A 96,223-nucleotide genomic window follows, 5' to 3' on the forward strand; every position below is an offset into this window, starting at 1 on the left:
AACGAAGAGAATGCTAGGGCAGCTTGGCGACGAGATCCTCGACGCTGACCCGCGGGCCGGTGAAGAACGGCGTCTCCTCGCGGGTGTGGCGACGGGCGTCGGTGGCCCGCAGATCGCGCATCAGGTCGACGATGCGATCGAGTTGTGGAGCCTCGAAGGCGAGGATCCACTCGTAGTCGCCCAGGGCGAACGCCGGCACCGTGTTGGCCCGCACATCCTTGTAGCCGCGGGCGGCCATGCCGTGCTCGGACAGCATGCGGCGCCGCTCCTCTTCGGGAAGCAGATACCACTCGTAGGACCGCACGAAGGGGTACACGCAGATGTAGTCGCCCGGATCCTCGCCGGCGATGAACGCCGGGACGTGGCTCTTGTTGAACTCGGCCGGCCGGTGCAGCGCCACGCTGCTCCACACCGGGTCGCTGATGCGGCCCAGTGCGGTGGTGCGGCGGAAGTCCGAATAGGTCGCCTGCAGCGCCTCGATGGTCTCGGCGTGGGTCCAGACCATGAAGTCGGCGTCGGCCCGGAGGCCGGCCACGTCATACAGGCCGCGCACGACGACTCCGCGCTCTTCCTGGGTCTTGAAGAACGCCGCCGCCTCGTCGGTCACCTGGGTGCGTTCTTCACCCAGTTCCCCGGGGCTCACCGCGAACACCGAGAACATCAGGTAGCGGAGGGTGGAGTTCAGTTCGTCGTAGTCGAGCTTGGCCATGCGCCTATCGTGCCACGCCGCCGCGCACCAGTTCCGCGGCCGCCCGGGTGGCGGTGCCCACACATGCGGGCACCCCGATCCCGTCGAGGTAAGCACCGGCCACCGCCAGGGTCGGTGGCAGCCCGGCGCGCAGTTCGGCGACCAGTTCGCCGTGGCCCGGACCGTACTGTGGCATCGCGTCGATCCAGCGGTGCACGTGGCTGTCCACCGGATCCACGGTGACGCCGAACAGCGTGTTCAGATCGCGTGCCGACCAGGCCAGCAGGTCGTCATCGCCGGTGTTGGCGGCCATATCGTCGCCGTACCGGCCGAAGGACAACCGCACCATTTCGACATTCCCGCGCCGGCCCCACTTGCGGGAGGACATGGTGATCGCCTTGGCGTTGAGGCGCTCCCCCGCGGTCACGAGCACGCCCGATTGCTGCGGCAACGGTGTCCCACCCGGCAGCGCCAGGGCCACCACCGCCGCCGACGCCACCCGGATGCGCCGGGCCGCGGCGGCCGTCTGCGGTGCGATGTGCTCGATCAGCAACGGCAGGTGCGGCGCAGGCACCGCCAGCACCACCCCGTCGGCGTACCAGCTGGCCCCCTCGTCGTCGAGCACCGACCAGCCACGTCCGTGCCGATCCACCCGCACCGCGGTGACCTGGGCCCACCGCACATCGGCCCGGCGTCGCAGCTCCTCGAGCAACACGGTGTAGCCGCCGTCGACCGCGCCGAACACCGGTGCGTTCGACGGCGGCGGCAGCGCCTCGCGCACCGCCTCGGTGAGGCTGCGGGCCCCGCGGTCCAGCGCCGCGGCCACCGATGGCACCGCCGAACGCACCCCGATCGTCGTCGACGATCCGGCGTACACGCCGGTGAGCAGGGGGTCGACCGACCGCGTCACCACCTGCGGACCGAACCGGTCACCGACCAGGTCGGCGACCGACGGATCGGCGCCCGGCGTCCACTTCAGTGGCCGCGCGCGCTCGTCGAGGATGCGGGCCACGGTCTGGTCGTCGACGAGACCGAGCAGCGACGACGCCTGCGCCGGAATGCCCTGCACGGTGCCTTGCGGCAGCTGATGCATCCGCGCGCCGCTGTAGATCAGCGGGCGGGTGCCGGTGGGGCTGAGCCGGCGGCCGGCCAGACCCAGCTCGTCGAGCAGGTCGAGCATCTCTGGCCTGCGCACGATGAACGCCTCGGCGCCGACGTCGAACGGCTGCCCGCCGACCCGTTCGGTGCGCAGCACGCCACCCAGCCGGTCCGCCGGATCGAGCAGCGTGATCTGTGCCCGGGGTCCGGCTGCCAGCCTCAACCGGTAGGCGGCGACGAGCCCTGAAATACCGCCGCCGACAACGCAGTAGGACGCACTCACAGGGAGTGCACCAGGGTCACCGCCTCGGTGATGATGCCGGGATCGGTCGCCGGCAGCACACCGTGGCCCAGGTTGAAGACGTGCCCGGCTGCCCCGGCGGCCACTGCGGCCCGCCCGTCGGCGACCACACGGCGCACCGCCTCCTCGGCTACCGGCCAACCGGCCAGCAACACCACCGGATCCAGGTTGCCCTGCAGGGCGCGGCCCGGCTCGACCCGGGCCGCGGCGTCCACCAGAGAGGTGCGCCAGTCCACCCCGACCATGGTGGCCGGCGCGGGACCCAACGCCTCGGACATGGCTCCCAGCAGTTCTGCCGTGCCGACCCCGAAATGTGTCATCGGTACGCCGGCCCCGGCCATGGCGGCGAACACCCGCGTGGTGTGCGGCAGCACGTAGGCGCGGTAGTCGGCCAGCGACAACGTCCCGGCCCAGGAGTCGAACACCTGCAGCGCATCGACCCCGGCGTCGACCTGGGCCTGCAGGAACGCGATGGTCAGATCGGTCAGCGCGGCCATCAGGGCATGCCAGGTGGCCGACTCGCCCAGCATCATCGCCTTGGTGCGCTCGTGGTGACGGCTCGGACCGCCCTCGACCAGATAGGAGGCCAGCGTGAACGGGGCGCCCGCGAACCCGATCAGTGGCACTTCGCCCAGCTCGCGCACGAGCATCGAGACCGCTTCGGTGACCGACGAGACCTGCGCCGCATCAAGCGGTTTCATGGCCTCGACATCGGCCGACGTCCGGATCGGCTGTTCGATCACCGGGCCCACGTCGGGCACGATGTCCAGGCCGATCCCGGCGGCTTTCAGCGGCACCACGATGTCGGAGAACAGGATCGCGGCGTCCACGCCGTGCCTGCGCACCGGTTGCAGGGTGATCTCGCAGACCAGTTCCGGGTCGAAGCAGGCGTCCAGCATGCGGTGCTGGGCGCGCAACGCACGATATTCCGGCAATGACCGGCCGGCCTGGCGCATGAACCACACCGGCACACGGTGCGGAGTGCGGCCACTGACGGCGGCAAGGTAGGGGGATTCGGGCAGCTCCCGGCGGGTACTCATCGGCTCCTATGGTGCCACGACCCGTCTGACGCGGGCCGTTGCCGGTTCGTGACTGCCTCACTCCGGCGCGCCTGCGTACCGTCGTTGCCTTATCAGCTAGCGTCAAAAGCCGTGACCTCTGCCGAACCGGCCCAGTTCCGGACGGCGGTGGCGGCGATGAGCGCCACCACCGTACGGCCGGAAATCGAGCTGGGTCCGATACGACCGCCCCAGCGGCTGGCGCCGTACAGCTATGCGCTGGGCGCCGAGGTCCGACATCCCGAGACGACGGTCGTCCCGGAGCGCTCCGAGGGCGACGCGTTCGGGCGGTTGATCCTGCTGCACGACCCCGAAGGCGCCGAGGCCTGGGACGGCACCATGCGGCTGGTCGCCTACATCCAGGCCGACCTGGACTCCAGCGAGGCCGTCGACCCGCTCCTGCCCGAGGTGGCCTGGAGCTGGTTGGTGGACGCCCTGGAGACCCGCGCCGAGCACGTCACCGCGCTGGGCGGCACCGTCACCGCCACCACCTCGGTCCGCTACGGCGACATCTCCGGCCCGCCACGGGCACATCAGCTCGAGCTGCGGGCCTCCTGGACCGCCACCGATCTGGAGTTGGGGCCGCATGTCGAGGCATTCTGCGAAGTTCTCGAGCACGCCGCCGGGTTGCCGCCGGCCGGTGTCACCGACCTGAATTCCCGCACGCGCGCTTGACATGACCGACGAAAACCCTCAAGTCTCAACAGACCCAGGCGCCGCCGAGCCCGACGAGGCCGAATCGACCCCGCTGCTCTCCCCTGCCGAAGGGGTGCCCGATGTCTGCGTCACCGCGAGTGAAATCTCCTCTGCGGCAACATCTCTGGCCAAGGGCAGCGGCCCGTTCGCGATCGACGCGGAACGCGCCTCGGGCTTCCGCTACTCCAACCGCGCATATCTGGTGCAGATCCGCCGCGTGGGTTCGGGTACCGCGCTGATCGACCCGGTCAACCACGGCGGCTCCCCCATCGACGCGATGGCGCCGGTGGCCGATGCCCTGTCCCAGGACGAATGGGTCCTGCACGCCGCCGACCAGGACCTGCCGTGCCTGTCCGAGATCGGCCTGCGCCCGGGCAAGCTCTATGACACCGAACTGGCCGGCCGACTGGCCGGCTTCGAGCGGGTGAACCTCGCGGCGATGGTCCAGCGGCTGCTCGGCCTGCAGTTGATGAAGGGCCACGGCGCGGCCGACTGGTCCAAACGCCCGCTGCCCGCGGATTGGCTCAACTACGCCGCCCTGGACGTCGAGGTGCTGCTGGAGCTGCGCAACGCAATCGCCGCGGTCCTCGAAGAACAGGGCAAGACCGACTGGGCGACACAGGAATTCGAGTATCTGCGCACCTACGTCGCCCAACCTACCCGGCGTGACCGGTGGCGGCGCACCTCTGGTATCCACAAGGTGCGCAACCCGCAGGCACTGGCGGCGGTACGCGAGTTGTGGACCACCCGCGACACCATCGCCCGCGGACGCGACATCGCACCCGGACGGATCCTGCCCGACGCGGCGATCATCAATGCCGCCACGACCGACCCCAAGACGGTCGAGGAACTGATCGCCCTGCCGGTCTTCGGCGGCACCAAACAGCGCAAGAGCGCGAAGGTCTGGCTGGACGCGCTGGCCCGGGCCAGGGACAACACCGATCCGCCCGAGGCCAACGAGGCTCAGAGCGGCCCGCCGCCCGCGGCGCGGTGGGCCAGACGCAAACCGGAAGCCGCGGCCCGCCTCGAAGCCGCCAAGGCCGGTCTGGCCGAACTGTCGCAACGGGTCTCGGTACCCGCCGAGAACCTCATCACCCCAGAAGTGGTGCGCCGGCTGTGCTGGGACTGGCGTCCTGTCGCCGATGTGGCCACGGCAGTGGAGGAATTCCTCGTCGAGGCCAACGTCCGGCCGTGGCAGCGGGAACTGACGGTGCCGGTGCTGGCCGCCGCGCTCAGTACCGACTGAACCACCGACACTTCATCCGCCCACCCGGTCGATGTGTGCCAGGAAATGGGTCAGCACGGCCTGCGGATCCTCGATCTGCGGCCAGTGCGCGATGTCATCGGCAAGCATCACCACGTCGGGGTCAGGGATGACCTCGAGGTAGCGCTTCGCCATGTGCCGCCCGGAGTTCGGGTCCGACGGCCCGTCGATCAGCCGCATCGACACCTCGGTCTCCCGCATGGCCCGCACCCACCGGTTGCGGTGGGTATAGCGGTCGTTGACGAACCGACCGACCTTGTGGACGACCCGCTTCCCGTCGTTGAACTCAAGGATCTGGTGGAACTTCTCCATCAGCTCCTGCGACGGTTTGGTATTCACCCCGAACATTTCCCGGATGGTGGGCTCCACCAGCCGACGTGAGAACCGGCTGCCCTGCAGCGGACTCATGATGTCGCCCAACGGGGTTCGTGACATCGCCTTCTGCAGCAGCCGCGGCGTGTAGGCCTCGTTGAACAGTCCGCCGTTGAGCCAGGTGATCGATTCGATGTTCAGTGCGCCGTAGGACCGGTCACCGAACCGGTGGCGGGCCAGCAGTTCCTGGCCCACCGAATCGCCCAGGTCGTGGGCCAGGATGTGGGCACTGCCGACGCCGAGGTGATCCAGCAGCGCCTCGTGCATGTCGGCGTGGTCGGGCACCGTGTAGCCGTAAGCCACGGGCTTGTCGGAGAACCCCATCCCGATCATGTCCGGCGCGATGACGGTGAACCGCTCGGTCAACGTGGGCCAGATCAGTGACCAGTCCCAGGAGTTGAACGGATAGCCGTGGATGAGAAGAAGATTCGGCCCCCTACCCTCGACCCGGTAGAAGATGTCGAAGCCCAGGTAGTCGAAGGACTGCCCGGCGTCCTTCCAGTTCTGCAGTTCGCCGTCCATCTCTGCAACGTAGTTGAGGAGGGGTGACGCCTGCTCCGCGACCGGCGATCGCGACCTGATTCGCCCGTGGTGGCGCGGGGACTGGCATATCGTCAGTGCGGTGGCGCAGCAGCAGGAAGCCGAAGACGAACAGGAACGAGAGCGTTTCGCCGACCGTGCCCTGAGGATCGCCGAGGACGGGGTCTACTGGTCGATCGCGGCACTACTGCTCGTCGGGTCCGTCGTGCTGATCGTCGCGCAGGTCAACACCTTGCTGCGACTGGGCGGCAGTCCGACCACCCCCGTCATGCTGGAATTGCTCGACGGACTGTTACTGGTCTTCATCTTCGTGGAACTGCTCTACGCGGTGCGGACCTCACTGCGATCGCGTGAGCTGGTTGCCGAGCCGTTCCTGATCGTCGGCATCCTGGCCTGCATCAAGGAAATCGTCGTGGTGTCGGTGGACGCGGCCAAGCTGCTCGACAAAGGGCCGGAGTTCGCCCGAGCGATCGTTCAGGTCGGCGTGCTCGGCGGCCTGGTGCTCGTCCTGGCGATCGCCATCTTCGTGCTGCGACTGCAGCGCCGCGGCGCTGACCACATGCGCGACAAACCGGACGATTCCTAGTCGACCTGGTGGCTGACTTCCTGCTCGCCCACCCGCGCGCCGATCGCGGCGATCCACCCCGTGATCTGGCGGGCGATGTGCTGATCGGTCAGACCGACGGCAGCGAGCACCTCCCCACGCGAGGCATGCTCCTGGAACACCTGCGGGACACCGAGATCCCGGCATGGCACGTCGATCTCGGCGTGGCGCAGTGCCGCCGACACCGAGGAACCGATGCCGCCGTGCACGCCGTTGTCCTCGACCGTGACCACCAGCTTGTGCCGACGGGCCAACTCACCGACGACGTCCGGAACCGGTAGCACCCAGCGCGGATCGACCACGGTGACACCGATGCCCTGGTTGCGCAGCCGCTCGGCGACGGCCAACGCCATCGACGCGAACGATCCCACCGCGACCAGCAGCACGTCGTCGGTCAGCCCTTCGGCCGGAACAGCAAGAACGTCGATGCCGCCGCGCCGCTCAAGCGCCGGAATGTCTTCGCCCACATCACCCTTGGGGAACCGCAGCGCCGTCGGGCCGTCGTTGACCGCGAGCGCCTCCCCGAATTCCTCCCGCAGGGAGGCACCGTCACGAGGGGCCGCGACCCGGATGCCCGGGATGATGCCCAGCACCGACAGGTCCCATACCCCGTTGTGGCTGGCCCCGTCGGGCCCGGTGACACCGGCCCGGTCCAGCACCATGGTGACCGGCAGCTTGTGCAGTGCCACATCCATCATCAGCTGGTCGAACGCGCGGTTGAGGAACGTGGAGTAGAGGGCCACGACCGGATGCAGGCCACCCATGGCCAGGCCGGCCGCCGAGGTCATGGCGTGCTGCTCGGCGATACCCACGTCAAAGAACCTGTCCGGGAACCGGTCCCGGAACGCACTCAAACCCGTGGGCCCCGGCATGGCCGCGGTGATCGCCACGACATCGCGCCGTTTGGCGCCGACCTTGACCAGCTCGTCGGAGAACACCGACGTCCAACCGGGAGCGGAAGCCTTCGTCGGCAGCCCCGTCTCGGGATCGATGACGCCACAGGCGTGCATCTGATCGGCCTCGTCGTTCTCGGCATGCGCGTAGCCCATCCCCTTGCGGGTCACCACGTGCACGATCACCGGGGCCTTGAAGCCGCGGGCATGGCGCAGCGCGTTCTCCACGGCATGCTCGTCGTGACCGTCGATCGGGCCGACGTACTTGATGCCCAGATCGGTGAACATCACCTGCGGGGCGATCGCATCTTTGATGCCGGCCTTGATGCTGTGCATGCACTGGTAGCAGAACTCGCCGACGACGGGCAGCCCACGGACCGCCTTGCGGCCCTCCTCCAGGATCCGCTCGTAGCCCGGCTGCAACCGCAGGCCCGCGAGATGGTCGGCGAAGCCGCCGATGGTGGGCGCGTAGCTGCGGCCGTTGTCGTTGACGACGATGACCACCGGCCGGCCACCCGTGGCGATGTTGTTCAGCGCCTCCCAGCACATGCCACCGGTCAGAGCGCCGTCACCGACCACCGCCACCACGTGGCGATTTCGGTGCCCGGTCAGCTCGAAGGCCTTGGCCAGACCGTCGGCGTACGACAGCGCCGTGCTGGCGTGGCTGGACTCCACCCAGTCGTGCTCGCTCTCGCTGCGCGACGGGTACCCGGACAGACCGTCCTTGCACCGCAGGCTGTCGAAATCCTGTGCGCGGCCGGTCAGCATCTTGTGCACGTAGGCCTGATGACCGGTGTCGAAGACGATCGGATCGTGTGGCGAATCGAACACGCGATGCAGCGCCAAGGTGAGTTCGACGACCCCCAGGTTGGGGCCGAGATGTCCGCCGGTTGCAGCGACCTTGTGGATCAGGAACTGACGGATTTCCTGTGCCAAATCAGTCAACTCGGACTGTGACAGGTGCTGCAGATCAGCGGGACCGCGGACCTGTTCAAGCATCCAGCCAGTGTACGCACGCATCCCGAAGTCAGTCCTGTCGAGGCTGATAGATATCGGGCACACCGTCGTTGTCGGCGTCGACCGTCTCCAGCTGGTGAATACGGCGATATGCGGCATTGCGCGACACCAGGACGACCGACGCGAGCAGGCCTGCCACCACCGATCCGGTGACCACAGCGATCTTCACGTCGTCGTCGGCCACGGTGGAGTGCCCGAAGGCCAGTTCACCGATGAGCAGCGAGACCGTGAACCCGATCCCGGCCAACATCGCCACACCGAGCACGTCCCGCCAGGCGAGATCCTCGTCCAGGCTCGCGTGGGTGAAGCGGGCCAGCAGATACGTGGTGGCCAGCACGCCGATGGGTTTACCGAGCACCAGGCCGGCGATCACCCCGATGGTCACCGGGTGTGACAGGGCGCCGGCGAAACCCGACCAACCACCGACCGTCACGCCCGCCGCGAAGAACGCGAACACCGGCACGGCAAACCCTGCCGACAGCGGGCGTACGAGGTGTTCGAAGTGCTTGGCCGACGCGTGGCGGCCCAGGACCGGAACGGTGAACCCGAGCACCACCCCGGCCACGGTGGCGTGCACACCACTGGCATGGACGAGCGCCCAGGCCACGATCGCCGGCGGCATCAGGATCCACCACTGGCGCACACCCCGCTGCACAGCAAACGCATACAGCGCAATGGGAATCAGCGCGGCGGCCAACGGCCCGAGCGCCACGTCATCGGTGAAGAAAACGGCGATCACCGTGATGGCCAGCAGGTCGTCGACCACTGCCAGGGTCAGCAGGAAGATCCGCAGCGCCGCGGGCAGGTGGGTGGACACCACGGCCAGCACCGCCAGCGCGAAAGCGATGTCGGTGGCGATGGGGACCGCCCACCCGCCGAGGTTCTCCGGATGGCCCGAGAACATGTTGATCCCGACGAAGATCGCCGCGGGCACCACCATGCCGCCGACGGCCGCCGCGATCGGCAGCGCGGCACGGGCCGGGTCACGCAGGTCGCCCGCGACGAATTCACGCTTGAGCTCCACGCCCACGACGAAGAAGAAGACGGCCAGCAGCCCGTCGGCGGCCCAGGCCGACAGACTCAGGTTCAGGTGCAGCGACTGCGGGCCGATGACAAATTCCGAGAGCCGGTGATAGCCGCTCGACCACGGGGAGTTCGCCCAGACCAGCGCCGCGCCGGCGGCGGCCAGCAGCAACGCCCCGCCGACGGTCTCGGTGCGCAGCAGATCAGAGACCCGCTGCCACTCCGGCCACGACCCGCGCGCGAGCAGGCGTCGGCTGGTGGGTGAACGGCGATTGGTCATCGGGCTCCTGAAGTCAGCATGCATCGAACGCCGACCAGACTTCCCGGCACACCTGCGGTTCACGCTAACAGGTGCGGTACGTGAGCAAATATCGACGAAGTCCGTGGCAGCGCCTCAAACCGGCGGCGAAACGCCGACCATCATGATTACGTAGGGTGTAGGCGAAGTCGATTACTCCGGGGTGCTGGTTGAGTCCATTCGATCACTATTACGCGCGTACTGCCTTGCTGGCAGCGCAGGGCAAGCGCGCCGGTATGCAGCGCCTCGTCGGGGTCACCATCGTCGGACTGAGTCTGGTGCCATTGCTGTTGCTGGTCAGTCCGATGGGGCCACGCGGCGGCCTCCAGTACGTCGCGGTGGCGGTCGGCATCGGCGGCCTGACCCTGGCGCAGTGGTGGTGGCGGCGGCAGTGGCCCAGCCGCACCCAGTCGTGGGCCGTCGTGACCCTCGGGACGGCCTGCATCGCGGCGACCTGCATCCTGCTGGTGGATCCGGTAGTCGGCCTCATGGGTTCCAGTTCGTTGAGCCTGATCACCGCCTACACCGCATTCCTGCACAGCCGCCGGGTATTGCACCTGACCTGGGTGGCCTCCGGCGCCGTGGTGGCCTTCCTCGGGGTCCGGGTGGGCCTCACCGACGTCTGGCTCGGGGCCGTCGGCACGCTGGTCGCGCTCCTGGTGATCCTTAGCACTTCGGCGCTGTGCCGGATGGCGGTCGAGCTGATCGAACCCGACCGCGTCCAGCATCCGAGCGAGATCGACCCGCTGACCGGTCTGCTCAACCGCGAGGCCTTCGACATGCACACCGCCACGATGCTCGGCTCCCACAGCCGCCACGACGACCAGTACCTGGTGGTCGTGGCCGTCGGCATCGATGACATGGCGCTGCTCAGCGACATGGACGGCAGCCACAGCACGTTGCACGCCCGCGTCGCGGTCGCCCAGGCGATCCGCGAGACCGTACGCCACAAGGTCCCGCTGGCCCACGTGTCCGACAGCGAGTTCCTGATCGCCGACGTGTTCAAGACCAACGATCCGTCACCCCTGGTGAACCGGATCCGCATGGCGCTGACCACCACGCCCATGCGGTTGACCGCCAGCATCGGCAGCGCGTGCAGCCAGCTGCGTCCGCTGACCGAACTGCCCACTCCGCAGATCGTCGACGCCCTGGTGACCCTGGCCCACACGGCGATGAATCAGTCGAAGGCCGAGGGCGGTAATCGCGCCACCTACGCCCACTTCCCCACCCCCACGATGGGCCCCGACGCCCAGGAATGAGTCGGGCCCGTTCAGCGGGTCAGCACGGCGACGCACTCCACGTGATGGGTGAGCGGGAAGGAATCGAACACCCGCAATTCCTCCACGGCGTACCCGTGCCGCAGATACAGCCCCACGTCGCGGGCGAATGACGCAGCCTCACAACCGATGTGGATGACCCTCGGCGCCTCGGTGGCGGCCAGCGCGTCGATCACCTCACGCCCGGCACCGGTGCGCGGCGGATCGAGCACCACGACATCGGGATGTCCCGACTGCGCGGACAGCGCACGCCGCACCGAATCGGTGACCACCGAGACCCAGGGCAGGTCGGCCAACGCGCTGCGCGCGGCACGCGACGCCCCCCGGGAGGTGTCGACCGTCAGTACCCGTCCGTCAGGCCCGACCTGCTCGGCCAGCGCGGCGGCGAAGACCCCGGCACCGCCGTACAGATCCCACGCCGTCATGCCCGGCTGCAGCCCGGACCGATCGGCTACCAGTCCGCTGTAGAGCGCGGCCGCGTCACGGTGGGCCTGCCAGAACGCCGTCACCGGCAGCATCCACTGCCGGTCACCGATGCGCTGCAGCGCCTCGTACTCGCCTTCGATCACGCGCGTCTGACTCTTCGCACCGGCCGCACGACCGTCTCGGCGGCCGGTCTTGGGGCCCGACTGAACGATGTGCCTGCGTCCGTCGGAATCCAGCACCGCGTGCACGTGCGCGCCGGGCGTCCAACGCATCTCTGCCAGTCCGTCGGTCAGCTCCGCCGGCAGCTGTGCGCAGTCGAGGTCGGTCACCAGCTCCGCGCTGTGGTAGCGGTGGAACCCGGCCCGGCCGTCGCCTGTCGTGTCCAGCCGTACCCGGGTGCGCCAGCCGAGTACGTCACCGGCACCCACCGGCTCGGCCGCGGGCGGCTCGTCGCTCTGCTCGTCGCCCCAGGTGTATCCGCCCAGCCGGGCCAGCTGGTTGGCCACCACCGCGCCCTTGAGCCGACGCGCCGCACCGGGCTCGGCGAATGCCAGATCGCAGCACCCGGCACCGTCGACGCCGGCGATCCGGCACAGCGACGCGACCCGGTCCGGTGACGGATCTATCACCTCGACAACCTCTGCGTGCCAATACGATCCGCGCTCGTCGAGCACCTTGACCCGTACGGTCTCGCCGGGCAGGGCATAGCGGACGAACACCACGCGGCCGTCGTGGCGGGCCACACAGCTGCCACCGTTGGCCGCCGGGCCCGTGGTCAGAGTCAGTTCCGTCATTCCAGAAAACCCCTGCGCGCGTCGCCCGGAGTGGCGCGAGGCTGCAGCGCCTTGAGCCGCTCCGACGAATTCAGTTGCCACGGAACCGAAGTCACCATCACGTTCGGCATGAACAGCAGCCGGCCCTTGAGCCGCAACGCGCTCTGGTTGTGCAGCACCTGCTCCCACCAGTGCCCCACCACATATTCGGGGATGAACACCGTCACCACCGTGCGCGGCGATTCCTTGGTAACCCGTTTGACGTAATCCAGCACCGGCCGGGTGATTTCGCGGTAGGGCGAGGCGATCACCTTCAACGGCACGCTGATGTCACTGTCTTCCCACTGGTGCACCAGGGCACGGGTCTCGGCGTCGTCGACGCTGACCGTGATCGCCTCCAGCACGTCCGGCCGCGTGGCCCGCGCATACGCCAGCGCCCGCTTGGTCGGCAGGTGCAGCTTTGACACCAGGACCACCGCGTGGTTGCGGCTCGGCAGGACGATGTCACCCTCGGCCTCGTCTTCCCTTTCGAGTTCGCGGGCGACGGTGTCGTAATGCTTGTGGATGAGTTTCATGATCACGAACAGGGCGCTCATCGCCAGGATCGCGATCCAGGCACCGGCGACGAACTTGGTGACCACGACGACCACCAGCACCGCACCGGTGGCGGTGAGCCCGACCGCGTTGATGATGCGCGACCGCATCATGTGCCGCCGCACCGCCGGGTCGGTCTCGGTGCGCAACAACCGGGTCCAGTGCCGGACCATGCCGATCTGGCTGAGGGTGAACGACACGAACACACCGACGATGTAGAGCTGGATCAGCGCGGTCACCTCGGCCCGGAAAGCCACCACGAAGGCGATCGCGGCAAGGGCGAGGAACAGGATGCCGTTCGAGAACGCCAGCCGGTCACCGCGCGTGTGCAGCTGCCGCGGCAAGAAGCGGTCCTGGGCCAGGATCGACCCGAGCACCGGAAAGCCGTTGAATGCCGTGTTGGCCGCCAAGACGAGGATCAGCGCGGTGACTCCTGCGATCAGGTACAGGCCCACCGGGAAGTCGTGGAACACCGCATCGGCGAGTTGCGCGATCAGGGTCTTCTGGTGATAGTCCGGCGGCGCACCGATCAGCTGTTCGTGCGGACGCTCGGCGATCTGCACGCCGGTCGCCTTCGACAGCAGAATGATTCCCATGAACAGCGTCACCGAGATGACCCCGAGCAGCAGCAGGGTGGTTGCCGCATTACGCGACTTGGGTTTCCGGAACGCCGGCACGCCGTTGCTGATCGCCTCGACACCGGTCAGGGCCGCCGAACCGGACGAGAACGCCCGGGCCACCAGGAACACCAGCGCGAAACCGAGGACTTCGCCATGTTCGGGGCGGATCTCGAAACCGGCGGACTCCGCGCGCAGCGGATGGTCCAGAACGTAGATCTGGAACAGACCCCAGCCCAGCATGATGTACATGCCGATCATGAACGCGTAGGTGGGAATCGCGAAGGCGGTACCCGATTCCCGCAGCCCGCGCAGGTTCATCGACGCCAGCAGCAGGATCGCCGCCACCGCGAACATCACCTTGTGTTGAGCGACGAACGGCACCGCCGAACCGATGTTCGACATCGCCGAGGACATCGACACCGCAACGGTCAGCACATAATCCACCATCAGCGCGCTGGCCACCGTGAGGCCGGCGGTCGGCCCGAGGTTCGTGGTGACGACTTCGTAGTCACCGCCACCGGACGGATAGGCGTGCACGTTCTGCCGGTAACTGGCGATCACGATCAGCATCACGGCCGCGACCGCCAGACCGATCCAGGGCGTCAGCGAGTAGGCCGTCAGCCCCGCCACCGAGAGCACCAGGAAGATTTCCTCTGGCGCATAGGCCACCGACGACAACGCATCGGAGGCGAACACCGGCAGGGCGATCCGTTTGGGCAGAAGCGTGTGAGAGAGCTTGTCGCTGCGGAACGGCCGCCCCAGTACCAACCGGCGCGTTGCCGTCGAAAGCTTGGACACGAGAGCCAAGACTAAGCCCGAACACGAAAAGTCGTCACAAAGCTGTAGCGTTCGAGTGCAACGGTTAAGCGCAACAGCGCTCCTCTGTCACCGGAAAGGACCGTCGGGTGCGTGTAGTCGTCATGGGGTGCGGCCGGGTGGGCGCGTCCCTCGCAGACAGCCTGGCCCGCATCGGCCACGAGGTCGCGGTCATCGACCGCGACACCACCGCGTTCCACCGGCTCTCGCCGGAGTTCGCCGGTGAGCGTGTGCTCGGGATGGGCTTCGACCGTGACGTGCTGCTGCGCGCCGGCATCGAGGAGGCCGGGGCGTTCGCCGCGGTGTCCTCGGGCGACAACTCCAACATCATCTCGGCGCGGGTGGCCCGTGAGACGTTCGGCGTCGAGCGCGTGGTGGCCCGTATCTACGACGCCAAGCGTGCTGCCGTCTACGAACGGCTGGGGATCCCGACGGTGGCGACCGTGCCGTGGACCACCGATCGTCTGCTCAACGTGCTCACCAGGGAGACCGAGACCACCAAGTGGCGCGATCCCTCGGGCAACGTGGGCGTGGCCGAACTTCCGCTGCACCAGGATTGGGCCGGGCACCTGGTCACCGATCTGGAGGCGGCCACGGGTGGCCGCGTGGCCTTCATGATCCGGTTCGGCAACGGCTACCTTCCCGAACCCAAGACCGTGATCCAGGCCGGCGACCAGGTGTACGCGGCCGCGGTATCCGGGCACATCGCCGAGGCGCTGGCCATCGCGGCGCTGCCGCCGAGCGAGGACTTGGAGTCGCACTGATGAAGGTTGCCATCGCCGGGGCCGGGGCCGTGGGTCGCTCCATCGCCCGCGAGTTGCTCGAGAACAACCACGATGTGACGCTGCTGGAGCGCAATCCCACCCACATCGACGTCGATGCCATCCCGGCCGCACACTGGCGGCTCGGCGATGCCTGTGAGCTCACCGTGATGGAGTCGGTCAAGCTCGAGGAATTCGACGTGGTGATCGCGGCGACCGGTGACGACAAGGTCAATGTCGTGGTCAGCCTGCTGGCCAAGACCGAGTTCGCGGTGCCGCGGGTGGTGGCCCGCGTCAACGACCCCCGGAACGAGTGGCTGTTCGACGAGAACTGGGGTGTGGACGTGGCGGTGTCGACACCGCGCATGCTCGCCTCGCTCGTCGAGGAGGCTGTCGCCGTCGGCGACCTCGTGCGCCTGATGGAGTTCCGCAAGGGGCAGGCCAACCTGGTCGAGATCACCCTGCCCGATGACACCCCGTGGGGCGGCAAGCCCGTCAAACGGCTCGAGCTGCCCCGCGACACCGCCCTGGTGACGATCCTGCGCGGCGCCAGGGTGATCGTGCCCGAATCCGACGACCCCCTCGAGGGTGGGGATGAGCTGCTGTTCGTCGCGGTCACCGAGTCCGAGGACGAGCTGCGCGAGCTGCTGCTGCGTCCGGCGCCGCGCTAGGTAGTCTCAGTCGGCGCTCTGCGTCGCATCCTGTGCGTGCACAGCGCGCTGGGCGGCCCTGATGGCCAGATACGTCACCAGCGCCGCCACGGCGGTCAGCGGCCAGCCCATCGCGATACGTGCGAAACCCAACCAGCCCGTCTGGTCGGAGTCGTACAGATACTGCTGCACCAGAAAGCGCGACCCGAACACCGCAACCCAGGTGAGGGTGGCGATGTCGAATGCCGTCACCGCCTTCCGGACGTCACGCCAGGCCCGGTCGTGGGTGTTCACCCAACCCCAGATGTAGCCGACCACCGGACGCCGGATGAGCACCGATACCCCGAACAGCACCGTGTACACCAGCGAGCTCCAGATGCCAAGCAGGAAATAGCCTTTCGACTCCCCCACCACGTAGGCGATCAGGGCACTGACACCCACGGCGAAGAATCCCGACACCGCGGGCTGAACGGATTCGCGGCGGATCAACCGCCAGATGAGGATCAGTGTCGCCACCCCGAGCGCGGCGGCGATCGCCGGCATCAGGCCGAACGCCGTGGACACCGGGACGAACACCACCACCGGCAGCGACGAATAGATCAGGCCGCTGATGCCGCCCATCTGGTCCAGCACCGCACGTCCGCCGCCATGGGCAGGCGTCAGCGCCGGGTCACTCTCGGGGGGTTCAGGTGCGTTGCCTGTGTCCTCTTCGGGCTGGCTCACTTCTGAATTTCGTAGCGGGGGTTGTATATCGCCTTCGCGCCGTTCTCCAGCTTGCCGACCCGGCCGTGCACCCTCAGAGTGCACCCCGACTCGATGCCCGGAATACGCCGCTGTCCCAGCCACACCAACAACACCGTGTCGGTACCGTCGAACAATTCGGCCTTGATGCCGCCGGAACACCCCTTGCCGTTACATTCCACGCTGCGCAGGGTGCCGACCATCGTCACTTCCTGGCCGCGCTGGGCGTCGATCGCTTTCAGCGCGCCGGTGTTGGCGGCCTCATCGCTGAGCTCTTCGACATCAAGCTGTTCGGGGTCTTCCGTCAGGCGTCGCGTAAGCCGGCGCAGATACCCTTCGGCCGTAGCCATGGCCTCTCCTGACCTTCTGCGGATCCACTGTGAATCCGCCCAACCAACGCCACCGTAGACCTCTTGTGCACCGAATGCCACGTGGGGTGTGGGTCGGCACGCCGACGATTTGACCGGGCAGGCACGATCGTGTGATGAGCGTCATTCTGCGCGGTGTCCCAACCGTTCTCCTGCCCGGTACCGGGTCCGACGACAACTACGTCTACCGGGCCTTTTCCGATGCGCTGCATGATGCCGGCGCGCTGGTGGTGACCCCGCCGCCGACTCCGGACCGGCTCGTCGAGGGCTACCTGCAGGCGCTGGACGACGCTGCCCGGTCGGGCCCCATCGCCGTCGGCGGAGTGTCCATCGGCGCCGTCGTGGCGGTGCGGTGGGCGTTGGACCATCCCGGCCGGGCCGTGGCGGTGCTGGCCGCCCTGCCGCCGTGGACGGGGACCTCCCAGCACGCCCCCGCCGCGCTGCTGGCCCGGCAGTCGGCGGATCTGCTGCGTCGGGACGGGCTGGCGGCCACGGTGGCCCAGATGCGGGCTTCCAGCCCGGCGTGGCTCGCCGACGAGCTGGCCCGTTCCTGGGTGGGCCAGTGGCCCACCCTGCCCGACGCGATGGAGGAAGCGGCCGGTTACCGCGCACCCGACAGTACCGAACTCGAACAACTTCGGATACCGATGGGCGTCGCCGTCGCAACCGACGATCCGGTGCACCCTGCCGAGGTCGGCTACGAATGGGTGGCCGCTGCACCGCAGGCGGCGCTGCGCTCGGTCACGCTCGAACAGATGGGGCTCGATACCGGCGTACTGGGCACCGCATGTGTGGCGGCGCTGCAGGAGGCCGCCAGCGACACCGTCGCGAGCTGAGGAGTCTCAGCCGCCGGTGATGGTGCGCAGCTGCTGCATCGCCGAGCCCTGCACACTGCGCCGGGCCACCGGCTCGGCCGGCGGCTGGTCCTGCGGCGGGGTCTGTGACGTGGCTGCGAGCTGCTGGGCCGCCTGCTGCATCGCGGCCTGTTGCGCCGCGGCCTGAAGCTGGGCGGCCATCGGCTCGGGCAGCTCCACCTGCAGTGGTGTCCGTACCGGTAAGGGTGTGTCTCCGCGACGAATCACGGTGTCAGCCAATGATGCCCGGGCCTCGTCCGCGAGCGCGTCGATGGTCTCCGGGGCTCCGTTGACCACACAGCGCACCATCCAGCGGTAGCCGTCGACGCCGATGAACCGCACCACGCCGCCATTGCCCGAGCCGACCACCTCGCGGCCCCACGGGCCGTCCTGGATGGCCACAGAGCTGGCGTCCTTGCGCAGCGACTCGGCGAGCTCACCGGCCACCTCACGCCAGAGGCCTGCGCTCTTGGGCGCGGCGTAGGCGGCGATGGTGAAACGCCCGTTGGGAGTCACCACCCATACCGCGCTGGGCGCTCCGGCCTCGTTGAGCTCAACCTGCACCTGACCGCCGTCGGGCATGGGGATCAACACCGAGCCGAGGTCGAGCCGACCCTGCACCGCGACGGCGGGGTCGTCGAAGTCTTCGACGTCGAACGGGCCCTGATCATCGGCCCAGTCGTCGCTCTGGTCCTCGTCAGTCGTTTCTGCCGCAACCGGTTGTTCGACAACCTGTGCATCAGCCGTGTCGTCTGCCGAATCGTTGTTCTTGCGTTTTCCGAATGCCATCACAAACTCGCATGTCCGCCGGAGGAACCGTGGCCGCCATCGCCACGGGAGGTGTCAGCCAGGCCCGCCTCGTCGAAGGAGGTCACCTCGACCAACTCGGGCAGTTCTACCCGCTGAACCAGCAGCTGGGCAATCCGGTCACCGCGGTTGATCACGATCGGCGTGTCCGGATCGAGGTTGATCAGCGAGACCTTGATCTCGCCGCGGTAGCCGGCGTCAACGGTGCCCGGGCTGTTGACGATCGAAAGACCCACGCGGGCAGCCAAACCCGACCGCGGGTGGATCAGGCCCACCATTCCGTGCGGGATGGCCACGGCGACGCCGGTGGGCACGAGCTCCCGTTGTCCGGGGGCCAGTTCGACATCGCGCGCGCTGTAGAGGTCTACGCCCGCGTCACCATCGTGCGCCCGGCTGGGCATCGGTAGTTCGCGGTCCAATCGGACGACCGCCAGAGAGGTGGACACGACGTCACAGATTACTCTGAGCCGCGTGTCAGACACGCGCGCAACCGCCCAAAGCGTTCACTACCGCGAACGTTTGTGGGTGCCCTGGTGGTGGTCGCTGCCTGCTGCAGTGCTGGCAGGAGTGATTGCATTCGAGATCGGGCTGGCCGCGCCGGCGATCCCGGCGTGGTTGCCGTACGTACTGCTCTTCGGCGTGGCGGCGGCAGTGCTGATGTGGTTCAGCAAGACCGAGTTGAAGGTCGTGCGCGACAGCGGGGGCGACACCGAGTTGTGGATCGGTGACGCGCACCTGCCGACGAGCGTCATCTCGCGCGCCGCGGAGGTACCGCGGTCGGCGAAGTCGGCGGCGCTGGGCCGTCAGCTCGATCCCGCCGCCTACGTGGTGCACCGGGCCTGGGTGGGCCCGATGGTCCTGGTGGTGCTCGACGATCCGGATGACCCCACCCCGTACTGGTTGATCAGTTCGAGGCATCCGGATCGTGTCCTGGCGGCGCTGCGCGGCTGAGCCGCGAATCAAGCAAGAGCGGGTGAGCCGCGAATTCAGCTCGAGCGGCTGAGCCGCGAATCAAGAGCCAGTGGCTGAGCCGCCGATCAGGCGGCGCAGTCCGTACAGATCATCACACCGTTCTTCTCGCTTGCCAGCCGGCTGCGGTGATGCACCAGGAAGCAGCTGGAGCAGGTGAACTCGTCGGCCTGCTTCGGGACCACCCGAACCGACAATTCCTCGCCGGACAGGTCTGCGCCCGGCAGCTCGAACGACTCGGCCGATTCTGATTCATCGACATCCACCACGGCGGACTGTGCCTCGTTGCGCCGCGCCTTGAGCTCCTCGAGCGAATCCTCGGAAACCTCGTCTGCTTCGGAACGCCGCGGAGCGTCGTAGTCGGTAGCCATCGTCTGTGTCCCCTCCCTTACCTTGCAGCAGAGCTTTGTACCAGCGTCGAACGCATTCCCCAAATGATTCGTGCCCGTATTGCCACACGTTTCAGTGTGATTTACATCACACTACCGTCTGAGCTCTGCTGCGTCAGCGAACACCGTTGCCCTTAGAGTGCATGTGTGGTCGCGCAAATCACCGATGGCACCGCCTTCGACCGACACGGTCGACCGTTCCGTCGGCGCAGTTTCGTTCCCGGCATCGTGCTGTTCGTCGCACTGGCGGTGGTGACGATGATCGTGTGGATCATCGCGCTCAACCAACCGACCGATGTGCACGTGGCCGCGGTCTGCAACAACCCGCCGCCCGCCGCTGATCCGGCGGCCCCGAAGCTGGGCGAACAGGTGGCCTTCTCGGCGATGACCGACGTCACGCCGGCCCCGTTGGCCGAGACCAGGATCCGGGTGCTCAACGCCAGCGGCCAGGGCGGGCAGGCCGGCGAGGTGGCCGGCGCACTGCGCGATCTGGGCTTCGCCCAACCCGAGGCCGCCAACGACCCGATCTACGCCAACACCCGGCTGGAATGCCAGGGCCAGATCCGGTTCGGTCCGTCCGGCCGCGCCGCTGCCGCATCGGTCTGGCTGGTGGCCCCGTGCACCGAACTCTTCCAGGACGAAAGGCCGGACGCCACAGTCGATCTGGCACTCGGCACGGAGTTCAGTGAACTCGCCAGCAACGACGACATCAGGGCCGTGCTGGCCAGCCTGCGACCCGACGCCACCGCGCCGTCGGATTCCGCGCTCCTGTCAAAGATCCATACCGCCGCCTGCTAACGCGTCGCGCAGACCGTCGGCAATGCCCGGCGCCGACGCCGCCGCGTATTCGGCGCCGGGTGTGGTCGGCAACCACACCGTCGCCCCCGCTTCGGCCGCGATCAGCGCCGCGGCGGCCCAGTCCCAGACTTGGACGTCCTCTTCGTAATAGGCGTCCAACCGGCCGGCGGCAACCATGCAGAGGTCCAGCGCGCAGGAACCGATGCGGCGCACGTCACGCACCGTGGGCAGGATGTGTGCCAGCACACCGGCCTGCCTCGCGCGCCGGTCGGGATCGTAGGAGAACCCGGTACCCACCAGCGCCATCGACAACTCGTCGACGGCGCTGCACCGCAACGGGGTACGTACGCCTGCCCGTACCACCTCAGCGCCGTGCCCGAGCGCGGCCGAGTACACCTCGCCGGCGGGCACATTCGCCACGGCTCCGGCCACCGACCGGCCGTCGAACTGCGCGGCCACCGACACCGCATAAGCCGGAATGCCGTAGACGAAGTTGACGGTGCCGTCGATCGGGTCGAGCACCCAACTGAGGCCGTCACGCCCCTCCTGCTGACCGCCCTCCTCCTCCCCCAGGATCGCCTCTGACGGCCGCAACACCGCCAACCGCTCACGCAGCCACCGTTCGGTTTCGGTGTCGACGATCGTGACGGGGTCGGTCGGGGTGCTCTTGGCTCTCACCGCTCCCGGGGCCGGTGCCCCGTCGGAGTTCGCCGCGGCACCGAACACCTCGGCACGCCGGCGCGCGACGAACTCTGCGGCTTCGGTGGCGAGTTGCTCGGCCACCGCCTTCAGGGCGGGAGCATCGAAACTGTTGTCGGTCACGGCTCTATCGCAACACCTTCCGACGGAAAAGTCGCTTCCGGGGGGATGCCGGACCGCACGCGCGGGCGTTGGCGAACAACTAGGGTGGTGGCGCGCTTGGTTTGTCCCTATCCCCTTCCGACAGCCTCCTCACCGCCTGTCCCTCAAAGGAGCACCCATGACCGCACCCGACGCACCCGCGGCAGATCCGGTTTCCTCCGAAGCGACCCAACGCCGCGGATTCGGCGTCGACGTCGGCGGCAGCGGGATCAAGGGCGGCATCGTCGACCTCGACACCGGACAACTCGTCGGCGAGCGGTTCAAGCTCGACACGCCGCAGCCGTCCACCCCGGAATCGGTGGCGAAGACGGTGGCTGCGGTGGTGGCCGAGTTCGGCTGGACCGGCAAGGTGGGCGTCACCTACCCGGGGGTGGTCACCGAAGGCATCGTGCGCACCGCGGCCAATGTCGACAAGGGCTGGATCGGCGTCAACGCCTCCGAGGTGATCAGCGCCGCGCTCGGCGGACTGCCGGTGCGCGTACTCAACGACGCCGACGCCGCCGGCCTGGCCGAGGAACACTACGGGGCGGGCAAGGACAACTCCGGTGTCGTGGTGCTCCTGACCTTCGGCACCGGCATCGGCTCGGCGGTGATCCACAACGGGGTGTTGTTGCCCAACACCGAGTTTGGCCACCTACAGGTCGACGGCAAGGAAGCCGAGCACCGCGCCGCGTCGTCGGTCAAGGAGCGCAAGGATTGGAGTTACGCGCGCTGGAGCGAAGAGGTGAACAAGGTTCTGGTGACGATCGAGAACGCGATCTGGCCGGACCTGTTCATCGCCGGCGGCGGCATCAGCCGCAAGTCGGACAAGTGGCTACCACTGCTGAAGATCCGCACCCCGATCGTGCCCGCGGCGCTGCTCAACACCGCAGGCATCGTGGGGGCGGCCATGGCCAGTCAGGTACCGGGGGCCACCGACCCGCAAGCTACCAATCGGTAACTTTGCCGGGTTGGGTCGGTCATGTGTCGAAATTTGCCGCTCGGCACGGTGAACTCCCACACTGTCGTTACAATGGTCCTCGGCGGCCGCCTACCGAATAGCGGTGAATATCCCAGCCGATAGAACGCCAACATTCGATAGCAGACGCTTTCGGTGGACTATGCCCATACCCACCGAGAATTTCGCGAGACCGAAAGGGTGTACGTGGCAGCGACAAAAGCAAGCCCGGCGACCGACGAGCCGGTGAAGCGCACCGCTACCAAGACTCCCGCCAAGAAGGCCCCGGCCAAGCGGGCAGCCAAGAGCACTGCAGCCAAGGCCGAGGGCGGCACCGCCACCAAGCGCGCTCCCGCCAAGAAGGCGCCCGCCAAGAAGGCCGCCAAGGCCGCGGCGGGCAAGCCCGAGGACCTCAACGACGATCTGGAGACCACCGACGACCTGGAGGCAGGTCCGGGCGAGGATCTCGACGTCGAGGACACCGACCTCGAGCTCGACGACGATCTCGGTAGTGACGACGACGTCGAGGAGTCGGGCGACGACGAGGACGACGAGGACGAGGCCGAGGAGGGCAAGGACGCCAAGGCTGCCGCGCCGGCTGCGGGAAAGGCGGCCAAGTCCGACGAGGAGCATCCCGAGCCGTCCGAGAAGGACAAGGCCTCCGGAGACTTCGTCTGGGACGAGGAAGAGTCCGAGGCACTGCGGCAGGCACGTAAAGACGCCGAGCTGACGGCCTCGGCCGACTCGGTCCGCGCCTACCTCAAGCAGATCGGCAAGGTCGCGCTGCTCAACGCCGAGGAAGAGGTCGAGCTCGCCAAGCGCATCGAGGCCGGGCTGTTCGCCACCCAGAAGATGGCCGAGTTCGTCGAGAAGGGCGAGAAGCTCACCACTCAGGTCCGGCGCGACTACCAGTGGATCTGCCGTGACGGCGACCGCGCGAAAAACCATCTGCTGGAAGCCAACCTGCGTCTGGTGGTCTCGCTGGCCAAGCGCTACACCGGCCGCGGCATGGCGTTCCTGGACCTGATCCAGGAAGGCAACCTCGGTCTGATCCGCGCGGTCGAGAAGTTCGACTACACCAAGGGTTACAAGTTCTCGACGTACGCCACCTGGTGGATCCGTCAGGCCATCACCCGCGCCATGGCCGACCAGGCCCGCACCATCCGTATTCCGGTGCACATGGTCGAGGTGATCAACAAGCTCGGCCGTATCCAGCGCGAGCTGCTGCAGGACCTGGGCCGCGAGCCCACGCCCGAAGAGCTGGCCAAGGAAATGGACATCACGCCGGAGAAGGTGCTGGAGATCCAGCAGTACGCGCGTGAACCCATCTCGCTGGACCAGACCATCGGCGACGAGGGTGACAGCCAGCTCGGTGACTTCATCGAGGACTCCGAGGCCGTCGTGGCCGTCGATGCCGTGTCGTTCACGCTGCTTCAGGATCAGCTGCAGTCGGTGCTGGAGACGCTGTCCGAGCGCGAGGCGGGCGTGGTCCGGTTGCGGTTCGGCCTCACCGACGGTCAGCCCCGCACGCTCGACGAGATCGGCCAGGTCTACGGCGTCACGCGTGAGCGCATCCGCCAGATCGAGTCCAAGACCATGAGCAAGCTGCGCCACCCCAGCCGCTCGCAGGTGCTGCGCGACTACCTGGACTAAGTCCGCGTCGAGTAGCCGACAGACAACGAAATCGGCCCCCTCCGTTCGACGGAGGGGGCCGATTTCTTACTTGCCGTCCGAATCCTTTTCGGACGCGGCGCCGCCGCGCGAAGCGCTTGCCGCGCCGACACTCTCGGACACCTTCTTCGCAGCGTCCTTGATGCCGGCGACCGAGGACTTCACCGCCGACCTCAGCTGACCGGCGACATCGGAAACGCCGGTGCGAGCCTGCTCGCCGGCGCGCTTGGTGTCGGCGAAGGCCTTTCCGGGCCTGACCAGGTTGCCGCTGGACAGATCCGTTGCACCCTTGCCCCGCACCGAGGCCGTCACCTTCTCGGCCACACTGCTGTGGTCGGACCCGGCCGAAGTCTGCGCTTCCTTCGGGTCGGACACGGCAGCGTTGAGCGGCTTCAGCATGTCGGTGGCCGAACCGGTATTCGGGACAGCGCCCTTGACCGTGTCGGACACCTTGTCGGTGAGCTCGGATACCGGTTCCGGATCCGGGGTGCTCGCCTTGCCGATGGCCTTGTCGACCCGCTTGATGATTTCGGCGTTGATCGCACGGCTGAACTTGGCCACCGTGAACGAGGCATCGGCCATACTGCGGTTGATCGCCGTCGCCACCTTGATCACGTCACCGGTGGCCAAGGAGTCCGTCACCTGTTTCATGGCGGCTTCGAGCTGGCGGGTCAGCGTCCGCATCTGCAGCCCGACCTCGTGCGCCAGTGTCGGCTCGGGGCTGAACCGCTGGCCGTTCCAGTCCACGAGGGTCCAGCCGTCCTCGGGGTTTCCTTCGATGACGACGTAGTCGGTGTTGCCCAGCGCATGCTGGCTCAGCAGCATGCCCTTCTCCGCCAAGGTGAGGTTCTTGGCGTTCATCATGGTCCAGAACATGATGGTGCCGCCGTGCGAGAACACGACGACGTTGCGGTCGCCCTTGTCGTACATGGTCTTCAACGCGCCGTCGACGCGCGCGTCGAACTCGTTGCCGTCGATCGAACCCGGGATTCGGGCGCCGAGCTGACCGGCGAACGCCCACGCGATCGGCGCCTTGAGGTAGCCGTCCAGCGCCCCGCTCTCGGGCGTGCCCTCGTAGTCGCCGGCCTCGATCTCCTGTAGGCCGGGCAGCACCTGGATCGGCAGACCCAGATACGCCGACATCGGTTCTGCGGTCTGCTGGGTGCGGATCATCTGCGACGCATAGATCGCGTCGTAGTTGTTGTCCCCCAGCCGGTCGGCGACCGCCTGAGCCTGCTCACGTCCGAGCGGGGTGAGCGACGGCCCCGGCGTCGAGGTGTCGATGTTGCCCGACGTGTTGCCTGCGGACTGGCCGTGACGCACGAAAGTGACCCGCATGTTGTCGGCCGCCCAGGCGGGCAGCACGGACATCACGAAAAAGCCGAAGGCAGTCAGCACGATGCCAAGGCCTCTCCATGTCGTTCTCGAACGACGACGCACAGCAGGTGCGGCGCCGTTGCCGAGCTTGCTCGGTCGGACCATTTCCCCTCCATCTATTTGGTTGTCGAGCACGTCGTGGTGACAGCTCGGATCTGCCCGGACGAATACGACTCCCCCACCGGGGATTTCGACGGGAGGCAACCGATTTCTGGGTGTCGACCGCCTCACTGCACCGGGCCATGTGATCGTGCGCACTCACCACGCGTCCGGGCGCGGCAGTCTCGCTCAGCGGTACAGAATCTTGGGCCGTGTGGTATAGCGCGGGTCCAGCCCGCAGTCGTTCAGACCGCAATCGCGCTGGGCAAGAGCCGGATTCCATGTGTCTCACTGCGCGGTACACCGCAGCCGGAGACAGGACCGATGTGGTGTCGTGAAGCACAGGAGGGGCGATATGAAAGTCGATCCGGAGATCGCGGCGCTACTACCCGTGCTGAATACCGGCTTCCCGGCTGTCGAGGCGGTGAGCGGGGCCGAGGCCAGGGCCGCCGTGCGGTCCCGGTACCGACCTCCGCTGCAGCCGCGGCCGATCGGAGCGATCGAGGAGCGGAAGTTACCGGGCCCTGCGGGCGACATCCCCGTCCGGATCTATTGGCCGGCAGCGCCTTCCGGCGCCCTGGCACCGATGGTGGTGTTCGCGCACGGCGGCGGGTTCGTGTTCTGCAACCTCGACACCCACGACGACCTGTGCCGATCGCTGGCCAACGGCATCGGCGCGGTGGTGGTGTCCGTCGACTACCGTCTGGCGCCCGAGGCGCGGTGGCCGGCAGCGGCCGAGGACGTGTACGCCGTGCTGTGCTGGGTCGCGCGCCGTGGCGACGAACTCGGCGGTGACGCGACGAAGCTCGTCGTCGCGGGCGACAGTGCCGGCGGCAATCTCGCCGCCGTGACCACGATCCTCGCCCGTGACCGCGGCGGGCCGGTCCTCGCGGGTCAGGCACTGCTGTATCCGGTCATCGCAGCGGACTTCGACACCGCGTCGTACCGGAGATTCGCCACCGGGTTCTACAACACCCGGGCCGCCATGGCGTGGTACTGGGATCAGTACGTTCCCGACACCGGGGACCGAGCCCATCCGCATGCCGCCCCACTGCACGCGGACCTGCGCGGACTGCCGCCTGCGGTGGTCGTCACCGCGGGCTTCGACCCGTTGCATTCCGAAGGTGAAAGTTACGCGGAAGCGCTTGCCGCCCAGGGTATCCCGGTGGTGTACCGCGACTACGCCGGCGCCATCCACGGGTTCATGACCATGCCGTCACTGACGTTGGCCGGCCAGGCCGGGCGGCAGGTGTGCGAGGACATCCGCGCCGTGGTGGACGCCTGAGCCAACGCAGCGGCGCCTATCCGGTCAGATCCTGGTGGATGTCAAAGCCCTTGTAGCCGGCGGCAGCGACATCGGCGATGATCTCGCCGTACACGCCGAAACCTCCGACGAACGGCATGAACACCCGCGGCTTGCCGGGGATGTTCGCCCCGAGATACCACGAATTCGCCTGCGGCATGAGAGTTCCTGCGGCGCGTCGGGTACATTCGGCCATCCACTCGGCGGCGGCGTCTTCACGGGCCTCGATCGCCGGAGCTCCATGGGCGTCGAGGTAGGCGATCGCATCGGCCACCCAGTTCAGGTGCAGCTCCGAATGTAGCACCATGTTGGCCAGCACCGAGGGTGCACCCGGACCGGCGATGTTGAAGACGTTCGGGAAGCCCGGGACACCCAGGCCCAGGTAGGTCGCGGGCCCCTCGGCCCACGCCTCGTTGAGGGTTCGCCCGCCCCGGCCGACCACGTTCAGTTTCTGGACCGAACCGGTCATCGCGTCGAATCCGGTGGCCAGCACCAACGCGTCCACGTCGTAATGCGCATCGGTGGTGTCGATACCCGACGGGTCGATCCGCTCGATCGGCGTCGCCCGCAGGTTCACCAACGAGACATTGTCCCGGTTGAAGGTCTGGAAGTAGTTGTCGTCGGTGCAGATTCGCTTCGCACCGATCGGATGATCCTTCGGAATCAACACGTCGGCCACCGCCGGATCGTGGATCACGGAGCGGACCTTTCGCTCCCAGAACAGCCGCGCGGTGTCGTTGGCCTCGATGGTGACCAACTGGTCCGGGAAGGCCTTGGAGAACAACACTCCGCCCAGTTCCCAGCGCCGCTCGTAGGTCTGCTGCAGTTCCTCGGCAGAGACCTCCAGAGCGGACTTGGGATGGGGCTGGTGCGGCGAGCCCCCGCCACTGAGCATCGAGAGCCTGCGACGTTCGGCGTACCCGGCCTTCTGCGTGGCCCGCGTCTCATCGTCGAGGGGAATGTTGCCGGCAGGCACGCTGTAGTTCGGGGTGCGCTGAAAGACGATGAGCTGTTCGGCTTGCCGGGCGATGCACGGAATCGCCTGGATACCGGAGGATCCGGTACCGATCACACCGACCCGCTTGCCGGTGAAGTCAACGCCTTCGTGCGGCCAGTGCGCGGTGTGATAGACCTCGCCCGCGAACGATTCGAGACCATCGATCGCGGGGATGTTCGCGTTGGACAGCGGTCCGACCGCCAGGATGCAGAAGCGCGCGGAAACCACGTCGCCGCGGTCGGTGCGGACCTCCCAGCGCAACGCCTTCTCGTCGAGCACCATGTCGGTCACCCTGGTCCCGAACGAGATGTCGCGCCGCAAGTCGAACCGGTCGGCCACATGGTTGAGGTAGGCCAGGATCTCCGGTTGGGTCGCGTACTTCTCGGTCCAGTTCCACTCCTGTTCGAGATCCTTGTCGAACGAGTAGGAGTAGTCGACGCTTTCGACGTCACACCGAGCGCCCGGATAACGGTTCCAGTACCAGACCCCGCCCACACCGTCGGCGGCCTCGAACACCCGGACCGAAAGGCCTTGCTGCCGAAAGCGATGCAGCGCGTACAGCCCGGCGAAGCCGGCTCCCACCACGACGACATCCACCGCAGCAGGTGTTTTCTCGGCGGTACCCGACGGAGCTGACTGCGCTGTCACAATCGTTGCCTTTCGCTTCACTGTTCGCCTGCGTCACGGTACGAACGACCGTGTGCGCTGGACAGCAGGTGTCTCACTCACCGGTACGACTCCCGCTGGGTGAGACTCACGCCCGAACGACAGCCACCGCGGTTATCGTGGCGGTCACCCTGCGGCCACGGTGTGGCCGCATCGACGCTGGATCCAGCTCAGTTTCACCTTGAAAGGAAGTTGTTGGGATGCAAGCAAATTCGGATGGCTTGTCGGATGTCGTAGCGATCGTCACCGGCGGTGCGCGGGGCCTCGGAGCGTCCTTCGCCCGGCAGATCGTCACGCGCGGGGGCAAGGTGGTGATTTCGGACGTACTCGACGACGACGGCGCCGCACTGGCCGCAGACCTGGGCGGCAACGCGCGCTACATCCATCTCGACGTGATCGATGCCGCGCAGTGGCAGTCCGCGGTGGAGCTTGCCCTATCCGAGTTCGGCAAACTGAACGGCCTGGTCAACAATGCCGGCATCTCGACCGGCCAGTTCATCGAACATGAACCGCTCGACCATTTCCGCACCGTGCTCGAGGTGAACCTGGTCGGAGTCTTCAACGGCCTGCAGTCCGTCATCGCTCCGATGCGCGCCGCCGGCGGCGGCTCCATCGTCAACATCTCCTCGGCCGCAGGCCTGATGGGCCTGGCACTGACGGCCGGCTACGGCGCCTCGAAATGGGGTGTGCGCGGCCTGAGCAAGATCGCCGCCGTGGAACTCGGCACCGACCGGATCCGGGTGAACTCGGTGCATCCCGGCATGACGTATACACCGATGACCGCTCAGGTCGGCATCACCCCGGGCGAGGGCAACTACCCCAACACACCGATGGGCCGCGTGGGCGAGGCCGATGAGATCTCCGGCGCCGTCTGCTATCTGTTGTCCAGCGCCTCCAGCTACGTCACCGGTGCCGAGATCGCCGTCGACGGTGGCTGGACCGCCGGACCGACCGTGAAATACGTGATGGGACAGTGACGATCATGAAGCGACTTGAGGGACGCCGGATCCTGGTGACCGGTGCAGGATCGGGAATCGGACAGGCCACCGCGCTGCGGCTGCTCGACGAGGGCGCCGCGGTGGTGGGTGCCGACATCTCCGGCGACGGCCTGGACACCACCCGGCAGAGCGCACAGCAGGCCGGCACCGCCGACCGGTTCACCGTGCTGACGATGGACATCGGCGACGAGGCGTCGGTGGTCGACGGCGTGCGCACCGCGGTCGAGGCTCTGGGCGGCCTCGACTCGGTCGTCAACGCCGCCGGGATGCTACGCGCGGTACACACCCACGAGATGACGCTGGCGGCCTGGAATCAGATCATCGGTGTCAACCTCACCGGCACCTTCCTGGTGATCCGAGAGGCACTGCCTGCGCTGTTGGAGAACCCGCAGAGCGTGATCGTAAACTTCAGTTCCACCTCGGCAGTCTTCGCCCACCCCTATATGGCGGCCTACGCGGCCAGCAAGGGCGGCATCCAGGCGATGACGCATGCGCTCGCGCTGGAGTACGGCAAGCAGGGCCTGCGGGCGGTCAGTGTGGCACCGGGCAGCATCAAGTCCGGAATCACCGATGCCACACCGGGACTCGTTCCGGCCGACAGCGACTGGTCGTTGTTCGCGAAACTGTCGCCGATCATGCCGACCACCCTGGCCTCCGGTGGTGCCGGCATGGGTGATCCGTCCGCGGTCGCCGGGGTGATCGCCATGCTGGTGTCCGACGACGGCGCGTTCATCAGCGGCACCGAGATCCGCATCGACGGCGGCACCCACGCCTGACCCGGGCAACGAAAATGGTGGGCGGCGCTGATCTTTTTGCCGTCCAGCATTTTTCGCCGTGCCGTCGGGTCAGGGCGACACCACCTTCGACTCGGTGACCACGGTTGCCAGGCCCACATGGGCATCCCGCCACAACCGCTGCACCGGGTTGCCGCGGCGTAAGGCATCGACGTTCGAGTGACAGACGATCTCATCGAGCGCCCGTACTGCCCGGCGGGCCGCGGCGATCTGATCACGGCGTGCGCGGGCCCGCATCCCCGTGTCGACCGGGCCGTCCAACACCCGGTTGAAGGACGCGGTGAGCGTGTCGAGCAGCACCAGCCGCGACGCCCGGATCTCTGCGGCCGCATGTTCTTCGACCGGTCCGTCGGCACCGGTCACCTCGACATGGTGGCTCAGTGCGCCCTCGGCCATGCCGATCACCGCGGCCGTGATTCCCAACGGCGCGATGGTGCTGAGCGGGATGTGGTAGATCGGGTTGCGCAGGCCGGCGTGTCCCGGCGCGGTGCCGTCGACGATGCGGTTGTGGTTCAGCAGCCGATGTCCGGGGATGAACACATCGTCGATCGTGATGTTCTTGCTTCCGGTACCGATCAATCCGATGGCGTTCCAGGATTCGTCGTCGATCCGCAGATCTTCCCGCGGCACAAGCGAATACCCGAGTCCGTCGACGTCTCCGGTGCCGACCACGCGGGCGCCGACCACAACCCATTCGCAATGGTCGATGGCCGCGACCGACCGCCACTCTCCCGAGAGCCGGTAGCCCCCGTCGACGGGCAGGAGCACGCCGGCCGGCGCGTGAGCCGAGGCGATCCAGACATCGGAGTCCGCCTCCCACACCTCGTCGCGCAGGCGGCGGTCGGCCGAGGCCAACGCCCACGGCGGCACGCCGACCGAACCGGCAACCCAGCCCGCTGCCCCGTCCAGCCGGGCGATGTCGAGCACGGCCTCGGCGAAGTCACCTGGATGCGTCTCGATTCCGCCGAACTCCTCGGGCTGCAGCATGTGCATCACGCCGGACTCACGCAGCGCCTCGACGGCCCGATCGTCGAGCCGGCCGAGCTTTTCGTTGACGGGCCCGAGTGCCAGTATCAGATCGGCATTCTCGTCGATGCCGTCCAGAACGTCCCTGGTCATTTCAACACCACGCATCAAAAACTCCTTGTCGCGCGTATCGCATGTTGCCCACCATGGTGAGGTACGGCACCTTTACGCTTGCGCCAGGATCTCGCTGAGTGAGATTCTGGGGAACTCAGTGATCGACGTCCTAGGGGGCGCAGTGCCGGCATCCACCAGAAACGCGACCGCTCGACCACGCGCCGAATCGGGTGATGCGGCCGTTTCGATGGTGGATCGGGTCGCCCTGATCCTCAACTCCTTCGACGAACCTGGCAAACATCTACGGCTGGATCAGATCGCCGCACGCACGGGGCTGCCCCGGTCCTCGGTGCACCGCATCCTCAAACAGCTGCACAGCGCCGGCCTTCTGCAACACCGGCCGGACGGCTATTCACTGGCGGCCTCTCCGCTGCCGGTGACCCGGATGATCGACCACTCACAGCTACGCAGCGTGGCGTCACCCACCCTGTCCCGACTTCATGCCGACACCGGTCTGGTGGTCCACCTCGGCGTGCTTTTCGGCGGCGACGTCATCTACCTCGACAAGGTGGCCGGACGCAACAGCGCGGTGGTGCCCACCCGCGTCGCGGGCCACACGCCCGCGCACGCCAGCGCGCTGGGCAAGACCATGCTGGCCGAGCTTCCTGCCGAGGAGGTCGATGCCGTCCTGGGGCCGCGCCTGACCCGTTCCACGCGGTCCACCATCAGTGATCTGGAGACCCTGCACCGCGAACTCGCGCGGATCCGGTCACGCCACGGGCTCGCCTACGACAACGAGGAACTGGCGATCGGCCTGACCAGCGTGGCGGCGCCACTGCGCTCGGCCGACGGTGAAGTGGCAGGACTGTCGTTGACGGGCGCGGTTCCATTGCATCGCCTCCAGCGCACCGCCCCGTTCGTCATCAGGGCGGCCCGGCACATCTCCGCGCAGCTCGGCTCCCAGCAAACAAGTGCGCGTGATTCCACCTCGCCGGCCACCTCACAGACGCAGGCCACCGACAACATGCTGTCCCGCGTGCTGCGGACACTCACTTCCGACGCGTGGGTCTGACCGGCCGACTACCAGACGATCTCGTCGACCTCCATGCCGAACGAGTGGCGGCCGACGAGCGACAACACCTGCTCCACGTTGCTGGCAACGTGGGTCTGCGCGGTCTGGACATCGCGCCACACCCGTTCCACCAGCGGATCTCCGATGTCGCCACCGTGCGAGTGCGCGATGAATGTTCGGATCGCCGCGACAGCGCGCCGGGAGGCCAGCACCTGGTCCCGCCGCGACCGCAGCACCAGGTCGTTGCCGGGCGCCAGATCGGCCCGCGCGCAGTCCATGAGATCGCCGAGGTTGCGTTCGATCTGCCGGTTCGACAGGTCGAGATCGCTGCACGCCATCGCCACCGGATCCACCGGCGAACCGTGCCCGGGCCGCAGCGCGGACAGCACGTTCTCGGCCGCGCCCAGCAGCGGAACCGTTCCTGTGTGGGTGTACATGGTGGGCTGCGGCAACCGGTACAGCGGAGCCAGCGAGCCGAGCTGGTCACTGCTGACCCAGCCGAACGTGCGGTAACGCGGCACGGCCGCACCGGAGACGACGACGTCGTGCGCCCCGATACCGCGCAATCCCACACTGTTCCAAGTCGATTCCACGACGTAGTCCTGACGCGGCACCAGCGCCACCAGAAAGTCCTGGGCCGCACCGTCCTCACCGACCAGCACCGCGGCGGCCATCAGCCACGACGCATGCAGGATTCCGGTGCACCGGCTCCACCGGCCCGACAACCGGAATTCGTCCCCCACCCGTTCGAGCCGACCGGTCGGTGCATACGACTCACAGAGCAGGGTCCGTGAATCTGCGCCCCACACGTCGCGCTGGGCCCGGTGATCGAACAACGAGAGATGCCAGGTGTTGACGCCCAACCCACCGGCCAGCCACCCTGTGGAGGTACACGCCGCGGACAGCTCACGGGTGACCGCCAGGTACTCGGCCGGGTCGGCCTCGGTCCCGCCGAACGCCTTGGGCCGCAGCATCGCAAAGAAACCAGCGTTGTGCAGGCCGGTGATCACCGAGGGGTCGACGGCGCCGGTACGGTCGACGTCGGCCGCGGCCGCGGCGATCGCCGGCAGTGCCTGGCGCACTGCGCCGCGCACATTCTGCGTCATCGTTGCCGCCCTGTCCTGCCCGTCCGGTGTGTCACCATCGTGAATACCATTCGTCGCCCCTCCCAGGAGGTCATATGGCCGAGCCGCCCGGTGCGCCCGACGTCGAGCCCACCCGCTCGGCCGCTGAATCGATTGCCGTCGTGCGTGATTCGGAATCTGGCCGGTTGTTGCAGCCGGTGCGATACGGCGGGCGGGCAGTGCCGCCAGCCGAGTTCCTCACCGCGGTTGCCGACCTCGCCGAGCGCGACGGGTCGACGGGATGGCTCGCGGCGGCGGTCAACGCCGCCGCCTACGCGGTGGCCGGACTGGGCGACCCTGCCGCCGAACAGGTGTGGGGCGCCGACCCCCGTGCGTTGGTGACCGCTGATGCGGAACCGGTCGGGCGGTTGGCCGCCGGCGACGGACAGTTTCGGCTCACCGGTCGCTGGGCATCGGTGACCGGCGCCCACCTCGTGGACTGGCTGCTGCTGGGCGCCCTCGACGGCGAGACGGTCCGGTACGCCCTTGTCCCCCGCAGCGCGGTCCGGGTGGACGGCACCGGCGGCCCGCGTGGTCTGGACGCGGCCGGAATCGGCGATGTCACAGTGTCGGACGTCGCCCTCGACAGCGACTCCGTGTTCGCGCCGTCTGACGACGACGCCTGGGACAGAGGCGAATTCGACGATGTCCGACCTCCCTACCCGCTCCTTGCCGCAGCCGGGCAGGCGGCCGCCGTCGTCGGTGCCGCATCCGGGGTGTGGCAGGCACACGTCGGTCAGGTCCGCCGGCGGCTGGGCACCTCGTACGGCAGCGAGGACACCACCGAACTGACGGCCTCGGCGGTGCTGGTGGCGACGGCGGAATCCGACATCGACGCCGCTCGGCTGCAGCTGTCCAAAGCACTGAGCGCAGATGCCGACAGCGCGGCCTCGGCACTGCGCCAGGTTGTCACCCGCGCGCGCAATGCCGCCGACCAACTGTTGAGCAGCGGCAACCGCCACGCGCTCGATGTGACAGACCCGGTGACCCGCCTGTGGTTCGACGTCCTAGCCGGATACCGCCTGACGATCCGGCGCTCGATGCTCGCCGTCGACTGAACCGGCCCGCGCCGCCAACTCGGCCAGAACCTGCGGCACCCGGTCGGCGATCCGGTACGGGTCCGACACCTGATCGCCACAGGTGAGGACGCAGACCGCCATCTCGTCGCGGTAGCTCCAGCCGGTGAAGTTCAGCCCCATCGGGAACACGATCGGCCCCGACGAGATCAGTTGCTCGATCGGCGCACCGCCCCAGTACAGCGTTTCCTGCGGACCGCGCATGTTGGAGGCGATCAGGCTGAACATCGGGCGGCGCTTCATCTTGGCCCCGAGGATCGGCAGCACACGCGAGTACAGCCAGAACAGCGGCCAGTACTCCATCCAGTCATGCTGCAGCCAGGCGTCCCGCTCGGCCTGCACCTCGCGCGCGGTCCGGGTGGCCGATGCGACCGCTGCCAGGCGCTCCACCGGGTCGGCGATGTGGGTGGCGAGGTCGACGTTCCAACGCGCCACCTTGTTGCCCCACTCAGCCTCGGTTTCGGCCGGCCGCATCGACACAGGCACGACAGCGGTCATGCTCTCGTCACTGGCCTGTCCGCTCTCGACCAGGTAGTCGCGCAGGGCGCCGCCGCAGATGGTCAGGAACACATCGTTGATGGTGACGCCGAATGCCTTGGACACGCGTTTGATCTCGGTGACGTCGCATCGTCGGTAGGCGAATCGACGGCTGGCCGAGAACGGTTCGTTGAACGGCATCGCCGGTGCGGCGAAAGCCTCTGCGTAGCCCGGCTTTCCGGTCTTCTGCCGACGGCGGATCACACCGGTGACGGCCACGGTGCGGGCGATGATGCCGGGGAAACGGGCCAGCGCGGCGATCTGGTGACGCAGCACCAGCGGCCACCACACCCACGGTGCGGGCCGCTGCTCGTTGCGCAGTGCAGTCCGCCCTGGCTGTGGTAGCGGGGTCGCCGGGTCGGCGCTGTACAGGGTTTCGAGCAGACGTAGCGAGGCGGTGCCGTCTGCGACGGCATGGTGGATCTTGAGTACCAGGGCGATACGGCCGTCTTTGAGGCCTTCGACGTACCAGAGCTGCCAGGCCGGTCGGTCGCGGTCCAGGGCCACCTCGAAGATCTCGCCGATGGTCGCGGCGAGCTCCTCGTCACCGCCGGGCGCGGGAGCGGTGGTCCGCTGGACGTGGTGTTCGATATCGATCTCCGGTCGCGATACCCACCACGGCCGGCCGAAGCCCACCCGTGGTGACAGCAACTGCCACTGCATCGGTTCGATCTGATCTACCCAGCCCTGCACGGCGCTCTTGATCCGGTCGAAGGTGAGCGGTTCAGAAACCTGGTCGGGATCCAGAACGACGGCCTTCATCGTGTGTTGCGGTTGGACCGAGCTCTCCCATGCCAGAAAGCTGTTGTCCTCGCCTTTCAAACGCCGCATTCTCAACCTCGCTTGTCCGCCGCCGATACGGCTCTCCTGTGGCTGCCATCACTCTGGACCAATCGTGTGTCCCAGGAGACAAGCTGTCTCGCCCAGCGAGACTTCAGGGCCCGCACCGGGCCCGATGCGACCTACGGTTTGCGCCATGAAGCGAGCTACTCCGCGCCCATCCAGCCTCGCCGCCAGGATCAACCGGCTCCGGGTGATCGCCCGTAGCCTCGCCGTGCTGCGTGAGTCCGGCCTGTCCGGTGGAGCGGCCGACGGGATCCGGCAGGCAAAGTTGGTCCGCCAGTTCGGCGGCTTCGCCGCCGTCATCGAAAGTGCCGCGACCCGCGATCCCAATGCCATCGCGATCACCGACGAATGGGGTGACGTGACGTTCGCTCAACTCAACGACCGGGTCAATGCCCTTGCCCGGGCCTGGAACTCACGCGGCATCGGTGCGGGCTCGGTGATCGCAGCGCTGTGCCGGGACCACCGCGGCCTGGTCACCGTCCTGGCCTCGGCCGGCAAGGTCGGGGCGCAGCTCTTGCTGATGAACACCGGGTTCGCCAAGCCGCAGCTCGCCGATGTGGCGGCCCGCGAAAAGGTCACCGTACTGATCTATGACGAGGAGTTCACCGACCTCGTCAGCGCCGTCGATTCCGCCGTCCGCCGATTCCTGGCCTGGACCGACGAACGCTCGACAGCCGACGTCGAGGGTTCATTGGAAGGTCTGATCGCCGCCACCTCGCCGGCGCCGGTCGCCGCGCCGGCCAAGCCCGGCGGCATGACGCTGCTCACCAGCGGCACCACCGGCACCCCCAAGGGCGCCCCGCGAGGCAAGACCTCTCCCCTGTTCTCGGCTCAGCTGCTGGACCGCGTGCCACGCCGGCGAGGTCAGACCTGCATGTTGGCCGCGCCGATGTTCCACGGCACCGGGCTCGGGCAGGCCGTGCTGTCGCTGGCCCTTGGCAACCGCCTGGTGCTACGACGCAAGTTCAACCCGGAGGAGACGCTGCGCGCGGTCCAGAACCACCACTGTGACGTACTGGTCGTCGTGCCCACGATGCTGCAGCGGATCCTGGCTCTGCCGAAGGATGTCCGCGACGGCTACGACACGTCGTCGCTGAAGATCATCTTCGTCTCGGGCTCGGCCATGCCGCCCGACCTGGTCACGCGCACCCTGGCCGAGTTCGGCCCGGTGCTCTACAACCTCTACGGCTCAACCGAACTCGCGGTCATGACCGTGGCGATGCCGGAGGATCTCGAGCACGATCCACGCACGGCCGGCCGGGCCCCGGTCGGATGTGCCGTTCGCCTGTACGACTCGGCGGGCAACGAGATCACCGAACCCGGCGTGATCGGACGGGTATTCGCCGGCAGCGACGTGAGCTTCGCCGGTTACACCGACGGCCGCACCAAGGAATCGATCGACGGATTGCAGAGCAGCGGGGACGTCGGCCACTTCGACGACACCGGCCGCCTCTACATCGACGGCCGTGACGACGACATGGTGATCTGCGGTGGTGAGAACGTCTATCCACTGGAGGTCGAGAACCTGATCACCAGCCATCCCGAGGTCGACGAAGTGGCGGTGATCGGGGTCAGCGACGACGATTTCGGTCAGCGGCTCAACGCCTATGTGGTGCTGGTCGACGGGGCGACGCTGGGCGCCGATGAGATCAAGGACTATGTGCGGGCGAACCTGGCCCGGTACAAGATTCCGCGCGACGTCGAGTTCCTCGGCAAGCTGCCCCGCAATGCCACCGGCAAGGTGCTGCGGGGCGAGCTGACCGGAGGTACCCGGTGAGCGACGTGAACACTCAGGACGACACCATGAAGCGCGAGGTCGCCGGTCGGATGGGCGACGCGTTCGCCCCGATCCTCGAAGGCGGCATGGATCCGGTCGCCGCGGCGGGCGAGGTGCGGGCCCGGCTCAAGGCCAGTCGCCGGCCGGCCAAACCCGTGCAGGTGGGCCATGTCGAGAACCGTGCGATCCCGGGACCCGCCGGTGACATTCCGGTGCGGATCTATCACCCGCTGGACCCCGAGCCCGGCGTGGCCTTGCCCGTACTGGTCTATTTCCACGGCGGCGGATTCGTGCTGTGTGATCTCGACTCACACGACTCGTGCTGCCGCAGACTCGCCAACGGCATCGGCGCGATCGTGGTCTCGGTCGACTACCGGCTGGCACCCGAGCACCCCTACCCCGCCGCGATCGAAGATGCCTGGGCGGCAACGGAATGGGCAGCAGCCCACGCCGTCGAGATCGGCGGCGATCCGGCCCGGCTCGTGATCGCAGGCGACAGCGCGGGCGGCAACCTGGCTGCCGTGATCGCCATGACAGCCCGCGACCGGGGCGGACCGGCGATCGCGTTCCAGCTGCTGATCTACCCGGTGGTGGATCAGCGTCGCAAGTCGTCGCTGTCCAGCCCGCACACCAAGAGCGGGGTGCTGACCGCCGAACACATGCAGTGGTTCACCGCCCAATACCTCGGGGCGAGCGGCGCGCAGGCCGAGGTGTCGGCGTCGCCGATTCTCGGTGACCTGACCGGACTTCCGGATGCGCACGTGTTGACCGGTGCCCTGGATCCGCTGTGTGAGGAAGGCGAGGAGTACGGCCGCATGCTCGCGGCCGGCGGCGCGAAAGTGAGCGTCCGGCGTTACGAGCGTGGCTTCCACGGCTTCTTCAACCTCGCCGACCACCTGCCCGCCGCGGCCGAAGCCACCGAAGACGTGTGCGCCGTCGTCCGCGACGCCCTGAAGTCCTGAACAACCAAGACCACACCTGAAAACCACTGAAAGGCAACCCATGAAGCTGAGGAACTCCCGCGCTCTGGTCACCGGCGCGAGCCGCGGCCTGGGCAAGAGCATCGCCGAGGTGCTGGCCGCGCGCGGTGTCGACGTCGCCGTGGTGGCCCGTGACGCCGAAGCGCTCAACCTGCTCGTCAAGGAGATCGGCGGCAAGGCCTACCCCACCGACCTGGGTGACCCGGCGGCCGTGGAGGGACTGCTGGACCGGGTCGAGGCCGACGGGCCGGTGGACATCGTGATCAACAACGCCGGTATCGACCACGTCGGCCGGTTCCATCAGGTCAGTCCCGAGCAGATCCGTAACCTGCTTCAGGTCAATCTGGCTGCGCCGATGGACATCTGCCGCCAGGCGATACCCCGCATGGTCCAGCGCGGGCGGGGCCACATCGTCAACGTCTCGTCGATGGGTGCGATTTCGCAGGGGCCGGGACTGACCCTGTACGGCACGTCGAAGGCCGGGCTGAGCCACTTCACCGCGGGCATCCGCGGCGAGCTGCGGGGCAAACCGGTCGGCACCACGCTGGTCCAGGTCGGCGAGGTCAAGACCGACATGATCGACCACATCCGCGCATTCGGTCCGGCGCGGCGCACCATCGAGCGGTCGATCCGGTGGCGGATGATTCCGCGCGACCAGTTGGACCCGGAGGTGGTTTCCGCGGCGATCGCCGATGCCATCGAAAACAACCGTCGCCACGTCGTCCTGCCGCGCAATATCGTCCCGATGGCAAAGTTCACCGAATTCCCCCGCCGCGTCTCCGAACTCATGCTGACCGGCATCGACCAGGACAACGACTGATGCCCGGCGTGGACCTGACCGGCAAGGTCGCGATCGTCACCGGCGCCGCCCGCGGGCAGGGCGAGGCCGAGGCGCGGCTGTTCGCCGCGCTGGGCGCCAAGGTGGTGCTGACCGATCTCCTCGTCGCCGACGGTCAGCAGGTCGCCGAGTCCATCGGCGCCGCCGCCCGCTTCGTCCGCCACGATGTCGGCAACGAAACTGACTGGCGCACAGCGGTCGACACCGCTGTGCGCGAATTCGGCCGCGTCGACGTTCTGGTCAACAACGCCGCCATCTGCAAAGTGGTGCCGCTGGCCGAGCAGGACACCGCCGGGTTCGAGCAGATGCTGCGGGTCAATCTCATCGGCGCCTTCCTCGGCATGCAGGCCGTCACCGAGCCGATGCAGGCCGCGGGCGGCGGTTCGATCGTGAACATCTCGTCGCAGGCGGGTGTGCAGGGGCTGGCCGGCTACACCGCCTACGGTGCCTCCAAGTGGGGCCTGCGCGGGATGTCGAAGGTCGCGGCAATCGAGCTGGGCCCGTTGGGTATTCGGGTCAACACCGTCTATCCCGGCATGATCGACACCCCGATGATCGCTCATCTCGAGGTGGAACGCGGGCCGGGCGGCCATCCCGGTGCGCCGCTGACCCGCGTGGGCACGCCCGAGGAGGTCGCCGAGGTCGTCGCCTTCCTGGCCTCGGATGCGTCGTCGTACATCACCGGCGCGGATCTGACCGTCGACGGTGGCGCCAGCGCGGGCCGGATCCCCGTCACCCCGGTCCACACCAACTGAGAGTCGCCCCTCGCCGACCGGCATACCCGGCAGCCGAAAGTGTCCCCCGGACACCGCGGCTGACCGGGTCGCCGCATCTCACTTCCCCGGCAGCACCAGGATCTTGACGTGCGCCTCGGGGTCACGCAGCGACTCGAACGCGCCGCCCAGTCCGTCGAGGCCGACCCGCCCCGTGATGATCGCCTCGGCATCGATCTCACCTGCGGCCAGCCGTGCCAGCACCTTCTCGTAGGCCTGGTCGTAGGGGCCGTGACCGAAATTGATGGCGATCTGCCGCATCTGCGCGACCACCGGGATGATGGTCTCCTCGGCGAACGGCGAGGCCACCACCTGGATGCGCGAACCCCACGGCAGCGTGTGGGTCAGCGTGTTCAGGGTGCCGACGCGCCCGCTGCACTCGTACGCGATCAGGAGACCGCCACCGGTCTTGCCGCTGCCCAGCAGCTCGTTGTACAGCGCGATCGGATCCCGCTCGCCGGGGTCGACGACGATGTCGGCACCCATCTTCGCGGCGAGCTCGCGGCGCTTGGGTGACGGCTCCGACGCGATGACGGTGTGCGCGCCGGCCGCCTTGGCGGCCAGGATCGTGCCCAGACCGATCGATCCGCATCCGATCACCAGAGCGGTGTCCGCGGGCGTCAGACCCGACTGCTGCATGTGCATCTCGCCGACATGCAGCGGCTCGGCCAGAGCGGCGTGCTCCAGCGACAGGCCGTCGGGCACGTGCCGGACCCAGAAGGCGTCGACGACGATGAATTCGCCGAAGGCCCCGTGGTATCGGTTCGAGTAGCCGATGATCGTCGGCATCCCGCTGCCCTGCTCGGTGGTGATGCCGAGCCCGGTCACCCGGTCCCCCTCGGTGAAATCCTCGACGCCCGGGCCGGTTTCGACGACGGTGCCGGACCACTCGTGACCGAGAACCACCGGACGGGTGGCGTCGAACACCGCGAACGGATAGCCCGCACCGGCGGCCACCTCGACAAACCGGCACGGATCCTTGGACATGCTCAGGTCACTGCCGCAGATGCCGCACGCGGCCACCTTGATGCGCAGTTGCCCGGACCCGGTGGCGGGCGGTTCGGTGACATCGGTGACGGTGAACTGACCGTCGAAGTACTCCGCGGCGCGCATTACGCCCCCTGCCCGGCGAGCTGCTCGGCAGGCTGGCCGTAATAGTCGGTGTGCGCCTTGGTGATTGCGCCGATCAGGCCGCCCAGCAGGTATTCGCTGTTGTCCTCGGCGAACTGCATGCTGGCCTGTCTGCCGGCGTTGCGGTTCTTGAAGTGCGGCACGACCTCTGACGCGAACAGCTCGTAACTGCGCTTGGTGTCCTCCCAACTCGCCATGTCCACATGCATGATCAGAAGGGTGCCGAACCCGCCGGTCTTGTCGATGAGGCGCTCGATCTGAGCGATCGCATCCTCCGGGGTACCGATGATGACCTGACCGAACTCGCCCAGATTGTCGGCGCGCCACTGGTTGATGATGCCCTCGGGCGTCTGCGCCCAATCGGGATTGATGCCCTGTTGCCGGTTGACGTACTCGGCGATGGCATGGATCCGGCGGCTGACGGCCCGCTCGGCTTCGGCCCGGGTCTCGGCGATGAACATCGGATTGACCAGGCGCCAGGTGGAGCGGTCTGCCTGATACCCGTTCTCGGCCGAAACCTTCTCGTATACACCCCAGTTGCGGTCGAGTACGTCGAACCCGCTGGGTGAGCTGGCGGCCAGTGACAGCAGGGACAATCCGTGCGTGCCGGCGAGCACCGATCCGTTCGGCGAGATGGTCGAGGCGGTCGCCACCTCGATGCCGGCCGGATCGTAGGTCGGCAGCTGGGCTCGCGCGTCGCGCAGGGTGAACCAGTCGGTCTCCATGTTGACGACCTCACCGCGCAGCAGTCGCAGCACCGCCTCCAGTGCCTCGCCCTGCATGCGGCGCTGGTCGATCGGGTTGATCCCCATCATGTGTGCGTCCAGCGGGATCTTGCCCGGCCCGGTGCCGACGATCAGCCGGCCACGGGTCTGCAGATCGAGCTGGGTGATGCGGTCCGCGGTGACCAGCGGGTGGTGGTACGGCAGCGACATCACGCCCGTCCCGAACCGGAGGCGCTCGGTGCGCTCGGCGGCTGCCGCGATGAAAACATCTGGTGCAGGGACGATTTCAGATCCGGTCGAGTGATGCTCACCCATCCAGGCCTCGTCGAAACCGAGGTGGTCGAGATGCTCCATCAGGTCGATGTCGCGGCGCAGCTGCAGGGCCGGGTCGGCGTTGAGTGGGTGATAGGGCGCAAGGAATGCCCCGAACTTGATCGAACTCGAATTCCACATGCCGGGCACGTTATCTGGATCGACTGATTGGATCAAATGATCCAGAAATTTGGGCCCGCGAAGGCCCGCCGGTACCGCACTGATGGGTCAGGTTCCGAGCAGCCGATCGACCCCGCCGACGACGAACCGCACCAGGTCTTCGTAGAAGTCCCGCAGTTCGGTCTCGTCCAGACGGTTCCCGTTACGGCGCCATCCGTCGGCCCGACTCAGCGCCTGGATGAAGTTCATGATCGAGATGGCCCAGCGCAACTCCAGGCGCGACGGGTCCGAATCGGGGAACGCCCGCTGAACCTGAGCGAAGAGTTCGTCGGGCAGGTGCTGCTCGGTTTCGAGCATCACCGGATGGTTCTCCTGTGAGATCTGAGCGATGATCTTGATCCACCGCATCCCCCGGACCCGGTGGCGGAGCAACAGTTTCAGATACGGCTCGGTGACCGCGCGGACAAGGGCGTCAGTAGCCGGCGCGCTCGGCTCGGCCGCCAGTGCCGCCACGTTGGCCGCGATCTCGTCGCGTACCGGCGCGCCGATGTCGGTGAGCACCGCGCGCAGCAGGTCGTCCTTGGAGCCGAAGTGATAGTGCACCGAGGCCGCGCCGAGTCCCGCGGCCGCGTTGACCGCCCGCACCGACACGGCGTCCACCCCCTGGGCGGCGAACAGCCGTTCGGCAGCCTTCACCAGGCGCAGCCGGGTGGCCGCGCCCTGCCGGTTCTGGGCGGCGACAGACACCCGACGAGCATGTCACGTGGCGTATGAGGTGCCGAGCTGCGCTCTACGCCGACGGCGTGTCGTCGGTCAGCGGCGCGAACCGCCCGTCGCCGTCGGGCGCATAGGTCGTGGTGGTCATCACAGCGTCCACGGGCAGCGGACCGTACAGATGCGGGAACAACATCGCGTCGGGGTCCGTCGAAACTCCGGGTTCCCAGCGCACCGGGTCGGTCAACTTCGCCGGATCGATGTGCAGCAGCACCAGGTCGCGCCGTCCGGAGTAGAGCCGGTTGGCCGGCAGATGCACCTGCTCAGGCGCCGACAGGTGAACGAAGCCCTGCAGGCCCAGCGAGTCCGGACGGTGCTCACCGCTACGCTGGGCCGTCAGCCAATCCTCGACACTGCACAAGTGAACCAGGACACGCGGGGATGGATGCATATCGTCAGCTTGCCGGGCCAGCAACACGGGGGCCAAGTGAGACACGACACACCGGTGAACCCTTGGGGAACAAGGCCGGAATCCAAAACGTCTGACAGAGTAGACATACGCAATCGAGGCGCCTTTGCCGAGATGCGCAGAGCAGAAGACGGAGGAGCCATGAACGCAACTCTGACAAGCCCGGAGCTAACCAGAGCCGATCGCTGCGATCGTTGCGGTGCGGCCGCACGCGTGCGCGCGAAGCTGCCCTCGGGGGCCGAGTTGCTCTTCTGCCAGCACCACGCGAACGAACACGAAGCAAAGCTGGTTGAGCTGGCCGCAGTGCTGGAGACCAGCGCGGCAGACGCCTGACCGCCAACAGCCGGCACCACCCGCCTGGGCAGGAGCACGTTTCGTCAGTAATGCTTGACTGGTCATGACTGGCCAGCCGCTTCCAGTACCACCATCACGCCACCACATCTGGCACCTCACTCGACGCACGTTGTCGAAGAGCTGGGACGATTCCATCTTCTCGGAATCGGCACAGGCGGCGTTCTGGTGCGCGTTGTCACTGCCTCCCCTGCTACTGGGGATGCTCGGCAGCCTGGCCTATATCGCACCATTGTTCGGGCCGGACACCCTGCCGACAATTCAGGATCAGCTGATCAACGCGGCGAACAGCTTCTTCTCCCCCAACGTCGTCAACGAGATCATCGAACCGACGATCCGCGACATCGTCCGGGGCGCCCGCGGCGAGGTGGTGTCGGTGGGTTTCGTGATCTCGCTGTGGGCCGGGTCGTCGGCGGTGTCTGCGTTCGTGGACTCCATCGTGGAGGCCCACGATCAGACACCGCTGCGGCATCCGGTGCGGCAACGCTTCTACGCGTTGGGCCTGTACGTAGTCATGCTCGTCTCTGCCATCGGGATAGCGCCGCTGCTGGCGCTCGGGCCGCGGGCGGTCTCCGAGCACATTCCGGACAGTCTGGACAACGCGCTGCGCTACGGCTACTACCCGGCGCTGTTCCTCGCGGTGTTCGTGGGGGTGACTGTGCTGTACCGGGTCTCGTTGCCCGCTCCGATCCCGACGCACCGCCTGGTGCTGGGCGCGGTACTGGCCACGGTGGTGTTCCTGGTCGCCACGTTCGGGCTGCGGATCTACCTGACCTGGATCACGAGCACCGGCTACACCTACGGTGCACTGGCCACGCCGATCGCGTTCCTGCTGTTCGCATTCTTCCTGGGTTTCGCCATCATGCTCGGCGCCGAACTGAATGCGGCGATCCAAGAGGAGTGGCCGGCGTCGGACACGCACGCCAGGAGGCTGCGGGAATGGCTGGAGGAAAAAGCCCTCAACGGCTCCAACAATGGCGAGACCCAGGCGCCGGCAGGAACGCCCGCGCCCGAGCCGGCTGAACCGCCGCCGCCTACTTCTTGAGCGATTCGTAGATCTTCTTGCAATCCGGGCACACCGGAGAGCCCGGCTTGGCCGACTTGGTCACCGGGAACACCTCGCCGCACAGCGCGACCACATGCGTGCCCATGACCGCACTTTCGGCGATCTTGTTTTTCTTGACGTAATGGAAGAACTTGGGGCTGTCGTCGTCGGTCCCGTCGTCGACGCGTTCGTCGGTGTCCGGGCGCTCGATGGTCTGGGTCTGCATAGTTTTATTGTGCCTGGCTGCGGGGCATTGGGAAATCCGCATGCCACGACCCGGTCCGGGTGTGGAACAGTAGAGGTATGAAACAAAGCCACGAGCTGAGTTTCGACGACGATTTCGGCGACGATTTCGGCAAGGAAGCCCGCCCGGTTCTCATCACCAAAGCCGCACCTGCCTACGAAGTGCAGCACCGCCAACGCGTCCGCAAGTATCTGACGCTGATGGCCTTCCGCATCCCGGCGCTCATCCTCGCCGCGGTCGCCTACAACATCTGGCAGAACGGGCTCATCTCGCTCGCGATCATCGTGGCGTCGATACCGCTGCCCTGGATGGCCGTGCTGATCGCCAACGACCGACCCCCGCGTAGCGCCGAGGAGCCGCGGCGGTATGCCGGGCGCGGCGAGCGGATCCCACTGTTCCCCACCGCAGAGCGGCCGGCGTTACAGAAGGACCCGTTTACGCCACCGCAACCGGACGCAGCGCGGACCGACGGCGATGAGCCCAGCTGAGCGGCTTCTTTAGCCATTCTCAGGACATTCTCAGGTCGGTTCGGAAAAACCGCAGCTCAACGGGCATGAATCCGACGGTCGGCGGGAACTCTCATGGGGTCTACGACGTTGTAGATCATGACAGTTCGAGCTGATCAGGAGGCCGTCATGGCAAATGCCACCACAAGCCGCGTCGACAGTGATCTGGATGCCCAGAGCCCTGCCGCCGACCTCGTGCGCGTGTATCTGAACGGCATTGGCAAAACGGCGTTGCTCAACGCCGCCGATGAGGTAGAACTCGCAAAGCGCATCGAGGCGGGCTTGTACGCCCAGCACGTGCTGAACACCAAGAAGCGCCTGGGCGAGAACCGGAAGCGTGATCTGGCCACCGTCGTCCGTGACGGTGAGGCAGCACGGCGGCACCTGCTGGAGGCCAACCTCCGCCTGGTGGTGTCGCTGGCCAAGCGCTACACCGGTCGCGGCATGCCGCTGCTGGATCTGATCCAGGAAGGGAACCTGGGCCTGATCCGCGCGATGGAGAAGTTCGACTACACCAAGGGCTTCAAGTTCTCCACGTATGCCACCTGGTGGATCCGGCAGGCCATCACCCGCGGGATGGCGGACCAGAGCCGCACCATCCGGCTCCCGGTCCACCTGGTCGAGCAGGTCAACAAACTGGCCCGGATCAAGCGCGAGATGCACCAGAACCTGGGCCGCGAGGCCACCGACGAGGAACTGGCCGAAGAGTCCGGTATCCCCGTCGAGAAGATCAACGACCTGCTGGAGCACAGCCGCGACCCGGTGAGCCTGGACATGCCCGTCGGCACCGACGAGGAAGCCCCGCTGGGCGACTTCATCGAGGACTCCGAGGCGATGTCGGCCGAGAACGCGGTCATCTCCGAACTGCTGCACACCGATATCCGCCACGTGCTGGCCACGCTCGACGAGCGTGAGCAGCAGGTGATCCGGCTGCGGTTCGGCCTCGACGACGGCCAGCCCCGCACCCTGGATCAGATCGGCAAGCTGTTCGGTCTCTCCCGCGAGCGGGTCCGCCAGATCGAGCGTGAGGTCATGGCCAAGCTCCGCAACGGCGAGCGTGCGGACCGACTCCGCTCCTACGCCAGCTAGTCCCTCCGCCAGATGTGCCCCGTCGGTTTCCGGCGGGGCACGTCGCACATCTGGGCTGTTTCGGGCCTCGCCGGGCGGTTCCGGGCCCATGTCCTGGGGTTTTGCCCCACGCTGTGAGGTGCCCGACGCCCCGATGTTGCGCCGCAGTTCAAGAGCCGGAAACGGTAGACTGAGCCGTGACGTTTGGGCTGGGAAGGCGCGCATGAACGATCTGGTCGACACCACCGAGATGTACCTGCGGACGATCTACGACCTCGAGGAAGAGGGCGTGGTGCCGTTGCGCGCCCGCATCGCCGAACGGCTCGACCAAAGCGGACCGACGGTAAGCCAGACGGTGTCACGCATGGAACGCGACGGTTTGCTGCACGTCGCCGGCGACCGCCACCTGGAGCTGACCGACAAGGGCCGCGCTCTGGCGGTTGCCGTGATGCGCAAGCACCGTTTGGCCGAAAGGCTGCTCGTCGACGTGATCGGGCTGCCGTGGGAGGACGTCCACGCCGAAGCCTGCCGCTGGGAGCACGTGATGAGCGAAGACGTGGAGCGGCGCCTGGTGCAGGTGCTCGACAACCCCACGACCTCGCCGTTCGGCAACCCCATCCCGGGGCTGTCCGACCTCGGTGTCGGCGCGACGGGCTACGACGATGTCAGCCTGGTCCGGCTCACCGAACTTCCGGTCGGGTTGCCGGTTGCCGTGGTGGTCCGCCAACTCACCGAACATGTTCAGGGCGACACCGAACTCATCGGTCGACTCAAGGATGCCGGCGTGGTGCCGAATGCGAGGGTCACCGTCGAGGCCAACGATCACGGCGGCGTGATGATCGTGATCCCGGGGCACGAGCAGGTCGAGTTGCCCCATCACATGGCCCACGCGGTCCGCGTGGAGAAGGTCTAGCCACTCAACCGGCCCTGCGGCGCCACGTCCGCCGCCGCGGCAGTTGCACGCCGAGCTGTTCGGCCAGCCGATAACCGGTGACCGCCAGCTCCCGGATGCGCTCCGGCCGCATGCCCGCTTGTAGCGCGGTATCGAGCATGCCCGCCATCCGGTGCGTCGGCCGTGCGTCCAGCGCGGCATCGAGCGATGCCCCGGCCAGCGGCCCGTCCCCCCGCGCATACGCCGAGAAGGCCAGCAGAACAAGCGCTTCGGCGCGCCAGGGATCGGGCAGATTGCGGGCCAACAGCGCCCACAACGCTTCGGCCTGCTCCGCGCACTCCCCGACCGCCAGCGCATAGAGCGTGTCGCGGACCCTCGGATCGGCCAACCCGACGGCCAACCGCGCCAACTCGGTGCTGCCGGGCGCGTCGCCCTCGGCCAACTGCACCGCTGCCCGCATCGCGGCCTCGACGTCCCCACGCACCTCGTCGTCGGGCCGGGCGTCCGGGCGTCCCGGCCGCTGCGCCGCGAGCTCCAATGGCCGTTTCATCGACGCGGCGGCCACGGGGTCCGGCCGGATCACCCGAAGTAGCTCGTCACGGCTGCCGTAGAGACGCCGACCGTCGAGCACCGCGGCTGCCGCCAGTGGTGACGCGCCCGGGTCGTCCACGTATCCCTCTGCGCCACAACCGTCGGCGCAGTGCCAGAACCCCCCGGCAGCCACCTTGTCCACCACATGCGCGGCGTAGAGCTCGATGCCGTCCGCACCCAGCGCCTCGTCCAGCTCCGCCGCGAGGTCGCGGTAGCGGTCATCGCACGCCAGGCAGTCCCGGCTGTGGTCGTCCACGACCACAGCGATCACGGCGTCCGCGCCGGCGTTCGCCGCGAGGTCGACCAGGTGTGCCACGCGGCCGGACATGTCGTCGGCCAGATCGGCGCGCATGACGCAGCCCAACTCGCCCCGGTCGATGGTGACGAGCACGAGGCTGCGGTGCGGGACGAAGCCGAGCACCGCGGGCAGCGCGGCGATCAGCGCACCGGGGCGGTTGAGGTGGAAGTCGAACCCGGGCGAAGAAGACGATGGTGTAGTCATGGCCCGACCGTGCCAACCAGCGCCGTCACGGGCCGCCGCACGAACCGGGCGCCCACGCCCGGTTGGGGATGGACGCTGCGCTGTGGATAACCCGTTTGTTCACTCGGTATTCGGCGGCAGCCACATGCGCCGGTTCGGCCACCCCGCGTAGACAGTTGACCCATGGGTTCGATGCAGGAGTATGACCTCGTCGTCATCGGTTCGGGTCCCGGGGGCCAACGCGCCGCAATCGCCGCAGCGAAACTCGGCAAGACCGTTGCGGTGATCGAGCGGGGCATGATGCTCGGCGGAGTCTGCGTCAACACCGGCACCATTCCGTCCAAGACGTTGCGTGAGGCCGTCGTCTACCTGACCGGCATGAGTCAGCGCGAACTCTACGGCGCGAGCTACCGCGTCAAGGAGAAGATCACCCCCGCCGATCTGCTGTCACGCACCCAGCACGTCATCGGCAAGGAGATCGACGTCGTACGGTCCCAGCTGATGCGCAACCGCATCGAGCTGTACACCGGGCACGGCCGATTCTCCGACGAGCACACGATCCTCGTCGAGGATCCCACCCGCGCTGAATTGGTCACTGTCCGTGGCCGTTTCATCGTGATCGCCACCGGGACCAAACCGGCCAGGCCGGCCGGGGTCACGTTCGACGAGGCACGCGTGCTCGATTCCGACGGCATCCTCAATCTCGCGACCCTGCCCACCTCGATGGTGGTGGTCGGCGCCGGGGTCATCGGCATCGAGTACGCCTCGATGTTCGCCGCGCTGGGCACCAAGGTCACCGTGGTGGAGAAACGCGCCGACATGCTGGAGTTCTGCGATCCCGAGATCATCGAGTCGCTGCGCTTCCACCTCCGCGACCTCGCGGTGACGTTCCGGTTCGGCGAAGAGGTGACCGCCGTCGACATCGGCACTTCGGGCACGGTGACCACCCTGGCCAGTGGCAAGCAGATCCCCGCCGAGACCGTGATGTACTCGGCCGGACGCCAGGGCCAGACCGATCACCTCGATCTGGCGAACGCCGGCCTGGAGGCAGACTCCCGCGGCCGCATCTACGTCGACGACAACTTCACCACCAAGGTGGACCACATCTACGCGGTCGGCGACGTCATCGGATTCCCGGCGCTGGCCGCGACGTCCATGGAGCAGGGACGGTTGGCCGCCTACCACGCCTTCGGCGAACCCACCAAGGCCATGATGAGCCTGCAGCCGATCGGCATCTACTCGATTCCTGAGGTGTCGTTCGTCGGGGCCACCGAGGTCGATCTGACCAAGGATTCGATTCCGTATGAGGTCGGCGTATCCCGGTATCGCGAACTGGCGCGCGGGCAGATCGCCGGTGATTCCTACGGGATGCTGAAACTGCTCGTGTCCACCGAGGATCTGCGGCTACTGGGGGTGCACATCTTCGGTACCAACGCCACCGAGATGGTCCACATCGGACAGGCCGTGATGGGTTGCGGCGGCACCGTCGATTACCTCGTCGACGCGGTGTTCAACTATCCGACGTTCTCGGAGGCCTACAAGGTCGCGGCGCTCGACGTGATGAACAAACTGCGCGCGCTCAACCAGTTCCGCTACTGACAGTCCGATTCGAGTGCCGCGGGCGCGGCGTCGCCGGGGCCGTCGGCCTCAGCGCGGACGAGCAGACGCGCGATCCGGTCATCGAAGCGCGGTGAGTAGGACACGTCGTCGTCGCAGCCGCCGCCGTCGAGTCCGCCGACCAACCCGGTCACCGTCGATCCCGAAACCCACGGGGCACCGCTGAAACCATCGGTCACGCCCGCACAGGCCAGGGCCGGGAATCCCTGCAGTGACGACTCGGTCGCGCCTCGGCACGCCATCGGACTGCCGCCCTCACCCATCGGGTAACCGGTCACCGTCACCGGGCTTCCCGCCGCCGGCGCCGACCCCAGGGTCAGCCCGCCGCCGGACTCGGCCAGCAGCCTGGCGGTGGAATCCCCGGTCACCCGCACGATCGCATAGTCGGCCTGAGGATCCTGGTTGGCGAGCCAGCGCGAGTCCAGATACACGCTGCTCACGTGCCAGGCGTCACCGGCGCCCGCGCCGAAACCTGGGACGAACGTGGTGTCGACACCGTCGAGTAGGCAATGCGCGGCCGTCAGTATGAGGTCCGCCGTCGGGGTGGCCAGCACCGACCCGCTACAGGTGTGCGTCGTGGTATCGCCCAGGAAAAGCGCCCCCACCCGACGATCCGGCGTCACCGACTCGACCCCGGCCTGCGACAACGCGCTGGCCGCAGCCGGCGTGCTGCTCGGGGGGACGGTCGTGAGGTTGGCTGCCGCGCCACCGGCGGTGGGGCCCGGAACGGTGCACGCCGCCGCCCCGGCCGCCGTCAGGGCAGCCGCGACTGTGAACTTCGCCATCCGGGTCACGCGCATCATCACGATTTTGCCTGATCGCGCGGAGAACTGCCGGAATGCGACCACCAGCCGGGCGCGTTCGAACGCACATGCGGGGCGGAACGAACCCGCAGTACGGGTATGCGGGACACTGGAAGATACGGCGGTGGGCCGTCACAGCGTCCTACCGCAGCGAGGAGACGAAGCGAGATGACCGACACCAGCGACACCCCCGATCAGCACTACCAGCCCGACCAGAGCGGCATGTACGAGCTTGAGTTCCCGGCCCCGCAGTTGTCGTCTTCGGATGGACGCGGCCCGGTGCTGATCCATGCGCTGGAGGGGTTCTCCGATGCCGGCCACGCGATCCGCCTGGCCGCCGAGCATCTCAAGGACACGCTCGATACCGAGCTGGTGGCCTCCTTCGCCATCGACGAGCTGCTCGACTACCGGTCGCGCCGGCCGCTGATGACATTCAAGACCGACCACTTCACCAGCTACGAGGAACCCGAGCTGAACCTGTACGCGCTGCACGACGGCGTGGGCACGCCGTTCCTGCTGCTGGCCGGCCTGGAGCCGGACCTGCGGTGGGAGCGGTTCATCACCGCGGTGCGGCTGCTCGCCGAACAGCTCGGGGTCCGCCGGGTGATCGGCCTCGGCACCATCCCGATGGCGGTGCCCCACACGCGCCCCGTCATGCTCACCGCGCACGCGAACGACAAGGAGCTGATCGCCGACCACACCCCGTGGGTCGGCGAAGTCCAGGTCCCGGCCAGCGTTTCCAACCTGTTGGAGTTCCGCATGGCCCAGCATGGGCACGAGGTGGTGGGGTACACCGTGCACGTCCCGCACTACCTGGCCCAGACGGCCTACCCACCGGCTGCCGAGGCGCTGCTGGCCGAGGTGGCCCGGACCGGTTCGCTACAACTGCCGTTGGAGAAACTTTCCGAGGCCGGAGCCGAGGTATACAGCAAGATCAACGAGCAGGTAGAGGCCAGCGAAGAGGTGGCTCAGGTGGTGACCGGGTTGGAGCGCCAGTACGATGCGTTCGTTGCCGCACAGGAGAATCGGTCTCTGCTGGCGCGTGACGAGGAACTGCCCAGCGGTGATGAGCTGGGAGCCGAGTTCGAACGGTTCCTCGCCCAGCAGACCGGTGACAAGCACAAAGACGACAGGTACAAAGACGGACGGGACGGCTTCGGCGACGGCTTCCCGAACGGCGACAACCACTCATAACAGCCCGACGCCGGGCCGAGGGCGAGGTTGACCAGCATGACCGAACGCAAACCCCATCTGCGGACCGTTCGCGAGCTCACACCGACGCTCGAGTACCGCACGATCCACGGATACCGACGGGCCTTCCGCGTGGCCGGATCCGGGCCGGCGATCCTGCTGATCCACGGCATCGGCGACAACTCCACCACCTGGCACACCGTGCAATCGGCGCTGGCCCAGCGGTTCACCGTGATCGCCCCCGATCTGCTCGGCCACGGCAGCTCCGACAAGCCGCGTGCGGACTATTCGGTCGCGGCGTACGCCAACGGCATGCGCGACCTACTCAGCGTGCTCGACATCGACCGGGTGACCGTGGTCGGTCATTCACTGGGCGGTGGCGTGGCGATGCAGTTCGCCTACCAGTTCCCGCAGTTGGTGGACCGGCTCATCCTCGTGGGCTCCGGCGGCGTCACGAAGGATGTCAACGTGGCGCTGCGGGTGGCCTCCCTCCCGATGGGCAGTGAGGCGCTGGCCCTCCTGCGATTGCCCCTGGTGCTGCCGGCCCTACAACTGGCCGGTCGGGCCGCGGGCACGGTACTGGGCTCAACCGGTCTCGGCCACGACATCCCGGACATGCTGCGCATCCTGGCGGATCTGCCGGAACCGACGGCATCGTCGGCGTTCGCCCGGACCCTGCGCGCCGTCGTGGACTGGCGCGGCCAGGTGGTGACGATGCTGGACCGCTGTTACCTGACCGAATCGGTTCCGGTCCAGTTGATCTGGGGTCAAAGCGATTCGGTCATCCCCGTCAGCCACGCCCACATGGCACACGCCGCAATGCCCGGTTCCCAGTTGGAGATTTTCTCTGGATCCGGGCATTTTCCGTTCCACGACGATCCCGACCGCTTCGTCGAGGTGGTCGAACGCTTCATCGACACGACCGAACCGTCGGTGTACGACCAGGACCGGCTCCGCAGCCTGCTGCGCAGCGGGCGGACAGAAGCGACGATGAGCGGGCCCTTCGACACTCAGATCGCGGTGCTCGACGCAATGGACGCCGACGAGCGCAGCGCCACCTGACCCGCTCCCCCAGCCGGGTCGGACAGTCCCGCGAAGAGCCCGAGATGCGGCCCTGAGATGCGACGTAGCATCGGGGCATGGCCATCGACGTCACCGTGTTACGCGTATTCACCGATCCGGACGGCAAGTACGGCAATCCGCTCGGCGTGGTCGACAACAGCACCGTCGCCCCCGCCGACCGTCAGCGGATCGCCACCGAATTGGGTTACAGCGAAACGGTATTCATCGACCTTCCCCAGCCGGGCGCCAACTCCGCCGGTGCCCACATCTTCACCCCGGTCGCCGAGCTGCCGTTCGCAGGACACCCAACGGTCGGCGCATCGTGGTGGCTGCGCGAAAAGGGCTTGCCGGTCAACACATTGCGGGTGCCCGCCGGGATTCTTCCGGTCGAGTACGAGGATGATCGCGCCATTGTCAATGCCCGCTCGGAATGGGCCCCGGAATTCGCCATCTACGACCTGGCCACGGTCGACGAGGTGCTCGCCGCAGACCCCGACGATTTCGATGATGCCTACCTGTGGGCCTGGAGCGACGAAGCGCGCGGCACGTTGCGATCCCGGTCGTTCGCCTCACACCTGGGGATTCCCGAAGACGAGGCCACGGGGTCGGCGGCGGTGCGGATGACCGACTATCTCAGCCGGGACCTCACGATCATCCAGGGGAAAGGTTCGGTGATCGAGACCCGCTGGAGTCCGGAAGGCTGGGTCCGTTTGGCCGGCCGCGTCGTCAACGACGGCACAACCCAACTGGACTGAATGAATTACGCCTCGGCGCGATGCGCCCGCAGGGCCTCGATTTCGCGCTCGAAGTCCTCGGCTGAGGAGAATGACCGGTACACCGAGGCGAACCTCAGATAGGCGACCTCGTCCAGTTCGCGGAGCGGTCCGAGGATCGCCAGGCCGACCTCATGGCTGGGGATCTCCGGCGTGCCGAGGCCGCGGACCGCGTCCTCGACCTTCTGCGCCAAGACATTGAGCGCGTCGTCGTCGACCTGCCTGCCCTGACAGGACCGGCGCACTCCGCGGATGACCTTCTCCCGGCTGAACGGTTCGGTCACCCCGCTGCGCTTCACCACAGCCAGCACCGCGGTCTCCACAGTGGTGAACCGACGTCCACACTCCGGGCACGACCGCCGGCGTCGGATGGCCTGTCCCTCGTCGGTCTCGCGGGAATCGACCACACGCGAATCAGGATGACGACAGAACGGACAATGCATTACCGCTCCTTCGTCATGCCGCCGGACAAGTAGTTCGAGCGCCCTTGAGCGTACCCGCGATGCCCTAGGCAGACTCACCGCCGGGTCCAGTGGCATGTAGGTGCTCACGCCGACACCGGCCAGTGATGCTGCCTGCCAGGACGATTCAGCGGACATTGCGCTGCTCAGCCAACCGGCGCGAGCAGTGTCTGCCCGGCGTCGACCGCGGCGGAGTCGAGTTGGTTGAGGTCACGAATCTGCTCGACGACCCGGGCCACCGGAGCATCCGGGGCGACCCGGCGTGCCACTTGCTGCAGCGACTCCCCCGACTTCACCTGGACCACCGCGAGTTCGGCCGGCTGCGGGTTCTCCGCCCCCATTACCCCGCCGAGTTGCGCCACCAGGCCGAGCCACACCGTGATACCGGCGGCGACCAGGGCCAGTAACACCGTGGTCAGCGGAGTGATGGGCCGACTGCGGTGCGACGCCCGCGACATCAGCACACCGGTTCCGCGGTAGTGGACCGTGCCGGCGGCGGGTCGGGCGTGGCCCGGGCGCTGCACCCGCTGCACCCGGCGCACCGGCCGGGCCACACCGGTACCGAAGGTGGCGCTGCCCCTGGTACCCGCAGCACCTGCGGCACCCCTGGCACGGGCCCGCTGCGGTGAGGACTGCGGCACGGCCCGAACAGCACGGGAGCGGCTATCGGCGGGGATATCGATGATCGCCATCTGACTGCCTTTCGGTGGACTCTTTCGCTCTTGTGTTCGAACATACTCGCTCAGGTGTTCGATTGATAGAACATGTGATCGAACTGTTGCCAAACGATAGAACAGGGCACCGACAAGTTCCGGCCACCGACCGCGGGGACGGCCCCGAACTGCCACCCTGTGCGCTCCACCAGCAGACACGCCCACAACACGCCTCGAACACATGTTTGATTAATGTTCGATCAGGGACTACATTCGGCCCCATGAGCGACGACCGCAGCAGGGACGGCAACACGGAAAGCCCGGCCGGATCGGACGGCGCGGGCCCACGCCGGGCCGAGGGCGGCCTCACCGACCGGCAACGCACCATTCTCGACGTGATCCGCGCGTCGGTGACCACTCGCGGTTACCCGCCCAGCATCCGCGAGATCGGCGATGCGGTCGGACTGACCTCGACCTCGTCGGTCGCCCACCAGTTGCGCACCCTGGAACGCAAGGGCTACCTGCGCCGCGATCCCAACCGCCCGCGCGCCGTCGATGTGCGCGCCGCCGACGATCCGACGGCCGCAGCACTGGTGTCCACCGACGTGGCCGGCTCCGACGCACTACCCGAGCCGACGTTCGTGCCGGTGCTCGGGCGTATCGCCGCAGGCGGCCCCATCCTGGCCGAACAGGCCGTCGAGGACGTCTTCCCGCTGCCCCGCGAATTGGTCGGCGAGGGCTCACTGTTCCTGCTCAAGGTCGTCGGCGACTCGATGGTCGATGCCGCCATCTGTGACGGCGACTGGGTGGTGGTACGCCAGCAGAGCGTGGCCGACAACGGCGACATCGTGGCAGCCATGATCGACGGCGAGGCCACCGTCAAGACGTTCAAGCGCACCCGCGGTCAGGTGTGGTTGATGCCGCACAACCCTGCATACGACCCGATCCCGGGCAACGACGCAGCGGTGCTCGGCAAGGTCGTCACCGTAATTCGCAAGATCTGACCGGGTGAGGGGCCCCGCCGCACCTGACGGCCGCCGGGCCCGCTTCCTCAGTCCGTCCGCACGAACCCGTTCGTGCGGGCGAATTCCTCACTGGCGAACCAGATTTCGGCTACTGCGTCGTCGTACTCGGCGCTGTCGGGTGCCCAGTACCGTCCGGACTTCGTGTCCGCCTTGATCGGATAACCCTCCGGCGCGCGGTAAGGGTCCTCCAACGGCAGATGGATGGCGGTGGCACTGGGTATCTCGTCGAGCTCGATGGCGGCGTGGCGCCCGCTGTGCGCCTCGCTGCTGTAGGCCTCGGCCTCGGTGATGACGCGGGTCGGCGCGGTGTCGACGTTGTCCTGATCGCTCGGCACTGCCAGGCCACCCAGGCCCGCGAAACCCTGCGCCTCACGCACTCCGCCTACCGGACCGGGCATAGACCCGGTATCCGCCAGGTCCTCGTCCACGAGTTCCGCCTCGATGTCGTCGACATCGTCGCCCTCGGCGACCTCTTCGAAGACGGCATCAATGGGTGTATCGAGATCCTCGTCGTCGAAGTCGTCGTCCTCGAAGTCGTCATCTTCATAGTCGTCATCGAAGTCGTCATCGTCGCCGAAGTCGTCGAAACCCTGCTCCCCGACCAACCGCGAGGAATCCTCCGGCGGTTCCTCCTCCCTGCCCGGCGCCCCGTACCCACTGGCCGATCCGTGCGGAGCGGCCCATTGACTGACCGGAATGGCGATATCGGTGGGGCCGTCGTACGGAGATGCCGCGCCTGATGATTCCTCGCCGGGCCCGGCAAACCGTGCCGTCGCGGCGTCGCCGTACGCGGCGCTCGGCCCGTAGCCGTTGGCCGCGTCGGAGTCACCGCCGTCGCGGTACTCATCGTGGTCGTACCCACGCGAACCGTAGCGCGCGTCGTCATATCGACCCTCGTCGTAGGACGAATCGCCCGGTCCGCCGTCGTAGTCGTCGTCGAACGGATCGTGGTCGAAGTCGTCATCGCCACCGGCGCGCCGACGGTGCCACAGCGCGGCCCCCACGATCAACCCGGCGAGCAGCACGACCGGGATCACCGCGATCAGCCACCACCAGCTCCAATGCCAGGAGAACGGCTTCTTGCTGTCCGCGTCGGAGGGCTGCGGACCGGCCGCCGGGGTCTGGTCGAGTCCAGGAACCTGCAGCCCGCTCAATTCGGAGGCGAGTTTCGACGGCTCGGTGGTGAACTTGTTGGCGTCGCGGTCCCACGAGATCGCTCCCCCGCTGAACCGCTGACTGATGACACCGCCGTCTTCGGTCTGGTCGGCCATCGGGGCGCCCAGCGCTCCCTTCGCCCCGCCGAGCTTCTCCCAGGCCGCGTTCATCGCGCCCCGCACGATCACCGCGCCGTAGTCGGGAGTCCAGAAGATGACGGGGTTGTCGGCCGCGGCGAAGGTGCTGATCCGGCTGTTGGGTCCCAATCCGCCCTCGGACTCGCCGGCGGTCGGGAAACCCAGATCGCCTTCCGGGCCACCGACGCTTTCATACTTTTCGAGCAGCTGGCCGGTGATGGCGTTGGCGCCGGTGGCAGGGCTGTAGAAGATCTTGCCGCCGGCGTACTTCTGGCCGAATCCACCGTCGCCGATCGGATACTGGTCGCCGTCCTTGGCTCCCAGCGGTCCCATCACCCCGCCCGCCTCGCGGCGCGCGGCGGCGATCGCCGAGGCGGGATCCGACGGCACGTCCAGACCGGCGAGCTGATCGGCCAGTTCGGGCGGCACCGTGGTGAACGCCTTGGTCTTGCGGTTCCAGGAGATCTCGCCGCCGGTGAACTTCTGGGAGATCACGTCGCCGTCGAACGTCTCGTCGTCCGCGGGGACGCCGAGCACTCCCGCGGAGCCGCCGAGCTTGTCCCATGCGGCGTTGATGGCGCCCCGCACCACCCGGGCACCGGTGGACGGAGTCCAGAAGATGACCGGGTTGTCAGGCGCACTCAACGTCGAGTTACGGCTGTCCGCGGCACGTCCAGCGCCCTCGTCGATGGTGGGGAATCCCATGTCACCGTCGGCCGGACCGCCCAGCGACTCGTACTTGTCCAGGATTGCGCCCTGCATGAAGTGCGCGCCGGTTGCCGGGGTGAAGAACATCTTGCCGCCGGAGAAGTTCTGCGCGAAGCCAGAACCCACCGCGTACACGCCGCCCTGCCGCGGCCCGAGCGGGCCACCGTCTCCACCGTTGGCCTCCCAAGCGGCGGTGACCGCGGCGTCGGCATCCGACTCCGGGGTGGCCGAAGCCACCGCCGGCACCACCAAAGCAGCGACTACGAGTGCGAGCAGGCCGACCGCCAACCGCCACACGGCCGCGTTCAGCCTCGCTCCCGGCCTAGTCATGCGCCCTCCCCGCTCGTTCGGCAAAGTTTCCTTAGAAATGTCCCGCCCGGACAACTTTGCGTCAGCACGTGACGATAACCAACTAACGTGGCCGATCATGACCAAAAAAGGCCCAATATCTGGGTCCGAAGACCCAGATTTGGGCTTTTTTGGACGAGTACCGGATAAATCGGCGGCCGATCGGCCCGCTAGACGCCCAGCCCGCGACCGATGATCTCCTTCATGATCTCGGTCGTGCCGCCGTAAATCGTCTGGACTCGGGCATCCAGGTAGGCCCGCGCAACCGGGTACTCACGCATGTAGCCGTAGCCGCCGTGCAGCTGCAGGCAGCGGTCGATGAGCTCCACCTGCTTCTCGGTCGAGTACCACTTGGCCATCGCCGCCTGCTCCACGGTGAGCTTCTCGTCGAGGTGCAACCGGATGAACTCGTCGACCATCATCCGGACCACGGTGGCCTCGGTGGCCAGTTCGGCCAGCAGGAACCGGCTGTTCTGGAAACTGCCGATCGGCTTGCCGAACGCCTTGCGCTCCTTGGTGTACTGCACGGTCTGCTCCAGCACCGCCTCCATCGCCGCGGCGGCCATGATCGCGATCGAGATGCGCTCCTGCGGCAGGTTCTGCATCAGGTAGACGAAACCCTGACCTTCCTCGCCGAGCAGGTTCTCGACGGGCACCTTGACGTCGGTGAACGACAGCTCGGCGGTGTCCTGGGCATCCAGGCCGATCTTGTCCAGGTGGCGGCCCCGCTCGAAGCCCTCCATACCGCGCTCAACCACCAGCAGGGAGAAGCCGAGAGCGCCCTTCTCGGGGTCGGTCTGGGCGACGACGATCACCAGATCGGAGTTGATGCCGTTGGTGATGAAGGTCTTGGACCCGTTGAGGACGTAGTGGTCACCGTCGCGCACCGCACGGGTCTTGATGCCCTGCAGGTCGCTACCGGTGCCCGGTTCGGTCATTGCGATCGCCGTGATCAATTCGCCCGTGCAGAACTTGGGCAGCCAACGCTGCTTCTGCTCCTCGTTGGCCAGCCGGAGCAGGTACGGCGCGACGACGTCGTTGTGCAGGCTGAAGCCGATGCCGCTGTAGCGACCGGCGACGGTCTCCTCACAGACGATCGTGTTGTACCGGAAGTCGTCGTTGCCGCCGCCGCCGTACTCCTCGGGCACCGCCATCCCGAGAAAGCCCTGCTTGCCCGCCTCGAGCCAGACCCCGCGGTCGACGATCTTGTCCTTCTCCCACTGGTCGTGGAACGGCGCGACGTGCTTGTCCAGGAACGCCCGGTACGACTCGCGGAACAAGTCGTGCTCGGGCTCGAACAACGTGCGGTCGTACTTCACAACACTGCCCATGGTGTGACCTCCGGTACTGGTTACTGATTTGGGGCCAACCTATACCAACCGGGTGGTTGGTCAGCCCTGGGGAGGGTGGGTACCGCCCGTAAACTCTGCTCATGCCCCGGTCCCCCATGAGCCTCGCGCACTGGGGCGCCTTCACCGCGAACGTCGCGGACGGCGACATCGCGGCCGTCACCCCGATGGACGGTGACACCGACCCCTCACCGTTGCTCGGCAACCTCGCGGGCTCGATCCGGCACCGCTCCCGTATCGCCGGGCCCGCAGTGCGACGCGGCTGGCTGCGCGACGGCCCCGGCCCCAGTACAGAACGGGGCGCCGACGACTACGTCGCGGTCTCCTGGGATGAGCTCTCCGACTTGCTGGCCGAGGAGCTGCGCCGGGTCGTCGACACCTACGGCAACGAGGCGATCTACGGCGGCTCCTACGGCTGGGCCAGCGCCGGACGCTTCCACCACGCCCAGAGCCAGGTGCACCGCTTTCTGAAAATGCTCGGCGGCTATACGTCTTCCCGCCATTCCTACAGCCTGGGCGCCACCGGGGTGATCATGCCCCGGGTGGTCGGGACCCATGACGACCTGTTCAAGCGCTCCACCGACTGGGAGGTCATCACCGAGCACACCGATCTGCTGGTGTGCTTCGGCGGTCTCGCACTGAAGAACACCGGCATCAACCACGGTGGCACCACGGCACATCCGGCCCGCGACGCGCTGCGCCGGATGCGTGAGCGCGGCGGGAAGATCGTGTCGCTGAGCCCGCTTCGTGACGACGTCGATGGCGACTGCCGATGGCTGGCCCCGGTCCCCGGCACCGACGTGGCGGTGATGCTCGCGCTGGCCTACGTGCTGGCCACCGAGGGCCTGGCCGATCTCGATTTCCTCGACACGCACTGCAGCGGATACCGGCGGTTCGAGCGCTACCTGCTGGGCCGCGACGACGGTATCGCCAAGAGCCCGCAATGGGCGTCGAGGCTCAGCGGCCTGCCCGCCGGCGAGCTCGTGGACCTCGCCAGGCAGATGGCGGCCTCGCGCACCCTGGTCACCGTCAGCTGGTCGCTGCAGCGGATCCGGCACGGCGAGCAGGCGCCGTGGATGGGCTTGACCCTGGCGGCCATGCTGGGCCAGATCGGTGTGCCCGGAGGAGGTTTCGGGCACGGCTACGGGTCGATGAACGAGCCGGGGTTGCCGCCGCTGCGCTGCGGCCTGCCCGCGCTGCCACAGGGCTTCAACCCGGTGCAGACCTTCATCCCCGTCGCGGCAGTCACCGACATGCTGCTGCACCCCGGACAACCGTTCGATTACAACGGACTGCACCTGACCTACCCCGACATCAGGTGCGTGTACTGGGCCGGCGGCAACCCGTTCCACCATCACCAGAACATTCCGAGGTTGCGCCGGGCCCTGTCCCGGGTGGACACCATCGTGGTGCACGACCCGTACTGGACGGCGATGGCCAAGCATGCCGACGTCGTCGTGCCCTCGACCACCGCCTATGAGCGCGAGGACTACTCGGGGTCACGCAATGATCCGCTGCTGGTCGCCATGCCTGCACTGACCCCGCCGTACGCGGACTCCCGCGACGACTACACCACGTTCTCGGCGCTGGCCGACCGACTCGGGTTCGGTGAGCAGTTCACCGAAGGCCGCACGGCACGGCAGTGGCTGGTTCATATGTACGAAAAGTGGTCAGCGGGTCTGGATTTCGAGGTTCCCGGATTCGACCAGTTCTGGGCTGCGGGTCATCTGCGGTTACCCACCGAACCGGGGTTGACACTGCTGGCCGATTTCCGGGCCGATCCGGTCGGGCACCGACTGGCCACCCCGAGCGGCCGCATCGAGATCTTCTCGCAGACCATCGACGGATTCGGCTACCCCGACTGTGCCGGCCACCCCCGCTGGTACGAGCCGACCGAGTGGCTCGGCGGTGCGCGGGCCGCCCGCTATCCGTTGCATCTGCTGGCCAATCAGCCCGCTACCCGCCTGCACAGCCAACTCGACGGCGGCGCCACCAGTCAGGCATCGAAAGTACAAGGGCGCGAACCGATCCGCATCCACCCCGATGACGCCTCGGCCCGCGGGCTCGCAGACGGTGACGTAGTGCGGGTGTTCAACGACCGCGGGGCGTGTCTGGCCGGGGTGATGATCGACGACCGGTTGCGCCCGTCGGTGGTGCAACTGCCGACCGGAGCGTGGTACGACCCGGCCGAACCGTCAGATCCCGATTCGATGTGCGTGCACGGCAATCCCAACGTCCTCACCGACGATGTCGGGACCTCGTCGCTGGCGCATGGCTGCACCGGCGCGCATGTGCTGGTGCAGGTCGAGAAGTTCGGTGGAGCCCTCCCCCCGGTGCGGGCACATGAGCCTCCGGTGATCCGACGACGCTGAAACCGTTGGGCCGCGACCACTTCGGCCGTTTTCCCGGTGGCAGTTGCGTGCCGGTGCAAAGATCCCTTCAGCGCTGACGGCTTCGTCAGCAGAAGGAGATCCGGGCCGATGCGATTCTCACCCCGTTCTGCTGCCAGGTCACTGCTGGTCGGCGCCGTAGCGGTATCCGGCTCGGTGGTCATCGGCCTGACGCCCGTCGGCACCGCAGCAATCGGTCTGGTGGTCGCGGTGACACCGCTGATCGTCCCGGGTACCGGAACCCCGAACCCGCAGGACTCCAACAATTACCTGGCCAACGCCGTGGACTACTACGTCCAGCCCAGCGGTAGTTGCGGCGCCGAGGATTGTGCGGCGCCGGTGGCCATCCCCTACATCGCCCAGTTCTGGCCCATCCCACTCCCAGGCTGGGGCGGACTGGAGGGTGCCAAATGGAACGTGTCGGTGGCCAGCGGGGTCACCCGGCTGACCAGTGAACTCGTCGGCGCCAACAACCCCAGTGCGGCGCATCCCGTGACGGTCTTCGGCTATTCGCAGGGCGCCACGGTGGCCGGCATCGTCAAGGGGAACCTGGCGGACCTGACCGACGAACAGAAGCAGAATCTGAGCTTCGTCCTGATCGGTAACCCCAACCGCCCTGACGGCGGCCTCTTCGAGAGGCTGGCGATCCTCGGCACCGTCCCGATCCTCGACGCGACGTTCGGTCAACCCACTCCGACGGACACCGGCATCGAGACCTACGACATTGCGCTTCAGTATGACGGTGTCGCCGACGCTCCGTCATGGGTGCTCAATCCGCTCGCCCTGGCGAATGCGCTGGCCGGATTCGAGTACGTGCACGGCTCCTACCTGGACCCCCGAGGCGACGATCCGGCCACCGCAACGCCATACGGCTACACACCCGAACAGGTGCAGGCCGCGATCGAGAACGCGAAAGCGAACTGCAGTGCCGAGACTCACTGCCAGAAGGTCGACGGCAGCGATACGTACTACGTCACCCTGCCGGCGAAGACGCTGCCCATCATGCAGCCGCTGCTCGACCTGGGTGCGGCGACCGGCACGTCCGCCGTGGTGATCCCGCTCGTCGACCTGATCTCCCCGATGGCGCAGACCCTGATCGAAACCGGTTACACCAGAACCGACTACAGCAATCCGACACCGTTCCAGTTGCTGCCCAGGTTCAACCCGGTCAAGTTGGCCACCGACCTGGTGAACGACGTTCCGGAGGGCATCCGGGCCGCGCTCAACCCCGGGCTCGACCCACTGCCCGGATGGACCGATCCGACGCAGTCCGGCGTGACCGTCCGGATCCCGGACACTGCCGACAAGACCGTTGCCGACACCACGAAAGTCGCCGCCATCTCGGATGACCAACCGCTCCGGCGTCTGAGCACGGTCACCGACCCCGACACGGCACCGAGCACGGCCGACGACGCGACGGCCCCGAAGCAGCGTCCCTCATTGCCGAAAGCGCTCGCCACCAAGGGACATCCGGCGCGTGACATGGCCAAGTCGCTCCGAAGCAGCGTGCGCAAGGCCCTCGGTCACGACGGCGCGAAGGACAAGGCCACGGACCGTCCCGAGGCAAAGGGCACCAGCGCAAAGGGCACCAGCAGCAAGAAGAAATCTGCCGCCTGACGCCCGCTCAGAAGGTGGCGAACTCACCCAGGCTCGCGGCCAGTGCCATGGGCACCCGCGCCTTGATGCGGGTGCCGTCGGCAGTGTGCTCGGTGGCGTCCACCCGACCGTCGGCGTGCACCCGCGCGACCAGATCCCCGCGGTCGTAGGGAATCGTCACGTCCACCGTGGCGTCGGTCGGCGGGATCATCTCCGCCATCCGGGCCCGCAACCGGTCCAGCCCCTCGCCGGTGTGCGCCGAAACGAAGACCGCATCGGGCAGGGCGCGGCGCAGCGCGGCCAGTCCGAGATCGGTGGCCGCGTCGATCTTGTTGACCACCAACAGCTCCGGGGGCGGGGCGATGTCGTATTCGACGATCACGTCGTTGACCACCTGCCGGACCGCATTGATCTGCGCCAGCGGATGATCGTCGGACCCGTCCACGACGTGCACCAGCAGGTCGGCATCGACCACCTCTTCGAGCGTGGACCGGAAGGCCTCGACCAACTGGGTGGGCAGGTGCCGGACGAAGCCGACGGTGTCGGTCAGCACGAACGGCCGGCCGTCGTCGAATTCGCCACGCCGCGTGGTGGGTTCGAGTGTGGCGAACAAGGCGTTCTCCACCAGCACACCGGCCCCGGTCAGTGCGTTGAGCAGGCTGGACTTGCCGGCGTTGGTGTAGCCGACGATGGCCACCGAGGCGGCATCCGAGGTCAGCCGCCGGCTGCGCTGGGTATCGCGGATCTTCTTCATGTCGCGAATCTCGCGGCGCAGCTTGGCCATCCGCTCCCGGATACGGCGGCGGTCGGTCTCGATCTTGGTCTCACCGGGCCCGCGGGTTCCCACGCCACCACCGGCACCGCCGGCGCGCCCGCCGGCCTGGCGCGACATCGATTCACCCCAGCCGCGCAGCCGGGGCAGCATGTACTCCATCTGGGCCAGCGACACCTGCGCCTTGCCCTCCCGGCTGGTGGCGTGCTGGGCGAAGATGTCCAGGATCAGCGCGGTCCGGTCGATCACCTTGACCTTGACGACCTTCTCCAGCGAGTTGAGCTGCGCAGGCGAGAGTTCGCCGTCGCAGATCACGGTGTCCGCCCCGGTGGCCAGGACCACCTCGCGCAGTTCGACGGCTTTGCCCGAGCCGATGTAGGTGGACGGGTCGGGCTTGTCGCGGCGCTGGATCAGCCCCTCGAGTACTTCGGACCCGGCGGTCTCGGCGAGTGCCGCCAGCTCGGCCAGGCTGGCATCGGCATCGGCCGCGCTGCCTTCGGTCCACACTCCGACCAGGACCACGCGTTCCAGCCTGAGCTGGCGGTACTCGACCTCGGTGACGTCGGTGAGTTCGGTGGAGAGCCCGGCGACGCGGCGCAGTGAGGCGCGGTCTTCGAGGGCCAGCTCGCCGGTGCTGGGTGTGACGGGATGTTCTGGATGAGTCATATGTACTTACAGGTTGTCACGTGCATCGGGCCGCGCGCATCCCTATTAGGCGTGGGCAGCGTTCCACCACACGTCGGAGAGCTCACCACGGGCCACCAGCACGGAGGGGCCGCGCAGGAAGCTGGTGGACTCGGTGATCGTCACGGTGACCTCGCCCCCGGGGATGCGGACCCGCAACGTCCCGGTATCGGCACCCTGACCGGCCAGGGCCGCCAGCGCGGCCGCGACGGTGCCGGTACCGCAGGAGCGGGTCTCGCCGACACCGCGTTCGTGCACCCGCATCGAGACCGCGCCGTTCACCGGAGCGGTCAGGACCTCGACGTTGACGCCGTCGGGGAACAGCTGCGTGTCGAACGACACCGGTGCGGCCACATCGAGTGCCGCCAACTCGTCCTCGGTCAGCCCGACACAGGCCAGGTGCGGATTGCCCATGTCGACGGCCAGCCCGCTGACCTTGCGACCGCCGACGACGGCGGTGCCGGTGCCGAACTGGTTGGCCTTGCCCATCTCGACCGTGACGTCGGCGGTCGTCGCGTCGACGCTGTGCAACACCACCGGACGGGGACCGGCCAGTGACCCGACCACGAACTCGTCGGCAGATTCCAGTCCGGACGCGCGCAGGTAGTGCGCGAACACCCGTACGCCGTTGCCGCACATCTGCGCGATCGACCCGTCGGCGTTGCGGTAGTCCATGTACCAGTCCGAGGCCGCCACCCCGTCGGGAAGTCGGTCGAACACCCCGGCACCCTGCGCGGCACCCGCAGTCGTCACCCGCAGCACGCCGTCGGCGCCGAGGCCGCGGCGCCGGTCGCACAGTGCGGCGACGGCGTTCGGCGTCAGCGACAGCGCGGCGTCGAGGTCGGGCAGCACCACGAAATCGTTCTGGGTGCCGTGCCCTTTCACAAAACCAACTGCGCCGGAGATCACCTGTTCAGGATACGTGCCGCCACGCCCGCAACGCGTCGTGCACCAGCCCGTCGGCCGCCCCGTCCAACCACACGACCCGATGATCACGCCGGAACCACGAGCGCTGCCGGCGCACATAGCGGCGGGTGCCGATGAACGTCGGCTCCCGCGCGGCCGATCCGTCTCCCCCGGCATCCAGGTCAGCCAACACCTGCGCATAGCCGAGTGCCCGCGCCGCGGTGACCCCGTCGCGCAGGCCGCAACCGATCAGCGTCCGCACCTCGTCCACCAGGCCTTCGTCGAACATCAGGTCGGTGCGTTGTTCCAGGCGCTGATCGAGAACGGCTGTGTCCCAGTCCAATCCGATGATTGCAGTGTCCCAGCGGGGTGTACCGATGCTCGGCGCCGAGGCAGCGAACGGCTGCCCGGTGAGCTCCACGACCTCCAGGGCCCGCACGATCCGCCGGCCATCGGTCGGCAGGATCGACGCACCCGCGGCAGGGTCCACCCGGGTCAGCTCGACGTGCAGGGCGGCCACCCCCACCTCGGCCAGCCGCGCCTCCCACCGCGCCCGCACCGTCGGATCGGTGGCCGGAAACGTCCACTCGTCGAGCAGCGACTGGATGTAGAGCATCGAACCGCCCACGATCACCGGCACTGCGCCGCGGGCCGCGATGGCTTCCACGTCGGCCGCGGCCTCCTGCTGATAGCGGGCCACCGTCGCGGTCTCGGTGACGTCAAGGACATCGAGCTGGTGGTGTGGGATGCCGCGCCGCTCGGCGACCGGCAACTTGGCAGTGCCGATGTCCATGCCGCGGTAGAGCTGCATGGCGTCGGCATTCACGATCTCGCCGCCCACATTCTCGGCCAGCGCGAGCGCCAGCGCCGACTTCCCCGTGCCGGTCGGCCCGATGACCGCGATGGGCCGGGTCACGGCAGCCATTCGCCGACGAAGTAGCCGACGCCGTACGGGGCTCCGCGATAGCGCTCACGGGCCGATCCCGGCTCGGGTTCGGTCAGACCGGCCAGTACCTGGTAGGCAACCCTGCCGAGCACGGTTCCGGGCAGCTCGGCCAGCGCCGAGAGGTCTCCGGTGGCCAGCGCATCGTCGACTTGCTGTTGCACCGGCGCCGAGTCCGGGTCGTGGCCACCGGGTGCCGCCGGGGTGAGCGTGTTCAGGCCATCGGCGACCACGAGGACACCGACGGGATCCGCAGATTCGTCGAGGCGGGCGCGCAGCGCGCGCCCCCGGGCCAGCGCCTCGCCGACCTGCTGTGATGCGGCACAGACGTGCACCTCGATGTCGGCACCGGGTGCCACCTGTCCGCGGATCCACCCCGCGACCAGGGCACACAGCGGCAGCGCCACCGGATCGCCCATCGCGCCGGGGCCGAGAGCCACCGGGACGTCGGCGCCGTAGCCGGCGAAGGTCCCTGCACAGTCCGGCCCGTACACCGCGTCACCGGGGCCGACCCCGACGGCCAGCCAGCGCGGCGGTAGCGAACGCGCTGCGGCGACGACGGCCTCCCGCAGGTCGGCCACCTCGCCCGCAGCCGCACCCACCAGTTCGGGCACCAGGACCGGTGTGGCAGGGACGATCGCGATGGCGCTCAGCACCTCACCAAACTAGTGCGCGGCCCCTTCTGGGGTGCGCGCCGAGGCCCGGTCGGACGCCCAGATCGGCCCGGGTGAGAACACGTCCGTGCGAGTTTGTCAGGGCATTGCGCCTAAAGCCGTGGGCACGGCACAGCACGACCTGCTTCAATAGCGGACAAAGCGACAGCATCAGGCGCCGCGTCGCGCGGCAGATGCGCGGGCAACCGTGCGGAGTACGAGGAGCGGATATGACAACCAGTGAGCCAGGCGGAGCCACCCCCGAGTCGACCTCCGGGCCCACCCCGAAGCCCACGCCCTCGCCCGTTCCGAGGCCCGGACCACCCCGCCCCGTTCCCCGCCCCAGCCGGGTCGCACCCGTGGTTGCCGTGGCGCCGGCCGGCGACCCACACCAATTCGGCCGCGTCGATGACGACGGCACGGTGTGGTTGATCAGCGGATCCGGCGAGCGTGTCATCGGCTCATGGCAGGCCGGCGACACCGAGTCGGCGTACGCGCACTTCGGTCGGCGCTTCGACGATCTGCACACCGAGGTCGCCCTGCTCGAACGCCGGCTGTCGTCAGGCACCGGCGATGCGCGCAAGATCAAATCTGCGGCCGCGGCGTTGGCGGAAAGTCTGCCCACCGCAGCAGTTCTCGGCGATGTCGACGCGCTGAGCGCCCGCCTGTCGGCCATCCTGGAACACGCCGACGAAGCCGCCAAGACCGAGCGGGCCCAGCGCGACGAGCACCGCGCCGCCCAGACCGCACGCAAGGAGGCACTCGCCGCCGAGGCCGAGGATCTGGCAGCCAACTCCACCCAGTGGAAGTCCGCCGGTGACCGCCTGCGCGAGATCCTCGATGAGTGGCGCACCATCACCGGACTGGACCGCAAGCTCGACGACGCCCTGTGGAAGCGCTACTCGTCGGCCCGCGAGACGTTCAACCGTCGTCGCGGCTCGCACTTCGCCGAACTGGACCGCGGCCGGGTAGGCGCCCGTCAGCAGAAGGAGGCGCTGTGCGAGCAGGCCGAGCAGCTGTCCGGCTCGACCGACTGGGGCGCCACCGGTGCCGCGTTCCGCGATCTGCTGACCCAGTGGAAGGCCGCCGGACGCGCCGCCAAGGACGTCGACGACGCGTTGTGGCACCGGTTCAAGGCCGCTCAGGACACGTTCTTCGGGGCCCGTAACGCCGCCCACGCCGAACGTGACGCCGAGTTCAAGGCAAATGCCACCGCCAAGGAAGCGCTGCTGGCCGAGGCCGAGAAGATCGACACGACGGATCTGGATGCCGCCCGCGCCGCACTGCGCACGATCGGCGACAAGTGGGACGCGATCGGCAAGGTTCCCCGCGAGCGGGCCGCCGATCTGGAACGCCGCCTGCGTGCCGTCGAGAAGAAGGTCCGAGACGCCCCGGCCGGTGGTGTGGACCCCGAGGCGCAGGCCCGTGCCGACCAGTTCCGTGCCCGTGCCGAACAGTTCGAGAAGCAGGCCGAGAAGGCGGAGGCCGCCGGACGGGCCAAGGATGCAGCCGAGGCCAGGGCGAGCGCCGAACAGTGGCGTCAGTGGGCTGACGCCGCGGCCGCCACGCTCGGAGAGCGCAGGTAACACCACGCTCGGAGAGCGTTTACAGCTCCCAGGCTTTTCTGAGCGCAGCTAGGCCTGGTCGGGCTGATCCGGCTTGTCACCGGAGGTGTCGGGCTTCGCGACGTCGGTTTTGGTCACGTCGGTCTTGCTGTCACCGGGCATGGGGATGCCGAGCACGCCGTGCTGCTGATGCTTCGCGGCTTCGCGGCGCCGGTCCTCTTCTGCCGCCAGCTGCAGCGCGGTGCGCGACCACACCACGCGAGCCCAGTGGAAGGTCAGGACGATCACGGCCAGCCACCCGATGATCAGCCCGATTCCGGGACCGGGATGGCCCGCCGCGGTCTGACGCGACCACACCGCAAGCATCCCGAGCGCGCTGGCCACCGCAGAACCGGCCAGGGCCGTCCAGGCCAGCGCCCAGCGGCGGGTGATCAGCGCCAGGGTGGAGAAGCCGACCGAGAACACCAGCGCCAACCAGGTGAACACCCGCGACGGCAGTGAGATGCCGTCGCTTACGGCCGTGGCGTCACCGACCAGGACATCGAACCCCTTGGTGGTGCCGGTGTGCGGCAGCACGAACGACAGCAGCACCACGAACACCAGGATGGCCACGACCATCGCACGCGGCCCCGTGTCGAATTCGCGGGTGACCTTGCGCTCGACGGCCGCCAGGTCGTCCTTGAACCGGTCGAAGTCGCTTTCGTTGCTCAACAGCCACATCCTCCTGATGACGGCGAGGTTTCCGGCGCACCGATCCGCGGCAGCCCGAGGCCGACGCCGGTCCGCGGGCGCCGCCCCGCCTCGTGGGCGTCGCCGGCGAGGGTACGGCGATGGGTGACCAACGGGGCGTCGGCGATCAGATGGTGCGGCGCGGCACCGGTCACGGTGGTGGTGACGATGTCACCAGGTCGGATCCGCTCCACGTCGCCGCCAGGGCTGAAATGCACCAGTCTGCCGTCGCGGGCCCGGCCCGACATGCGGGCGGTGCTGGCGTCCTTTCGGCCCTCGCCCGTGGCGACCAGCAGTTCCACCGCCCGCCCGATCTGGGCCTGGTTCTCCTCCAGAGAAATTCGCTCCTGCAGCTCGATCAGCCGCTGATAGCGTTCGGTGACAACGGCTTTCGGCAACTGGTCGGGCATGTCGGCGGCGGGGGTACCGGGCCGGATGGAGTACTGGAAGGTGAACGCAGTCGAGAAACGCGACCGCTCGACGACATCGAGGGTGGCCTGGAAATCTTCCTCGGTCTCGCCGGGGAAGCCGACGATCAGGTCGGTGGTGATGGCCGCGTCCGGGATCGCGGCACGCACCTTGTCGATGATGCCCAGGTAGCGGTCGGCCCGGTACGAGCGGCGCATCGCCTTGAGGATCCGGTCCGAACCGGACTGCAGCGGCATGTGCAGTGTCGGGCAGACGTTGGGGGTCTGCGCCATCGCCTCGATCACGTCGTCGGTGAACTCGGCGGGGTGGGGTGAGGTGAACCGCACCCGCTCCAGCCCCTCCACGTCGCCGCAGGCGCGGAGCAGCTTGGCGAACGCACTGCGGTCGCGCGGAACATCGGGGTCGGCAAACGACACACCGTAGGCGTTGACGTTCTGGCCCAGCAGGGTGACCTCGAGCACGCCTTGGGAAGCCAGGGTCTGCACCTCGGCCAGGATGTCCCCGGGACGGCGGTCGACCTCTTTGCCGCGCAGCGACGGCACGATGCAGAACGTGCAGGTGTTGTTGCAGCCCACCGAGATCGACACCCACGCCGCATAGGCCGACTCGCGCGTGGCGGGCAGGGTGGACGGAAACTCCTGCAGCGCTTCGACGATCTCGACCTGGGCGGCGCGGTTGTGGCGGGCCCGCTCCAGCAGTGTGGGCAGGGACCCGATGTTGTGGGTGCCGAAGACCACATCGACCCAGGGGGCGCGGCGCAGTACCGACTCGCGGTCCTTCTGGGCCAGGCATCCGCCGACGGCGATCTGCATGTTCGGATCGGCCTGCTTGCGCGGGGCCAGATGACTGAGATTGCCGTAGAGCTTGTTGTCGGCGTTCTCGCGCACCGCACAGGTGTTGAACACGACGATGTCGGCGTCGGCGCCGTCGGGGGCCCTACGGTATCCGGCGTCCTCCAGCAGGCCGGACAGCCGCTCGGAGTCGTGCACGTTCATCTGACAGCCGTAGGTGCGGACCTGATAGGTGCGTTCGGAGCCGGGCTGTGTCGTCGACTCCTCGCGCGGGCGCTCGTCGCGCGCCGCGTCCCGGTTCACCATCGTCGTCACGGCCTCAATGGTACGGAGCCACCCGAAACGTCAACGCGGCGGATTGACGAGATCCGGGCAGGCCGGGCGTTCCCTGGGTAAGGTCACCTGCCATGGGTAGCCCCGGCGAGCAGCCGCAGGTCGACGACGCGGCGCCACCAGGTGTGCCGATGATCTCACTTCAGGGAGTCAACAAGCACTTCGGACCCTTGCACGTACTCAACGACATCAACCTCGATGTGGGGCGCGGCGAGGTCGTCGTGGTCCTCGGACCGTCGGGCTCGGGTAAATCCACGTTGTGCCGCACCATCAATCGGCTGGAGACCATCGACTCGGGCAGCATCGCGGTCGATGGTCAGGAGCTACCCGCCGAGGGTCGCAAACTGGCTCAGCTGCGGTCGGATGTCGGCATGGTGTTCCAGTCCTTCAACCTGTTCGCGCACAAGACGATCCTGGAGAACGTCATGCTCGCCCCGGTGAAGGTGCGACGCAAGCCCAAGGCACAGGCCAGGGAGGCCGCCATGGCCCTGTTGGACCGGGTCGGAGTGGCCAACCAGGCCGACAAATACCCGGCCCAGCTGTCCGGCGGTCAGCAGCAACGCGTGGCCATCGCACGATCGTTGGCGATGAAACCCAAGGTGATGCTCTTCGACGAGCCGACCAGCGCCCTGGACCCCGAGATGATCAACGAGGTCCTGGCCGTGATGACGTCGCTGGCCGGCGAGGGCATGACGATGGTGGTGGTCACCCACGAGATGGGCTTCGCCCGCCGGGCATCCGATCGCGTGGTGTTCATGGCCGATGGCGCCATCGTCGAGGACGCGCCACCGGCCGAGTTCTTCGACAACCCGAAATCCGACCGCGCCAAAGATTTTCTCGGCAAGATCCTTCATCACTGACGCTCCGCCGAAAGGAACCCGAACATGCCCTCCGTGCCGTTCAAGTTGGTCGGTACCCTCGCGCTCGCGATCGCACTCCCCTTCGCCGCGACCGCATGTGGCGGTGGTGGCGACTCCAGCAAGATCGTCATCGGCACCAAGTACGACCAACCCGGCCTCGGCCAGAAGAAGCCTGACGGCACCATGTCCGGGTTCGACGTCGATGTGGCCAAATACGTGGCCAACGAACTCGGTTATCCCGAGGACAAGATCGAGTGGAAGGAAGCGCCCTCGCCGCAGCGCGAGACGCTGATCCAGAACGGTCAGGTCGAATACATCGTCGGGACCTACTCGATCAGCCCGGCGCGTCAGGAGAAGGTGGCGTTCGCCGGGCCCTACCTGGTCACCGGGCAGAGCCTGCTGGTCCGCGCCGACGAGAACGCCATCACCGGAGCGGAGTCCCTGGCGAACAACCAGAAGGTGTGCTCGGTATCCGGTTCGACACCGGCTCAGCGGATCAAGGAGAAGTATCCGGACGTTCAACTGCAGCTGTACGACACCTACACCCTGTGCATCGACGCCCTCAGGAACCGTGGAGTCGACGCCGTGACCACCGATGAGGTGATCCTGGCCGGCTACGCCGCGCAGACTCCAGGGGAATTCAAGATCGTCGGTAAGCCATTCTCCGAGGAGCGCTACGGCATCGGCCTCAAGAAGGACGACACCGAACTGCGCGGCAAGATCAACGATGCGATCGAGAAGATGATCAACAGCGGAGCGTGGAAAGAAGCGTTCGACAAGAACCTCGGGCCGGCCGGCATCCAGGCGCCGACACCGCCGACCGTCGACCGCTGAGTCGGAGGAAGCAACTCCCCCGTGGAGATATTCACCGAGTACCGCGACCAGATCTTCGCGGCATTCTGGATCACCATCCGGCTGACGATGTACTCCGCCGTCGGCGCATTGATCCTGGGCACGTTGTTGGCGGCGATGCGACTGGCACCGGTGCCGGTGCTGAACTGGCTCGGCGCCATCTATGTGAACATCGTCCGTAACACTCCCCTGACGCTGATCATCATCTTCTGCTCACTCGGGGTGGGGCAGACGCTGCGGATCACGCTGGCCGCGGCGGACTCGCCGACGTTCATCGTGGACAGCAGTTTCCGCCTGGCCGTACTCGGGTTGACGATCTACACCGCATCTTTCGTGTGTGAGACGGTGCGGGCCGGGGTCAACACCGTGCCAATCGGCCAGGCCGAGGCGGCCCGCTCACTCGGTCTGTCGTTCGGACAGAACCTGCGGTTGATCCTGCTACCACAGGCTTTTCGCGCGGTGATCCTGCCGTTGGGTTCAGTGCTGATCGCCCTGACCAAGAACACCACCATCGCCTCGGCCATCGGCGTCGTCGAGGCGGCGTGGTTGATGAAGACGATGACGGAGAACACCGCCGCACTGCTTACCGTCGGCATCATCTTCGCCGCCGGATTCGTCATCCTGACATTGCCGTTGGGTCTGCTGTTCGGTTGGCTCGGCAAGAGATTGGCGGTGCAGCGCTAGATGTCCAGCGCTTCGGTTCTCTTCGATGTTCCCGGCCCCCGGGCCCGGGTGCGGAACATCATCGTGGCGATCCTGGCCATTGCGGTGACCGCCGTCATCATCGGCGTCGTGCTGTGGCGCTTCAACGAGAAGGGTCAACTCGACTGGGACAAGTGGCAACCGTTCCTGACGGCCGATCTGTGGCGGACCTACTTGCTGCCCGGCCTCCAGGGCACGCTGACCGCGGCCGCCCTGTCGATCGTGCTGGCACTCGCACTGGGCCTCTTGCTCGGTGTCGGACGGATGACGCCGGTGGCGTTCATCCGTTGGCCCTGTGCGGTGTTCGTCGAGTTCTTCCGCGCCGTACCGGTGCTGATCATGATGATCTTCAGCTTCGCGGCGTATGGGCTCCTCGACAGCATGCCGTCGAAGTATCAGGCGCTGGCCGGCGTGGTCACCGGCCTGACCCTCTACAACGGCGCGGTGATCGCCGAGATCATCCGGGCGGGAGTCAACTCTCTGCCACGGGGTCAGGTCGAGGCTGCGGCGTCACTCGGTCTGCGCTGGGGTTCGACGATGCGGCTCATCCAGCTGCCGCAGGCCATCACCTCGATGCTGCCGGTTCTGATCTCCCAGATGGTGGTGATCCTCAAGGACACGGCGATCGGCTACCAGATCACCTTCCTGGAGGTGGTGCGCCAGACCACCAACCTCGGTTCGACCTACCGCAACTATCTACCCGCGCTCATGGTCGTGGCACTGCTGTTGATCACGATCAACTTCGCACTGTCCTCATTCGCCACCTGGCTGGAACGGCGAATGCGTCGTTCCAGCCGTGGGCCCGCGCCGCTGGAACCAGAGGCCGTCGAACAGGAAGGCGCACCGGGAGCGCAGGTGCTGCACACTCAACGGGACTGACCCGCGTATAGCGACACAATGCGGCCGCTACACCCGGCGCCGTTCCCGTTCGCCGGCCAGTTCGACGCTGACAACGTCGAAGGCCATCGACTGGTTGTAGCCGCGACGGGCCAACATGCCGACGAGCCGACGCGTCACCTTCACGTCGCCGTCGTCGTCATCGAGCCGCTCGCGACGCAACTTGTCCCGAACCAGCTGCTCGGCCCGTTGTCGCTCGGCAGCCGGATCCAGGTCTGCCAGCGCGGCGTCGATGACCTCTTTGTCCACGCCCTTCTTGCGAAGCTCAACAGCCAAGGCGCGCTTGCCTTTTCCTGAATTGGCGTGCCGGGACCGCACCCACTGTTCGGCGAAGTCCTCGTCATCGATCAGCCCGACCTCGGTCAACCTGTTCAGCACCTTGGTGCTGAGGTCTTCCTCGTAACCCCGTTTGGTGAGCTGTTCGATCAGTTCGGAGCGGGTGCGGGCCCGCACAGTGAGCAGACGCAGACAGACATTCTTTGCCTGCTCCTCACGTTTGCGAGGATCCTGCGTCTGCTCCCCGTCGGGCGTACCCGACGACTCAGAAGTCAACCGGGGCGGGAAGGACGTCATCAGCCTTTGCCTCGGCGGTCACGACAGCGCCGATACCGAGCTTTTCCTTGATCTTCTTCTCGATCTCGTTGGCGACGTCGACGTTCTCCAACATGAACTTGCGGGCATTCTCCTTGCCCTGCCCCAACTGCTCACCCTCATAGGTGAACCAGGAGCCGGACTTGCGGATGAAGCCGTGCTCGACACCCATGTCGATGAGCGAGCCCTCGCGGCTGATGCCGTGGCCGTACAGGATGTCGAACTCGGCCTGCTTGAACGGCGGCGAGACCTTGTTCTTGACGACCTTGACGCGGGTCCGGTTACCGACCGCGTCGGTGCCGTCCTTGAGCGTCTCGATACGCCGGACGTCGAGACGGACCGAGGCGTAGAACTTCAGAGCCTTACCGCCCGTGGTGGTTTCGGGCGAGCCGAACATCACGCCGATCTTCTCGCGGAGCTGGTTGATGAAGATCGCGGTGGTGCCCGAGTTGTTCAGCGCACCGGTCATCTTGCGCAGCGCCTGGCTCATCAGGCGGGCCTGCAGACCGACGTGGCTGTCACCCATCTCACCCTCGATCTCGGCGCGGGGCACCAGCGCGGCCACCGAGTCGATCACCAAGATGTCCAGCGCGCCCGAGCGCACCAGCATGTCGGCGATCTCCAGTGCCTGCTCACCCGTGTCGGGCTGGCTGACCAGCAGCGAATCGGTGTCCACACCGAGCTTCTTGGCGTACTCGGGATCCAGGGCGTGCTCAGCGTCGATGAACGCCGCGATACCGCCGGCAGCCTGGGCGTTGGCCACCGCGTGCAACGCCACAGTGGTCTTACCCGAGGATTCCGGGCCGTAGATCTCGACCACGCGGCCGCGAGGCAGGCCACCGATACCGAGCGCGACGTCCAGGGAAATCGAACCGGTGGGGATCACCGAGATGGGCTGGCGCACCTCCTCGCCGAGGCGCATCACCGAGCCTTTACCGAAGTTCTTGTCGATCTGGGCCATCGCCAGTTCGAGCGCTTTTTCGCGATCAGGGGCCTGTTGCGCCATGATGGTGCCTCTCCGAGTAGTCGTGTTGACCGGTGTTCCGATCGGTTGGCGGTGACGTTAGAACAGGCCACCGACAAGTCGGCTCAGTCGGACTGCACCCAGACTAGACGAACATCTGTTCGATTCAAGGAGACACGCCGGAGATGATCTCCGTCAGCGACGCCAGTTCGGAAAATTGTCGAGATCCCGCAGCGTCATGACGAACCCGACCGCGCCGACGGCGATGGCCAGGAAGTATCCGAGGGCCGCCGGCCATCCGGCCAGCGTCGACGCGACCAACCAACACAGCAGTACCGCTGCGATCACCAGCAGAACACCGTAAAGAGGTGTCCGCATCGGGTGGTCACCAAGGCCCATGACTCCGGTATACGCCGAATCGGCGGCCGGGAAAAGACCCGTCGGCTCACCGGTGGCTGTTCACCACTGCTCGCGCGGGACGTCGAAGTCCGCACACAACGCCCGCCACACGCTGCGCGGCTCCACCCCGTCCTCGATGGCCTGCGCGGCAGTGCGGCCGTCGAGGGCCGCCAGCACATGGTCGACGAGCAGCGAACGACCCCGCATCGCGCCGAATTGGCCGTCCACGAGCTCATGGAATTCCGTCAACCGCACGGGCCCAACCTACCGAGTGCCTGCCAGCGCGTCATGGCACACCCGTACCGGATCTGCCACCTCGGCGATCGAGGCGCCGGCGCGCACAGCGGCCGCACGGTAGGACGATGCCCCGAGCACGGTGTCGACCGCCGCGGTGAGCGCCTCCCCGGAAAGGGGCCGCACCAGCTGCGCACTGCCTTGACGCACAACGCGATTGGCGATCTCCCACTGATCACCGCCCCCCGGCACCACCACCATCGGCACACCTGCCAGCAGCGCCTTGGACACCAGGCCGTGCCCGCCACCGCAGATCACCAGATCGGCGTGCGACAGCAGCTCGTCCTGACGGCCGAGCCCCACCGCCGCCCACGGCGGCACCTCCACGGCGGCCCCGCCGAGCCGCGACACCACCACGCGGGCCCCCTCGGGCAGTGTCTGCCCCGGGCGCAGCGACTCCAGCACCAGTTCGGCCATCCCCTGCGTCCCGGTGGTCGCGGTAGAGGGCGCCACCATCACCACCGGACCCGAGCCCGGCGGCACGGTCAGCACCGCCTCGGTCGGTTCGAAGTGCAGCGGACCGACCACCACGGCCTCGGCCGGCCAGTCCGGGCGCGGCACCTCCAGTGCCGGCAGGGTGGCGATCAAGCGACGCAACGGGCCGGGGTCGTCCGCGGGCAGGCCGATCGCGGCGCGTACTCCGGCCCGGTCGGCCAGTCCCGCCCGCACGGATCGCGCGGTCAGGGCTCGCATGACCGTGTCGCGCAGGCGTCCCCGGATGCCGACGCCCGGGGCCAGCCCGCTGCCGAGCGGTGGCAAGCCCTTCGACGGCAGGTACAGCGGATGTGGGTTGAGCTCCACCCACGGCAACCCGAGCAGCTCGGCAGCCAGCCCGCCGCAGGCGGTGATCACGTCGGAAACCACGAGATCCGGTTGCAGCTCCTCCAGCACGGGCACGTTGAGCTGCGCCATCCGCCCGGCGCGCTGATGGATCTTGGCCCCAGCGTCGGCGTCGTCGTCCCCATCGGTCGCATCGAGACCGACGAGTTCTCGTGCGTCGACGCCGGCAGCCCGCGCGGTGTCGAGCCACTCCACCCCGGTCAGCAGCGTCGGGGTATCCCCCGCGGCGAGGAACTTCAGGCACAACGCAAGGGCCGGGAAGGCATGTCCGGGATCGGGCCCGGCGACCACCGCTACGCGCACCGGCCTACCTTGCCACAGGCATCCCCCACTAGGCTTCGGGCATGTCTGACCAATCCACCACCGCAGCGGCGACCCAGACCGGCACGGTCGAAACGTTCCTCAACGCGCTGCAGGAGCAGGACTTCGACACCGCCGAGAACGCACTGGCACAGAACCTCGTCTACCAGAACGTCGGGCTCCCGACCATCTACGGGCGCCAACGTGCGATGAAGCTGTTCCGCTCGATGCAGGGCAAGGCCGGCTTCGAGGTGAAGATCCACCGGATCGCCGCCGACGGCGCCGCGGTCCTGACCGAGCGCACCGACGCCCTGGTCTTCGGGCCGCTGCGCCTGCAGTTCTGGGTCTGCGGCGTGTTCGAGGTGCACGAAGGCCGAATCACGCTGTGGCGGGACTACTTCGACTTCCTTGACATGTTCAAGGCGACGCTGCGCGGCCTCGTCGGTGTGGTCGTGCCGTCGCTGCGCACGTCGCTGTAACAGCGCGTCAGGCGCGGCGCAGCTGACCGAGTTCGTCGAACGCCTGCGCCCACCCGACCAGACGATCGGTGGCGCCGGTCAACTCGTTGCGGTAGCGCTGCTGCGACAACGGCGACGCCGCACTCTGACCGCCGTTCACCGTCGATACGAGTTGCGCTGCGGCAGTGACCATCTCGTTGTACTGCCGCACGCCTTGGCCGAGCTGCGCGGTGAACGCGTTGATGGTGGGCACCAGATGCTGGCGCGACTGCGGGGCATTGCTGATGGCCCGCTCCATCGACACCACCTCGGTGGCGGTAGCTGCCATGGTCCGCGCAGTGTGGTTGGCCACCGCGGTCAGTTCCCGCAATTCGTCGGCCGGAAGCATCCGACCGCGTTCAAGTACACCGAGTAGCGAGAACATGCCGCGCTCGGAGGCCACCAGCGCCGCCATGGGTTGACGGGCCGCGGAACCCCACGGCGGCAACCGACGTCCGGAGACCGGCCGCTGCGCCGGCAGCGGTTCCGCGCGCAGCCAGCGGTAACGCAGCCAGAACAGCGTCGCGGGGAATGCCGCACCGGCCGCGATGGCGCCGGTGATGATCAGGCCCCAGACCGGTGTGCTCCACGATGCCAGCAGCGCCGTGGCGAGCACCCAGAACCCGGTGGCCAGGGTGAAGAACACCCCGAAGCGCAGCGCCCACCGCCGCTTGCGCAACAGCTTTGCGCGCGGATCGGCGGCGGCGCTGAGCTTCTCGGTCAGGGCCCCGGACAGGTCTGCCGCGGTGTCGATACCCCGTTGCACCAACGATTTCCAGGCGTCGGGTCGACCGGTCTTGATAGCCATGATCTAGAACACTCGAATCTCTACTGGCCGAGCGGATTCTCGGGGGTGGCAGGAGTCTGGTTGGCTGCCGGAGTGGCCGGGGTGGACGGGGTGGCTCCGCCGCTGGGCAGTGCGTCGCCGCGCATCGACGCCCGGATCTGCTCGAGCCGGGAATGGCCGGCCATCTGGACGCTGGCCTGCTGCACCTCCATCATGCGGCCCTGCACCGAGTTCTGCGCCAGCTCGGCCTGGCCGATGGCGTTGGCGTAGCGGCGCTCGATCTTGTCGCGAACCTCGTCGAGGCTCGGGGTGTTGCCCGGTGCGGCGACCTCGCTCATGGAGCGGAGCGAGGCACTGACCTGCTCCTGCATCTTTGCCTGCTCGAGCTGGGACAGCAGCTTGGTGCGCTCGGCGATCTTCTGCTGCAGCATCATCGCGTTCTGCTCGACGGCCTTCTTGGCCTGCGCGGCGGCCTGCAGGGCCTGATCGTGCAGACCCTTGAGGTCCTCGACGCTCTGCTCTCCGGTGACGAGCTGGGCGGCGAACGCCTCGGCGGCGTTGTTGTACTCGGTGGCCTTGGCCGCGTCGCCGGCAGCGGTGGCCTGATCGGCCAGCGTCAGCGCCTGGCGGACGTTGACCTGCAGCTTCTCGATGTCGGCGAGCTGCCGGCTGAGTCGCATCTCGAGCTGGCGCTGGTTGCCGATGACCTGGGCGGCCTGCTGGGTCAGGGCCTGGTGTTGCCGCTGCGCGTCCTCGATGGCCTGCTGGATCTGCACCTTCGGGTCGGCATATTCGTCGACCTTGGAGCTGAACAGCGCCATCAGGTACTTCCATGCCTTGACGAACGGATTGGCCATGGGTTCGTTCCGCCTTATCTGTCGGGCTTGTCTGTCAGGCTTGCCCAGCAAGCCGGTGCTCGGGTCCTACTGCTCTTCAGGTTGCCGCAATTCCTCTGATGCCAACTTATCGGTTCTGGACAGGCAGCCACAGTCCCGTCGACTGTTCGCATGGGTGTTTTGCGAAAATTCGTACCCGCACACGAACAGCGCGATCAATCCGGCATCGGCGGTGGCGTCAGGCCCAAGTCACGCGACGGCCATCGACACGACCTGCGGAATGACCACCTTGGTCGACGCATCGATGTGGGCGACGTTGGCAGCGACATCGGGACGGGCGGCTGTGGAGGCGTGTTCACGCTCGGCCATGCTCTCGCCGGCATCGGTGAGCACCCGCGACAGCGGGACGTCCAGCGCGTCGCAGATGGCGCTGAGCAGTTCGCTGGAGGCCTCCTTGCGGCCCCGCTCGACTTCGGAGAGGTACCCGAGGCTGACCCGGGCCGTGTCGGACACTTGACGTAACGTCCGACCCTGTTCGGTGCGGGCGTTACGCAGCACGTCGCCAATCACCTCACGCAGCAATGCCGTCATCGTGCCCTCCTTCGCCTGGCGGTCGCAGGTCCGCTGACTGACCAACGCAGCGGACCACCGCATGGTTCCCGCAGTCCGGTGCAGATCTGGGTTACTGGTTCTCGACCAGGAAACGCAGCCGGGCGATCGCCTCGTCGACGGCGGCGCGGCGGATGTCCCAGCGCGAGCCGGACAGGGCCAACTCGACGACGTCGGTGTCGACCGGGCCGGCGAGGCCGATGAACACGGTGCCCACCGGGTGTCCGCCGTGCGGTTCCGGCCCGGCCACGCCGGTCAGGCCGACGCCCCAGGTGGCCGCGCACCGCTGCCGGGCGCCGACCGCCAGCGCCCGCGCGGTGGGCGCAGCGACGGGGCCGACCGCGTCGAGCACCTGGGGGGCCACGCCGGCCAACCAGATCTTGGTGTCCTCGTTGTAGGTGATCAGTCCGCCCTGTAGCACCGCACTGGCCCCTGTCACGCCTGCGAGCGTCGCGGCCAGCAGGCCGCCGGTCAGCGACTCGGCGGTGGCCACGCTCTGTGAGCGCACCGTCAGGTCGGCGACCAGTGCCCTGGCGTCGTCAGTGAGCAGCGGATCGTCCACGTGAATCCCTGATCGCAGAGAGGACGTAATCGGCGCCGGTGAGCACGGTCAGCACCACGGCGGCCCACATGATCACCCAGGCCACATCGAGCCAGATGTCGGGCCACGAATGCAGCGGAAGCACGAACAACCCGATGGCCACGGCCTGCACCAGTGTCTTGAGCTTGCCGCCACGGCTGGCCGGGATGACTCCGTGACGCAGCACGGCGAACCGCAGCACCGTGATTCCGATCTCACGGGTCAGTACCACCACGGTGATCCACCAGGGCAGGTCGTGCAGCATCGAGAGTCCGATCAGCGCCGCGCCGATCAGCGCCTTGTCGGCGATCGGATCGGCCAGGGTGCCGAACTCGGTGATCATGCCGCAGCTGCGGGCCAACGCACCATCGAGATGGTCGGTGATCACCGCGACCGCGAACACCGCGAAAGCGGCGATCCGCCAGCCGGATTCATGACCGTCGCCGACGAACAGAAATACGAGGAAGACCGGAACCAGCACCATTCGTACACCGGTGAGCACGTTGGCGAGGTTGGCCACGCGCGCACGCGGGACCACCGGATCGGTAGAAGGTTGGCCCGGCACCGCAACAGAATATCGGTTGCCGTAACGGATACTCTTGCGCCTGTGAACCCAGGCAGTGTCGAGCCGCGCAAACACCCTGTGGTGCGCCGCGCCCGCACGTCCGATGTACCGGCGATCAAGGGCCTCGTCGACGTCTATGCGGGCAAGATCCTGCTGGAGAAGAACCTGGTCACGCTGTACGAGGCGGTCCAGGAATTCTGGGTCGCCGAACTCGACGATGAGGTGGTGGGATGCGGCGCGCTCCACGTGTTGTGGGCCGATCTCGGTGAGGTGCGCACCGTGGCGGTGCATCCGAAAGTCCGCGGCACCGGCGTGGGACATGTTCTCGTCGAGCAGTTGCTCGACGTCGCCCGCGAGTTGCGCCTGAGCCGTATCTTCGTGCTGACCTTCGAAGTCGACTTCTTCGGCAAGCACGGTTTCGAGGAAATCGACGGCACCCCGGTGACCGCCGAGGTGTACGAGGAGATGTGCCGCTCGTACGACACCGGTGTGGCGGAGTTCCTCGACCTGTCCTACGTCAAGCCCAATACCCTGGGCAATACCCGTATGTTGTTGACGTTGTAAACCTGTATCAGTTCAGGGGGGATCGTGCGGAAATCGACAACGGCGGCCCTGGCCGTCGCCGGTCTGGCCGTCGCGACCAGTACCGCCGGTTGCGGCCTGATCAACGACCTCACCGGCGGGCACAAATCCGGCGCAGAGGCCATCGTGCGCCAACTGCAGTCCATGCCAGGCATATCCACCGTCGACCTCGACTACACCCACAACATCACCGTCGGCGAACTCATTTACTTCAAAGCCGAAGTGGGTTCCTCCGCAACACCGGAGCAAGCCGGTGCGGCAGCCAAGACATTCATGGAACAGGGCCTGGTTGAGGACCTGGACCGGGCCAACTCCGCCGAGTTGACGCTGACCTACCCGCTGGGCGGATCCCGTCCCAACTACTCCCTGCGAAATGACTCCTCCGCGTGGCTCCGCGTGGAGCCCGGGTGGGACCTGACGTTGGTCGCCGACACCGTGGCCACCTGGCTGAGCGCCGCGCGCTCACCCATCGTCGAATCCGTGCTGACTGCCGCCACCTCGGGCGACACCAATTCCTTCGACACCACGGTCACGGTGCGCCCGGAGGCGACCTCCGCGCAGGTCCAGGCGCTGAAAGAGCAGGTGCCCGGCCTACGTGACGCGGCCTGGAAGCAGGCCTAGTTCGACCACCCCGTCAACGTGGTCGACACCCGAATGTTGTTGACGCTCTCAGCGGTTCAGAACTCGTCGGGATCGTCGTCCGCGTCGGCACCGTTGGCGTCGGACCCGCCGCGAATCAGCATGAGCGTGCCGGCCAGCTCGTCGGGCTTCACGAGCACCTCGCGGGCCTTGGAGCCCTCGGACGGCCCGACTATCTGTCGGGTCTCCATCAGGTCCATGAGCCGGCCCGCCTTGGCGAAACCGACACGCAGCTTGCGCTGCAGCATCGAGGTGGAGCCGAACTGAGAAGACACCACGAGCTCAACGGCCTGCAGGAAGACATCCATGTCGTCGCCGATGTCCGGGTCGACGTCCTTGCGCTCGCCGGCCTTGACCGCGGTGACACCCTCGACGAACTCCGGCTCGGCCTGGGTCTTGGTGGCCTCGACGACGGCGTGGATCTCCTCGTCGGTGATGAACGCGCCCTGCATGCGCAGCGGCTTGTTGGCGCCCATCGGCAGGAACAGGCCGTCGCCCATGCCGATCAGCTTCTCGGCGCCTGGCTGGTCCAGGATGACGCGGCTGTCGGTGAGTGACGAGGTCGCGAACGCGAGCCGGGACGGCACGTTGGTCTTGATCAGACCGGTGACGACGTCCACCGACGGCCGCTGGGTGGCGAGCACCAAGTGGATACCGGCGGCACGGGCTTTCTGCGTGATGCGGACGATGGCGTCCTCGACGTCACGCGGTGCGGTCATCATCAGGTCCGCGAGCTCGTCGACGATGGCCAGGATGTAGGGGTAGGGCTTGTAGACCCGCTCGCTACCCAGCGGGGTGCTGATCTCGCCCGAACGCACCTTCTCGTTGAACACGTCGATGTGGCGGACCCGGGACGCCTTCATGTCCTGGTAGCGCTGTTCCATCTCCTCGACCAGCCAGGCCAGTGCCGCGGCGGCCTTCTTCGGTTCCGTGATGATCGGCGTGATGAGGTGCGGAATGCCTTCGTACGGCGTGAGTTCCACCATCTTCGGGTCGATCAGGATCATCCTGACCTCTTCCGGGGTGGCCCGCGCCAACAGTGAGACCAGCATGGAGTTGACGAAGCTGGACTTACCCGAGCCGGTCGAACCGGCCACCAGAAGGTGCGGCATCTTGGCCAGGTTGGCCGAGACGAAGTCGCCTTCGATGTCCTTGCCCAGGCCGATCACCAGCGGGTGGTGGTCGCGACGGGTCGACGGCGCAGTGAGAACGTCGGAGAGCCGGACCATTTCACGGTCGGAGTTGGGCACCTCGATGCCCACGGCGGACTTGCCGGGGATCGGGGCCAGCATGCGCACGCTCTCGGTGGCGACGGCGTAGGCGATGTTGCGGTGCAGCGCGGTGATCTTCTCGACCTTGACGCCGGGTCCGAGTTCGACCTCGTAGCGGGTGACGGTCGGCCCGCGGGTGCAACCGGTCACGGCGGCGTCGACCTTGAACTGTTCCAGCACCGAGGTGATGGCGTCGGTCATCTGGTCGTTGGCCGCGGTGCGCAGCTTCGGCGGGTCGCCGGCGATCAGCAGATCCAGCGCAGGCAGGGTGTACGGACCCTCGACGACCCGGTCCATGACCAGGGTGTCGTCGGTCTTGGGCTTGCTCTCGGCCTTCTTCCTGGGGCGCGGCTTGACCGCGGGCTCGGGGACCGTCGGCGCATCGGTGTCCTCGGGCAGCGGGTAGTTGTCCATCGGCGTGCCGGCCGGCGCCTTGGGGGCTTCGATGGCGGCTGTCGGCCAGGTCTGGGCGTCGCCGCGCGACGCGTCGTCGTCGTAGTAGCCGTCGGACAGATCGTCGTAGCCGTCGTCCTCGTACTCATCGACGTAGTCGTCGTCGTACTCGTCATCGTCGTACTCGTCGTGGAACGCCCGGGTGCTGAACATGGTCCGCAGGGTCGAGGGCACCTCGCGGATCGTCGTCCCGGTGACCAACAACAGACCGAACAGCACACCCATGAACAACAGCGGTGCGGCGATCCACTCGGTCAGGCCGTCCGACAGGGGCCCACCGATGGCGAAGCCGACGAATCCGGCGGCGTGCTGGCGTGCGACGGGATCCTGCGGCGATCCCGACCACAGGTGCCACAGGCCGAGCAATGGCAGCGCGATCATGGCCGATCCCAGGATCAGCCGGGGGCGCGACTCCGGGTCCGGCTCGGTGCGCATCAGGACGACGGCGATGGCGCCGAGAATGACGGGCACCAGCACCACCGGTCCACCGATCAGGGTGCGTACGGCGGTGTCGATCCACTGACCCACCGGGCCGGCCGCATGGAACCACGAACTGGCGGCCACGACGACGGCGATGCCGAGCAGCGCGAGCGCCAGCCCGTCGCGGCGGTGTCCGGGTTCGATATCGCGGGCCCGGCCCACCGAGCGGGCGGTCGATCCGGCTCCCTTGGCCAGCATCAGCCACCCGGCGCGGGCACCTTGGCCGAGCTTCTGGCCCGCGGCAGCGACAGGTGAGGCCTGAGGCCGGCGTGCGGGCTTACGCCGCGGCGCAGCCGGGCGTCCCTTGCGGGCCGGCGCCGGACGCCGCGAACCGCCCCGCGAGCTGGCATTCGACCTGCTCGAACGCGCTCCGGATCGGCCGGCGGTCTTGTTAGCCATGTCCGCAAGCCTAGTCGCACATGCCCCACAATCACCATGTGCCACACGGGTCACAAGACGGTCTCAAATGACACTTAGCCATACGAACCATTTTCGTCGGGTTATCGCCTAGGGTGGACAGTCGTCCAGTTTCGGTTCTCATGAGGAGTTCTGCACCTATGCCAGTTGTTGTCGTCGCCACCATGAAGGCCAAGCCCGAGTCCGTCGACGCCGTGCGCGAGGCCTGCACCAACGCCGTCGCGGCCGTGCACGACGAGCCGGGCTGCCAGCTGTATTCACTGCATGAGTCCGACGGCACGTTCGTCTTCGTCGAGCAGTGGGCCGACGCCGACGCACTCAAGACCCACAGCACCGCTCCGGCCATCGGCACCCTGTTCGGCTCGATCGGCGAGCTGCTCGACGGCGCTCCCGATATCAAAATGTTGCAGCCCGTGGTGGCGGGTGACCCCGCCAAGGGACAGCTGCGGGCCGGCTGATGAGCGCTTGCGCGAAGAAGAAACAACACTGATGAGCGCTTGCGCGAAGAAGAGAATGCACTGATGTCCACCGCCGCTCCCCTGGCCGGGAAGGTCGCGTTCATCACCGGCGCCGCGCGCGGCCAGGGCCGGGCGGAGGCCCTGCGGCTGGCCGCCGACGGGGCCGACATCATCGCGATCGATCTGTGCGATCAGATCGAATCGGTGCCCTATCCCCTGGCCACGCCCGACGATCTGGCCGCGACAGTCAAGCTCGTGGAAGACGCGGGTGGCCGGATCGTGGCCGTACAGGCCGATGTCCGTGACGAGCAGGCTCTGCGGGCGGCACTGCAGACCGGAGTGGACCGGTTCGGCCGGCTCGACATCGTCGTCGCCAACGCCGGGATCGCCCCGATGCAATCGGGCCCCGACGGCTGGCGCGATGTCGTCGACGTGAACCTGACCGGCGCGCACCACACTGTCGAGGCGGCGATTCCGATCATGGTCGCCCAGGGTGACGGCGGGTCGATCGTGCTGATCAGCTCGGCGGCGGGACTGATCGGGGTGGGCGGCGGCGACCGCGGCTCGCTGGGCTACACCGCAGCCAAGCACGGTGTGGTCGGACTGATGCGGGCCTACGCCAACTTCCTCGCCCCGCACAGCATTCGGGTCAACACGATTCACCCCACCGGGGTGGACACCCCGATGATCAACAACGAGTTCACCCGCGGATGGCTGAAACACATCGCCGAGGAGTTGAACGCACCGACCGATTTCAGCAATGCGCTACCGGTGCAGGTGATCCAGTCGGAAGACGTCGCGAACGCGGTCGCGTGGCTGGTGTCCGATCAGGCGCGCTACATCACCGGGGTGACACTTCCGGTCGATGCGGGCATCGTCAACAAACGATGAGCAATCCCGTCGCTGCTACGGCCGTCGGCCCGATGGTCCTGGCCGCCGTCGAACAGTACGAGCCGGTGCAGCGACGGTTGGTCGACGACGACATGGCGCTGTCATTCCTGCCGGCCGGCGTGCGCGCCTTCACCCGGACCGCGCGCTGGTCGGTTGCTCGCAGACTTCTGATCCAGGCCACCGAACGGTCGGGCCCGGGGCTGTGGGCGAATCTGACCTGCCGCAAGCGTTACCTCGGCGACAAGCTCACCGAGGCGTTGCCCGATATCGACGCCGTGGTGATTCTCGGCGCCGGACTGGACACCAAGGCCTACCGCCTCGCACGACACAGTGCGGTGCCGGTGTTCGAAGTGGATCTGCCGGTCAACATCGAGCGCAAACGCTCGGTGGTGCGCAGCGCGCTGGGGGCCGCTCCCCCGTCGGTGCACCTGGTGCCGGTGGATTTCGAAAACGACGACCTGGCCGCTGAACTCGCCCGGCATGGCCACCGCGGCGACGATCGCACCTTCTTCATCTGGGAAGGCGTGACTCAGTATCTGAGCGCCGACGGTGTCGCGTCGACCTTCGGGTTCCTCCGTTCGGCAGCGCCGGCGAGCAGAATCGGATTCACCTATGTCCGTGGCGATTTCATCGACGGCACCAATCGCTACGGTGCCGAATCGCTGTATCGCCGGTTCCGGGTTCGCAGTCAACTGTGGCAGTTCGGGCTCGAACCAGACCGGGTGGCGGCCTTCATCGAGCCCTACGGCTGGCAGCTGACCGAGCAGGCCGGGCCCGATTACCTCACCGAGCATTACATTTCGCCGGCTGGGCGGAAGCTGACCGCCTCTCAGGTGGAATGGACCGCGTACGCCGAAAAGCGTTAGCAGGCAACCAGAGCGTCGAGTTCGGCGGCGTCCGCCCCGGCCAGTCTGCGGTGCATGGCTTTGGCGATGCGCCCGGCCTGGAGCTTGGCTCGCTCGGCATGCGGGCCCTCGAAGAGCTCGTCGACAGTGTCGGTCCACAGGGTCAGCCAGCGCACGAAATGCCGCGCCGCCAACGGATGACGGGCGTGCAGTTCACGGTGCACGGTCAGCGCACTGCCCCGGTAGCGCCCGGCACGGAACAGCACGGTCTCCCAGAAGTCGCCCATGACCGGGATGTGGGACCGCAGTCCCTTGACGCGCAGCTCGGTGAACGGCTCGGCAAGCACGGGATCGGACAGCGCCTTGCTGTAGAACCGCCACAGGAGCAGCTCCACATCGTCACGCCCCGCCAGGTCTTCAGCCATCGGACAGATCCCTTTCCAGGCCGGTCGCACGCCCACCCCTAGTTTCTACAACATGTTCTTGTATAAACTCTAGCCATGATCACCTCGCCGATCCACCTCAGGTTGGTGTGGGGGGCTTTGGCAAGCTGGCAGGCGCCTGTTGGCCGGAAGATCGGCGGCAAGATTGGCCGAGCAGTCGGCCCGTTGGGAGGTATGTGATGAATGCCGGTCCGGCTGTCGCGGTAGCGGTCGCCTTCTGCTGGCTGGGGATGGTGCTGGCGATCTCGTTCATCGAGGCACCGCTGAAGTTCCAGGCCCCGGGGGTGACGCTGCAGATCGGACTCGGCATCGGGCGCAGGGTTTTCCGCGCACTCAACGCCGTGGAAACCGCATTCGCCGTCGTCATCATCGTGGTCTTCGCCATGCAGCGCCCGTCGCCCGGCGTGATCGTGGCCTTCGCGATTGCCATCGCGGCATTGGCGGTGCAGTTGATCGCCGTGCGGCCCAAGCTCATTCAGCGTTCCAACGCTGTCCTTGCCGTCGCCCCGGGCGAAGAAGCGCAGTCACGCTCGCAGGCGCATTACTACTACGTCGGGTTCGAGCTCATCAAGGTGATCGCGTTGTTGGCCGGCGGGGCCCTGCTACTGGCCGGCTGACTCCGGACTGGGCGTATTAACCTTCACCACAAGGCCTTTCGTATACGGACGCTGCGGGTCGCGCGGGTTTTCCTCCGGGAGGATGAGTCGCCACCCGTGGCCCAGATTCTTGTCACTGGCCACCAGAAACCCGCCCCGGGCGGCAGGGCCGGCGAGTTCGTCGGCGACGCGAATCGGGCCGTCGGCGAACAGATCGCCGGCCTGAGCCTGCACCGTCGGGTCTGAAGCCAATCGTCCGAGCCAGGTGGTCATCACGTCATGGACGTACGCCGCCTGTGCATCGGACAATCTGGCGTCGATCAGGATCGCCAAATTGGCATCGGGACAACCGGCCGGGAACACGTCGCACAGCACGCCTCCGCGCGTGGCCCGGTCGTAGAAGCGACGCATCAGCAACGGAATCCCGAATTTGGTGGCACCAAAGTAGAACGCGCAGAACACCACCACAAATCCCGCAACGACAACCATGTTCTGGTGCCCTTGGGTGGCGAAGGCATATGCCGTCACGCTGAAGAAGATGACAGCCGCGATGACCATCAATCCCACCATCACACGGATCGTGTGCGGATACTCCACTACTCGCTTGATGTCGTCCGCCGAATCGAACGGTGGAAGCGGGCGGCGTCGTTCCAATGGCACCTGTGGTGCGGGGTGGCTCACTGACCCAATCTAACCGGCCCGGCCAGGCGGTCCGGGCACCAAATTCGGCTAGATCTCGATGACGGTCGGGACGATCATCGGCTGGCGACGGTAGGTCTCGCCCACCCACTTGCCCACGGTCCGCCGGACCGCCTGGGCGATGCGGGTCGGGTCGGTGACGTTATCGGCGGCAAGGCTTTCCAGCTCGCGCTCGACGTTGCGGGCGACCGCCTCCAGCGCCTTCGGATCCTCCGAGAACCCGCGGGAATGCAGATGCGCGGGTGCGGCGGGCTTTCCGGTCTCGCGGTGGATCACCACGGTCACCGCCACGAAGCCCGAGGACAGGATGAGGCGTTCACCGAGTGTGGCGTCACCGACGTCCCCGGTGATCAGCCCGTCGACGAACATCTTGCCGACGGTCACCGCGCCGGAGATCGAGGCCTTACCGGCGACGAGGTCCACACTCACGCCGTTCTCGGCCAGCACGATGTTCTCCTGCGGCACCCCGGTGCTCGCGGCCAGCGCCGCATTGGCGCGCATGTGCCGCCAGGTGCCGTGCACGGGCATGACATTGCGGGGCCGCACCCCGTTGTAGAGGAACAGTAGCTCACCCGCATAGGCGTGGCCGGAAACATGTACGCGCGCTTGGGCGTTGGTGACTACGCGGGCCCCGATCTTGGCCAGTGCGTCGATGACGCCGTAGACCGCTTCCTCGTTGCCCGGGATCAGCGATGAGGACAGGATGATCAGATCGCCCGCGGTCAGCGTGATGCTGCGATGCTCACCACGCGACATCCGCGACAGCGCGGCCATCGGCTCGCCCTGCGTGCCGGTGGTGATCAGCACGACCTTGTCGGCCGGCATCATCTCGGCCGCTCCGATGTCGAGGATGTCGGAATCGGCCACCCGCAGATAGCCGAGTTCGCGAGCGATGCCCATGTTTCGCACCATCGAGCGCCCGACGAACGAGACCCGCCGGCCCAGTGCCACGGCGGCGTCGACGATCTGTTGCACGCGATCGACGTTCGACGCGAAGCAGGCCACGATCACCCGGCCCTCGGCGCCGCGGATCAGCCGGTGCAGCGTCGGGCCGACCTCGCTCTCCGACGGGCTGACACCCGGGTGTTCGGAGTTGGTCGAGTCACACAGGAACAGGTCGACGCCGGCATCGCCGAGCCGCGACATGCCCGGCAGGTCGGTCGGACGGCCGTCGAGCGGTTGCTGGTCGAGCTTGATGTCGCCGGTGTGCAGCACGGTGCCGGCGCCGGTGTGGATCGCGACGGCCAGACATCCCGGGATCGAGTGGTTGACCGCGAAGTATTCGCATTCGAAGACGCCGTGCTGGCTGCTCTGCCGCTCGCCGACCTCGACGAACACCGGCTTGATCCGGTGTTCACGGCACTTCTCGCGAATCAGTGCGATGGTGAACTTCGAGCCGACCACCGGGATGTCCGGACGCAGCTTGAGCAGGTAGGGAATCGCGCCGATGTGGTCCTCGTGCGCATGGGTGACGACGAGGGCTTCGACGTCTTCGAGGCGGTCCTCGACGTGGCGCAGGTCCGGCAGGATGAGGTCGACGCCGGGTTCGTCGTGCCCGGGGAACAGCACCCCGCAGTCCACGATGAGCAGCCTGCCCAGGTGCTCGAAGACCGTCATGTTGCGGCCGATCTCGCTGATTCCGCCCAGCGCGGTAACTCGCAGACCGCCGGGGGCCAGGGGCTTGGGGGGCGCGAGTTCGGTGCTCACTATCGCAACACCGCTGCCGCGCGCATGTCGGCGGCCAGCGCCTCGATCTCAGCGGGGGTGGCGGGGATCTGTGGCAGCCGTGGCAGGCCCGCATCGAATCCCTGCAACCGCAAACCTTCCTTGGACATGGTCACGCCGCCGAGGTGGGCCTGGGCGCGGGCCAGCGGGGCCAACGACAGGTTGATCTTGCGCGCCGTCGCGATATCGCCAGAGTTGAACGCGGTCAGCATGTCTCGCAACTGTCCGGCGGCCAGGTGGCCCCAGACGCTGACGAAGCCGACCGCCCCCATCGCCAACCAGGGCAGGTTCAAGGTGTCGTCGCCCGAGTAGTACGCCAACCCGGTCTCGGCGAGCATCTCGCCGCCGCCGTGCAGATCGCCCTTGGCATCCTTGACACCCACGATGTTCGGGTGAACAGCCAGGGCACGGATGGTCTCCCAAGCGATCGGGATCGACGAACGCGGAGGGATGTCGTAGAGCAGGTTCGGCAGGTCGGTGGCATCGGCCACGGCCGTGAAGTGCGCAAGCAGGCCCGCCTGCGGGGGCCGCGAGTAGTACGGCGTCACCACGAGCAGGCCGTGTGCCCCCTCGGTGGCGCAGGCCTTGGCCATGTGCACGCTGTGCGCGGTGTCGTAGCTGCCCGCCCCGGCGATGATGCGGGCCCGGTCCCCCACGGCCTCCAGCACCGTGCGCAGGAGCGCGAGCTTCTCGTCATCGGTGGTGGTCGGGGACTCACCGGTGGTGCCCGAGAGCACCAGGCCGTCGCAGCCGGCGTCGATCAGGTGATTGGCCAGGCGGGCGGCAGCATCGAGATCGAGCGAGCCGTCGGGCTTGAACGGCGTCACCATTGCGGTCAACACCGTGCCCAACTGCGCCGTTACATCGATTCCGCTCGTACTCACGCGCCAAGATTACCCTGGGTCGATCGGACCTCCGTCGCCGTACCAACCGCGACTCCGTCAAGCCTCCGTCGCCGTACCTACCGGCGACTCCGTCAAGCCTCCGTCGCCAAAGGCGAGGTAGCTACCTCACTACCATCTGCCAGCGTCGAAATCTCGAAATCGGAGAACACCGCCGGCGCCGCCTCCACGAGCTCACGCAGACAGGCGATCGCCAGCCTGCGGATCTCCACGTCGGCGTGTTCACTGGCCCGCATCGCGATGAAATGGCGCCAGGCGCGGTAGTTGCCGGTGACCACGATGCGGGTCTCGGTGGCATTGGGCAGCACCGCCCGGGCGGCCTGTCTGGCCTGCTTGCGACGCAGAACCGCGTTGGGTTGGTCGGCGAACTTCGCCTCCAGCCGCTCCAGCAGCTCGGTGTAGGTGGCGCGGCTGGCGTCAGCCGCCGCGGTGAAGATCTCCACCAACTCCGGGTCGTCCTCGAAGCCAGGCGGAACCACCACCTCGGCGTCGTTCTCGGGGACGTAGCGCTGCGAGAGCTGCGAGTAGGAGAAGTGCCGGTGCCGGATCAGCTCGTGGGTGGCCGATCGGGAGATGCCGCTGATGTAGAAGGACACCGACGCGTGTTCGAGCACCGAGAAGTGGCCGACGTCGATGATGTGGCGGATGTAGCTCGCGTTGGTCGCCGTGCGGGGATTGGGCTTCGACCAACTCTGGTAACAGGCCCGGCCGGCGAACTCGGTGAGCGCAGGCCCGCCCACGGCATCGGTGCTCCACGGCACGTCAGGCGGTGCCTGGAATTCTGTCTTGGCGATCAGCTGCACGCGCAGCGGCGCGATCTCGGCCACTCGCCCACCCTACTGTCGAGCTGTCGGCTGGCCGCACCAATGTGCTCATCGGTAGATGGTGGCGACCCACGGTTGGGCACAGACGTGCTGCGCACGATTTTCTCCGCCAAGATGAATGGCGAGCTTCTAGCTTCATCCAGCGTGGGGGGACGCAATGTCGCAGTCGGTGCGGATCGGGTTGTTCTCGGCAGTGGTGATGCTGGTTGCAAGTTGCTCGACGACAACCTCGACGCCGGAGACTCCCTCGTCGCCGCCTCCGACTTCCGGGCCGACACCGCGGCCGCTGTCACGGGCGGAGACCATCACGTGGGCGCGCGGGATCGATCCGTGCGCCTTGATCGAGCCCAGCCATCTCGAGGCGCTCGGCACCGTCAAGGCGTTCGGCACGTCGGCGAACTCGACCTCGTGTGAAGCCGTCGTGGATGACGGCACCTCTCGCGGGATCGACGTCAGTTGGTCAATCGCCTTCGTGCCGTTCGATTTCCTGACCTCGTCGCTGGGCGCCCTCGAGGAGATCGACGGTGTCAAGGCGCGCCGTATCGATGCCGCCTCAACTCTCACACCCGAGGTGCGCGATCAGCTCGTCGAAAGCGCATGCAGCTACGACGTGGCTTTCGAGAACGACATCGCAGTGCGGATGCGGGTGTCGATGGAGCGCGATCGGGATGCCTGCGGGACCACCAAACCGTTGGCCCGCGCGGTGATCTCGACATGGCCGGAGCACCCGACGCAGGGCAGTTCCCCGCGTACGTCGGTGACGGCCCTCACCGCCGCGGCCCCGTGCGCGGTCGTGCCGACGTTGCAAGAGTCGCGAAAGGTCTCGTTCGACTGGAAGGACCAGTCCCTCACGTCGTGTTTCTTCACCGTCGATGGGACGGAGTTGCTGGTGACATTCGACTACCGACCGCCCGAACAACTAGCTTTCGAGGCCGAGCCGACGAAGTTCGGCGCTCACGAGGGCTACCGAAAGATCCACGAGGGCACAACCTTCGCGGCCGCCGTCGTCGGTGACGACTTCGACGGCGTCGACGCCGGCCACCCAAGCCGACTTGTCCCCGTCGTCGCGGTCGACGGGGACGACGCCACCGTGGTAGCCGATGTCACGACGGCCGTGGTGAATCAGCTCCCGCGCTGACGTGCAGGCCCCCAATTCGCCCGAAGCGGAGGGCAAGCGCTCCTAGACTCTGCTGATGATCCGCGTTGCCCCGATGGCACCTGCGCCCTCCGACGGTCCGCAATGCTGATCGGCGTGGCCGCGGCGCTACTGGCGTGTGTCGGTTACGGCACGGCCTCGGTGCTGCAGTCGTATGCCGCGGGACGTTCGGTGACGTCGGGCGCCGACAACGGCCCCACCCTGCGGTCGACGATCGGCGCGATGCTGGCACCGATCTTCATCGTAGGCATGGCGCTCGACCTTCTCGGCTTCGTGGGCAGCCTGGTCTCGGCGCGGTTGATTCCACTGTTCCTGTCGCAAACGATCATCAGCGCCAACCTCGTGGTGACCGCGGTGCTGAGCATCTTCGTTCTCCACGTGCGACTGCACCGACGCGACTGGACCGCCATCGCCATAGTTCTTGTGGCGCTGTGCATCCTGGGCGCCACCGCCGGACGTCTGGGTGACAGCGATCCCGGCGCAGTGATGCATTGGGGTGTCCTCGTGGTGTCGGCGGTCATCCTGGGCCTGGGCGCCGCACTGGTCCGACTGCTCGGGAAGAGCGCGGCCGTGCCCGCGGGTCTGATCGCCGGCGTGCTCTACGGGGCGATGGCGGTGGCGATTCGGCTAGTGGACGGTCTCGATCCACTGAACCTCCGTGTACTGATCGCTGACCCGGCGACGTGGGCCGTGGTACTCGCCGGTCTCGGTGGCTTCTACCTGTTCACCGTCGCTCTGCAGGTCGGATCGGTGAACGGGGTGGCTGCGGCATTGGTGGTGGGCGAAACGGTGGTACCCGGCATCGTCGGTGTAATCCTGCTGGGCGATGTTTCGCGACCGGGGTACGGCGCTCTCGTGGTCATCGCCTTCATCGCGGCCGTCGGCGGCGCCGTCGCACTCGCCGTATCCAGCGCCGCCGAGTACGAGCGGGCGCAGAGTTCCCCACAACCCGGGCCGGCGAGACCGGAAGAAGCCATCTAGTGTCCTGAGTCGTTAATTCGTAGGCAGTAGTTGGCGATGCTGGCCAGGATTTGGTCGGCGGTCTT

97 protein-coding genes and 1 pseudogene are annotated in these 96,223 nt (G+C 67.4%); 46 read left to right on the forward strand and 52 right to left on the reverse strand.

Features of this window, described 5'->3' with window-relative positions; all coding sequences use genetic code 11:
- Positions 1-13: 13 nt before the first annotated feature.
- From hemQ to hemE, 3 genes are read right to left on the reverse strand one after another with little or no spacing between them, the layout of a single operon-like run.
- A complete protein-coding gene (gene hemQ, locus AC4ELH_RS10535) occupies positions 14-709 on the reverse strand; it encodes a hydrogen peroxide-dependent heme synthase (RefSeq protein ID WP_055113328.1) in 696 nt (231 codons plus the stop codon).
- A 4-nt stretch (positions 710-713) separates the two neighbouring features.
- Entirely contained in the window at positions 714-2,069 is a 1,356-nt protein-coding gene (locus AC4ELH_RS10540) for a protoporphyrinogen oxidase (protein ID WP_448448517.1), read from the reverse strand.
- Positions 2,066-3,127: a uroporphyrinogen decarboxylase gene (hemE, locus tag AC4ELH_RS10545; protein ID WP_064879196.1), complete on the reverse strand. Its 1,062-nt coding sequence runs from the start codon at positions 3,125-3,127 to the stop codon at positions 2,066-2,068. Before hemE ends, AC4ELH_RS10540 begins: the two co-directional genes overlap by 4 nt.
- 84 nt (positions 3,128-3,211) lie before the next feature.
- Here hemE and AC4ELH_RS10550 point away from each other — a divergent pair, with 84 nt between their 5' ends.
- Both AC4ELH_RS10550 and AC4ELH_RS10555 read left to right on the forward strand, forming a co-directional pair.
- Complete coding sequence (locus AC4ELH_RS10550; RefSeq protein WP_448448518.1) at positions 3,212-3,820, forward strand: DUF3000 domain-containing protein; 609 nt, start codon at positions 3,212-3,214, stop codon at positions 3,818-3,820.
- A gap of 1 nt (position 3,821) precedes the next feature.
- On the forward strand, positions 3,822-5,087 hold the full coding sequence (locus tag AC4ELH_RS10555; protein ID WP_448448519.1) for an HRDC domain-containing protein: 1,266 nt from the start codon (positions 3,822-3,824) through the stop codon (positions 5,085-5,087).
- Between the two features lie 12 nt (positions 5,088-5,099).
- On the opposite strand, the gene AC4ELH_RS10560 is transcribed toward AC4ELH_RS10555, so the two are convergent.
- Positions 5,100-5,999: an alpha/beta fold hydrolase gene (locus AC4ELH_RS10560; RefSeq protein ID WP_448448520.1), complete on the reverse strand. Its 900-nt coding sequence runs from the start codon at positions 5,997-5,999 to the stop codon at positions 5,100-5,102.
- 100 nt (positions 6,000-6,099) lie between these two features.
- Here AC4ELH_RS10560 and AC4ELH_RS10565 point away from each other — a divergent pair, with 100 nt between their 5' ends.
- Entirely contained in the window at positions 6,100-6,603 is a 504-nt protein-coding gene (locus tag AC4ELH_RS10565) for a phosphate-starvation-inducible PsiE family protein (protein ID WP_064960239.1), read from the forward strand.
- On the opposite strand, the gene dxs is transcribed toward AC4ELH_RS10565, so the two are convergent.
- Both dxs and nhaA read right to left on the reverse strand, forming a co-directional pair.
- On the reverse strand, positions 6,600-8,513 hold the full coding sequence (gene dxs, locus AC4ELH_RS10570) for a 1-deoxy-D-xylulose-5-phosphate synthase (protein ID WP_064960274.1): 1,914 nt from the start codon (positions 8,511-8,513) through the stop codon (positions 6,600-6,602). The genes AC4ELH_RS10565 and dxs overlap by 4 nt on opposite strands.
- Before the next feature lie 28 nt (positions 8,514-8,541).
- Complete coding sequence (nhaA, locus tag AC4ELH_RS10575) at positions 8,542-9,834, reverse strand: Na+/H+ antiporter NhaA (protein WP_448448521.1); 1,293 nt, start codon at positions 9,832-9,834, stop codon at positions 8,542-8,544.
- 188 nt (positions 9,835-10,022) lie between these two features.
- On the opposite strand from nhaA, the gene AC4ELH_RS10580 reads away from it, so the two are divergent.
- Positions 10,023-11,111: a GGDEF domain-containing protein gene (locus AC4ELH_RS10580; RefSeq protein WP_064879187.1), complete on the forward strand. Its 1,089-nt coding sequence runs from the start codon at positions 10,023-10,025 to the stop codon at positions 11,109-11,111.
- Positions 11,112-11,122: 11 nt separating this feature from the next.
- Here AC4ELH_RS10580 and AC4ELH_RS10585 read toward each other — a convergent pair whose 3' ends face one another.
- A complete protein-coding gene (locus AC4ELH_RS10585; protein ID WP_448448522.1) occupies positions 11,123-12,349 on the reverse strand; it encodes a class I SAM-dependent RNA methyltransferase in 1,227 nt (408 codons plus the stop codon).
- Positions 12,346-14,340, reverse strand: a complete 1,995-nt coding sequence (locus AC4ELH_RS10590) for an APC family permease (protein WP_064960235.1) — start codon at positions 14,338-14,340, stop codon at positions 12,346-12,348. The genes AC4ELH_RS10585 and AC4ELH_RS10590 overlap by 4 nt, the downstream gene beginning before the upstream one ends.
- 107 nt (positions 14,341-14,447) lie before the next feature.
- On the opposite strand from AC4ELH_RS10590, the gene AC4ELH_RS10595 reads away from it, so the two are divergent.
- Positions 14,448-15,122 (forward strand): potassium channel family protein, encoded by a 675-nt coding sequence (locus tag AC4ELH_RS10595; RefSeq protein ID WP_088303980.1) that lies wholly within the window; start codon positions 14,448-14,450, stop codon positions 15,120-15,122.
- Positions 15,122-15,790 carry a potassium channel family protein gene (locus tag AC4ELH_RS10600; RefSeq protein ID WP_055113307.1) on the forward strand — a complete coding sequence of 223 codons (669 nt, stop codon included), beginning with the start codon at positions 15,122-15,124 and terminating at the stop codon, positions 15,788-15,790. Before AC4ELH_RS10595 ends, AC4ELH_RS10600 begins: the two co-directional genes overlap by 1 nt.
- Before the next feature lie 6 nt (positions 15,791-15,796).
- Here AC4ELH_RS10600 and AC4ELH_RS10605 read toward each other — a convergent pair whose 3' ends face one another.
- Positions 15,797-16,492: a DUF3159 domain-containing protein gene (locus tag AC4ELH_RS10605; RefSeq protein WP_498884412.1), complete on the reverse strand. Its 696-nt coding sequence runs from the start codon at positions 16,490-16,492 to the stop codon at positions 15,797-15,799.
- On the reverse strand, positions 16,489-16,860 hold the full coding sequence (locus AC4ELH_RS10610; protein ID WP_036444904.1) for an OB-fold nucleic acid binding domain-containing protein: 372 nt from the start codon (positions 16,858-16,860) through the stop codon (positions 16,489-16,491). The genes AC4ELH_RS10605 and AC4ELH_RS10610 overlap by 4 nt, the downstream gene beginning before the upstream one ends.
- A 134-nt stretch (positions 16,861-16,994) precedes the next feature.
- Here AC4ELH_RS10610 and AC4ELH_RS10615 point away from each other — a divergent pair, with 134 nt between their 5' ends.
- Entirely contained in the window at positions 16,995-17,714 is a 720-nt protein-coding gene (locus AC4ELH_RS10615) for an alpha/beta fold hydrolase (protein ID WP_498884414.1), read from the forward strand.
- A 6-nt stretch (positions 17,715-17,720) separates the two neighbouring features.
- Here AC4ELH_RS10615 and AC4ELH_RS10620 read toward each other — a convergent pair whose 3' ends face one another.
- Both AC4ELH_RS10620 and dut read right to left on the reverse strand, forming a co-directional pair.
- A complete protein-coding gene (locus AC4ELH_RS10620) occupies positions 17,721-18,524 on the reverse strand; it encodes a DUF3710 domain-containing protein (protein WP_110777472.1) in 804 nt (267 codons plus the stop codon).
- On the reverse strand, positions 18,521-18,985 hold the full coding sequence (gene dut, locus AC4ELH_RS10625) for a dUTP diphosphatase (protein WP_064884473.1): 465 nt from the start codon (positions 18,983-18,985) through the stop codon (positions 18,521-18,523). Before dut ends, AC4ELH_RS10620 begins: the two co-directional genes overlap by 4 nt.
- Before the next feature lie 25 nt (positions 18,986-19,010).
- Here dut and AC4ELH_RS10630 point away from each other — a divergent pair, with 25 nt between their 5' ends.
- Positions 19,011-19,490: a DUF3093 domain-containing protein gene (locus AC4ELH_RS10630; RefSeq protein WP_064884471.1), complete on the forward strand. Its 480-nt coding sequence runs from the start codon at positions 19,011-19,013 to the stop codon at positions 19,488-19,490.
- An 86-nt stretch (positions 19,491-19,576) separates the two neighbouring features.
- Here AC4ELH_RS10630 and AC4ELH_RS10635 read toward each other — a convergent pair whose 3' ends face one another.
- Positions 19,577-19,879 (reverse strand): DUF4193 domain-containing protein, encoded by a 303-nt coding sequence (locus AC4ELH_RS10635; RefSeq protein WP_019344626.1) that lies wholly within the window; start codon positions 19,877-19,879, stop codon positions 19,577-19,579.
- A gap of 165 nt (positions 19,880-20,044) precedes the next feature.
- On the opposite strand from AC4ELH_RS10635, the gene cei reads away from it, so the two are divergent.
- Positions 20,045-20,695, forward strand: a complete 651-nt coding sequence (gene cei, locus AC4ELH_RS10640; RefSeq protein ID WP_064884469.1) for an envelope integrity protein Cei — start codon at positions 20,045-20,047, stop codon at positions 20,693-20,695.
- Here the strand turns inward: cei and AC4ELH_RS10645 are convergent.
- Positions 20,669-21,517: an inositol monophosphatase family protein gene (locus AC4ELH_RS10645; protein ID WP_064960229.1), complete on the reverse strand. Its 849-nt coding sequence runs from the start codon at positions 21,515-21,517 to the stop codon at positions 20,669-20,671. The genes cei and AC4ELH_RS10645 overlap by 27 nt on opposite strands.
- A 157-nt stretch (positions 21,518-21,674) precedes the next feature.
- On the opposite strand from AC4ELH_RS10645, the gene ppgK reads away from it, so the two are divergent.
- Positions 21,675-22,496 (forward strand): polyphosphate--glucose phosphotransferase, encoded by an 822-nt coding sequence (ppgK, locus tag AC4ELH_RS10650; RefSeq protein ID WP_064960228.1) that lies wholly within the window; start codon positions 21,675-21,677, stop codon positions 22,494-22,496.
- 204 nt (positions 22,497-22,700) lie between these two features.
- Positions 22,701-24,146: an RNA polymerase sigma factor gene (locus AC4ELH_RS10655; protein ID WP_498884418.1), complete on the forward strand. Its 1,446-nt coding sequence runs from the start codon at positions 22,701-22,703 to the stop codon at positions 24,144-24,146.
- A gap of 66 nt (positions 24,147-24,212) precedes the next feature.
- Here the strand turns inward: AC4ELH_RS10655 and AC4ELH_RS10660 are convergent, their stop codons facing one another.
- On the reverse strand, positions 24,213-25,646 hold the full coding sequence (locus AC4ELH_RS10660; RefSeq protein ID WP_498884420.1) for a histidine phosphatase family protein: 1,434 nt from the start codon (positions 25,644-25,646) through the stop codon (positions 24,213-24,215).
- 349 nt (positions 25,647-25,995) lie between these two features.
- Here AC4ELH_RS10660 and lipP1 point away from each other — a divergent pair, with 349 nt between their 5' ends.
- Positions 25,996-26,925, forward strand: a complete 930-nt coding sequence (gene lipP1, locus AC4ELH_RS10665) for a LipP1 family hormone-sensitive lipase (RefSeq protein ID WP_498884422.1) — start codon at positions 25,996-25,998, stop codon at positions 26,923-26,925.
- A gap of 16 nt (positions 26,926-26,941) precedes the next feature.
- Here lipP1 and AC4ELH_RS10670 read toward each other — a convergent pair whose 3' ends face one another.
- Entirely contained in the window at positions 26,942-28,588 is a 1,647-nt protein-coding gene (locus AC4ELH_RS10670; RefSeq protein WP_498884424.1) for a flavin-containing monooxygenase, read from the reverse strand.
- Positions 28,589-28,806: 218 nt separating this feature from the next.
- Here AC4ELH_RS10670 and AC4ELH_RS10675 point away from each other — a divergent pair, with 218 nt between their 5' ends.
- Together AC4ELH_RS10675 and AC4ELH_RS10680 are read left to right on the forward strand one after the other, a co-directional pair.
- Positions 28,807-29,583: an SDR family oxidoreductase gene (locus AC4ELH_RS10675; RefSeq protein ID WP_448448527.1), complete on the forward strand. Its 777-nt coding sequence runs from the start codon at positions 28,807-28,809 to the stop codon at positions 29,581-29,583.
- 5 nt (positions 29,584-29,588) lie between these two features.
- Complete coding sequence (locus AC4ELH_RS10680; RefSeq protein ID WP_448448528.1) at positions 29,589-30,380, forward strand: SDR family NAD(P)-dependent oxidoreductase; 792 nt, start codon at positions 29,589-29,591, stop codon at positions 30,378-30,380.
- Positions 30,381-30,449: 69 nt separating this feature from the next.
- Here the strand turns inward: AC4ELH_RS10680 and AC4ELH_RS10685 are convergent, their stop codons facing one another.
- Positions 30,450-31,517, reverse strand: coding sequence for an acyl-CoA dehydrogenase family protein (locus tag AC4ELH_RS10685; protein WP_448448529.1), 1,068 nt, complete (start codon positions 31,515-31,517; stop codon positions 30,450-30,452).
- A 208-nt stretch (positions 31,518-31,725) separates the two neighbouring features.
- Between AC4ELH_RS10685 and AC4ELH_RS10690 the strand changes: the two genes are divergently transcribed.
- Complete coding sequence (locus AC4ELH_RS10690) at positions 31,726-32,550, forward strand: IclR family transcriptional regulator (RefSeq protein ID WP_082941750.1); 825 nt, start codon at positions 31,726-31,728, stop codon at positions 32,548-32,550.
- An 8-nt stretch (positions 32,551-32,558) separates the two neighbouring features.
- On the opposite strand, the gene AC4ELH_RS10695 is transcribed toward AC4ELH_RS10690, so the two are convergent.
- On the reverse strand, positions 32,559-33,656 hold the full coding sequence (locus tag AC4ELH_RS10695) for an acyl-CoA dehydrogenase family protein (protein WP_448448530.1): 1,098 nt from the start codon (positions 33,654-33,656) through the stop codon (positions 32,559-32,561).
- Between the two features lie 74 nt (positions 33,657-33,730).
- Between AC4ELH_RS10695 and AC4ELH_RS10700 the strand changes: the two genes are divergently transcribed.
- The gene (locus AC4ELH_RS10700) at positions 33,731-34,732 is read left to right on the forward strand and encodes an acyl-CoA dehydrogenase family protein (RefSeq protein WP_448448531.1); all 1,002 of its coding nucleotides are present in this window, start codon (positions 33,731-33,733) and stop codon (positions 34,730-34,732) included.
- Here the strand turns inward: AC4ELH_RS10700 and AC4ELH_RS10705 are convergent.
- The gene (locus AC4ELH_RS10705; protein WP_448448532.1) at positions 34,682-36,118 is read right to left on the reverse strand and encodes a wax ester/triacylglycerol synthase family O-acyltransferase; all 1,437 of its coding nucleotides are present in this window, start codon (positions 36,116-36,118) and stop codon (positions 34,682-34,684) included. The genes AC4ELH_RS10700 and AC4ELH_RS10705 overlap by 51 nt on opposite strands.
- 145 nt (positions 36,119-36,263) lie before the next feature.
- Between AC4ELH_RS10705 and AC4ELH_RS10710 the strand changes: the two genes are divergently transcribed.
- From AC4ELH_RS10710 to AC4ELH_RS10725, 4 genes are read left to right on the forward strand one after another with little or no spacing between them, the layout of a single operon-like run.
- A complete protein-coding gene (locus tag AC4ELH_RS10710; RefSeq protein ID WP_448448533.1) occupies positions 36,264-37,910 on the forward strand; it encodes an AMP-binding protein in 1,647 nt (548 codons plus the stop codon).
- The gene (locus AC4ELH_RS10715) at positions 37,907-38,872 is read left to right on the forward strand and encodes an alpha/beta hydrolase (RefSeq protein WP_448457111.1); all 966 of its coding nucleotides are present in this window, start codon (positions 37,907-37,909) and stop codon (positions 38,870-38,872) included. Before AC4ELH_RS10710 ends, AC4ELH_RS10715 begins: the two co-directional genes overlap by 4 nt.
- Before the next feature lie 40 nt (positions 38,873-38,912).
- Positions 38,913-39,710 carry an SDR family NAD(P)-dependent oxidoreductase gene (locus AC4ELH_RS10720; RefSeq protein ID WP_498884428.1) on the forward strand — a complete coding sequence of 266 codons (798 nt, stop codon included), beginning with the start codon at positions 38,913-38,915 and terminating at the stop codon, positions 39,708-39,710.
- On the forward strand, positions 39,710-40,483 hold the full coding sequence (locus AC4ELH_RS10725) for a glucose 1-dehydrogenase (protein ID WP_064960219.1): 774 nt from the start codon (positions 39,710-39,712) through the stop codon (positions 40,481-40,483). Before AC4ELH_RS10720 ends, AC4ELH_RS10725 begins: the two co-directional genes overlap by 1 nt.
- 78 nt (positions 40,484-40,561) lie before the next feature.
- On the opposite strand, the gene AC4ELH_RS10730 is transcribed toward AC4ELH_RS10725, so the two are convergent.
- From AC4ELH_RS10730 to AC4ELH_RS10745, 4 genes are all read right to left on the reverse strand, one after another.
- Positions 40,562-41,614, reverse strand: coding sequence for an alcohol dehydrogenase catalytic domain-containing protein (locus AC4ELH_RS10730; protein WP_448448537.1), 1,053 nt, complete (start codon positions 41,612-41,614; stop codon positions 40,562-40,564).
- A complete protein-coding gene (locus AC4ELH_RS10735; RefSeq protein ID WP_448448538.1) occupies positions 41,614-42,810 on the reverse strand; it encodes an LLM class flavin-dependent oxidoreductase in 1,197 nt (398 codons plus the stop codon). Before AC4ELH_RS10735 ends, AC4ELH_RS10730 begins: the two co-directional genes overlap by 1 nt.
- A gap of 87 nt (positions 42,811-42,897) precedes the next feature.
- A complete protein-coding gene (locus AC4ELH_RS10740; RefSeq protein ID WP_064884438.1) occupies positions 42,898-43,536 on the reverse strand; it encodes a TetR/AcrR family transcriptional regulator in 639 nt (212 codons plus the stop codon).
- Between the two features lie 43 nt (positions 43,537-43,579).
- On the reverse strand, positions 43,580-43,954 hold the full coding sequence (locus AC4ELH_RS10745; RefSeq protein ID WP_448448539.1) for a DUF952 domain-containing protein: 375 nt from the start codon (positions 43,952-43,954) through the stop codon (positions 43,580-43,582).
- A gap of 159 nt (positions 43,955-44,113) precedes the next feature.
- Here AC4ELH_RS10745 and AC4ELH_RS10750 point away from each other — a divergent pair, with 159 nt between their 5' ends.
- Both AC4ELH_RS10750 and AC4ELH_RS10755 read left to right on the forward strand, forming a co-directional pair.
- Complete coding sequence (locus AC4ELH_RS10750) at positions 44,114-44,305, forward strand: DUF7455 domain-containing protein (RefSeq protein WP_055113266.1); 192 nt, start codon at positions 44,114-44,116, stop codon at positions 44,303-44,305.
- Positions 44,306-44,369: 64 nt separating this feature from the next.
- Entirely contained in the window at positions 44,370-45,368 is a 999-nt protein-coding gene (locus tag AC4ELH_RS10755; protein WP_064960215.1) for a YihY/virulence factor BrkB family protein, read from the forward strand.
- Here the strand turns inward: AC4ELH_RS10755 and AC4ELH_RS10760 are convergent.
- A complete protein-coding gene (locus AC4ELH_RS10760) occupies positions 45,358-45,594 on the reverse strand; it encodes a DUF3039 domain-containing protein (protein ID WP_055113262.1) in 237 nt (78 codons plus the stop codon). The two genes, AC4ELH_RS10755 and AC4ELH_RS10760, sit on opposite strands and share 11 nt — an antisense overlap.
- 77 nt (positions 45,595-45,671) lie before the next feature.
- On the opposite strand from AC4ELH_RS10760, the gene AC4ELH_RS10765 reads away from it, so the two are divergent.
- The 3 genes from AC4ELH_RS10765 to AC4ELH_RS10775 all read left to right on the forward strand — a co-directional run bounded on the left by AC4ELH_RS10765 (position 45,672) and on the right by AC4ELH_RS10775 (position 48,099).
- A complete protein-coding gene (locus AC4ELH_RS10765) occupies positions 45,672-46,100 on the forward strand; it encodes a DUF3099 domain-containing protein (RefSeq protein ID WP_064960214.1) in 429 nt (142 codons plus the stop codon).
- A 117-nt stretch (positions 46,101-46,217) separates the two neighbouring features.
- Positions 46,218-47,207: a sigma-70 family RNA polymerase sigma factor gene (locus AC4ELH_RS10770; protein WP_264010495.1), complete on the forward strand. Its 990-nt coding sequence runs from the start codon at positions 46,218-46,220 to the stop codon at positions 47,205-47,207.
- A 202-nt stretch (positions 47,208-47,409) separates the two neighbouring features.
- Positions 47,410-48,099: an iron-dependent transcriptional repressor DtxR gene (locus AC4ELH_RS10775; RefSeq protein ID WP_019348280.1), complete on the forward strand. Its 690-nt coding sequence runs from the start codon at positions 47,410-47,412 to the stop codon at positions 48,097-48,099.
- Between the two features lie 4 nt (positions 48,100-48,103).
- On the opposite strand, the gene AC4ELH_RS10780 is transcribed toward AC4ELH_RS10775, so the two are convergent.
- Entirely contained in the window at positions 48,104-49,171 is a 1,068-nt protein-coding gene (locus AC4ELH_RS10780) for a DUF4192 domain-containing protein (RefSeq protein ID WP_448448540.1), read from the reverse strand.
- A 171-nt stretch (positions 49,172-49,342) separates the two neighbouring features.
- On the opposite strand from AC4ELH_RS10780, the gene sthA reads away from it, so the two are divergent.
- Positions 49,343-50,749: a Si-specific NAD(P)(+) transhydrogenase gene (gene sthA, locus AC4ELH_RS10785; RefSeq protein ID WP_498884467.1), complete on the forward strand. Its 1,407-nt coding sequence runs from the start codon at positions 49,343-49,345 to the stop codon at positions 50,747-50,749.
- On the opposite strand, the gene AC4ELH_RS10790 is transcribed toward sthA, so the two are convergent.
- On the reverse strand, positions 50,743-51,567 hold the full coding sequence (locus AC4ELH_RS10790) for a trypsin-like serine peptidase (protein WP_448448541.1): 825 nt from the start codon (positions 51,565-51,567) through the stop codon (positions 50,743-50,745). The two genes, sthA and AC4ELH_RS10790, sit on opposite strands and share 7 nt — an antisense overlap.
- A 171-nt stretch (positions 51,568-51,738) precedes the next feature.
- Here AC4ELH_RS10790 and AC4ELH_RS10795 point away from each other — a divergent pair, with 171 nt between their 5' ends.
- From AC4ELH_RS10795 to AC4ELH_RS10805, 3 genes are all read left to right on the forward strand, one after another.
- Entirely contained in the window at positions 51,739-52,764 is a 1,026-nt protein-coding gene (locus AC4ELH_RS10795; protein WP_064935798.1) for a proteasome assembly chaperone family protein, read from the forward strand.
- 36 nt (positions 52,765-52,800) lie between these two features.
- Positions 52,801-53,823 (forward strand): alpha/beta fold hydrolase, encoded by a 1,023-nt coding sequence (locus AC4ELH_RS10800; RefSeq protein WP_064884426.1) that lies wholly within the window; start codon positions 52,801-52,803, stop codon positions 53,821-53,823.
- A 77-nt stretch (positions 53,824-53,900) separates the two neighbouring features.
- The gene (locus AC4ELH_RS10805; RefSeq protein ID WP_064960211.1) at positions 53,901-54,578 is read left to right on the forward strand and encodes a PhzF family phenazine biosynthesis protein; all 678 of its coding nucleotides are present in this window, start codon (positions 53,901-53,903) and stop codon (positions 54,576-54,578) included.
- Positions 54,579-54,583: 5 nt separating this feature from the next.
- On the opposite strand, the gene nrdR is transcribed toward AC4ELH_RS10805, so the two are convergent.
- Positions 54,584-55,039, reverse strand: coding sequence for a transcriptional regulator NrdR (gene nrdR, locus AC4ELH_RS10810; RefSeq protein ID WP_019348288.1), 456 nt, complete (start codon positions 55,037-55,039; stop codon positions 54,584-54,586).
- Between the two features lie 164 nt (positions 55,040-55,203).
- Positions 55,204-55,749, reverse strand: a complete 546-nt coding sequence (locus AC4ELH_RS10815) for a LysM peptidoglycan-binding domain-containing protein (RefSeq protein WP_110777467.1) — start codon at positions 55,747-55,749, stop codon at positions 55,204-55,206.
- A gap of 242 nt (positions 55,750-55,991) precedes the next feature.
- Here AC4ELH_RS10815 and lexA point away from each other — a divergent pair, with 242 nt between their 5' ends.
- The gene (gene lexA / locus AC4ELH_RS10820) at positions 55,992-56,714 is read left to right on the forward strand and encodes a transcriptional repressor LexA (RefSeq protein ID WP_064884422.1); all 723 of its coding nucleotides are present in this window, start codon (positions 55,992-55,994) and stop codon (positions 56,712-56,714) included.
- Between the two features lie 47 nt (positions 56,715-56,761).
- Here the strand turns inward: lexA and AC4ELH_RS10825 are convergent, their stop codons facing one another.
- Positions 56,762-59,065 carry an LGFP repeat-containing protein gene (locus tag AC4ELH_RS10825; protein ID WP_498884436.1) on the reverse strand — a complete coding sequence of 768 codons (2,304 nt, stop codon included), beginning with the start codon at positions 59,063-59,065 and terminating at the stop codon, positions 56,762-56,764.
- 188 nt (positions 59,066-59,253) lie between these two features.
- Positions 59,254-60,414, reverse strand: a complete 1,161-nt coding sequence (locus AC4ELH_RS10830; protein WP_055113240.1) for an acyl-CoA dehydrogenase family protein — start codon at positions 60,412-60,414, stop codon at positions 59,254-59,256.
- A gap of 101 nt (positions 60,415-60,515) precedes the next feature.
- Here AC4ELH_RS10830 and AC4ELH_RS10835 point away from each other — a divergent pair, with 101 nt between their 5' ends.
- Entirely contained in the window at positions 60,516-62,804 is a 2,289-nt protein-coding gene (locus AC4ELH_RS10835) for a molybdopterin guanine dinucleotide-containing S/N-oxide reductase (RefSeq protein WP_498884439.1), read from the forward strand.
- A 108-nt stretch (positions 62,805-62,912) separates the two neighbouring features.
- Positions 62,913-64,439 (forward strand): PE-PPE domain-containing protein, encoded by a 1,527-nt coding sequence (locus tag AC4ELH_RS10840; RefSeq protein WP_448448544.1) that lies wholly within the window; start codon positions 62,913-62,915, stop codon positions 64,437-64,439.
- Between the two features lie 7 nt (positions 64,440-64,446).
- Here the strand turns inward: AC4ELH_RS10840 and hflX are convergent, their stop codons facing one another.
- Genes hflX through AC4ELH_RS10860 form a run of 4 tightly spaced genes read right to left on the reverse strand, consistent with a single transcriptional unit; the run spans position 64,447 to position 68,379 of the window.
- Positions 64,447-65,856, reverse strand: coding sequence for a GTPase HflX (gene hflX / locus AC4ELH_RS10845; protein ID WP_064884414.1), 1,410 nt, complete (start codon positions 65,854-65,856; stop codon positions 64,447-64,449).
- Positions 65,857-65,901: 45 nt separating this feature from the next.
- A complete protein-coding gene (dapF, locus tag AC4ELH_RS10850; protein ID WP_110777489.1) occupies positions 65,902-66,780 on the reverse strand; it encodes a diaminopimelate epimerase in 879 nt (292 codons plus the stop codon).
- A gap of 7 nt (positions 66,781-66,787) precedes the next feature.
- Positions 66,788-67,705 carry a tRNA (adenosine(37)-N6)-dimethylallyltransferase MiaA gene (gene miaA / locus AC4ELH_RS10855; protein WP_498884441.1) on the reverse strand — a complete coding sequence of 306 codons (918 nt, stop codon included), beginning with the start codon at positions 67,703-67,705 and terminating at the stop codon, positions 66,788-66,790.
- The gene (locus tag AC4ELH_RS10860; protein WP_064884410.1) at positions 67,693-68,379 is read right to left on the reverse strand and encodes a class III extradiol ring-cleavage dioxygenase family protein; all 687 of its coding nucleotides are present in this window, start codon (positions 68,377-68,379) and stop codon (positions 67,693-67,695) included. The genes miaA and AC4ELH_RS10860 overlap by 13 nt, the downstream gene beginning before the upstream one ends.
- Before the next feature lie 227 nt (positions 68,380-68,606).
- Between AC4ELH_RS10860 and AC4ELH_RS10865 the strand changes: the two genes are divergently transcribed.
- On the forward strand, positions 68,607-69,962 hold the full coding sequence (locus AC4ELH_RS10865; RefSeq protein WP_064884408.1) for a DUF349 domain-containing protein: 1,356 nt from the start codon (positions 68,607-68,609) through the stop codon (positions 69,960-69,962).
- A 48-nt stretch (positions 69,963-70,010) separates the two neighbouring features.
- Here AC4ELH_RS10865 and AC4ELH_RS10870 read toward each other — a convergent pair whose 3' ends face one another.
- Positions 70,011-70,661, reverse strand: a complete 651-nt coding sequence (locus AC4ELH_RS10870) for an Rv2732c family membrane protein (RefSeq protein WP_064960205.1) — start codon at positions 70,659-70,661, stop codon at positions 70,011-70,013.
- Positions 70,649-72,196: a tRNA (N6-isopentenyl adenosine(37)-C2)-methylthiotransferase MiaB gene (miaB, locus tag AC4ELH_RS10875; RefSeq protein WP_064960267.1), complete on the reverse strand. Its 1,548-nt coding sequence runs from the start codon at positions 72,194-72,196 to the stop codon at positions 70,649-70,651. The genes AC4ELH_RS10870 and miaB overlap by 13 nt, the downstream gene beginning before the upstream one ends.
- 158 nt (positions 72,197-72,354) lie before the next feature.
- Between miaB and AC4ELH_RS10880 the strand changes: the two genes are divergently transcribed.
- The 4 genes from AC4ELH_RS10880 to AC4ELH_RS10895 are packed head-to-tail and all read left to right on the forward strand — an operon-like array spanning position 72,355 to position 75,516.
- Positions 72,355-73,083: an amino acid ABC transporter ATP-binding protein gene (locus AC4ELH_RS10880; protein WP_064884497.1), complete on the forward strand. Its 729-nt coding sequence runs from the start codon at positions 72,355-72,357 to the stop codon at positions 73,081-73,083.
- Between the two features lie 24 nt (positions 73,084-73,107).
- Positions 73,108-73,917 (forward strand): glutamate ABC transporter substrate-binding protein, encoded by an 810-nt coding sequence (locus AC4ELH_RS10885; RefSeq protein WP_064884404.1) that lies wholly within the window; start codon positions 73,108-73,110, stop codon positions 73,915-73,917.
- A 21-nt stretch (positions 73,918-73,938) separates the two neighbouring features.
- Positions 73,939-74,619, forward strand: a complete 681-nt coding sequence (locus AC4ELH_RS10890; protein WP_064884402.1) for an amino acid ABC transporter permease — start codon at positions 73,939-73,941, stop codon at positions 74,617-74,619.
- A complete protein-coding gene (locus AC4ELH_RS10895; RefSeq protein ID WP_064960203.1) occupies positions 74,620-75,516 on the forward strand; it encodes an amino acid ABC transporter permease in 897 nt (298 codons plus the stop codon).
- 27 nt (positions 75,517-75,543) lie between these two features.
- Here AC4ELH_RS10895 and recX read toward each other — a convergent pair whose 3' ends face one another.
- The 5 genes and pseudogenes from recX to AC4ELH_RS10920 form a co-directional block, all read right to left on the reverse strand.
- Positions 75,544-76,107 carry a recombination regulator RecX gene (recX, locus tag AC4ELH_RS10900; protein WP_064884398.1) on the reverse strand — a complete coding sequence of 188 codons (564 nt, stop codon included), beginning with the start codon at positions 76,105-76,107 and terminating at the stop codon, positions 75,544-75,546.
- Positions 76,091-77,131 (reverse strand): annotated as a pseudogene (gene recA / locus AC4ELH_RS10905) (recombinase RecA); the annotation flags it as partial. The gene recX and the pseudogene recA, both read right to left, overlap by 17 nt.
- 153 nt (positions 77,132-77,284) lie before the next feature.
- Positions 77,285-77,488, reverse strand: a complete 204-nt coding sequence (locus tag AC4ELH_RS10910) for a hypothetical protein (protein WP_055113216.1) — start codon at positions 77,486-77,488, stop codon at positions 77,285-77,287.
- A 60-nt stretch (positions 77,489-77,548) separates the two neighbouring features.
- Entirely contained in the window at positions 77,549-77,743 is a 195-nt protein-coding gene (locus tag AC4ELH_RS10915; protein ID WP_055113214.1) for a DUF3046 domain-containing protein, read from the reverse strand.
- A gap of 9 nt (positions 77,744-77,752) precedes the next feature.
- Entirely contained in the window at positions 77,753-78,925 is a 1,173-nt protein-coding gene (locus tag AC4ELH_RS10920; RefSeq protein WP_498884446.1) for a glycosyltransferase, read from the reverse strand.
- Positions 78,926-78,966: 41 nt separating this feature from the next.
- On the opposite strand from AC4ELH_RS10920, the gene AC4ELH_RS10925 reads away from it, so the two are divergent.
- Positions 78,967-79,401, forward strand: a complete 435-nt coding sequence (locus AC4ELH_RS10925; protein WP_064960201.1) for a limonene-1,2-epoxide hydrolase — start codon at positions 78,967-78,969, stop codon at positions 79,399-79,401.
- Between the two features lie 7 nt (positions 79,402-79,408).
- On the opposite strand, the gene pspM is transcribed toward AC4ELH_RS10925, so the two are convergent.
- The 5 genes from pspM to pgsA form a co-directional block, all read right to left on the reverse strand.
- The gene (gene pspM / locus AC4ELH_RS10930) at positions 79,409-80,227 is read right to left on the reverse strand and encodes a phage shock envelope stress response protein PspM (protein WP_498884448.1); all 819 of its coding nucleotides are present in this window, start codon (positions 80,225-80,227) and stop codon (positions 79,409-79,411) included.
- A 20-nt stretch (positions 80,228-80,247) separates the two neighbouring features.
- Positions 80,248-81,063: a phage shock protein PspA gene (gene pspA, locus AC4ELH_RS10935; RefSeq protein WP_064960199.1), complete on the reverse strand. Its 816-nt coding sequence runs from the start codon at positions 81,061-81,063 to the stop codon at positions 80,248-80,250.
- Positions 81,064-81,291: 228 nt separating this feature from the next.
- Positions 81,292-81,633 carry a transcriptional regulator ClgR gene (clgR, locus tag AC4ELH_RS10940; RefSeq protein WP_448448550.1) on the reverse strand — a complete coding sequence of 114 codons (342 nt, stop codon included), beginning with the start codon at positions 81,631-81,633 and terminating at the stop codon, positions 81,292-81,294.
- A 91-nt stretch (positions 81,634-81,724) separates the two neighbouring features.
- On the reverse strand, positions 81,725-82,213 hold the full coding sequence (locus tag AC4ELH_RS10945) for a CinA family protein (RefSeq protein WP_064884388.1): 489 nt from the start codon (positions 82,211-82,213) through the stop codon (positions 81,725-81,727).
- Positions 82,191-82,796, reverse strand: coding sequence for a CDP-diacylglycerol--glycerol-3-phosphate 3-phosphatidyltransferase (gene pgsA, locus AC4ELH_RS10950; protein WP_498884451.1), 606 nt, complete (start codon positions 82,794-82,796; stop codon positions 82,191-82,193). The genes AC4ELH_RS10945 and pgsA overlap by 23 nt, the downstream gene beginning before the upstream one ends.
- 42 nt (positions 82,797-82,838) lie before the next feature.
- On the opposite strand from pgsA, the gene AC4ELH_RS10955 reads away from it, so the two are divergent.
- Both AC4ELH_RS10955 and AC4ELH_RS10960 read left to right on the forward strand, forming a co-directional pair.
- Positions 82,839-83,360: an amino-acid N-acetyltransferase gene (locus AC4ELH_RS10955; RefSeq protein ID WP_269085847.1), complete on the forward strand. Its 522-nt coding sequence runs from the start codon at positions 82,839-82,841 to the stop codon at positions 83,358-83,360.
- Between the two features lie 24 nt (positions 83,361-83,384).
- On the forward strand, positions 83,385-83,999 hold the full coding sequence (locus AC4ELH_RS10960) for a hypothetical protein (protein WP_064960196.1): 615 nt from the start codon (positions 83,385-83,387) through the stop codon (positions 83,997-83,999).
- 56 nt (positions 84,000-84,055) lie between these two features.
- On the opposite strand, the gene AC4ELH_RS10965 is transcribed toward AC4ELH_RS10960, so the two are convergent.
- A complete protein-coding gene (locus AC4ELH_RS10965; RefSeq protein WP_207549094.1) occupies positions 84,056-86,620 on the reverse strand; it encodes an FtsK/SpoIIIE family DNA translocase in 2,565 nt (854 codons plus the stop codon).
- 158 nt (positions 86,621-86,778) lie between these two features.
- Here AC4ELH_RS10965 and AC4ELH_RS10970 point away from each other — a divergent pair, with 158 nt between their 5' ends.
- The 3 genes from AC4ELH_RS10970 (at position 86,779) to AC4ELH_RS10980 (ending at position 88,853) form a co-directional block, all read left to right on the forward strand.
- Positions 86,779-87,096 (forward strand): putative quinol monooxygenase, encoded by a 318-nt coding sequence (locus AC4ELH_RS10970; RefSeq protein ID WP_064884380.1) that lies wholly within the window; start codon positions 86,779-86,781, stop codon positions 87,094-87,096.
- Positions 87,097-87,159: 63 nt separating this feature from the next.
- The gene (locus AC4ELH_RS10975; protein ID WP_064960194.1) at positions 87,160-87,987 is read left to right on the forward strand and encodes a mycofactocin-coupled SDR family oxidoreductase; all 828 of its coding nucleotides are present in this window, start codon (positions 87,160-87,162) and stop codon (positions 87,985-87,987) included.
- Positions 87,984-88,853: an SAM-dependent methyltransferase gene (locus tag AC4ELH_RS10980; protein ID WP_448448555.1), complete on the forward strand. Its 870-nt coding sequence runs from the start codon at positions 87,984-87,986 to the stop codon at positions 88,851-88,853. Before AC4ELH_RS10975 ends, AC4ELH_RS10980 begins: the two co-directional genes overlap by 4 nt.
- Here AC4ELH_RS10980 and AC4ELH_RS10985 read toward each other — a convergent pair.
- Positions 88,850-89,257 (reverse strand): group III truncated hemoglobin, encoded by a 408-nt coding sequence (locus AC4ELH_RS10985; RefSeq protein ID WP_064884374.1) that lies wholly within the window; start codon positions 89,255-89,257, stop codon positions 88,850-88,852. The genes AC4ELH_RS10980 and AC4ELH_RS10985 overlap by 4 nt on opposite strands.
- 197 nt (positions 89,258-89,454) lie before the next feature.
- Between AC4ELH_RS10985 and AC4ELH_RS10990 the strand changes: the two genes are divergently transcribed.
- Positions 89,455-89,892: a hypothetical protein gene (locus AC4ELH_RS10990; RefSeq protein ID WP_064884372.1), complete on the forward strand. Its 438-nt coding sequence runs from the start codon at positions 89,455-89,457 to the stop codon at positions 89,890-89,892.
- Here the strand turns inward: AC4ELH_RS10990 and AC4ELH_RS10995 are convergent.
- The 4 genes from AC4ELH_RS10995 to thyX all read right to left on the reverse strand — a co-directional run bounded on the left by AC4ELH_RS10995 (position 89,878) and on the right by thyX (position 94,024).
- Complete coding sequence (locus AC4ELH_RS10995; protein ID WP_448448556.1) at positions 89,878-90,552, reverse strand: hypothetical protein; 675 nt, start codon at positions 90,550-90,552, stop codon at positions 89,878-89,880. The genes AC4ELH_RS10990 and AC4ELH_RS10995 overlap by 15 nt on opposite strands.
- A 48-nt stretch (positions 90,553-90,600) precedes the next feature.
- Entirely contained in the window at positions 90,601-92,277 is a 1,677-nt protein-coding gene (locus tag AC4ELH_RS11000; protein ID WP_055113186.1) for a ribonuclease J, read from the reverse strand.
- On the reverse strand, positions 92,277-93,179 hold the full coding sequence (dapA, locus tag AC4ELH_RS11005) for a 4-hydroxy-tetrahydrodipicolinate synthase (RefSeq protein ID WP_064884368.1): 903 nt from the start codon (positions 93,177-93,179) through the stop codon (positions 92,277-92,279). The genes AC4ELH_RS11000 and dapA overlap by 1 nt, the downstream gene beginning before the upstream one ends.
- A 92-nt stretch (positions 93,180-93,271) precedes the next feature.
- On the reverse strand, positions 93,272-94,024 hold the full coding sequence (gene thyX, locus AC4ELH_RS11010; protein ID WP_064884366.1) for an FAD-dependent thymidylate synthase: 753 nt from the start codon (positions 94,022-94,024) through the stop codon (positions 93,272-93,274).
- 154 nt (positions 94,025-94,178) lie between these two features.
- Here thyX and AC4ELH_RS11015 point away from each other — a divergent pair, with 154 nt between their 5' ends.
- The gene (locus tag AC4ELH_RS11015; protein WP_448448557.1) at positions 94,179-95,159 is read left to right on the forward strand and encodes a DUF3558 family protein; all 981 of its coding nucleotides are present in this window, start codon (positions 94,179-94,181) and stop codon (positions 95,157-95,159) included.
- Between the two features lie 102 nt (positions 95,160-95,261).
- The gene (locus AC4ELH_RS11020; RefSeq protein WP_498884456.1) at positions 95,262-96,158 is read left to right on the forward strand and encodes a DMT family transporter; all 897 of its coding nucleotides are present in this window, start codon (positions 95,262-95,264) and stop codon (positions 96,156-96,158) included.
- Positions 96,159-96,223 lie beyond the last annotated feature (65 nt).

It is taken from the genome of Mycobacterium shunyiense, from assembly GCF_058270075.1.

What these genes read in the sequence shown, in the direction of transcription:
- AC4ELH_RS10800 (WP_064884426.1), top strand. Translation starts at nt 52,801, where the DNA reads ATGACCGAACGCAAACCCCATCTGCGGACCGTTCGCGAGCTCACACCG.
- AC4ELH_RS10830 (WP_055113240.1), bottom strand. Translation starts at nt 60,414, where the DNA reads ATGGGCAGTGTTGTGAAGTACGACCGCACGTTGTTCGAGCCCGAGCAC.
- nrdR (WP_019348288.1), bottom strand. Translation starts at nt 55,039, where the DNA reads ATGCATTGTCCGTTCTGTCGTCATCCTGATTCGCGTGTGGTCGATTCC.
- lipP1 (WP_498884422.1), top strand. Translation starts at nt 25,996, where the DNA reads ATGAAAGTCGATCCGGAGATCGCGGCGCTACTACCCGTGCTGAATACC.
- AC4ELH_RS10555 (WP_448448519.1), top strand. Translation starts at nt 3,822, where the DNA reads ATGACCGACGAAAACCCTCAAGTCTCAACAGACCCAGGCGCCGCCGAG.
- AC4ELH_RS10775 (WP_019348280.1), top strand. Translation starts at nt 47,410, where the DNA reads ATGAACGATCTGGTCGACACCACCGAGATGTACCTGCGGACGATCTAC.
- AC4ELH_RS10720 (WP_498884428.1), top strand. Translation starts at nt 38,913, where the DNA reads ATGAAGCTGAGGAACTCCCGCGCTCTGGTCACCGGCGCGAGCCGCGGC.
- AC4ELH_RS10680 (WP_448448528.1), top strand. Translation starts at nt 29,589, where the DNA reads ATGAAGCGACTTGAGGGACGCCGGATCCTGGTGACCGGTGCAGGATCG.
- AC4ELH_RS10925 (WP_064960201.1), top strand. Translation starts at nt 78,967, where the DNA reads ATGTCTGACCAATCCACCACCGCAGCGGCGACCCAGACCGGCACGGTC.
- AC4ELH_RS11015 (WP_448448557.1), top strand. Translation starts at nt 94,179, where the DNA reads ATGTCGCAGTCGGTGCGGATCGGGTTGTTCTCGGCAGTGGTGATGCTG.
- AC4ELH_RS10965 (WP_207549094.1), bottom strand. Translation starts at nt 86,620, where the DNA reads ATGGCTAACAAGACCGCCGGCCGATCCGGAGCGCGTTCGAGCAGGTCG.
- AC4ELH_RS10895 (WP_064960203.1), top strand. Translation starts at nt 74,620, where the DNA reads ATGTCCAGCGCTTCGGTTCTCTTCGATGTTCCCGGCCCCCGGGCCCGG.
- recX (WP_064884398.1), bottom strand. Translation starts at nt 76,107, where the DNA reads ATGACGTCCTTCCCGCCCCGGTTGACTTCTGAGTCGTCGGGTACGCCC.
- sthA (WP_498884467.1), top strand. Translation starts at nt 49,343, where the DNA reads ATGCAGGAGTATGACCTCGTCGTCATCGGTTCGGGTCCCGGGGGCCAA.
- AC4ELH_RS10970 (WP_064884380.1), top strand. Translation starts at nt 86,779, where the DNA reads ATGCCAGTTGTTGTCGTCGCCACCATGAAGGCCAAGCCCGAGTCCGTC.
- AC4ELH_RS10585 (WP_448448522.1), bottom strand. Translation starts at nt 12,349, where the DNA reads ATGACGGAACTGACTCTGACCACGGGCCCGGCGGCCAACGGTGGCAGC.
- pspM (WP_498884448.1), bottom strand. Translation starts at nt 80,227, where the DNA reads ATGGCTATCAAGACCGGTCGACCCGACGCCTGGAAATCGTTGGTGCAA.
- AC4ELH_RS10755 (WP_064960215.1), top strand. Translation starts at nt 44,370, where the DNA reads ATGACTGGCCAGCCGCTTCCAGTACCACCATCACGCCACCACATCTGG.
- AC4ELH_RS10695 (WP_448448530.1), bottom strand. Translation starts at nt 33,656, where the DNA reads ATGACGCAGAATGTGCGCGGCGCAGTGCGCCAGGCACTGCCGGCGATC.
- AC4ELH_RS10675 (WP_448448527.1), top strand. Translation starts at nt 28,807, where the DNA reads ATGCAAGCAAATTCGGATGGCTTGTCGGATGTCGTAGCGATCGTCACC.
- AC4ELH_RS10610 (WP_036444904.1), bottom strand. Translation starts at nt 16,860, where the DNA reads ATGGCTACGGCCGAAGGGTATCTGCGCCGGCTTACGCGACGCCTGACG.
- dxs (WP_064960274.1), bottom strand. Translation starts at nt 8,513, where the DNA reads ATGCTTGAACAGGTCCGCGGTCCCGCTGATCTGCAGCACCTGTCACAG.
- AC4ELH_RS10685 (WP_448448529.1), bottom strand. Translation starts at nt 31,517, where the DNA reads ATGACCAGGGACGTTCTGGACGGCATCGACGAGAATGCCGATCTGATA.
- AC4ELH_RS10985 (WP_064884374.1), bottom strand. Translation starts at nt 89,257, where the DNA reads ATGGCTGAAGACCTGGCGGGGCGTGACGATGTGGAGCTGCTCCTGTGG.
- AC4ELH_RS10865 (WP_064884408.1), top strand. Translation starts at nt 68,607, where the DNA reads ATGACAACCAGTGAGCCAGGCGGAGCCACCCCCGAGTCGACCTCCGGG.
- AC4ELH_RS10750 (WP_055113266.1), top strand. Translation starts at nt 44,114, where the DNA reads ATGAACGCAACTCTGACAAGCCCGGAGCTAACCAGAGCCGATCGCTGC.
- AC4ELH_RS10600 (WP_055113307.1), top strand. Translation starts at nt 15,122, where the DNA reads ATGAAGGTTGCCATCGCCGGGGCCGGGGCCGTGGGTCGCTCCATCGCC.
- AC4ELH_RS10725 (WP_064960219.1), top strand. Translation starts at nt 39,710, where the DNA reads ATGCCCGGCGTGGACCTGACCGGCAAGGTCGCGATCGTCACCGGCGCC.
- AC4ELH_RS10790 (WP_448448541.1), bottom strand. Translation starts at nt 51,567, where the DNA reads ATGCGCGTGACCCGGATGGCGAAGTTCACAGTCGCGGCTGCCCTGACG.
- lexA (WP_064884422.1), top strand. Translation starts at nt 55,992, where the DNA reads ATGAGCGACGACCGCAGCAGGGACGGCAACACGGAAAGCCCGGCCGGA.
- AC4ELH_RS10730 (WP_448448537.1), bottom strand. Translation starts at nt 41,614, where the DNA reads ATGCGCGCCGCGGAGTACTTCGACGGTCAGTTCACCGTCACCGATGTC.
- AC4ELH_RS10735 (WP_448448538.1), bottom strand. Translation starts at nt 42,810, where the DNA reads ATGTGGAATTCGAGTTCGATCAAGTTCGGGGCATTCCTTGCGCCCTAT.
- AC4ELH_RS10615 (WP_498884414.1), top strand. Translation starts at nt 16,995, where the DNA reads ATGAGCGTCATTCTGCGCGGTGTCCCAACCGTTCTCCTGCCCGGTACC.
- AC4ELH_RS10880 (WP_064884497.1), top strand. Translation starts at nt 72,355, where the DNA reads ATGATCTCACTTCAGGGAGTCAACAAGCACTTCGGACCCTTGCACGTA.
- AC4ELH_RS10690 (WP_082941750.1), top strand. Translation starts at nt 31,726, where the DNA reads ATGGTGGATCGGGTCGCCCTGATCCTCAACTCCTTCGACGAACCTGGC.
- AC4ELH_RS10705 (WP_448448532.1), bottom strand. Translation starts at nt 36,118, where the DNA reads ATGCGGCGTTTGAAAGGCGAGGACAACAGCTTTCTGGCATGGGAGAGC.
- AC4ELH_RS10980 (WP_448448555.1), top strand. Translation starts at nt 87,984, where the DNA reads ATGAGCAATCCCGTCGCTGCTACGGCCGTCGGCCCGATGGTCCTGGCC.
- AC4ELH_RS10760 (WP_055113262.1), bottom strand. Translation starts at nt 45,594, where the DNA reads ATGCAGACCCAGACCATCGAGCGCCCGGACACCGACGAACGCGTCGAC.
- AC4ELH_RS10805 (WP_064960211.1), top strand. Translation starts at nt 53,901, where the DNA reads ATGGCCATCGACGTCACCGTGTTACGCGTATTCACCGATCCGGACGGC.
- AC4ELH_RS10765 (WP_064960214.1), top strand. Translation starts at nt 45,672, where the DNA reads ATGAAACAAAGCCACGAGCTGAGTTTCGACGACGATTTCGGCGACGAT.
- AC4ELH_RS10990 (WP_064884372.1), top strand. Translation starts at nt 89,455, where the DNA reads ATGAATGCCGGTCCGGCTGTCGCGGTAGCGGTCGCCTTCTGCTGGCTG.
- AC4ELH_RS10975 (WP_064960194.1), top strand. Translation starts at nt 87,160, where the DNA reads ATGTCCACCGCCGCTCCCCTGGCCGGGAAGGTCGCGTTCATCACCGGC.
- miaB (WP_064960267.1), bottom strand. Translation starts at nt 72,196, where the DNA reads ATGGTGAACCGGGACGCGGCGCGCGACGAGCGCCCGCGCGAGGAGTCG.
- clgR (WP_448448550.1), bottom strand. Translation starts at nt 81,633, where the DNA reads ATGACGGCATTGCTGCGTGAGGTGATTGGCGACGTGCTGCGTAACGCC.
- hemQ (WP_055113328.1), bottom strand. Translation starts at nt 709, where the DNA reads ATGGCCAAGCTCGACTACGACGAACTGAACTCCACCCTCCGCTACCTG.
- ppgK (WP_064960228.1), top strand. Translation starts at nt 21,675, where the DNA reads ATGACCGCACCCGACGCACCCGCGGCAGATCCGGTTTCCTCCGAAGCG.
- hemE (WP_064879196.1), bottom strand. Translation starts at nt 3,127, where the DNA reads ATGAGTACCCGCCGGGAGCTGCCCGAATCCCCCTACCTTGCCGCCGTC.
- AC4ELH_RS10635 (WP_019344626.1), bottom strand. Translation starts at nt 19,879, where the DNA reads ATGGCTACCGACTACGACGCTCCGCGGCGTTCCGAAGCAGACGAGGTT.
- AC4ELH_RS10700 (WP_448448531.1), top strand. Translation starts at nt 33,731, where the DNA reads ATGGCCGAGCCGCCCGGTGCGCCCGACGTCGAGCCCACCCGCTCGGCC.
- AC4ELH_RS10710 (WP_448448533.1), top strand. Translation starts at nt 36,264, where the DNA reads ATGAAGCGAGCTACTCCGCGCCCATCCAGCCTCGCCGCCAGGATCAAC.
- AC4ELH_RS10840 (WP_448448544.1), top strand. Translation starts at nt 62,913, where the DNA reads ATGCGATTCTCACCCCGTTCTGCTGCCAGGTCACTGCTGGTCGGCGCC.
- AC4ELH_RS10825 (WP_498884436.1), bottom strand. Translation starts at nt 59,065, where the DNA reads ATGACTAGGCCGGGAGCGAGGCTGAACGCGGCCGTGTGGCGGTTGGCG.
- AC4ELH_RS10835 (WP_498884439.1), top strand. Translation starts at nt 60,516, where the DNA reads ATGCCCCGGTCCCCCATGAGCCTCGCGCACTGGGGCGCCTTCACCGCG.
- AC4ELH_RS10770 (WP_264010495.1), top strand. Translation starts at nt 46,218, where the DNA reads ATGACAGTTCGAGCTGATCAGGAGGCCGTCATGGCAAATGCCACCACA.
- AC4ELH_RS10815 (WP_110777467.1), bottom strand. Translation starts at nt 55,749, where the DNA reads ATGGCGATCATCGATATCCCCGCCGATAGCCGCTCCCGTGCTGTTCGG.
- AC4ELH_RS10745 (WP_448448539.1), bottom strand. Translation starts at nt 43,954, where the DNA reads ATGCATCCATCCCCGCGTGTCCTGGTTCACTTGTGCAGTGTCGAGGAT.
- miaA (WP_498884441.1), bottom strand. Translation starts at nt 67,705, where the DNA reads ATGGCTGCCGTGACCCGGCCCATCGCGGTCATCGGGCCGACCGGCACG.
- AC4ELH_RS10780 (WP_448448540.1), bottom strand. Translation starts at nt 49,171, where the DNA reads ATGACTACACCATCGTCTTCTTCGCCCGGGTTCGACTTCCACCTCAAC.
- AC4ELH_RS10910 (WP_055113216.1), bottom strand. Translation starts at nt 77,488, where the DNA reads ATGGGCCTTGGTGACCACCCGATGCGGACACCTCTTTACGGTGTTCTG.
- AC4ELH_RS10885 (WP_064884404.1), top strand. Translation starts at nt 73,108, where the DNA reads ATGCCCTCCGTGCCGTTCAAGTTGGTCGGTACCCTCGCGCTCGCGATC.
- pspA (WP_064960199.1), bottom strand. Translation starts at nt 81,063, where the DNA reads ATGGCCAATCCGTTCGTCAAGGCATGGAAGTACCTGATGGCGCTGTTC.
- AC4ELH_RS10660 (WP_498884420.1), bottom strand. Translation starts at nt 25,646, where the DNA reads ATGGTCCGACCGAGCAAGCTCGGCAACGGCGCCGCACCTGCTGTGCGT.
- AC4ELH_RS11020 (WP_498884456.1), top strand. Translation starts at nt 95,262, where the DNA reads ATGCTGATCGGCGTGGCCGCGGCGCTACTGGCGTGTGTCGGTTACGGC.
- AC4ELH_RS10870 (WP_064960205.1), bottom strand. Translation starts at nt 70,661, where the DNA reads ATGTGGCTGTTGAGCAACGAAAGCGACTTCGACCGGTTCAAGGACGAC.
- nhaA (WP_448448521.1), bottom strand. Translation starts at nt 9,834, where the DNA reads ATGACCAATCGCCGTTCACCCACCAGCCGACGCCTGCTCGCGCGCGGG.
- AC4ELH_RS10795 (WP_064935798.1), top strand. Translation starts at nt 51,739, where the DNA reads ATGACCGACACCAGCGACACCCCCGATCAGCACTACCAGCCCGACCAG.
- AC4ELH_RS10560 (WP_448448520.1), bottom strand. Translation starts at nt 5,999, where the DNA reads ATGGACGGCGAACTGCAGAACTGGAAGGACGCCGGGCAGTCCTTCGAC.
- hflX (WP_064884414.1), bottom strand. Translation starts at nt 65,856, where the DNA reads ATGACTCATCCAGAACATCCCGTCACACCCAGCACCGGCGAGCTGGCC.